Source organism: Tersicoccus mangrovi (assembly GCF_036881825.1).
Lineage (GTDB): Bacteria > Actinomycetota > Actinomycetes > Actinomycetales > Micrococcaceae > Tersicoccus > Tersicoccus mangrovi.
This window is the reverse complement of record NZ_JBAJMW010000002.1, coordinates 355,158-470,500: the sequence shown is the minus strand read 5'-3', so window position 1 is coordinate 470,500 and position 115,343 is coordinate 355,158. Positions and strand designations below refer to the sequence as shown.

Genomic DNA, 115,343 nt, shown 5'->3' with positions numbered 1-115,343 from the left:
AGTGATCGTCCTCGCCTGCTTCGGTCTGGTGGCGGCGGGACTTCTCCGCCGCCACCAGTTGCGTTCCGCCTACGGGACGTTCGACGCCTCGCTGCGCCGCCCCTCGGGGCGGTGGCAGCTGGGCGTCTGCCGTTACCAGGACAACTCGCTCCAGTGGCTGCGCATGTTCTCGGTCAGCCCGGCGGCCGTCGAGGAGTTCTGCCGGCCGCGGCTGGACCTGCTCGGCTGGCGGGAGCCGACCGAGACGGAACGGCGCAGCGTCCAGCCCGGTGCCGTGATCGGCACGGTCGAGCACGACGGCGACCAGACCCTCATCGCGCTGTCCCGGGATGCCTGGGCAGGCCTCTCGTCCTGGGTCGAGGCGGGGCCCTCCCGGCGCGTCGGCAACTGGAACTGACGCCACGCCGAGCGCGTCAAGATTCCCAGTGACTTCCCGGACGGCACTCGGCTCGCGCGCGGTGCACGTCCGGTTTCCTCCCGAGCCGCCGACCTACCCTACGACGGGGTCTGATCACGGTTCGGAGGGACGCAACACATGAACGCATGGCTGGCGCACGTGTCGATCATCGACGGGTGGTTCCCGGCGACGATCGCGGTGCTCGCCATCCTCGGCGCGCTGGCACTCGTGGTGCGCCGGCGGGCCCGGTGGTGGTGGTGGGTGGCCGTCCTGCTCGTGGTGCCGGTGGCGATCGGCGCGGCCTACGGGATCAGCGCCCTCCTGGTGAACGTGCTCGACGTGTGGCCCGAGGCCCTGCCCGACGAGGTGGTGCTGTGGGGCGCGGTCGGCGTCGGCGGCCTGCTGCTCGCGGCCCTCGCGCTCGTCGTGCGTCCCTTCCGCTGGTGGCGGGTGGCCGTCGCCCCCGTCGCGCTCGTGCTCGTGGCCTCCATCGCCGGGCTGCAGATCAACGGCTACTACGGCCTCATGACCACCGCGGCGGACCTGCTCGGGCAGTCCCCGAAGGTGGTGCAGGGCATTCCGTCGGCTCTCATGCGGCACGGCGCGGCCGCCTCCGTGAGCGGTGCGGTCGACGCGGGCTGGGACGCTCCCGCCGGGATGGCCAGGACGGGCATCCTGCGCCAGGTGACCATTCCCGGCACCGTCTCCCACTTCACCGGCCGGCCGGCGCTCGTCTACCTGCCCGGGGCGTACCTGCTCCACAAGCGCCCCAAGCTGCCCGTCCTCGTGCTCGTCTCGGGTCAGCCCGGGAGCCCGATGTCCTGGGCCAACACCGGGGAGATCCGCGCGACCATCGACACCTTCGCCGCCCGGCACCACGGCCTCGCCCCGGTCGTCGTCATCCCCGACCCGCTCGGCTCGCCGTACAACAACACGATGTGCATGAACACGCCGCTGGGCGCCGCGGACACCTACATGTCCGTCGACGTGCCGGACTGGATCACCCGCACCCTCGACGTCGACAACAACCCGCAGCACTGGGCCGCAGGGGGCTTCTCCTTCGGCGGCACCTGCGCCGTCCAGATGGTCACCCGCCACAACGATCGCTACCGGCACATCCTGGCGCTCGCCTCCGAGCGGGAGCCGGCGCTGGCCGTGGACCGCGCTCAGACCGTCGCGCAGGCGTTCGGCGGTGACACGGCGGCGTTCATGCGGCAGGTGCCCTTGACGCTGCTCCACGAGCACCCGTACCGCTCGTCGTGGGCGTTCTTCGGTGCCGGGTATGCCGACAGCGTGTACCTGGCCAACGCGCGTGTGCTCGACGCGGCGGCGAAGAAGGCAGGCATGCGCACCCACCGAGAGGTCATCCCCGTGGCCGGGCATTCCTACCAGATGGGGCGTGTCGGCGTCCTCGACGGCCTGACGTTCCTCGCGCCGGCGTTGGGCCTCGGCCGATGAGTTCTCGCGTGCCCACCGCTGCGCCGCCCCCGTCCGCGGCGGCGGACCGGCGCTCTCGGGCGGCACGCCGAGCCCGCACGGCGGCGTCCTGGCTCGTGACGCACGCGCGCCGGACGCCGTTCGCCGTCGGCTGGACCGTGGCGATCTGGATCGCGGCCGTCCTGACCGGCTCACTGGCCAACGGTCCGTCGCCGCAGGTCGTCGGGGCGATCGCGGTGACCCCGGGCGACCTCGTCGCGGGCCGCTGGTGGACGTTCGTCACGTCGCCCCTGTTCGCGGGCAACATCGTCTCCTACCTCGCGGTGACCGGGCTCATCCTCGGCCTCGTCGGCCTGGCCGAGACGACGATGGGCACCCTGCGCACCGCCGTCGTCGCGGCGATCGGCCACGTGTTGACCATCGTGGCCTCCTTCGCCATCACCGCGGCTGCGGACCAGCTCGGTGCCGAGTGGCTCGGTGCGCTGCGCCACCTGCCGCTGTTCGGCCCGTGGGCCGCCGCGCTGACCGCGGTGATGACGGCGAGTGCCTGGATCAGTGCCCTGTGGCGCCGGCGGCTGCGCCTCGTGTCCTCCACGGTCGCCATCACGATGTTGCTCTACGTCGCCCACCCGCAGTCGGTGCTCAGCCTGCTCGGCGTGCTCCTCGGCCTGCTGCTCGGCCGCGTCGCGCGGGGACCGGCCGAGCGCGCCGGCCTGTTCGTCGCCACGGCGCAGGAGCGCCGCACCCTGCTGGCGCTCGTCGTGGCGGTCTTCGCGACCGGCCCCCTGCTGGCCGGGTTGGCCCACGCGCCCGCCGGGCCGCTCGCGCAACTGCGGGAGTGGATCGTCACCCCGCTGCCGTCGGCGCAGGACCTGAGCCGCAACTGCTCGGTCGCCGTCGACCTGACCTGTCCGCAGGTGACCCACAGCGCGGTCCTGACCGGGCCCGGCAGCGTCGCCCTCGCCCTCGCCCCGCTCGCCCTGCTGCTGGTCAGCGCGTGGGGGATGCGCACGGGCAGCCGCCTCGCCCTGTGGATGGCCGTCGCGACGCAGGTGGCGATCGCCGTCCTCGCCGGCACCGCGCTGCACCTGCTCTCCCTGCTCGTGCTGCGGGACGGGCGGTTGCCCCCGGGCCGGCTCGAGGCCATCGAAGCCACCCTGCCGGGCGTGCTCGTCCCGGTCGTCCTCGCCGTCGTGCTCGTCCTCCAGCGACGGTTCTTCACCCGGGACGCCGTCCCGGGCGCCGGGCGCCGGGTGTTCGCCGTCGTCGGCGCGTCCCTGCTCGCCGTCGGCGGCCTCTACACGCTCGCGTGGTACGCGGAGGGCAACGCCGACCGGCACCAGCACCCCTGGTGGTCCCTGTGGAGCAGCCTGCTGCGGATGCTCGTGCCGTATCCGTTCCCGCCGCGCTTCGCCGTCGCCGTCGAGCCGCACGGCGCCGTCAGCGGGTTCCTGTTCGCGACCGGGGGAGCGGTGTTCTGGGCGGTGACGATCGTCGGCCTCGCGGTGCTGGTCCGCAGCGGACGCCGCGCGGAGCGGGCGACGGCGACCGTGACGGCCCGCGCGGCCGAGCTGGTGCGCGTCGGCGGGGGATCGCTCTCGCAGATGACGCTGTGGCCGGGCACGAGCTACTGGTTCACGCCCGACGGAACCGCGGCGGTCGCCTACCAGCGCCACCACGGCGTCGCGCTGACCGTGGGCGGGCCGATCGGGGAGCGGGCGCACTGGGCGGACGCCGTCACGGGCTTCACCCGCTGGTGCGCGGCCGAGGGCGTCGTGCCCTGCCTGTACTCGGTGCCCGAGGAACTCGTCGCCGCGGTCCGGCCGCTCGGGTTCCGGTCGATGCAGGTGGCGGACGAGACGGAGCTGCACATCGAGGGGCTCGCCTTCACCGGCAAGCGGTGGCAGAACGTGCGCACCGCGCTGAACCGGGCCGAGCGGATCGGGGTGCGCGCCCGCTGGTACCGCTGGCCCGAGCTGCCCATCGGCGCCCGCACCCAGGTGCGGGAGATCTCCGAGGCGTGGGTCGCCGAGCGGGCGCTGCCCGAGCTCGGGTTCACCCTCGGTGGCGTGGCCGAGCTCGCCGACCCGGACGTGGCGCTGTGCCTGGCCGTGGACGACGACGAGCGCGTGCACGGCGTCGTCTCGTGGCTGCCGGTCCACGCCGACGGCGAGGTGGTCAGCTGGACGCTCGACTTCATGCGCCGGGATCCCACCGGGTTCAACGGCGTCATGGAGTTCCTCATCGCCTCGGCGGTGCTGCACTTCCGCGACGAGGTTGCCACGATCTCCCTCTCCGGCTCGCCCCTGGCGGTGGACCCGCAGCGGGCGGCGGAGGGCGGTGACACGACGACGGTCGAGCGGCTGCAGGGCACCCTGCGGCGCCTGCTCGAACCGGCCTACGGGTTCGCGGCCCTCGCCGCCTTCAAGAGCCGGTTCGCCCCGGCGCACCGCGCCTGGTACCTGGCCTATCCGGATCCGCTGCAGCTGCCGCGCATCGCCCGGGCCCTGACCGAGGCCTACGCCCCGGGCTTCACCCTGCGCCAGGCGGGCCGCCTGCTGCGTGGGCTGGCGCCGACGCCGGAGGACCGCCCGGCGGAGCCGGCGGCGCCACGGGCGTGAGCCGTCCCCGCGAGAACCGCACCGCCGACATGAGAAGGCCCCCGGCAGCCGTGCTGCCGGGGGCCTTCTCGCGGTGATGCTGAGATCAGATGACGGTGACGCCGGTGGCCTGCGGGCCCTTCTGGCCCTGACCGATCTCGAAGGACACGCGCTGGTTCTCGTCCAGGGTGCGGAAGCCGTTGGTCTGGATCTCCGAGTAGTGGACGAAGACGTCGCCATCGGAATCGTCCGGGGTGATGAACCCGAAACCCTTTTCAGCGTTGAACCACTTGACGGTTCCCTGTGCCATCGAATTTCTCCTCATGATGGTGCGGTGAAAACCGGCACACCTCGTGCCGATCATCGTTACTGACGAGGAGACGCACACGAAGCCGAGGGCTCAGTTGCGGATCATCGCTCGCAACGGCCTTGCGAGCGGAAATTCCAACCACAAAGACGTCCCCAAGCAAAACACATCGGAAGGGCCGGGTCAACGCGCTTCGCGGCGTGGTTTCGAGGCCTGTCAGGGGCACCTGCGGGCCATGAACGGCCGTCGGACAGCCCCGTCAGAACAGGCGCGTGTCCGCGTCGTCGACCCCGCGCAGGGCGTCGTAGTCGAGGGTCACGCAGTCGATCCCGCGGTCGGTGGCCAGCACGCGCGCCTGCGGCTTGATCTGCTGTGCCGCGAAGATCCCGCGCACCGGGGCCAGCAGCGGGTCGCGGTTGAGCAGCTCGAGGTACCGGGTGAGCTGCTCGACGCCGTCGATGTCGCCGCGCCGCTTGATCTCGATGGCGACGGTGGACCCGTCCTGGTCCCGGACGAGGATGTCGACCGGGCCGATCGCCGTCGGGTACTCCCGGCGCACGACGGACCAGCCGACGCCGATCGTGTGGATCTGCGCCGCGAGCAGGCGCTGCAGGTCCGCCTCGACGCCGTCCTTGATCAGGCCGGGGTCGACGCCGAGGTCGTGGGTGCTCTCGTGCAGGATCTCCTCGATCGTGATCACGAGGCGGTCGTCGCTCTTGGCGTGCTGCACGGTCCAGATGCTCACGGCACCGGCGGCCGCGGCCTCCTCGTCGGGCTCGCTGATCCGCAGCGTCGCGGGCGGGCTCATCCAGTTCAGCGGCTTGTAGGAGCCGCCATCGGAGTGCACCAGCACCGAGCCGTCCGCCTTGACCACCAGCAGGCGCGTGGCCAGCGGCAGGTGGGCGCGCAGCCGCCCGATGTAGTCGACGGAGCAACGGGCAATGGTCAGACGCACCGTTCGACTCTACCGGTCGGCCCGGGCGCCCGCGGTCGGCTGCTGACCCCGGGCCGGCGTGTGACCCGGGGCGTCTCCGCCGGGATCCGCTCCCGGGGGCCGGCCCGGCACAATGGGGGAGTGCCCCGCTCCAACCGACCGTCCCGTGCCCCGCGGCCCTCGGTGCGCCGCGGGCGTCGTCCGGCGCCCGAACCGCGGGACGTCGAGAACGCGCTCGGCGCGATCCGCCGCACCGAGAGCACCCGGCACGGGGAATTCGTCGTCGCGCCCGTGAGCGCCCAGCGCGCCGTCAAGACGTACGTGTGCCCCGGGTGCGGCAATGCCGTGCTCCCGGGCACCGCGCACGTCGTGGCGTGGCGGGCGGACTGGATCATGGGCGACGAGGCCGCCGCGGCCGACCGGCGGCACTGGCACGAACGGTGCTGGCGCGCCTACCGCTGACCATCGGCGGTTACCGTCACCGGCACCCTCCAACGTCCGTGTCCGGCGTGCGTGCGGACGCGCCTCAGGGCCGCTCGCGCGTCGCCGTCGGGTGCCGGACTCGTGTCCCGGGCGGCGTCCGGCCCGTCGCTACACTGGCCCGGTGACGTCCGCCGCCCCGACCTTCGACTTCCACGCCGGCACCGAGCCGGCCCCGATCCGGGCGGCGACGGTGCTGCCGGCCCGGCGCGAGAACATCGAGCTGCACACCTCCGACGGGCTGACCCTCGTCGGGGAGCTCGCGCTCCCGGCCGACCGGGATCCGGTCGCCACGCTCGTCACCCTGCACCCGCTGCCCACGGCGGGCGGATTCATGGACTCGCACGTGTTCCGCAAGGCGTCCTACCGGTTGCCCGCGCTCGCGGACCTCGCCGTCCTGCGCTTCAACACCCGCGGCACCTGCTCTCCGCGCGGTTGCAGCGAGGGCGAGTTCGGCGACGGGGAGACGGAGGCCGCCGACGTCGACGCCGCGACCGCCTTCGCCGTCGCCCGCGGGCTGCCCGCCCGGTGGCTCGTCGGGTGGTCCTTCGGCACCGAGCTCGCACTCAAGCACGGGGCGGTCGCGCCGGTCGTCGACCGGATCGAGGGCGCGATCCTGCTCTCCCCGCCGCTGCGCCGTGCGGGCGACGCGGACCTGGCGCGGTGGCGCGAGGCGGGCAAGCCGCTGCGCGTCCTGGTCCCCGAGCACGACGACTTCCTCCGGCCCGCCGAGGCCACCGAGCGCTTCGCGGCCGTGCCGCAGTGCGACCTGACCGGCGTCGACGGCGCCAAGCACCTGTGGGTCGGGGAGAAGTACGTCGGACGCGTGCTGCAGGAGATCGTCGACGTCGTGCGCGGTCCCGGCGTCGTCACCCTGCCGTCGACGTTCGACGGGCCGGTCGCCACCGTGGCGGACTGACGACCGCGCTCAGCGCCTCAGGGACTCAGCGCCTCACAGCCGGTCCTGCCGGGCGATGAAGACCTCGCGGACGAGCAACAGCACCGCGGCCGCCGTCGGGATCGCCATCAGCGCGCCCAGCACGCCGAGCAGGGAGCCACCCGCGATGACCGCGATCACCGCGACCGCGCCGGGCACCGCGACCGCGCGCTGCATGATGCGCGGCGAGACGAAGTACGCCTCGAACTGCAGGTAGGCGAAGTAGCAGATGGCGTAGGCGACGGCCGTCTGCCAGCCCGCGGTCAAGGCGATCAGCGACACGAGCACCCCGGCGATCATGCCGCCGACGAGCGGGATGAAGGCGAGCAGGGCGACGAGGAACGCGAGCAGCGCCGAGAACGGGACGCCGACGATCGTCATGACGATGAACGCGAACACCGCGTTCACCAGGGCGACGACGGCCTGGCCGATCACGTAGTTGCCGACGCCGTCGGTGATGGCCTCGCCGAGGGTCTCGACCCGGGCGCGGCGGGAGCGGGGCGCGAGCCGGTACGCCCACCGCTTCATCGCCGGCATCGAGGCGAGGAAGTAGAGGGTGAGCACGAGGACGATCAGCGTGCCGAAGAGGGAGTTGACGATCGCGGTGCCGAAACCCAGCACCCCGCCGGCCACCGAGCTCACGGCCGAGGAGTTGGAGAAGAACTTCTGCGCCTCGCCCTCCGCCCAGGAGCGCACGTTCAACTGGTTGTCGATCTGGTGGAACAGGTCCGAGTTGAGGAAGTTCTGCACGAAGCCGGGCGCGGCCTGCACGAGCTGCGTCGTCTGGTTGACGATGGTGGGGATCAGGGTCGCGATGAAGATCGCGATGCCGCCCGCGAGCACGAGCAGGACGCCGATGATGCCGAGCGGGCGCGGCACGCGGTGCGCCTCGAGCCAGCGGACGATCGGCTCCAGGCCGAGCGAGATGAACAGTGCCGCCGCGATCCACAGCAGCAGCTGGGTGTTGGAGGTGACGACGTAGTAGACCCCGAGCGCGATCCCGACGCCGACCGTGCCGAGGAAGCCCCAGTACAGGGGGCTGCGGCCCGTGCCGAGGGGCCCGGGCGTGCCGTAGGTGAGGTCCTCGGGGTCGACCTCGTTGCCGTCGGCGTCGAAGTAGTGGTGCTGGACCGCCTCCACGTCCGGGGGCAGATCGAAGCGGCGTCGCGGCTGCGCGCCCGGGATCGGCCGGATCACGCGCTGGGCCGCCCGGCGCCACCAGGTCGCCCGGGGGCCGACCGCCGTCGCCGGCCCCGCGGGCGGCGGGGACAGCCTCGGCTCCTCGTCCGGTCGATCGCGTTCCGTGTCCACCGGCGCTCCTCGTGTCGTCGTCGTTCCCTCCGGCCCCGGCCGCCGCTTGGGCAGGCACCGAAGATCAGTGTGCTTGCCGAAGCGGCACCCGGTCCAGTCGAGTCGGCCGAGCACGCCCCCGGACGTCGTGATCGGCCCGGTGATTCGTCGGCCTGACCACGCATGGTTACCATTGACGGGCCGTTCCGCGCGCGGGACACGCGCGGACGCGCGCGTCCGGGGTCCAGCACCCGGCAGTGACCACACCTGCCGAGATGGTTGAGACCAGGCAGACGACGCCGGAACGGATGAGACCAGTGATGACGGGGGAGAAGACCGTGCCCAGGACGAGCGCACCCATGACGAGCGCGCGACGCATCGGAGCGATCCTGCTGATCGTGCTCGGAGCGCTCGCCCTGGTGGCCGGCATCGGAATGCGCACGTGGTGGCTCCCGCCCGCGACGCTCTCCGCCTCGGCCCCCGCGCCGTCCGCGGCGGCGCCCGTGACCGTCATCGAGGGTGGCGTCGCGGATCTGGGCCGCCGCACGGACGTCACCGTCTCGGTCAAGGGGGCCGGCGCCTTCACCGTCGCCCAGGGGCGTGCCTCCGACGTCGACGCCTGGGTCGGCCGCGCCGCGCACACGACCGTCACGGGCCGGGACGGTCGCCTGACCGCGAAGCCGACCGCGGGGGAGGCCCGGGTGCCCGACCCGTCCGGAGCCGACCTGTTCGTCAGCGCCCAGCGTGCGACGGGTGAATTGAGCCGCCCCTGGACCACCCCCGCGGCGGGGGACTGGGCCCTGCTGCTGACGGCCGACGGGTCCGCCGCCGCGCCCACCGACGTCACCGTCTCCTGGCACAACGACCAGTCCACGCCGTGGGCAGCTCCCCTGATCATCCTCGGCGCCATCGCGCTCGTCGCCGGTCTCGCCCTGCTCATCCTCCGGCGACGCGGGCCGGCGGCGCCCGCTTCCCGCCGCGGTCGGCACGCGGCCGTCCCGGCTCCGGCTCCGCGCCGGGGTGCGACGGGGCGGACGACGGCGGCGTCATCAGGCGCTGCCTCGTCCGGTGCCGCCTCGTCCGATGCTCGGTCCGGCGGCACCACCTCGCGGCGCGGCGTCCTGCCGGTGCGGCCCGTGGTCGTGAGCTCCGTGGCCGGCGTCCTCGCGGCCGGGCTGCTGCCCACCGGGTGCGTGACGGCGGCGCAGGCGGCCGACAGCCCCTCGACATCCCTCACGGGTGCCGCCACCACCGTCCCGTCCACCACTGTCCCGTCCACCGCCACCTCCACCTCCGCCGCCACCGACCTGGATTCCGCGGACGTCGCCCTCCAGCCGCACCAGGTCGACCGGATCATGGCATCGGTCGCCTCGGTGGTCGGCAGGGCCTACGGCGCCCGCTCGGCCGCGGGTCTGCAGGCACGGATGGCCGGTGGAGCGCTGACCGAGCGGACCGCGAACTACCGGATCCGTGCGAAGGCGCCCACCTACCGGGCCCCGGCGCGGATCGACGCCGGTCCCGTCCTCGTCCCGATGATCACGACGAGCCCCACGTGGCCGCGGACCGTCGTCCTGGTGACCAGGGCAGCCGCGAGCACCGTGCCGCAGATCCTCACCCTGACCCAGACCTCGCCGCGGGAGAACTACCGCGTGGTCTCGGCCGTCGGGCTGCTGCCGGGCACCACGTTCCCCCAGGCCGGGTCGGACGCCGTCGCCGTCCGCCCCCTCGACCCCTCCCGTGCCGACGGCCTGACCAGCACGCCCCGGGCGGCCCTGACCTCCGTGGCCGCGGTGTTGACAGCCGGGCGCACCGCCTACACCGGCGCGGTCGCGAAGAACCCGTTCGTGGACCAGCTGATCGCCGGCCAGGCCGCTGCCGTCAAGGCCAACCCGAGCGCCCGGATCAGCGGCCGGCACACGCCGGATGCCACGCAGACACGGGTGCTGCAGACCTCCGACAGGGGTGCCCTGGTGATCGGCACCCTGCGCAACGCGGTCTCGGTGACCCCGAAGGACAGGAACGGACGGCTCACGCTGCGTTCGGAGCTGGCTGCGCTCGCGGGCACCGGGCAGTCGCGCACACCGGTCGACATCGCCTACGGCGAGTCCGTGGTGCTCTACGTGCCGCCGGCCGGCTCGCACGAAGCGGTGCAGGTGATCGGCGCGGCGCAGGAGCTGCTGTCCGTGACCCGTCGCTGAGCCGCACCTGACCCGTCGCTCCTGGCCGGTACCGCCCGATGTGCCCGCGCGCGGGCCGCTGGCTAGGCTGTGGGGCATGACCACTCCTCGCCCCGGTCAGCCGGTGCCCTCGTCCATGAATCTGCGCGGCGCGGTGGACCTCTCCGCGCTCAAGGCCCGGGCGCAGCGCCCCGAGCCTGCCGCCGGGTCACCGGCACCGGGGTCGGCGGGCGGCGCTGGGACGCCGTCCCCGTGGGTCGTCGAGGGCAGCGACGCGCGGATCAACCAGCTCGCGCAACTCTCCGGCCAGGTGCCCGTCATCCTGCAGCTGTGGGCGAACTACAGCGAGACCTCGCTGCAGATGCTCGACCTGATGGGCGAGCGGGTGCACGCCCGCGGGGGCCGGCTGGCGCTGGCCACGATCGACGTCGACGCCAACCCGCAGATCACCCAGGCGTTCGCCGTCCAGGGCGTCCCGGCCACCTTCGCGCTGGTCAAGGGCCAGCCCGTGCCGCTGTTCACCGGCGCGCAGCCGGCCAGCCAGATCGACGCGTTCTTCGACGAACTGCTCCAGGTGGCCGAGGCCAACGGGGTCACGGGCAGCCTCGGTGGGGGCGACGAGACGGGCGAGCCCGGCGACGGCGAGCAGGCCGACGCCGAGCCGCCGCTGCCGCCGCTGCACCAGGAGGCGGTCGACGCCATCGACGCCGGGGACTATGACCGGGCCGCCGCGGCCTACCGCCGGGCGCTCGCCGAGAGCCCGGCCGACAACGATGCCGCGGTCGGCCTCGCCCAGGTGGAACTGCTGCAGCGCCTCGACGGCAAGGACGCCGACGCGGTGCGCGCGGCGGCGGCGCAGCGGCCCGACGACCTGGACGCCCAGCTCACCGTCGCCGACCTCGACCTGAGCGGTGGCCACGTCGAGGACGCCTTCTCCCGGTTGATCGGCTTCATCGGCCGCAGCGCCGGTGAGGAGAAGGAGACCGCCCGCGCCCGGCTCGTCCAGCTCTTCGAGGTGGTCGGCTCGGCCGATCCCCGCGTGACCCGCGCTCGGTCGGCGCTCGCCCGCGTCCTGTTCTGAGTGCCGGCCGCCGGGCGTCGCTTCTCGCTGAGCACCACCCGCTGAATCAGCCGGTTTCGCCCGAGGAGGGTGCTCTTTGAGCATGGCCTTCGGGCGGGAACCGCTGACTCACGGTGAGTGTTGGACCCCGCCGCCGGCTGCGCCACACCCTTGCGTGCCGAGTCCGCCGGTTCCGCCCTCGTCCCACATGAGTCAGCCGGTTTCACCCGTGGAGACCGGTGAGTCAGCCGGTTTCGCCCGAGGAGGGTGCTCTTTGAGCATGGCCGTCGGGCGGGAACCGCTGACTCACGGCGCCTCGTCCCACGCAGGTCTCCGTGCCGGGTGGCACCGCCAGCTCTAGGCTGAGGCCATGGACGACCGTGCCGCCCACCCCTCGACCGAGCCGACCACCCCGCCGACGACGCAATCGGCCACCCCGCCGGCCGCCGACGTCACGCCCGACGGCGCCACCCGAGAGCCGGCCCCCGACGCAACGTCCGGCGCCACCCGCGAGCCCGGCCAGGGGGAACCCGCCACGCCTGACCAGGCCCGGCCGCTCGGACCGTGGGCGCCACTGGCCCCGGACGGTCCCGAGCGGAACCGGCTGGCCCTGTCCGTCCGGTCCCTCGTCAAGGTGTTCGGCAGCAAGGTCGCCGTCAACGGCATCGGCCTGGACGTGCCCGCCGGCTCCTTCTACGGTCTCGTCGGTCCCAACGGCGCGGGGAAGACGACGACGCTGTCCATGGCCACCGGCCTCCTGCGCCCCACCGAGGGCAGCGTGCTCGTGCGTGGCCTCGGCGTGTGGGCCGATCCGCTCGCCGCCAAGCGGACTCTCGGCGTCCTGCCCGACGGCGTGCGCCTCTTCGACCGGCTGACCGGCGAGCAGCTCGTCACCTACGCCGGGCTGTTGCGCGGCATGGACCGGGCCACCGTCGCCGAGCGGGTGGCGGACCTGATGACGGCCCTGGATCTCACGGCCGACGCCGGCACCCCCGTCGTCGACTACTCCGCCGGCATGACGAAGAAGATCTCCCTGGCCGCCGCGATGATCCACGCCCCGGCCGTGCTCGTGCTCGACGAGCCGTTCGAGTCCGTGGACCCGGTCTCCGCCGCCAACATCCGGCAGATCCTGCACTCCTACGTCGACTCGGGCGGCACCGTGATCGTCTCCAGCCACGTGATGGACCTCGTCCAGCGGATGTGCGACCACGTCGCCGTCATCGCCGCCGGCAACGTCCTGGCCGCCGGGACCGTCGAGGAGGTCCGGGCCGGGCAGAGCCTCGAGGACCGGTTCGTCGCCATGGTCGGCGGCCGCACCTCGGGGGAGGGCCTGTCGTGGTTGCACATCTGATCCGCCTCAAGGCCCGGCTGTTCGTCAACGGGCTCAAGCGCAGCCCCTGGCAGATCGTCGCCCTCGTGCTCGCGGGGCTGTACGCGCTGTTCCTGATCACGCTCGTCGGCGCGGGTCTCGTGGCCCTGCGCTTCACGGGACCTGACGTGGCCGCCGCCGTCGTCGTCATCGGCGGCTCGCTGCTCGTGGCCGGTTGGGCGATCGTCCCGCTCGTCGCCTCGGGTGTGGACATGACGCTCGACCCGCGGCGCTTCGCGACCTACGCGGTGCCGGTCGGCGCGCTCGTGACCGGACTCGCGATCGCCTCGTTGATCGGCATCCCCGGCCTCGCCACCGCGATCCTCGCGCTGCTCAGCCTCATCCCCGTCGCCCGCGACCCGCTCAGCGGACTCGCCGCCCTCGTCGGCGCGGTGCTCGGCCTGTTCACGTGCGTCGCGGCGTCCCGGGTGGTCGCGACGGCGCTGACCGGACTGACCGCGTCCCGGCGGTTCCGTGAGGTGGCCGGCATCGTCGCCTTCGTCCCGCTGGTGCTGCTCGGGCCCATCATCGGCTCGATCGGCTCGGCGGTCTCCGACAACCCGGACGTGCCGGCCCTGCTGGGACGCATCGCCGCGGTTCTCGGCTGGACGCCGCTGGGCGCCGCGTGGGCGATCGGCGGGTCCGTTCTCACCGGAGCGCCGGGCGTGGCGGCGCTGCAGGCCGTCATCGCGCTCGCGACCCTCGGCGTCCTCCTGGTGATCTGGCGCGCCACCCTCGCCCGGGCCCTGGTGAACCCGCCGGCCACCGGCTCGGGCGCGCGGGCCGGAGGCCGTCTCGGGGTCCTCGGGATGGCCGACGGCCGGATCGCCGCCGTCGCGGCCCGCTGCCTGACCTACTGGCTGAAGGACCCGCGTTACGGGGGCAGCCTCGTCGTCGTGCCGCTGCTGCCGATCGTGTTCTGGTTCGTCGGCACGCAGACCGGCAGCTTCGGGCTGATGCTGTGGACCGGGCCGATGGTCGCATTCCTGCTCGGCTGGGCGATCTCGGCGGACATCTCCTACGACAACACGGCGTTCTGGCTGCACGTGGCCTCCGGCGTGCCGGGTTCGTCGGACCGGTGGGGACGGGTGCTGGGGTGCCTGGCCATCGCGGTGCCGCTGCTCGCCGTCGTCGTCCTCGCCCCGGTGGCGGTCAGCGGGCGCTGGGACCTGCTGCCTCCCCTGACCGGCGCGACGATCGGCGTGCTGCTGACGGGGCTCGGCCTGGCGAGCATCGTCTCGGCCCGCTGGGTCTACCCGGTGCCGGCGCCGGGGGAGAGCCCCTTCCGGGCGCGGCAGGGCGCCGGCGTCTTCCCCATGCTCATCCAGTTCGGCGGCATCGGCGTGATGGCGGTGCTGTGCTCGCCGGCGCTGGTGCTGCTGGCGGTCGCGATGGCCGGTGGTCCGGCGCTCGTGGGGTGGCTCGGCCTCGTGGTCGGGCCGGTGCTCGGCGTCGTGTTCCTGACGCTCGGGGTGCGGATCGGCGGCCGCTGGTTCGATCGGCGCACCCCCGAGCTGTACGCCCAGGTCGCCGCGATCCGCTGAGGATCGGCCGGTGAACTCGGTGCGGGGTCAGGCCCGGCGCAGCGCCTCGCGGACCCGGCGGACGGTGGCCCGGTAGCCCTCCGGGATCGGCAGGCCGTCGACCTCGTCGAGCGCGAACCAGCGCAGCCGCCCGTGCTCCTCGCTCGCGACGGCGGCCGACGTGCCGACCACCCGGGCGAGGTAGGAGACGACGGCGACTCGCGCGTCGCTGCGGGACGGCTCGGGCCGGTAGTACCAGACGTCGACGAGCGCCCCGACGGTGACCGCCAGTCCCGCCTCCTCCCGGAGCTCCCGGTGCAGGGTGGCGGCCGGGTCGGCGTCGCCGGGGTCGGCGCGCCCGCCGAGCAGCTCCCACTCCGCGCGAGGGTTCAGGCCGAGCAGGAGGCGGTTCCGCTCGTCCAGCAGCACCGCCTTGACGGAGATGTCCATCCCGCCCACTGTGCCGCACCGCGACGGCGAGACGGCGGCAACCCGCCCGCGGGACGGTCGGTGCCCCCGCGTAGGATGCCCTCACCCACGACGATGGAGGGTCATGAACGAGAAGACCGAGTACCTGTTCCGCGGTCCCCGCAGCACGCCCGAGTCGCGGGCGGGCCGGCCGCCGCAGCCCCGGGTGGAGCGGCGCCCCGGCATGATCATCGAGCGGGATCTCGCCGTGCCGTTCGGCGACGCAGGCCACGTCCTCTACGTGGACGTCTATCGGCCCGACACCGACGTGCCGGCCGCGCCGCTGATCAGCTGGTCGCCCTACGGGAAGCACAATCCGGCGCCGATCGGGCAGATCTACCCGAACGCCGGGGTGAAGCCGGAGTGGACGTCCGACCTGACGACATTCGAGGCGCCCGATCCGGAGTACTGGCTGCCGCACGGCTACGCCCTCGTCCTGGCCGACACTCCCGGGACCTGGTACTCCGAGGGCCGCGCCACCTACCACTCGCCGGAGGAGGCGCAGGCCTTCGCCGACCTCGTCGAGTGGGCCGGCACCCAGCCGTGGAGCGCGGGCAAGGTCGGGCTGTCCGGGGTCTCCTACCTCGCCAGCCTGCAGTGGCGGGTCGCCGCCCTGAACCCGCCGCACCTGGCGGCGATCAACCCGTGGGAGGGATGGAACGACACGTACCGCGAGGTCGCCCGGCACGGCGGTATCCCGGAGACCTCGTTCTGGCCCTACATCTGGGAACGCTGGGGCGCCGGCACGACGCAGATCGAGGACCTCGAGGCCGAGACCGCCGCGCACCCCTTCTTCGACGACTTCTGGGCGTCCAAGGTGCCCCCGCTCGAGGACATCCGGGTGCCGGCCTACGTCGTGGCCAGCTGGGCCGATCAGGGGCTGCACTCCCGTGGCACCCTCGAGGGCTTCCGCCGGATCTCCTCGGAGCAGAAGTGGCTCGACGTGCACGGCCGGAAGAAGTGGGCCTATTACTACGAGCCGGAACTGATCGAGCGCCAGCGGGCGTTCTTCGACCACTTCCTGCTGGACCGGCCGGACACCGGACTCGACTCCTGGCCGCGGGTGCGCGCCGAGGTGCGCGACGCCTACTACCGGGGCACCTGGCGGGACGCCGAGCAGTGGCCGCTCGAGGACGTCGAGAATCGGCCCCTGTACCTGCGCGCCGGCGACGGCTCGCTCGGCTGGGAGCCGTCCGGCGCCGAGGAGGAGGTCGGCTACGACGGGCTCGGCAGCGGCCTGGCACCTCGTCGCGCGACGTTCGCGTTCACCTTCCCCGAGGCGGTCGAGCTGGTCGGCCACATCAAGGCGGCGCTGTGGGTCTCGGCCGAGGCGGCCGCGGACATGGACGTCTTCGTCGCCCTGTTCAAGCTCGACGCGCAGGGCCGCCAGGTCGGCTTCCCGTACTACGGCCAGTTCGAGGACGGCCCCGTCGCCGTCGGCTGGCTGCGGGCCTCGCACCGGGAACTCGACGCCGAGCGGTCCACGGACGCCATGCCGGTCCTGGCGCACCGCCGGGAGGTGCCGCTCACACCGGGCGAGCCGACCCGGATCGACGTCGAGGTGTGGCCGTCGGGCACCCGGTTCGAGGCGGGGGAGAGCCTCCTGCTCGTCGTCCAGGGCAGCGACGTGATGCGCTATCCCGAGCACCTCACTTTCGCGCGGCATGCGCAGACGGTGAACGTCGGACGCCACGTGGTCCACACCGGCGGGCGCTTCGACTCGCACCTGCTGGTGCCGGTGCTGCCGGCGCGGGCCTGACCGGGCCGGTGGGTGCGGGCCGGTGTGGTCCGGGAGGCCCGGGATCCTGTCGGTGCCCCCGCGTAGGATGGCAGCATGTCCCTCCCCAACGATCCCTTCCCGCCCGCCGGCGACCCGTTCGCCGAGCCGTCCCGTCCCGCCGGTGGCACCGCGACCATCGAGCGCGAGGAGCAGCGCGAGGAACTCGAACCGGGCGACCGCGAACGCTTCTCCCACTACGTGCGCAAGGAGAAGATCATGGAGTCCGCCCTCTCGGGCGAGCCCGTGATCGCCCTGTGCGGCAAGGTGTGGACCCCCGGTCGGGACCCCCAGCGGTTTCCCGTGTGCCCGCAGTGCAAGGAGATCTACGAGGGCATGCGGCCCGGCGACGACGAGGGCCCGGACAACTGAGACCCCGCCGCTGATGTCCCAGGCCATCTGATGCGGGGGCGACCGTGATGCTCCCGCGCCCCGCGTGACGACGGACCGGCACGCGGGCGCCGGCGCGCCCGACGGCCGTGCGCCGGTCGCCGTCTCCCCGCTCGCGCGCCCGCACCGGGCGCTGACGATCGGCCTGCTCGCCATCGTCGCCTGCTTCGCCTTCGAGGCGATGGCGGTCACGACGGCGATGCCGGTCGTCTCGGCCGACCTCGGCGGTGGCGGTGCGTACGGTCTCGCCTTCTCCGTCTATCTCACCGCCTCCCTCGCGGCGACCTCGTTGGCCGGGTCCTGGTGCGACCGGTCCGGTCCGCGCCCGGCGATGCTGGTCGGCCTCGGGCTGATGACGGTCGGGCTGCTGACGTGCACCCTGGCCGGGAACTTCGTCGTCCTCGTCCTCGGACGCGCCGTCTCGGGCGCCGGTGGCGGGCTCATGATCGTCGCGGTGTATGTGCTGATCGGCGTGAGTCTGCCCCAGGACGTCCAGCCGCAGCTGTTCGGCTGGATGTCGGCGGCCTGGGTGCTGCCGTCACTGATCGGGCCCCTCGCCGCGGGCCTGCTCGCCCAGGTGGGGGCGTGGCGGGTCGTGTTCGTCGGCGTCGTGCCCGTGGTCGTCGTCGCGGTCCTCGCGATCCGCCGCCAGCTGCGCGGGGCCGGTGCGCCGGCTGCCCCCGAGCTGACCGGCGCGGCCTCCCGGCGCCGGCTGATCGCCGGGCTCGTGCTCGCCGCCGCCGTCCTTCTCGCCCAGACCGCCCTGACCTCCGCCGTGGGTTCGGCGAACGACTCGGTCGGAACCGCCGGCCCGCTGCTGCCGGCCGCACTCACGGTGGCCGCCGTGGTCGTCAGCGCCCTGTGCCTGCGGCGTCTGATGCCCGCCGGGTTCTTCCGGTTCGGCGCCGGGCTGCCCGCGGTGATGTGGGCGCGGCTCGGCCTGTCCGTCGCCTTCTTCGGCGCCGAGGCGTTCCTGCCCCTGATGCTCACGAGCGTCCAGGCGGCACCCCCGGCCGTCGCCGGCCTGACGCTGACCACGGGCGCCGTGGGGTGGACCACGGGAGCGTTCTGGCAGGCCCGCACGCGGGTGCCGCCGCACCGCCTCATCGCGCTCGCCGCGGCCCTGCTGGCGGCCGCCATGTCGGCGATGGCCGCCGTGGTGACCGGTCCGGAGGGACTGTGGGCGGCTATGATCGTGTGGGCGGTCGCCGGGTTCGGCATGGGCGTCGGCACCTCCGTCGCGGGGGTTCTGACGCTGCGGTACTCGACCGATGCGGACCGCGGCGTGAACGCCTCCTCGATGCAGCTGGCCGACCAGCTCGGCGGCGTCGTGGGCACCGCGGGAGCGGGAGCCCTCTTCGGGGTGGCGACCGCGCACCTGGCCGATGTCCGGACCGATGTCGCGGGCGTCTACGTGCTGATGTGGGTCGCCTTCGCCGTGCTCGCCCTCGTTGCCCTGGCGGCCGGTCTGCGGACCGGGCTCCGCGCCGACTGAGGACAGGCGCCGGCGCACGCGCCGACCGACGCCGCTGCACGGCCACGGACCGGAAGGTCGGCATCCGGTCGACGCGCCGATGGCACGCCGGCCACCAGCAGGAGAGAAAGGAAGCAGCCGCGCGCGGAACGCACCGCGCGGCACCGTGATGAACGAATCGCTCTTCGAAGCCCAGGCCGACGCGGGTGCCTCGCTGCCGCCCGCGTACCCCGATCGCGCCGCGTGGGGAACCGCGCAGAAGCTGCGCGCATGGCAGGCCGAGGCACTCGAGAAGTATTTCGCCACGAACCCCAGGGACTTCCTCGCCGTCGCGACCCCGGGCGCCGGCAAGACGACGTTCGCCCTCCGGCTGGCGGCCGAGCTGCTGGCGCGGCGCACCGTGCGGCGCATCGCCGTCGTCGCGCCCACCGAGCACCTCAAGAGGCAGTGGGCGGACGCCGCCGCCCGCATCGGCATCGCGCTGGACCCTAACTTCAAGAACGCCGACGGCAGGCACGGCGACCACTTCGTCGGCGTCGCGCTGACGTACGCGCAGGTGGCGAGCAAACCGATGCTGCACCGGGCCCGCACCGAGGCGGCCAACACGCTCGTCATCCTCGACGAGGTGCACCACGGCGGCGACGCCCTGTCCTGGGGCGACGGCCTGCGCGAGGCGTTCGACCCCGCCACCCGGCGCCTGTCCCTGACCGGCACCCCGTTCCGTTCGGACACCGCCCAGATCCCCTTCGTCGAGTACGCCGAGGACCGCGACGGCATCCGCCGCTCCCGTGCCGACTATTCCTACGGCTACGGCCCGGCGCTGAAGGACCACGTCGTCCGGCCCGTCATCTTCATGGCCTACGCGGGACAGATGCGCTGGCGCACCTCCGAGGGCGAGGAGATGGCCGCCAACCTCGGCGAGGGCGCCACGAAGGACATTACCGCCCACGCCTGGCGGACGGCGCTGAACCCCGAGGGGGAGTGGATCCCGTCCGTGCTGGCGGCCGCCGACAAGCGGCTGACCGAGGTGCGGCGCACCGTGCCCGACGCCGGCGCCCTCGTCATCGCCACCGACCACACCGACGCCAAGGCCTACGCCGCGATCCTCAAGCGGGTCACGGGCGAGGCGGCCACCGTCGTGCTCTCCGACGACAAGGCCGCGTCGCGGAAGATCGAGGAGTTCACCGAGTCCGAGCGCCGCTGGATGGTCGCCGTGCGCATGGTGTCCGAGGGCGTCGACGTGCCGCGCCTGGCCGTGGGCGTGTACGCGACGTCGACGTCGACCCCGCTGTTCTTCGCCCAGGCCGTCGGCCGTTTCGTCCGTGCCCGCAAGCGCGGCGAGACTGCGTCGGTGTTCCTGCCGTCCGTGCCGGCCCTGACGAACCTGGCGAACCAGATGGAGCTCGAGCGGGATCACGCCCTGGACCGGCCGGTCTCCACGATCGAGGTCGAGTCGGACGAGATGCTCGACGACGACGAGCTGGCCGCCGCGAACCGGGAGGACCGGGCGTCGGACTCGCTGACGAAGGCGAAGTTCGAGGCGCTGGAGTCGCAGGCGTCGTTCGACCGGGTGCTGTTCGACGGCAGCGAGTTCGGCACCGGCGGCGAGCTGGGCGGTGAGCACGAGCAGGACTTCCTCGGCATCCCGGGCCTGCTGGACGCCGACCAAATCGGCGACCTGCTGCGGCAGCGCCAGGCCGAGGAACTGCGCCGCAAGAAGTCCAGCGGGTCCGCCGCTGCGCCGACCGTGCCCGACCACCGGATGCTCAAGGACCTGCGCAACCAGCTGGCGAAGAACGTCTCGGCCTGGTCCGCGCGCTCGGGCACCCCGCACGGCGTCATCCACGCCGAGCTGCGGCGCCTGTGCGGGGGTCCGCCCGTCGCGCAGGCCAACGAGGCACAGCTGAAGAGCCGGCTCGCGAAACTGCAGAACTGGTTCATCGGGCGCACGTAGTGCTGCACCCTCTGCGCCAGCTCGTCAAGAGATGCTCGATCCGGCCTCGAGACGACGAGCTGGCGGAACGAGGTGCGGGGAACTAGCTGCGGGGGACCGGCGGCCCGGCGACGAGCAGCGCGCCGAACACGGCGAGGACGACGACGGCGCCGATGACAGCGGTCACCACCGGCCGGCGCAGCGTGGCCGCCTGCAGCCGTTCCAGCGCGCTGCGCGGCACCTCACCCGTCCGTCCGCCCGGGCCCAGCCGCCAGCGATCGCCGAGCAGGCCGCGCCGCTCGGCGGAACGCTCGAACGGCAGGGTGGCGTACGGGATGACCGCAGAGGCGAGGCCCGCGAGGGTCCGTCCCGCGGACCAGCGCCCGTCGACGGCCACGTAGACGGTGGCCGCGAGGTAGGCGAGGAAGGCCAGCCCGTGCAGCCCGCCGCCGATCCGCACACCGAGCTCCGTGGTGCCGGTGACGTACTTGAGCACCATGCCGAGGATCAGCAGCGTCCAGGTGACGGCCTCGATCAGGGCGAGACGGCGGAACAGGGTGCGGGGACTCACGGTCGGAACTCCTGGGGTCGGGGCGTGCCTCGATTCTCTCAGGAGCCCTCAGCCGTTCAGGAACCCTCAGCCGTTCAGGAGTGCGGTGCCGCCAGCCACTCGTCGAAGGTGCGGGAGTCGAAGCGGGCGGTCGGCGGCGGCAGCAGGGCGCCGGCGCGCAGCGCGCGGTTGGGCATCGGCACGGTCGCGACCGCGGGCGTGCCGCGCCGCTCGGCCAGCCGGCGCGCCATCGTCCCGGTGTCGAGCACGTCCGGGCCGGCGACGTCGACGGTGCGGGCGCGCTCGGCCGGCCCCTCGTCGACGACGTCGGCGAGGGCCTCGGCCACGGCGTCGGCGGAGACCGGCCGCACGCGCATGACCGGGACGACCGCCAGGTTCGCGACGCGGAGCTGGTGCAGCAGCTGGTCGGCGAACTCGAACCACTGCGTCGAGCGCAGGCTCGTGAAGCCGACCCGTCCCGGCTCCTCCAGCAGCCGGCCGCGGTAGACGTCGTCCTGGGCCGCCTTGCCCGCGTAGTAGCCGAGCGCCTTCCGCAGCGCCGGCTCGGTGACGTTGACGATGGACAGGCAGGCGACGTGCTCGACGCCGGACGCACGGGCCGCGTCGGCGACGTTGCGCGCGGTGACGGTGAAGAAGTCGACCGCTCTGCGGCGGCGCAGCGTCGTCACGTTGAGGCAATCCACGACGGTGTGCGCCCCGGCGAGCGCCTGGCTCAGTCCCGCACCGGTGACCGCGTTGACGCCGGTGGACCGGCTGACCCGCACCACCTCGTGGCCGCGGGCGGCGATCGCGGTGGCGGCCCGGGCGCCGAGCGCGCCGGACCCGCCGAGGACGACGACGCGCCTACCGGTCACGATGCGGCCGGTCCCGGCGCGGTGTCGCCGTCGGCCGTGCCGTCCGCGGCATCGACGGCGCCGCTGCCGGTGTTGCTGTCGATGATCCTGACGCCCGCGGCGGCCAGCTCGGTCAGGGCCCGCTCCGTGGCGTCCGGCGCCACGCCGGCGGTGAGGTCGGTCAGCACCGAGACGGTGAACCCGGACCGGGCGCCGTCGAGGGCGGTGGCCCGCACGCAGTGGTCGGTCGCGATGCCGACGACGTCGAGCGTGTCGATGCCGCGGTCGCGCAGCCACCCGGCCAGGTCCTGCGGCGGTGCCCCCGCGGCGGCCGATGTGCTCGCGTGCGCCTCGAAGCCGGAGTAGCCGTCGGAGTACTCGCCCTTGTGGAAGAGGACGTCGATGGCCGACCCGTCCAGGTCAGGGTGCAGCTGGGCGCCCGGGCTGCCCGCGACGCAGTGCACGGGCCAGCTGGTGACGAAGTCCGGGTGCTCGGAGAAGTGGGAGCCGGGGTCGATGTGCCAGTCCTGGGTGCCGGCGACGGCGTCGTAGGCGTCGCGGTGCTCGCGCAGGTACCCGGTCACGGCCGCCGCGACCGCGGCACCGCCCTTCACCGCGAGCGCCCCGCCCTCGCAGAAATCGTTCTGCACGTCCACGACGATCAGTGCCCTGCCCATGCTCGCTCCGTTCTGGCGGCCGGACGGTGCCGGCGGTACTCGGTGACGCTCGGTGCTCGGCGCTCGGTGCTGGTGCTGGTGCTGGTGCTGGTGACGCTAGTCCGTCTCGACGATGGTGGGGATGACCGGCTCCCCGCGGGACATCGACTGCACCGCCCGCGGCAGCTCCGCGCGGGCGGCGGCGTGGTGCTCCGCGGCGCGGGTCACGCCCGCCGGCCCGGTCCAGCCGTCCTGCAGCTCGCCGTCGATGATGAAGTCGCAGGTCAGGGCCCGGTCGTCGCCGTCGTTCTCCGGCCGGCCGCCGATCCGGACGACCTCGGCGGTCGCGACGCCGTCCTCGTCGCGGCGGCGCATGCCCCACTTGTCGCCGCCGACGGAGATCTTGTCCTTGGACGCCTTGGCCACGTTCACCCAGCGGCCGTCCTCGCCCTGCCGGGAGACCAGCTTGTAGACCATGGACGCCGTCGGCACGCCGGAGCCGATCACCAGCTGGGTGCCCACGCCGTAGGAGTCGACGGGCGCCGCGGCCAGACCGGCGATGGCGAACTCGTCCAGGTCGGAGGTGACGGTGATCCTCGTGTCGCGGTTGCCCAGGGAATCGAGCAGGTCCCGCACCTCGCGGGCCTGGACGGCCAGGTCACCGGAATCCAGGCGCACTGCGCCGAGCTCGGACCCGACGAGCCGGACGGCGGTACGCACCGCGGCCTCGACGTCGTACGTGTCGACCAGCAGCGTCGTGTCGTGGCCCATCGACTCCAGCTGGGCGGCGAACGCCTCCTCCTCGCTGTCGTGCAGCAGGGTGAAGGAGTGGGCGGCGGTGCCGATGGTGGTCAGGCCCCAGCGGCGGCCCGCCTCCAGGTTCGAGGTGCCGGAGAAGCCGGCGATGACGGCGGCGCGGGAGGCGGCGACGGCGGCGTCCTCCTGGATCCGCCGCGCGCCCATCTCCAGGCACGGCCGGCCGTCGGCGGCCAAGGTCATGCGGGACGCGGCGGAGGCGATCGCGCTGTCGTAGTTCAGCACCGAGAGCAGGTAGGTCTCCAGCAGGCACGCCTCGGCGAAGGTGCCCTCGACGGAGAGGATCGGCGAGTTCGGGAAGTACATCTCGCCCTCGGCGTAGCCGCGCACCGAGCCGGTGAACCGGTAGTCGGCGAGGTAGTCGAGGGTCTGCCGGTTGACGACGCGCGTGGACTCGAGGAACGCGAGCTGCTCGGGGCCGAACCGGAAGTCCGCGATGCCGTCGAGCAGCCGACCGGTGCCGGCGACGACGCCATAGCGGCGCCCCGTGGGCAGCCGCCGGGCGAACACCTCGAAGACCGAGCGGCGATGGGCGGCCCCCGAGTGCAGGGCGGCCTGGAGCATCGTCAGCTCGTAGTGATCGGTGAACAGCGCCGTGCTGGGCCGGCGCGCGGGTGTCGCGTCACTCACGGGGTCCACCCTAGGTCACGCCACCGACGCCCGGCGTCGCAGGTCGTCGCGGCGAACTACCATGGGGGAATGTCCATCGCCGCCCCGATCGAGCAGACCTCCCCGCTCTCGTCGCCGGCATCGCAGACCGATCCGGACGCCCGCAGCCAGCCCGACGTGCCGTGGGTGCTGATCGTCTGGAACGACCCGGTCAACCTGATGAGCTACGTCAGCTACGTGTTCCGCAGCTACTTCGGCTACTCCGCGGAGAAGGCGAACACCCTCATGCTCGAGGTGCACCAGCTGGGCCGCTCCGTCGTCGCGACCGGCAGCCGCGAGAAGATCGAACAGGACACGACCGCCATGCACGGGTACGGCCTGTGGGCCACCTATCGCCGGGCGGACGAGAGCTGATGGCCCACGGATTCCGTACCACGCGCCGCGGCATCACCGGTTCCCTCGAGGACGCCGAGCGCGAGCTGCTGGGCAAGCTATTCCACGACGTCGCGTCCATGGTCGAGCCGGAGACGGCGCCCGACGCGGACCCCCTGGCGGCCCTCGTCGGCATCGACCCGGACGCCGCCGTCCCGGAGGACACCGCGGTGCGCCGCCTGCTCCCGGACGCGGTCGACGGGGACGACGAGGCCTCCCTCGAGTTCCGCCGGCTGACCGAGCGGGGCCTGCGGGAGCAGAAGACGGCAGGTCTGAAGGCGGCGCAGCTGATGATCGAGTCGGACCCCATCCAGCTCGACCCCGAGCAGGCGACCATCCTCTCCAGAGCCATCAACGACGTCCGGCTCGTCCTCGCCGACCGGCTGAACATCGTCACCGACGAGGATGCGACGCGGCTGCACGGCATCACCGACTGGGCCGAGGCCACGGACCTCGAGAGCTACCTGGCGCTCGTCTACAACTTCCTCACGTGGCTGCAGGACACCCTGATGCAGGCACTCCTGCGGGCCCTCGACCGCTGACGCCGTCCTCGGCCTGCGTTCCCGTTCCCGGTGTGAGCAAGCAGACGGGATGTGAAGTTCTGGCGGCGCTCAGGGAACGGCTAGTCTTCCTTCAATGAAACGTGCCGTCCCCAGCTCGACGTCGAGCGACGACGTCGACTCGACGCGCACCCGAAGCTTCGCCCCGATCGGGATCTTCGACTCCGGCGTCGGCGGACTGACGGTGGCCCGTTCCGTCATCGACCAGCTGCCGCACGAGTCCATCCTGTACGTGGGGGACACCGCTCGCGCCCCGTACGGCCCGCTGCCCATCGCCGAGGTCCGCGCCAACGCGCTCGGCGTCATGGACGAACTGGTCGACGCCGGCGTCAAGCTGCTCGTCATCGCCTGCAACTCCGCCTCGGCCGCCGTGCTGCGCGACGCCCGGGAGCGGTACACCGCCGCCTACGGCATCCCCGTCATCGAGGTCATCCAGCCGGCCGTGCGCCGCGCGGTGGCCTCGACGCGGAACGGGCGGATCGGCGTCATCGGCACCGCGGCGACCGTCGGTTCCCGCGCCTACGAGGACACCTTCGCCGCGGCTCCGCACCTGCAGATCACGTCCGCCTCGTGTCCCGCCTTCGTCGACTACGTCGAGGCCGGCATCACCAGCGGGCCCGAACTGCTCGAGACGGCCGGCCGGTACCTGGCGCCGCTCAAGGAGGCCGGCGTGGACACCCTCGTGCTCGGCTGCACCCACTACCCGCTCCTGACGGGGGTCATCTCCTACCAGATGGGCGACGACGTCACCCTCGTCTCCAGTGCCGAGGAGACCGCGAAGGACGTGTACCGGGCCCTCATCGACCACGATCTCGCGCGGCCGGCCGGGGGGCCGCCGCCGCAGCACCAGTTCCTCGCGACCGGGGACCCGGCCCAGTTCGAGACCCTCGCCCGACGCTTCCTGGGGCCCGAGGTGCGCGACGTCGAGCACGCCGACCACGTGGCGGCCCGCTATCCCACCGGCACGCTGGCCCGGATCACCCCGGAGATGCTGGCCGCGGCACGCCAATCGGTGGCGAGCCGTGCCGCGATGACGCTGCCCACTCGCGTCTCGTCCCGTTCGACCGACCAGATCATCCACCGCACCCGCCTCGGGTCCGGCGGGGGAGTCGGGTGAGCGTGCGCGTCACGATCGTCGGCTGCGCCGGCTCCTTCCCCCGACCCGATTCCCCGGCGTCGTGCTACCTGCTCTCCGCGGAGGACGCGGACGGGCGCACCTGGAACGTCGCGATGGACCTGGGCAGCGGCTCGCTCGGGGCGCTGCAGTCCTACATCGGGCTGGACCGGCTCGACGCCGTCATCATCTCCCACGCTCACGCCGACCACTATCTGGACATGGTCGGCCTGCACGTGGCGCTCCGGTGGAACCCGGCGGGCTGGAGCGGGCACCCCGTTCCCGTGTACGCGGCGGGCATGCTGGCCGACCGGCTCGCGCTGGTGGCCGAACTGCCGCCGGACCCGGGCATGCACGCGGAGTTCGAGTTCCACACCTGGGCCGCCATGAAGACGGAGCACATCGGCCCGTTCACGGTCACGCCCTACCCGGTGGACCACCCGGTCGAGGAGGCGTACGCGCTGCGGATCACCGGCCCCGGGGACGACGGCGCCCAGGCGGTGCTGGCCTACTCGGGCGACACCGATGCGTGCCCGGCGCTGGACGAGGCCGCGAGGTCCGCCTGCTTCTACCTGTGCGAGGCCGCCTACCACGAGGGTCGGGACGACGCCGTGCGCGGGGTGCACCTGACCGGCCTGCGGGCGGGGGAGTCGGCGCGCTCGGCCGGGGCCCACGTGCTCGCCCTGACCCACCTGCCGGTGTGGAACGACCCGGTCCGCAGCCGCGAGGAGGCCCGCGAGGTGTTCACCGGTCAGGTCGAGACGGTGGCCGCGGGGGACGTCTTCGTGCTGCACGGCGCCGGCCGGGTCGACCGGGGCTAGGTTCCCCCTTCTCGCCGGCTGGTGCCGGTCCACGGCGCCGCGTCCTCACGCACGGTTGCGGCGGGACCGTCACCGTCGAGCGAGATCGTCGTCGACGGTGGCATGACGGCCCGCTGCGACTGAGGTCCGCCCGCCGAACCCCACCGCCGGAAACCCCTAGGCTGGAACCATGACTGACGCCTCGACCACCGCCTCGTCCGCCGCGACTCCGTCCTCCGCGATCGCGCCCGTGGTGAGGGCCGACGGACGCGCTCCTGACGAGCTGCGCCCCATCAGCATCACCCGGGGCTGGTCCGCCCAGGCGGAGGGGTCGGCCCTGATCGAGTTCGGCAACACCCGCGTCCTGTGCACCGCGTCCCTGACCGAGGGCGTGCCCCGCTGGCTCAAGGGCGAGGGGCGTGGCTGGGCCACCGCCGAGTACGCGATGCTGCCGCGGGCCACCAACACCCGCTCGGACCGCGAGTCGGTCAAGGGCCGCATCGGCGGCCGCACCCACGAGATCTCGCGCCTGATCGGCCGCTCGCTGCGCTCGATCATCGACCTGAAGGAACTCGGCGAGAACACCATCGTGCTCGACTGCGACGTCCTCCAGGCCGACGGCGGCACCCGCACCGCGGCGATCACCGGTGCCTACGTCGCGCTCGCCGACGCCGTCACCTGGGCTCGCACGAAGAAACTCATCAAGCCCACCGCGAAGCCGCTGAAGGACACGGTCTCCGCCGTGAGCGTCGGCATCATCGACGGCGTCCCCATGCTGGACCTGCCCTACGTCGAGGACGCCCGCGCCGAGACCGACATGAACGTCGTCGTCACCGGCTCCGGCCAGTTCGTCGAGGTGCAGGGGACCGCCGAGGGGGTCCCGTTCAACCGGTCCGAGCTCGACGCCCTGCTCGACCTCGCCCTCGCCGGCACCACCGAACTCGCCGCCATCCAGCGCTCCACCCTGGGCGAGGCGTGAGCGGCGGCGCGATGACCGGGGCCGGAAGCGCCCGCCTCGTCCTCGCGACGCACAACCGGGGCAAGCTGGTGGAGCTGCGGGAGATGCTGCGCGGGACTGTTCTGCCGGGCGGCCGCGCGCTCGACGTCGACACCGACGTGATCGACGCCGGGACCGCCGGTGCCCCCGACGTGCGCGAGACCGGCGTGACCTTCGCCGAGAACGCCCTGCTCAAGGCCCACGCGGTCGCTGCGGCGACGGGTCTGCCCGCCATCGCCGACGACTCCGGCCTGGCCGTGGACGTGCTCGGCGGGGCTCCGGGCATCTTCTCCGCCCGCTGGGCGGGCCGGCACGGCGACGACGAGGCCAACCTGCGCCTGCTGCTCGCCCAGCTCGGCGACATCGACGACGACGAGCACCGCGGTGCGGCCTTCGTCTGTGCGGCCGCGCTCGTCGTGCCGGGCGGACACCCGGGAGCGGACGTCGAGCCCGTCGTCGTGCACGGGCAGCTGCGCGGCACCCTGTTGCACGAACCGCGCGGGGAGCACGGGTTCGGGTACGACCCGATCCTGCGCCCGGACGGGCACGATCGCAGCTGCGCCGAACTCGACCCCGCCGAGAAGAACGCCATCAGCCACCGCGGCCAGGCGATGCGCGCCCTCGTGCCGCACGTGGTGAGCGCGCTGGCGGCCCGGTAGCCGCTGGGCAGAAGGGCCCGCTCCGGGCTCAGTCGACCGGATCGGTCTCGCTGCGGGTGCCGCTCTGGCGGCCGGTGCGGCGCGCCTTGAGCAGCTCGACGGCGATCGGGATCACCGAGACCGCCACGATGACGATGAAGATGACGTCGATGTTCCTGCCCACCCAGTCGAACTGGCCCAGCCAGAACCCGAGCAGCGTGACACCGACGCCCCACAGCAGAGCACCGATCACGTTGAAGGTGATGAACGTCCGGTAGGGCATCTTCGCGACGCCGGCGATCACCGGGACGAAGGTACGCACGATGGGCACGAACCGGGCGAGGATGACGGCGCGGCCGCCGAACCGCTCGAAGAACTCGTGGGCGCGGTCGACGTACTCCTTCCGGAAGAGGCGCGAGTCGGGGCGCCGGAACACGGCCGGTCCCACGCGGTGCCCGATGTAGTAACCCACCTGGTCGCCGGCGAAGGCCGCGACGAAGACGCACAGCCCGAGCACCACGATGGGGACGCCGATGGTGCCCGTCGCCACGAGCAGGCCCGCCGTGAACAGCAGCGAGTCGCCCGGCAGGAAGAACCCGACCAGCAAGCCTGTCTCGGCGAAGACGAAGGCACAGACCAGCAGCACGATCCACGGGGCGAGGGCAGGATTGCGCAGGAAGACGTTGGGATCGAGCCAGTCGGGCAGGATGCCGGCCACCGGGAGGGTGGCGAGGGCAGGCAGCAGCGAGGTCACCCGTCAAGCGTACGGGCTGGACGCTGTGGCCCGGCTCTGCGGGACCGTGGTCTCAGCCACGCCGTCGGGAAGCGCGGGGGACGGCGTGGCGTCCGGTGTGCTGTCCGGCGTTGTGTCCGAGGACGGACCGGCGCGGGCGGTAGCGTGACGGGGTGGGAATCGCGTTCACGGCCATCGACTTCGAGACCGCCAACGGCCACCGCGGCTCCCCGTGCGCCGTCGGACTGGTCAAGGTCCGCGACGGGCGCGTGGTCGAGGAGACCTCCTGGCTGATGCGGCCGCCGCCGGGCACCGATCACTTCGAACCGGCCAACGTCGCGATCCACGGCATCACCGCCGCCGACGTAGCCCGCGCGGAGACCACGGCGGAGGCCCTGGGCCGGATCGAGCGCTTCGTCGACGGCGACCTCATGGTCGCCCACAACGCTGCCTTCGACCTCGGCGTCTTCATCGAGGCCGCCCGGGCCTGCGGGGTCACGGTCGCCCCCGCGCGGTCCGCCTGCACCGTCCGCCTCGCCCGCCGCACCTACCGACTGCCGTCCTACTCGCTGCCCTTCGTCGCCGCCGAGGCGGGCGTTCCACTGCTCCAGCACCACGACCCGCTCGAGGACGCGCGCGCGTGCGCCGGCATCATGATCGACGTCGCCCGCCGCCACGCGGTGACCGACCTCGCCACGCTGTTCGCGCGCCTGGACCTGCCGGCCACGGCCTGGGGTCCGGGTGCGGCGACGGACCCGGCGCGTCCCCGCCAGCTCGCCCTGTTCGACGTCGTCGACGGTCGGTTCCGCCGGCACGACGCCGACGACTGGCCCTCCACCCGGGACGACGCGTGGCCCGCGCGCGGCCGGGACGCCGTCGCCGTCGGGGAGGGCCTGCGCCTGACCGGCTGACCGGACCCTGACGCGACGCGGTCGTGCCGACGTCAGCGGGCGCCGGCCACCGCGGCGAGGAACTCGTCGACCTCGCGCTCGACGACGTCACGCTCCACGAGGGCGGCGACCCACGCCGGGTCGAGGGCGGCCGTGCCGTGCAGGGCGCCGACGATGTTGCCCGCGATCGCCGCGGTCGAGTCGCTGTCCCCGTCATGATTGGCCGCCCGCACCAGGGTCCGGCGCAGGTGTGTGGCGGGGTCCTCGTCGGCGTCGACCAGCGCGCAGTACACCGCGATCGCGAGCGCCTCCTCGGCGACCCAGCCCTCACCGAAGCGCGCGGTCAGCCGGGGCGGGTCGACGGGGACGACGGCACCGGGGGACCGGTCCGCGCGGTCCGCCGCCGCGGCCTCGACCGCCGTCCGCAGCGCCGTGTGCGTCTCGGCGGCACCCTCCCCGGCCCGGGACAGGGCGTCGACGGTCTGGGCGACGGCGTCGTCCAGCGTCGAGCCGCGGACGATCCGGGCGACGATGCCCGCGAGGGCCCCGGCGGAGGCGGCCGCGGTCGGGTGCCCGTGCGTCAGGGCCGATCCGCGCGCGGCCAGGTGCACCATGTCCTCGACCGCGACGTGCGGCACGAGGCCGAAGGGCGCGGAGCGCATGACCGTCCCGCAGCCCTTCGAGTCCGGGTTGACGGGCCGCTCGACCGTGCCCATCCGCCCGGTGCCCAGGCCCGAGAGGCAGGCGTTGCCCGGGGCGCGACGGTGCCGCATGTGCGGATTCGACTCGAGCCACGTCGGCGGCGGCTCGGGAGCGGCCTCGGGCAGCAGCTGGCCCTGCGTGCGGTACCAGCGCAGGTAGGCCAGCCACAGGCACGCCAGCTCGTCGGCGGCCGAGCCCTCGTTGGCCCAGCGCAGCGCCTCGGCGAGCGCCTCGAGGGTGAAGAGCGTCATCTGCGTGTCGTCGGAGATGACCGGCTTGTCGACGTCGGCGAGGTCGGTCAGCCCCTGCTCGCCGAAGCGATCGGCGATCGCCGCCCAGCGGTCGAACTCGACGGCGTAGCCGAGGGCATCGCCGAGGGCGCCGGCGAGGACGCTGCCCCGCACGCGGTCGGCGTGGTCGGGCCGGGTCCGGTCGGTGAGGCCGGCAGGGTCATGAGCGGAGCGGGAATCGACGGGGCCGGTCGTCGAGGACGTGGTGTGAACATCCCCACCCGGGGACGGCATCGAAGCGGACACACGGAAACGATAGTCTCGACGGGCAATCGCGTGATCACCGGCGCGAACGACGCCGGTTCCGCGACCGATGACGAAATCGAGGACTGCATGGCTGCCGATCCTGGCCGCACCCCCCAGCCGAGCGACCGCACCACCCCGGGCGCCGCCCCCGCGAACGTCGTGAACACGGGCGCCGCGCCGACGGGCACCGTGGCCACGGACGACGCCGCGACGGCCGGTCGGGCGCGCTCCCTCTCGTTCGCCGACGGCGTGGGCGACCTCGCCGCCCCGGTGCCCGTCGCCGGAACCAAGGAGGGGCTGGCGGTCGAGGACGTCGCGCGCAGCGCGGGGCCGTGGGCCCGCGCCGGTGCGGAGGCGATCGGCACCTTCCTGCTGATCTTCGGCGGCCTCGGTGGCGTGCTCTCGGGCCTGCTCGTCCAGACCGGCGGCATCCCGGGGCCCGTCGTGCTGGGCCTGGCCATGGTCGTCGGCGTCCTGGCGTTCGGCCACATCAGCGGCGGCCACTTCAACCCGGCCCTGACGCTCGGCGCCGCGATCGCCGGCCGCACCCGCTGGGTGCACACGCCGTTCTACCTGCTCGGCCAGCTGGTCGGCGGCTTCGCCGCGGCCGGCCTGCTCTACCTGGTGCTGCACGGCCACCCGCAGCTGGGTGGCACGCTGCCCAACGTGTTCAGCGCCCTCTCCAACGGCTACGACAGCCACTCGCCGACGCAGTTCCCGCTGACCAGTGTGCTGCTCGTCGAGGCCATCGGCACCGCCCTGTTCGTCGCCGTCGTCCTCGGTGCCACCGCGCGCCGGGCGAACAACCTGCTGGCCGCGCTCGCTGCGGGCTTCGGGCTGACCGTCGTCCTGGCCGTCACCGGCCCCATCTCCAACGGCGCGATCAACCCGATCCGCTCCACCGTCGCCGCCGTCTTCGCCGAGGGCTGGGCCGTGCAGCAGCTGTGGGTGTTCTGGGCGGCTCCGCTGCTCGGCGGCCTGCTCGCCGGGCTCGTCTTCCGCAGCTTCCTGCCGGTCGCTCCGCGCGCCACCACCGGAACGGATGACGACGTCGCGGACGACGAGGACGAGGCCCCCGGCCCGGTCGAGCGGACCGGCGACCGCCCCGCCCGCTCCACCGTCACGGTGCGTCGCGACGACGCGAACGGCCCCGTCTCCGGTCACGGCGATGCGGGCGCTCCGGCGGCCGAGCCGGAGGGCCGGCACGCCGCGCCGACCGCCGCTCCCGAGCACGAGGTGCGCGACTTCTTCGACCGCCGGGACGGGGAACGCTGACGCCGCTCGACACCGTCCCGATGCCCCGCCGTGGCCCGCAGTCGAAGGGATCGCGGCGGGGCATCGCGGTTCTGTCGGTGGCCGGATCTAGCGTGGAAGCATGAAGATCCTCCACACCTCGGACTGGCACCTGGGCCGCTCCTTCCACGGTGTCGGGATGCTGGCCGACCAGCGTCGTTTCGTCGACCAGCTGGTCGGGACCGTGCAGCGCGAGCACGTGCGCGCTGTCCTGATCAGCGGGGACGTGTACGACCGGGCGCTGCCCTCCGTCGAGGTCGTCCAGCTCTTCTCCGACGCGCTGGACCGGCTCACGGCCGCCGGCGCGGACGTCATCTTCTCCTCCGGCAACCACGACTCGCCGATCCGTCTGGGCTTCGCCGACCGGGTCCTCGCCCGCGGCGGGGTCCACGTGCGCACAGGACTGGACGCGCTGACCGATCCCGTCCGGCTGACCGACGCGGACGGCACCGACGTCGCCGTCTACGCCGTGCCCTACCTCGAGCCCCGGCTGGTCGCCGACCGGCTCGGCGTCGAGCGGCCCGGCCATCCCGCCGTGATGACGGCGGCCCTGCGGCTGGTGCGCCGGCACCTCGCCGGCCTCGCCCCGCTCGCCGACACCCCGCCGGCCGCCGGGAAGGCGACGGCGACCGAGGACGACGGCGCGCTGTTCCCCGTCCGCGACGCGACGCCCGTGCGGTCGATCCTCATGGCGCACGCCTTCGTCGCCGGTGCCGAGGAGTCGGACAGCGAGCGGGAACTCGCCAGCGGCGGTCTCGGCCAGATCCCCGTGCCCGTGTTCGACGGGTTCGACTACGTGGCCCTGGGCCACCTGCACGGCCGTCAGACGCTGCGGGAGAACGTGCGCTACAGCGGCTCCCCGTTGCCGTACTCGTTCTCCGAGGCGCGGCAGGCCAAGGGCGGATGGCTGCTCGACGTCGGTCCGGAGGGGCTGCGCGCGGTGGACCCGGTGACCGTGGCCGTCACCCGCCCGCTGGCGATCCTCCGTGGGACCCTCGAGGACCTGCTGGCCGACCCAGCGCAGGCGGACGCCGAGGGCGCCTGGTGCCAGATCACGCTCACGGACGCCGAGCGTCCCCTCATGGCGATGGACCGCCTCCGCGAACGCTTCCCCCACACCCTGGTGCTGCAGTTCGACCCCCAGGGCGCAGCGCCGCGCGAGCGTTCCACGTACAGCTCCCGGGTGGCCGGCGCCGCCGACGACCTCGAGGTCAGCGCCGGGTTTCTCCACCACGTGCGCTCCCGGCCGCCGTCGGAGGCCGAGCGGGAGGCGCTCACCGCGGCGCTCGACGCCATCTCGCTCGCGGAGGCCGCCCGATGAGGATCCACGCTCTCGACGTCGAAGCCTTCGGCCCGTTCGCCTCCGCCCAGCACATCGACATGGACGCCCTCTCCGAACAGGGCCTGTTCCTGCTCAACGGGCCCACCGGGGCCGGCAAGACCAGCGTGCTCGACGCCATCTGCTTCGCTCTCTACGGGTCGGTCCCCGGGGAGCGTCAGAACGCGCGCAACCTGCGCAGTGACCACGCCGCGCCCGACGCCGCCCCGACGGTCGGCCTCGACTTCACCGCGGGCGGCCGGCGGCTGCGGGTCACCCGCTCGCCCGCGTGGGAGCGGCCCGCGCGGCGCGGTGCGTCGCGCCTCGTGCCCGAGAACGCGAAGGTCAGCCTCGAGGTGTTCGAGGACGGCGTCTGGTCCGCTCGCAGCACGCGCGCGGACGAGGTCGGAGCCGAGATCCTCGACACGATCGGCATGTCCAAGGACCAGTTCACGCGCGTCGTCATGCTGCCGCAGGGGGAGTTCGCCCGGTTCCTGCAGGCCAAGCCCTCCGAACGCGAGGACCTGCTGGAGAAGCTCTTCGGCACGGACCGCTACGGTCACCTCGAACAGCGCCTCGCGCAGGACGCCGCCGGGGCCGAGTCACGCGTCGGGGAGGACGAGACCCGGCTCGACCTGCTCGTGCGGCAGGGCTGGGACCTGTGGACCGACCTGCCGCTCCCGCTGCCGGCCGAGCGCGCCGTGGACGGTGACCCCCAGGCCGATCTCGGAGACGACGCAGCGATCCCGACACGTCAGCCGGGCCGGCCGGACCAGCCCGATCATGCGAACCGCTCGACGACGTCGGACGAGGCGACCGACTCGGGCGGGGAGCAGGAGCATGACCGGTCCCTGACCGACCTGCGGGAGGCGGTCGCCACCTCGCGCTCGACCGCGTCGGACGCGCTGGAGGAGCGTCGCGGCGAACTCGCCGCGGCCGAACGGGCCGGCGCCGAGGCCACCGAGCGGTTCGAGCGGCATTGCCGGCTCGCCGAGGCGCGCCGGGAACGGGCGGCGGTCGAGGCGGAGCAGGACTACGCCGTCGCGCGCCGCGAACGCCTCGACGCGCACCAGCGCGCCACCGCCGTCAGCGGCCAGCTCGCCGCGCTCGACCGCGCCCAGCGGAGCCTGACGGCGGCCGGCCGGACCGAGGCGGAGGCCGCCCGCGCTGCTCGGGACGCCGGTGACGTGCCACCGGACGACGCCGTGACCACGGCAACGGTCGAGACCGTGACCACCACACCGGTCGACGCCGCGGACGAGTCGCCGACCTTCGCCTCCGGCGCAACCGCGGACGAGTCGCCGACCTTCGCCTCCGGCGCAACCGCGGGTGAGACGCGAGTCGATGCCTCGGCGCGGCTCGAGCGGGTCGAGGCAGCCCTGGCTGTCGGGCGCTCCGACGCCGCCGTCCTGGAGGCACGGCTGCCCCTGGAGGAGGACCTGGTCGCGATCCGGGCCACCGGACACGGCCTGGAGGCGGACGCCGACCGGCTGCGGGCCGACGCCGCGGAGCACGAACGGGCCGCCCTCGACGCCGAGGCCCGGCTCGCCGATCTCGCCTCCCGCGTGGAGGCGACGCGCACGCTCGCCGCCCAGCACGAGTCGCGCACCGCCGCCGTCGAGCGGGCCGCCGCCGTCCTGGACGCCGCCACCCGCCTGGTCTCCGAGCGGCGTGCGGCGGACCTCGCGGAACGCGACGCGCTCACGGCGCGGTCCTCCGCGCAGGATGCCCGGCAGTCCTGGCTGGACATCGTCGAGCGACGCCTCGACCACGCGGCAGCCGAATTGGCCGGGCGGCTCGCCGCCGGTGAGCAGTGTCCCGTGTGCGGGTCGCTCGACCATCCGCACCCCGCCGACCCGGGGGACGCTGACGTGCCCACCGAGGCGGACCAGCAGGTCGCACGAGACCGGCTCGATGGCGCCGAGGCGGCCGCCGGTCGCGCGCAGACCGCCGCCGCGGACGTCGCCCGCCGCATCGCCGCCCTCGAAGCCGTCGCCGGCGGCACCGACGTCGCGGCGGCGACCGATGCCCACGACGCCGCGCGCCGTGCCGCCGAGGAGGCCACCGCCGCCCGCGACGAGGCCGCCCGGCAGGACGCCGAACTGGCGCGGGTCCGGTCCCGGGGACAGGCGGCACGGGAGGCCGCGCAGCGCGCGCGGACCGAGGTGGGTGCCGTCACGGCCCGCCTGGAGGAGGCCTGGGCCCGGACGGAACACCTCGACGCCCAGCTGGCCACCGCGCGGGCCGGCTACCCGACCCTGGCCGATCGCCTCGTCGACGTCACGGCTCGCTGCGAACGCCTCGCCCGGTGGCGCGACGCGCTGGCCGCGCAGCGCACCGCGGAGCAGGCACGCACCGACGCGGTCGCCGCCCTCGAGGACGCCCTGCAGCGCCACGGCCTGGCCGGAGAGGCCGCGGCGCGATCCGCCCTGCTGACCGACGCCGAGGCCCAGAGCCTGGTGACCGCGATCGCCGCGCACCAGCGGCGTTCGGATCGCGCCGAGGAGGCCTTCGCCAGCGCCGCCGTCATCGCGGCCCTGGCGGAGGAGGCCGACGAGATCGTTCCGCCGACGCCGGAGGACCTGGACCGTGCGCGGACCGCGGTCGAGACCGCACGCGAGGCCGTCGCGGACGCCGAGGTGCGCCAGCGTCTGCTCGACCGGGGACACGAGCGCCTGACCACGCTCGTCGAGCAGGAGACCGCGTTGCTCGCGGCCGTCGGACCCGCCCGGGACCACGCGCGCATGCTGCGCTCCCTCGCGGACACCGCCCGCGGGCTCGGGGACAACGCGTACCGGATGACGCTGACGTCCTACGTGCTCGCGGCCCGGCTCGAACAGGTCGCCGCGGCGGCGAGCGAGCGGCTGCTGACGATGAGCAGTGGGCGCTACACGCTCGACCACAGCGACGCGCGGGTCAAGGGCAACGCCAAATCGGGGTTGTCGCTGGTCGTGCAGGACGGATGGACCGGCATCAGCCGGGAGACGAGCACCCTCTCGGGTGGGGAGGCGTTCATGGCGTCCCTTGCCCTCGCCCTCGGTCTGGCCGACGTCGTCCAGCAGGAGGCCGGCGGCCTGGACATCGACACCCTCTTCGTCGACGAGGGCTTCGGCTCCCTCGACGAGGCGTCCCTCGACGACGTCATGGAGGCCCTCGAGGGGCTGCGCGACCGGGGCCGGGTGGTCGGCGTGGTCAGCCACGTCGCCGACCTGAAGCACCGCATCCCGGTCCAGCTCGACGTGGTCAAGCAGCGCAACGGGTCGCGTGTGGCGGTCCGAGTCGTCGCGCGGGACGAGGACGCCGTCGCCTGACGACGGTGCGCGCCGACGGGGCAGTGCCGGCAGGGGAGCGGCGTCCAGGGGAGTGGAGCGCAGGGGGTAGCGTGCAGGGCGCAGGGCGCAGATGAGGCGTCGCGGATGAGCGGCCGCCCCCGGTCCCGTCAGGCCAGCTGGTCCTCGATGCGATTCGCCGTCTCGACCAGGCGGCGGCCGATCTGCGCGGTGTCGTCCCGCTCCCCGAGGTAGAGCACCGCGAGGGCGGCCGGGGTCTGGCCGATCCGCCGGATCGGGGCGGCGATGGCCCCGACGTCGGGGATCACCTCGTCGTGGCTGACCGCGTACCCCAGCTCCCGCGCGCGCAGCGCCTCCGACCGGTACGGCGAGGTCGGGTCGACCGCGCTCCACTGCTCCTCGCTGATGGCCGACTGGATCGCGATCCCGGGCGCGCCCACGGAGAACGAGTGACGGGTGCCGGGGCGGATCGTGGCGCCGCGCGCCGGCGGCTCGACGGTCACCAGGGTCACGCAGTCCGCGTGGTCCCACACGGCGACGAACGCAGTCAGGCCGAGGTCCGTGGACAGTTCGGTGAGCATGGGCAGGCTCGCCGACTGCAGGGACCGGGCCACCGACCGGGCCAGCGTCGCGAGCCCCGGGCCCGACATCAGCTTCCCGGCGTCGTCTCGCACGACGAGCGAGTGCTCCTCCAGCGTGCGCAGGATCCTGTACGCGATGGAGCGGTGGACCCCGAGCGCGGCCGCCACCTCGGCGATGGACATCGGGGCGTCGGCGTCGGCGAGGATCTCGAGCATCGTGATGCCGCGCGAGAGCGTCTGCGCATGCGAGCCGCCGGTCGTCGACGAGGTGCCCGTGGCCGCCCGGCCCCCGGGTACGGCCTGGCCTCCGGGGGCTTCCGCCTCGTCCTCGTGCAGCGGTGACGTCATCCGCTCGCTCTCCTTCACCGTCGTGATCGCGCTCGATCTGTTCGACTATAGAATGCGCCGTCGGTCGCCGCGGTCGCGACCGTGAGCCAGCGCGGCGAGGACCTCCTCGTCCGAGCACTGCGTGAAGGTGCGGTAGTAGGCGCCGACCGCGTGGAAGTCGGGCGGTGCGTGCAGGCAGACCACGCCGTCGGCGGCCCCGCGCATCCGCGCCACGGCCGACGGGGAACCGACGGGTACGGCCACGACGACGCGCGTCGCTCCGGCCTCACGGGCGGCGTCGAGCGCCGCGAGCATCGTGGCACCGGTCGCCATGCCGTCGTCGCACAGGATGACGGGCCGTCCGGCGACCGGGGGAGAGCCGGCGAGGAAGAGCTCCTCCTGCCGCGCGAGGGCGACGGTCTCCCGGTTCACGATCTCGTCGAGTCGGGTCCCCGGGGTGCCCGAGGTGAGGAGTCGCTCGACGAGGTCCGGGTCGGTCGATCGCGTCCGGTGCCCGGCGCAGGAGGCGATCGCCCCGAAGGCGACCTCGGCGTGACCGGGAACGCCGAGCTTGCGGCTCGCGACCGCATCGGCGCGGAGCCCGAGGTCCTCGCCGGCGGCCGCCGCCACCGGAACTCCGCCCCGGCACAGTCCGAGCAGCACGGTGCCGGGCGTGACCGCTGCCGGCCCCGTCGCCTCCCTCAGGGCCGTGGCCAGGCGGTGCCCGGCGTCGGCCCGGTCGACCAGCTCGAATCGGTCCGGTCGGCGGAATGCCTCCACGGAACCATTGTCCGCCCGTGTCGGGCGCTCGTCCCGACCGATCTCGAGACCGCGGCCGGCCAACCGCGACGGGGGAACGCGACGGCCGGGCGCGAGGGAGGAACGCCGGGACACGCCGTCGCGCACGACGGGAGTGTGGCCCGCGTCACGTCGCGTACGGTAGGCTGTGGACACTGACTGACCGTTCAGTCACTATCTCGCACCTCAGGGACGCCGCCGGCATCACTGTCGATGCCGCGGCCGGGCAACAACGGAGTAGCCATGACCACTGTCAACAGCAGCGCCCCGGCGCATCGCACCGGGAGCACCGCGGAGGAGCGGCGCGTCCTCGGAGCGACCCTCGTCGGCACCACGATCGAGTGGTACGACTTCTTCATCTACGCCCAGGCGACCGCGGTGGTCCTCACCCCGCTGTTCCTGGCGCCGCTCAACGCCTCCAATCCGGCGCTGGCGCAGATCGTCGCCTTCGCGACGATCGGCATCTCCTTCCTGTTCCGCCCGCTCGGCGCGATCGTCGCGGGTCACCTGGGCGACAAGCTCGGGCGCAAGCAGATGCTGGTCTTCACCCTCGTCATGATGGGCGCCGCGACGGCGCTGATCGGTGTGCTGCCGACCTACGGCCAGATCGGCGTCGCCGCGCCCATCCTGCTGATCCTGCTGCGCGTCCTGCAGGGCTTCTCCGCCGGTGGCGAATGGGGCGGCGCGGCGCTGATGAGCGTCGAGCACGCGCCCGTGGGCAAGCGTGGCCTGTTCGGGGCCTACCCGCAGATCGGCGTGCCGATCGGCATGATCCTCGCCACGGCGGTGCTGTGGATCCTCACCTCCGTGATGGGGCCCGCGTTCAACGAGTGGGGCTGGCGCCTGCCGTTCCTGTTCTCGATCGTGCTCATCGCCGTCGGCTACCTCGTCCGTCGCACGGTCGAGGAGAGCCCGGTGTTCAAGGAGATGGCGCTGCGGCGCAAGGAGTCCTCGGCGCCGCTCGGCCAGCTGTTCCGGCACCACACCAAGGAGGTCGTCCTCACCGCGCTCATCTTCCTGGCCAACAACGCCGCCGGCTACCTGCTGATCGCCTTCTTCATCTCCTACGGCGCGAAGGTGCTCAAGCTGCCCCAGCCGAGCCTCCTGCTGGTGACGACGCTCGGCGCCTTCGGCTGGCTCATCTTCACCTTCATCGGTGGCGCGCTCTCGGACCGGATCGGCCGGGTGCGCACCTTCCAGATCGGCTACGCCGGCCTCGTCGTCTGGGCCGTGCCGATGTGGTTCCTGATCGACAGCAAGAACCTCTTCCTGTTCTTCGTCGCGGTCTTCGTCCTGACCATCACGCTGGGCCTGTCCTACGGGCCTCAGGCCGCGCTGTACGCGGAGATGTTCCCCGCCAAGGTGCGCTACTCCGGCGTCTCCATCGGCTACGCCCTCGGCTCGATCCTCGGCGGCGCCTTCGCGCCGACCATCGCGCAGGCCCTGCTGGAGAGCTACAGGTCCTCGATCCCGATCGGCGTCTACATCGCGGTCGCGGCCGTCATCTCCCTGATCGCGGTCTCCCTCGTCAGGGACCCGAAGGGCGTCGACCTGCACGTCAAGGAGGTGCATGAGGAGTACCTCGCCGAGCACCCCGAGATCCGCGAGGACCGCGGCGTCGCCGGGGAGGTCGACACCACCCGCTGACGTCCCGGTCACAGCAACAGCTCATCGCCGGCCCGTCACGTGGCGGCGCATCCGCACCCGACCCGGGCCCGGACCGCGCCGCCGGTGACGGGCCGCGTCGTTCCCGTCCGTCCGAAGACCGGGGAGGGGATAGCCTGTCCGTGGTGGGCAGAAACGAAGCCTGCTGTCGATCGCGAAGAGGGCACCACCGCATGGCCAACGACACGGACACCGGAACACCACGTCAGGACCAGGGTCAGGACCCCGGGCGCTGGCGGATCCTGATCGTGCTGCTGGTGGCCATCTTCATGTCCCTCGTCAGCGTCAGCAGCGTCAACGTCGCCCTCCCGTCCATCCAGGAGGGCCTCGGCGCCAGCCAGTCCCAGTTGCAGTGGGTGCTCTCGGGCTACGCCCTCACCTTCGGCGTCGTGCTCGTCGCGGCCGGCCGCGCGGGGGACATCCTCGGCCGCGGACCCCTGTTCATCGGCGGCGTGGCCCTCTTCACCCTCTCCTCGGTCGCCGCCGGCCTCGCGACGGACTCGACCATGCTCGTCGTCGCCCGGTTCGTCCAGGGCATCGGCTCCGGACTGCTCAACCCGCAGGGCGTGGGCATGATTCAGCAGTACTTCCGCGGCGCGGAGCGGGGCCGCGCGTTCGGTGCCTTCGGCAGTGCGGTGGGCGTCTCCGTGGGTGTGGGCCCGCTGCTGGGCGGCCTGCTGATCCAGCTCGGCGGCGTCCACGAGGGCTGGCGCTGGATCTTCTTCATCAACCTGCCGGTCGGCATCCTCGCCATCGTGCTGGCCCTGTTGTGGTTCCCCCGGCCGCTGATCGAGCGCCGCACCGACCGCCGTGTCGGCGGGATCATCCGCGAACTGGATCCCGTGGGGGCGCTCCTGCTCGGCGTCGCCATCTTCGCGATCCTGCTGCCGTTCATGGAAGCCCGCGCTCAGGTCTCCGCGTGGCTGTGGGCGCTGCTGCCGCTCGGTGTCCTGCTCGGCGTCGCGTGGCTGATGTGGGAGCGCTTCTACCAGCGGCGCGGCAACAGCCCGATGGTGGACCTGGACATCTTCCGCACGTGCAGCTTCTCCCGGGGCACCGCACTCGTGGGGCTCTACTTCCTCGGCGTCACGAGCGTGTGGGTGCTGATCGCCCTGTACTTCCAGGAGGGCCTCGGCCACACGCCCCTGGAGAGCGGCTCCATCGGGCTGCCGAACGCCGTCGCCTCCGCGCTCTCGGCGACGTGGGCCGGCCGGCACGTCCTGCGCCTGGGCCGCCGGCTGGTGATCGGCGGGATGGCCAGCGTGCTGCTCGGCCTCGGGCTGAGCGTCGCCGTCATCGAGCTGCACGGACACGGCCTGATCAGCGAGTGGTGGCTGCTGTTGACCCTGACCTTCGTCGGGCTGGGCCAGGGCGCCGTCGTCAGCCCCAACCAGACGCTCACGCTGGCGGAGGTGCCCCTCGAGTACGCCGGCAGCGCGGGCGGCATCATGCAGACCGGTCAGCGGGTCGGCACGTCCGTGGGCATCGCCGTCATCACCGCCGCCGCGTTCACGGTGCTCGGCTCCGGCGGCTGGTCGACTGCGATCTCGACGGGCTTCGGTCTCGTCGCCGTCGTCCTGATCGGCGCCCTCGCCGTCGGTTTCGCCGACGAGCGGTCCCGCCGCCGGGAGCCCGCGACCGCCTGAAGGACGACGGTCAGCGGGCGTGCTCGCGCCCGAGCGCCGTCAGGAGGCCGCCGGGGTGGCCGCAGCGTCGTGGACGGCGCGGTCCCGCACCCGCAGGATGTGCTCCCGCATCGCGTCCCGCGCGGCGTCCGGGTCGCCGGAGGTGAAGGCCTCGAGCACCCGGGTGTGCTCGGCGATGGCGTACTGCGCGTCCGTCACCCCGAGGTTGCCGAAGAACCGGAACCGCTGCACCTGCCCTCCGAGCGACCGGTAGCCGCTGAGGAGGAACCGGTTGTCGGCCTGCTCCGCGATCAGCCGGTGGAACCGCTCGTCGGCCTCCCAGTACGCGCCGTACTCGGCGAACGTCGGCCCCGTGGGGGCCGTGCGCAGGTCGTCGACGGCGCGGCGCAGCTGAGCAATGAGATCCGGTGTCGCGTGGGCGCAGGCCCGCTGCGCGATGGCCGGTTCGATGACGAGCCGCGCGTCCATCAGTTCGGCGAGTTCCTCGGGCGTGAAGAGCGGCGCGACCCGGTACCCCTTCAGGGCCACCCGGTGCACGAGACCCGTCGACTCCAGCCGGGCCAGGGCCTCCCGGATGGGCGTGGGGGAGACGTCGAACTCCGCGGCCATCCGGTCGATCCCGAGGCCCGATCCGGGCTCGAGCCGCCCGTCCATCAGGGAGGACAGCAGCTCCTGATAGACGTAGTCGGCGAGGAGCTGGCGGCTCGCAGGACGGCGTCCGTGGGGCTGGGCGGGCATAGGCGGAATCCTATCGGACGGGCCTGCGCGGACCGCCGCGCGCGGCGGTGGAGACGGCCGCGCGCGGCGGGAGGATCAGTGTCCGGGCGCCACCGGCTCATCATGGAGCAGGTCGTCCGACTTCGCCCGGCGGAAGTACTTCGTCAGCCAGATCATCACGGCGGCGGCGAAGGCGAAGACGCCGAGAGAGACGACGCCCCACGCCCCGGTCGGGGTGGGCACCGCGGCGTTGATGCTGGTGCGCATCAGCGGGGCGACGAAACCGCCCAGGTTGCCGAGCGAATTGATCAGGCCGATGCCGGCCGCCGCCGCCGCGCCGGTGAGGAACGACGTCGGGTAGGCCCAGGTGATCGGCCCGACGGAGAGGAAGCTCGCGACCGCCAGCGTGATGAACAGGATGCCGAGCAGCGGCAGGTTGTTGGCCCCGGCCCATGCGGACCCGAGGATGAAGACGCCGGTGCTCAGGTAGAACAGGGTGCCCCACGACCGGCGACGGCCGAGCGTGTTCGCGGCCCTGCCGAAGTAGTAGCAGGCGAACAGGCCCACGAGCCACGGGATGGCGGAGATCAGCCCGACCTGCCAACCGACCTTGAGGCCGATCAGGCTCGAGACCTGCTGCGGCAGGTAGAACGTCGTCCCGTAGACGGCGATCTGCAGTGCGAAGTAGATGACGGTGAAGTACCAGACCTTCCAGTTCGACAGGGCGCGCCAGACACCGCTCGGGCCGTCCTCGGTGCGCAGCCGGTCCTCCGTCGCCATCACGGACGACAGGGCCGCCTTCTCGTCGTCGTCGAGGAACTTCGCGTGCGCCGGGCTGTTGGTCAGCAGGAACAGGGCCGCGATGCCGGCCACCACCGCGAGGACGCCCTCGACGAAGAACATGACCTGCCAGCCCTGCCACGGGGTGACGGTGTCACCGAAGCTGATCAGGCCACCGCTCAGCGGCGCCCCGATCATCTGCGAGAACGGCTGGGCCAGGTAGAAGATGGCGAACATCTGCACGCGCACCTTGTTCGGGAACCAGTCCGAGAGGTACATGATGACGCCGGGGAAGAGCCCGGCCTCGGTCACGCCGAGCAGGAATCGCAGGATGATGAACATCGTGTCGTTCGTCGTGAACGAGAAGGCCGCGGCGACGATGCCCCAGGTGATCGCGATGCGGGCGAGCCAGAAGCGCGCGCCGAACCGCTTGAGCAGCAGGTTGCTCGGGATCTCGAAGAGGGCGTAGCCGATGAAGAAGATGCCGGCGCCGAGCGCGAACGCCCCGTCGCTCACGCCGCGGTCGGTGCGCAGCGCCGCCTCGGCGAAACCGACGTTGGTCCGGTCGAGGAACGCGACGAAGTACAGGATGACGAGCATGGGCATCAGGTGCCGGGCGGCCTTGGCCACCGCGGTCCTGAGGGTGGTGTCGTTCAGGGACGGGGTGACCGTTCCCTCAGCAGGATGGGACACGTCGACTCTCCTTCGAGTTCGAGTTCACCGGTGCGGGTTCGACTTCTCTTGAACATCAACTGCTTCTGGTACTGCTTTTGGTACTGCGGGTGGTGCTGCGGTGCTGCGGTGCGGTGCTGCGTGCGCGTCAGTGACCGTGGGCGATCGAGATGACGCCGAACACCACCAGGACGATGCCGATGGCGAGGAAGACGATGCGTGAGGTCGTCCAGGTGCCCGAACGGGGTTTCATGGTGCTCCTGACGGTGTGCAGGGACGGGGGTGGCCGGGATCGGGTGCGGCGGCGGGTCAGTGCATGTAGAGCCCGCCGTCGACGTTCAGGGTCTGGCCCGTCACGAAGCCGGCGTCGGCGCTGATGAAGTAGGCGATGGCGGCCGCGATGTCCTGCGGGGTGCCGATGCGGGGCAGCACGCCGTCCGCGGCCATGGCGGTCTTGCGCTCCTCCGTGAGGGTGCCGCCCATGATGTCCGTGTCGATCGGGCCGGGGGAGATCACGTTGACGGTGATGCCCGCGTGGCCGAGCTCGCGGGCCACGCTGCGGGAGAACCCGATGATGCCGGCCTTGGCGGCCGAGTAGGCCGTCTTGCTGTAGGTGCCACCGCCACGCTGCGCGGAGACGGACGAGAGGCTCACGACGCGTCCGACGCCGTTGCGGACCATGCTCTCGACCGCCCGCCGCGTCGCGTGGTGGGTCCCGCCCAGGTTGATGTCCAGCACCCGGTGCCACTCCTCGGAGCTGACCTCGAGGTACGGCACGGGGGAGGAGACGCCGGCCAGATTGACGAGGGCGACGAGCTGGGGGAGGGCGGCCTCGAGCTCGTCGAACGCGGCCCGCACCTGCGCCTCGTCGGCGACGTCGGCCCCGGCACCCGCGGCCTGGACCCCGTGCTCGGCGGCGATCTCCTCGGCCACCTGGGCGGCGGCCGCCGCGTCGAGGTCGATGATGCCGACGTTCCAGCCGCGCTCGGCCAGGTAGTGGGCGGAGGCCCGGCCGATGCCGCGCGGGGACGCGGCACCGGTCAGGACGACGGTGCGGGACTCGGGGAACGCGGTCACGGCAGCTCCTTGGGTGAAGACGGGAAACGGGTCCAGTGGTGCGGCTCAGCCGGCCGGCTCGGCGGGCTGGGAGGAGGGAGACGACGACGTCGGGGGCTCGACCGGCCCGGCGATCGGCGCGGGTCCGAGCTCGTCCATCACCGTCTTGATCGCGACGTAGGCCTTGTTCCGGTAGGCGACCAGCTCCGCGGTCCGGTCCGCCGGGACGTCGAGGTAGCCGGCGCCGGTCTTGGTGCCGTACTTGCCGGCGTCGACGAGCGCGCGCAGGGATTCCGGGGTGGCGAACCGCTCGGGCCAGCGGGTCTGCAGCGACGCGTAGCAGAAGGCGTACACGTCGAGGCCGGCCATGTCGGCGATGGCGAACGGGCCGAATGCGGGCAGCCGGAAGCCGAACGTCGTGCGCACGATCGTGTCGATGTCGTCGGGCGTGGCGATGCCCTCCTCGACGATCTGCGTCGCCTCGTGGAAGAGGGCGTACTGCAGGCGGTTGAGCACGAATCCGGTCGAGTCCTTGACCCGGGCCGTCTCCTTGCCGGTCGAGGCGACGATCTCCTCGACGACGGGCAGCACCGCCTCGTCCGTGCCGGCGTGGGGGATCAGCTCGACGCCGGGGATGAACGGGGCCGGGTTGGAGAAGTGCACGCCGAGGAACCGCTCCGGATGCGTGACGGCCTCGGCGAGGGAGCCGATGAGGATGGTCGAGGTGTTCGAGCCGATGATCGCGTCCGGGCGGGCCGCGGCACTGATCCGGCGGAGCGTCTCGTGCTTGATCTCGAGCTTCTCGGGCACGGCCTCCTCGATGAAGTCCGCGTCGGCGACGGCCTCCTCGATGGAGGCGGCGGCCGTGAGGTGCGCGTCGATGCGTTCGACGGCGTCGGCCGGGAACAGCCCGTCGGCGACGAAGGCCTGTGCCTCGGTGAGCAGCCGGGCACGATTGTCGACCGCGATCTGCTCGCTGATGTCGGCGATGCGGACGGTGGCACCGGCCAGAGCCAGGCACTGGGCGATCCCGCCGCCCATGTACCCGGATCCGACGACGGCGATGGTGCGGGGGCTCATGCGGTCTCTCCTTCGGCTCCTGCTCGCGGCGTGCGCTCGGCGCTTGGCAGCAGGGAACGGATGTAGCGCTGGTTGGTGGCGCAGACGCCGAGGCTGTCCCCGCCGTACTGCTCGGTCAGGAAGATGCCGGAGAAGCCGTCGCGCACGGCGTCGTGGATCACCTGGCGGTAGTTGATCAGCCCGGCCTCCATCGTCGACGGCGTCGACGTCGCCCAGCTGCCGTCGGCCGCCTCGTCACGCGCGTAGTTCTTCACGTGCCAGTAGGTGGCGTACGGCAGGGTCTTCGCGTACAGCTCGCGCCAGTCCTCGACGGGCCGGTGCAGCCGGATGAGGTTGGCGACGTCGGGGTTCAGGCCAACGTTGTCGAGGCCCACCTCCTCGACGAAACGGACGGCGCTGTCGGCGGTGCCGAGATAGGTGTCCTCGTAGAGCTCGAGGGCGACGGGCAGGCCCACCTCGGCGGCGTGGCGGCCGAGTTCGCGGATGGAGCGGACGGCCAGGTCCCAGCGCTCGGGGTCGTCCGGGTCCTTCGGCCCCTCCGCGGTCCAGAACCACAGCGCTCGCCGCTGGGCCTCGGAGAAGGGCTGGTGCAGCCCGGTGGAGAAGACCTGCATGCCCCACTCCGCGGCCGCGTCGATGGTCCGGTGCGCGTAGGCGAGGTTGCGCTCCTCGTGGCCGGGCATGACGACGCTCTGTCGCTGCAGGTGCACCGAGGGGATGCCGACCCCGTGAGAGGCGGCGATCGCCAGGAACTCGTCCCGGCGGGACGGTTCGAGGTCCGCGGGGCGGACGTGGCTGTCGGCGAGCTCGGCGAGCGTGAAGCCGACGTCGGCGACCTGGGCGAACATGTCGTCCCAGACGGCAGGGTCGGCGTCGTGCAGGCTCACTCCGGCGGCGTCCTTGACGGGGAACCCGTGCAGGCACGTGGCGATGGGCCAGGTGTCCGCGGTGTAGGGCGGCGTCTGCGGCATGGGCGGCGGTGCTCCTTCCGGAGGGTGATCTCGACAGGAGCCGAGTCAAGGATCGTAAATCCTATAGGATATAGAGTGGCGCGGATCACGTTTCGCGTCAAGAGGGCGTCAGGCGCCCGGTTCTTTCCCAGGCCGGAGGACGTCGATGACGGCCGAGTCGTCCGCGGCGGACAGACCCGCGGCGGCGCCCAGTCGGAACAGGTGCTCGGCGGCGGCCGCCACCGGCGTGGGCACGGCGGCCGCCCGTGCCGCGTCGCCGACGATGCCGAGGTCCTTGACGAAGATGTCGAGGCGGCTGAACACGTCGGACGCCTCGCCGGGCTCGTGCAGCATGCGCGGCCCGCGGTCGCCGAGCATGAACGATTCGGCCGCTCCCGCGGTGAGGGCGTCCAGGGTGGCGGCGCGATCGAGCCCGAGGGCCTCGGCGAGGGCGAGGGCCTCGGCCGCGGCGGCGATGTGCACGCCGCACAGCAGCTGGTTGACGGTCTTGAGCGCCTGACCGTCCCCGGGCCGGTCGCCGACGACCGTCAAGGTCGAGGCGAGCAGGTCCAGCACGGGACGGGCGCGCTCCCGGGCGGCCGGGGTCGCGCCGACGACGACGAGCAGGTCTCCCTTCCCGGCCCGGACGGGTCCGCCCGAGAGCGGGGCGTCGACGATCTCGACGCCGGCCTCGCCGAGCCGGGCCGCCGCGCCGGTCACGGCCCCAGTGCCGACGGTGCTGGTGAGCAGGACGACGGCGCCCGGCGCGAGGCCGTCGGCGATCCCGCCGTCGCCGAACAGGACCTCGTCCAGCTGCGCTCCGCTGCGCACCGCGAGCAGCACCGCGTCGGCGCCGGTGACGGCCTCCCGCGCGGAGTCCGCCGTCCCGATCCCCGCGTCCCGGGCCAGGGCGAGGCGCTCCGGCACGACGTCGTACCCGGTGACGCGCAGCGCGGTGGCGAGTCGGGTGGCCATCGGCAGGCCCATGGCGCCCAGGCCGAGGACGGCGACGGTGTAGTCGGTGGCTCGCTCAGTCACGGGGCTGCTCCTGATCGGTCGGGGTGCTCGTGTCGGCGGTCGCGCTCAGGGTGCCGACGACGTCGGCCAGCGCCTCGTCGTCGCCCACGTTGCCGGCGAAGACGACATAGGGGATGCCGCGGGCGGGCCCGTCGACGGGCTCCCACAGCGAGACGATGCCGGGCAGCATGGGCCCACGCACGATCGCCCGGACGATGCCGAGGCCGTGCGCGGCGACGTCGGAGGATGTGATCCCGCCCTTGGCGACGACGAAGCGGGGACGGCGGGTCGCCACCACCTGCCGGACGACGGCGACGAGAGCGGCCGAGACACGGCGTGCGATCGCCAGGCTCGCGGCCGGGTCGTCGGCGGTGACGAGGGTCCGGCTCGTGTGGACGACGACGTCGCCCCCGGCCAGGGCGGCGGTGACCCGGTCCGCCGTCTCGGCCACCGGGTCGCCCGTGTCGGCGAGCAGCCGCTCGACGTCGAGCTCGACGACCCGCACCCGCGGGCGGCGGCGCCGCAGCGCCTCGAGCTGGCGGGTGGTCTGGCCGACGTGCGAGCCGACGACGACGAGGCCGCCGGGGCTCGCGTCGGCCGGGATCGGGATCGCCTCGGCGGTCAGCGGTGTGGCGACCTCCTGCCCGATGCGGGCCCGGACGAACGGCGGCCCGACGCGGTGGACGAAGGTGTGCCCCCGCCGCTCGGCCTCCGTCAGGCCCAGTGCGAGGCGGCGCAGGTCGTTCTCGGTGACCGCGTCGACGACGACGGGCGTCCGCTCCGTCGCGGCGTCCAGGCCGTCCGCGATGGCGACGGTGCTCTCGTCGGGCGATCCCGTGCGCAGCAGCTGCAGGTCGAGGCCGAGGACCGCGTCGGCGCGATAGCGGCCGGCGGACTTCTCCTCGACCCAGTCGGCGAGCACCGAGGTGCCGTAGCCGAACGTGGCGTCGCGGGCGAACTCGGTCTGCGCGACGGGCACGAGCGTACCCTCGGGCCCGCGCGCCCAGTGGGTCCCGCCCACGGTGATCCGCCCGGCGTCCGGGAAGGCGGGCACGATGACGACACCGTCCGTGGACTGCCCGGACGCCTCCTGGACGGTCGCGGCGATGATGTCCGGTTCGAGGGGGAAGTGCCCGCGCAGCGTCGAGTCGCTGCGGCTGGTGAAGGTCACGGACCTGTGCGCTGCGCGCGCCGCGGTGAGGGCGTTGGTCACGACCTCGCGGTTGCGCTGCGCGGCCTCCTCCGGGTCGAGGCTGCGCGTGTTGGTCAGCACGTAGACCGCGGCCGCGGGCCGTCCGCCGGTCGTGCCGGCGGTGACGGGCGTGCCGAAGGCCCAGGCGAAGTCGTCGACCTCCCACCGGGTCAGGACGGGCAGGTCGGCGACGGACTGGGTGCCCGTCGGGCCGTCGTCGAGCACCACGAGCACCTGGCCGGAGGCGTCGAAGGCCTCGGCCACCGCGGCCGCCGGCACCTCGGTGTCGGGGGGATAGGCGGTGAGCAGGTCGTCCTCGCGGGTCACGGGCACCTCATCGGCTCGAAGCGGTCGGGTGAGCAGCGGTCGGGTCGGCGGATCCGTCCTGAGCGTCCAGCGCGTGCGCCTCGTCCAGGATCGCGGCGAGGGCGGCCGGGTCGTGGGCGAAGCGGCCGAGGAACAGGCCGTCGACGTCGTCCGCCACCGCGGTCAGCAGCCCCGGTCGCGCGCTGCCGCCATAGACGACCCGTGAGCCGGGATGCGCCGTCAGACCGCGGACGTGCGCGCGCAGCACCGAGCACACCGCGCGGATGTACGCCGGTTCGGCCGGCTCCGGGGCGCCGATCGCCCAGCGGGGCTCGTACGCGACGACGATCGGGGCACCGCCGTCGCTGTCGTCGGCCGCGTCCCCGAGGGCGTCGTCGACCTGCCGCACGCACGCATCGGCCGCGTTCGCCGGGTCGTCGGGCCGGTCCGTCTCGCCCACGCACAGGAACGGGGTGAGGCCGTGGCGCAGGGCGGCGGCGGTCTTGGCGCGGACCACGGCATCGGTCTCACCGAACAGGGCGCGCCGCTCGGCATGGCCCACCTCGACCACGCGGCAGCCGATCTCGGCGAGCTCGGCGCCGCTGACCTCCCCGGTGAAGGCTCCCTTGTCGGCCGCGGCGAGGTCCTGGCCACCGACGACGGCGACCCCGTCGAGGATGGCCAGCGCCTCGGGCACGGCCAGGTACGAGGGCATGACCGCGAGCTCGACCGCTCCGGACCGCACGGCGGGGTGCTCCCGGGCGAGGGCGGCGATGTCACGGCACCAGCCGAGCGCGCGCTCGTGCCCGAAGTACATCTTCAGGCTCACCCCGAGCAGCCGGGGCGCCATCACGCGCCCTCGTACGCCGTGATCTCCTGCACCTTCTCCTGGGACTTGCTGGTGGGGTCGAACTCGTAGGTGAGCCACTCGGCGACGTTGCGGCGGGCGAGTTCGAGGCCGACCACGCGCTGGCCCATGCACAGCACCTGGGCGTCGTTGGAGAGCACGGCCCGTTCCACGGAGTAGGCGTCGTGGGCGGTGGCCGCGCGGATGCCGGGCACCTTGTTCGCGGCGATCGCGACCCCGAGGCCCGTGCCGCAGATCAACAGCGCCCGATCGGCGTCGCCGCGGGCGACCATCTCGGCCGCGGTCGTGGCGATGGTCGGGTAGTTGGTGTGCCCGTCGGCGTCGACGCCGACATCGGTCACCGAGGTGACCAGGTCGCTGGCCTCCAGGTCCTTCTTGAGGGCTTCCTTGTAGTCGAAGCCCGCGTCGTCGGAGCCGACGACGATGCGCCACTGCGGTGCCATGGTGACCTCCAGGTCGGGGGAGAAGGGGTGGATCAGGACCGGCGGTGCCGGTCCGCGACGGTCGTGGCGATCAGGGCGAGGGAGACGGCGCCGGGGTCGGCGGTGCCGCGGGACTTCTCGCCATGGGAGCGGGCGCGGCCCTTGTGGGGCAGCAGGTCCGCGGTCTCGTCGGCCGCGCGACTCGCGGCCTCGGCGGCGGTCGTGAACGCCGCGGCCGGGTCCTTGCCGGCCGAGACGGCCTCGGCGAAGGTGGCGGCGAGGGGGACGAGGGCGTCGACCATGGTCTTGTCCCCGACGTCGGACCGCCCGTGCTCCTTGACGGCGTCCGAGGCCGCGGTCAGGGCGTCGGCCAGGGTGGCGCCCGAGGGCGTCTCGTCGTCGCCGACGCGCTCGCCGAGCGCGCGCAGCAGCACGCCCCACAGGGCGCCGGAGGTACCGCCGGCGTGGTCGGCCCACGCGTCGGCGACGTTCGTCAGCAAGGTGCCGGCACCGGCGCCGAGCTCGACGACGGTCGCGGCCTCGTCCGCGGCGGCGCGGGCCCCGCGCTGCATGCCGATGCCGTGGTCGCCGTCGCCGGCGATCGCGTCGAGCCGGCCGAGTTCGTCGGCGTGCTCGTCGACGACGTCGCGCACGGCCACGAGCAGGTCCGCGATCACGTGGGCGGCCTCACGGGAGGCGTCGGAGGCCGGGCCGATCGTGCGCTCGGGCTCCACGTCCGCGTCGGGGTCCAGCGCGGTCAGGGCCGCGGTGTCGACGGCGCCCGAACGCCATGCCGGGGTGTCGGCCGGGGCGGACCACAGCTGCTCCAGCTCGTCGTCGAGCCAGAGCAGCGTCAGGGAGACGCCGGCCATGTCGAAGCTCGTGCAGAACTCGCCGACCTGCGGGTCGACGAGCGTCAGCCCCCGCTCCTCGGCCAGGTCGGCGAGGCGGGCGTAGACGACGAACAGCTCCTCGGCCTTGACGGAGCCGAGCCCGTTGAGCACGGGCACGACGCGGGCGCCCTGCGCGGTCACCCCGTCCGGGATCTCGGCGTCGTCGAGCAGGCATTCGACGAACAGCTCGGCCAGGCCGGCCGCGGTGGGGATGTCGGTCTCGTCGAGCCCCGGCTCGCCGTGAATACCCAGGCCCACGGCCATCCGGCCCTCGGGGACGGAGAACAGGGGCTCTTCCGCGCCGGGCAGGGTGCAGCCCGAGAAGGCCACGCCCATCGACCGGGTGCGCTCGTTCGCCAGCCGGGCGACGCGCTCGACGCCGTCGATGTCGTCCCCCCGGGCGGCCGCGGCGCCGGCCAGCTTGAACACGGTCAGGTCGCCGGCGATGCCACGGCGACCGGCCTGGTCGTCGGCCGGTGCGGAGAAGATGTCGTCGGTCACGGTGACCGTGCGGCAGTCGATGCCGTCAGCGCGCAGGGCCTCCTGCGCCTCGTCGAAGTGCAGGACGTCGCCCGCGTAGTTGCCGTAGCTGAGCAGGACGCCGCGGCCGCGCTCGCTGGCGCGCACGACGGACTCGACCTGGTGGGCCGACGGGGAGGCGAAGAGGTTGCCCATCGCGGCACCGTGGGCGAGGCCCGGCCCGACGAGCCCCGCGAAGGCGGGGTAGTGGCCGCTGCCGCCGCCGATCACGACGGCGACCTCCGGCTCGGGCCCGGCGGTGGAGCGGGCGACGCCGCCGTAGACCTGCCGGACATAGCGGCCGTTCGCGCGCACGAAACCCACGACCATCTCGTCCGCGAAGTCGCTGGGGTCGTTCCAGAGCCGGGTCATGGGTCCTCGCCTTCGAGTCCGTCCAACAGAGCCAATATCCTATAGGATATTGGGTCGATCGCCGGAGGTAAAGGGGTGGACACCTCCGGGTCAGCGGGTGGCGAGGAGCGACTCGAGCCGGTCCAGCTGAGCCCTGCGGGCCTCGACGTCCGCCTTCGTCGCCGATCGTTCAGCGGGCTTGAGGGTGAGCAGGAGGCGACCGGACGGATCGAGCTGCCCGTCGGCGATGTCGGCGATGTCGTCGGCGTGCTGCAGGCGGACGGCGTGATCCAGTTCGCTGCGCCGGATACCGAGCCGACGCGTGGAGGACGCATCGACGGACCCGTCCTCGATGACCGTGGTCGACGATCCGTCGAGCAGCCGCGCCACCCGCGGGTGACGCTCGACGGCCAGGTTGATGACCCGGTTGACGCCGCTGTTCAGGGCCACCAGCACGACCGCGCCGAGCACGCCGCCCACGAGGCTGTAGTCGGGACCGATGATCGCGTTCTGCACGACGTTGGAGAGCAGGAACAACACCACGAAGTCGAGCGTGTTCATGGCGGCCATGCCGCGTTTGCCCGTGATCCGGAACAGCACGATGATCACGAGGTAGACGAGCACGGTCCGGAGGATCTTCTCGACGATCGGAACCTGTTCGATCAGCAGGGACTGACACATGGATGCTCCCGAGGGGTCGGTGCGGATGATGTCGTGACCCAGTGTCGCCGAGGCGGCGCGCGGCCCGTTAGCGTGACGGGGTGAGCACGACCGTGAATCCCGCCGACGGCACCGTCATCGCCTACGACGTCTCCGGGGAGGGGCCCGCCGTCGTGCTCCTGCACGGTTCGGCCCTGTCGAAGGCGATCTGGCGCGGGTTCGGCTACGTCAAGGCCCTCGCCGGCTACACCGTGGTGCGGATCGACCTGCGCGGGCACGGCCGCAGTGCCAAGCCCGCGGACGTGGAGGCGTACCGGATGCCGCGCCACGTGGGCGACGTGCTCGCGGTCCTCGACGCCGAGGGCATCGACGCGGCGCACTGGGTGGGCTACTCGCTGGGGGCGCGGACGGCGTTCGCCGTGGCGGCCGAGCGGCCGGAGCGGGCGCTCACCCTGACGACGCTCGGCGGCTCTCACCGCCCGCAGGCCGGGCAGGTCGAGACGCTGTTCTACCCCGGGTACCTCGACGCGCTGCGCACGGGCCGGATCGAGACCTTCGTCGAGGGGTTCGAGGGGGCGGCCGGCACGCTGCACCCGGCCACCCGGCAGGCGTTCCTCGCCAACGACGCCTCGGCCCTCGCGGCCTGCTTCACCGGCACCGAGGAGGACCCGGGCCTGCCCGAGTCCGTCCTGCGCACCCTCAGCCTTCCGGCGCTGCTGATGGCGGGCACGCGGGACGTACAGCGCCTCGCGGACGCCCACCGGGCGGCCGAGCTGATGCCGAACGCCCGGGTGGCCGAGCTGGCCGGCCGCACGCACGGCACCACGCTGGTCCCGGCCGGGCCCGTGCTGGACGAGCTGCTGCCGTTCCTGGCCGCCGCGTCCTGAGACCGGCCGTCTGACGGCGTCCGTCATGACGCCGTCAGACGATCAGCGTGTCAGCCCAGCACGCCGGCGAGCCCCTCGCTGCCGCGGGCGAGCAGCGTGACGTCCGAGCCGACGGAGACGAACGCGACGCCGCCCTCGGTGTAGGCGCGGGCGCGTTCGGGGTTGAAGGCGTTGATGCCCACGGGCTTGCCGGCGGCGCGTCCGGCGGCCACGCACCGCTCGACGGCGGCGAGCACGTCGGGGTGCTCCTGCTGGCCGAGCAGCCCGAGCGAGGCGGCCAGGTCCGAGGGGCCGAGGAAGATCGCGTCCACCCCGTCCACGGCGAGGATCTGCTCGACGTTCTCCACGGCCGTGCCGGTCTCGATCTGCACGGTCAGGCTCACGGTGTTCGACGCACGGGCGAGGTAGTCCGGGATCCGCCCCCAGCGTGAGGACCGGCCCAGCGCCGCACCCACGCCGCGCATGCCCGCGCCGGAGTTGCCGCCGGTGCCGGCAGCACCGGCGGTCCCGGGATACCGGATCGCCGCCACCGCGGCAGCCGCGGCCTCGGCGGTGTCGACCATCGGCACCAGCAGGTTCTGCGCCCCGGCGTCGAGGTACTGCTTGATCTGCACGGGGTCGTTCCACGGCACCCGGACCATGGAGACGACGTCGTACGCGGCCACGGCCTGCAGCTGCGCGAGCGTCGAGGTCAGCGTGTTGGGCCCGTGCTCGACGTCGACCAGCAGCCAGTCCACGCCCGAGCCGGCGCAGATCTCCGCCACGAGCGCCGAGCCCGAGCACACCCACATGCCCACGAGGGGCCGGTCGGCGGCGGCCAGCGCGGCGGCCAGGGTCGGCCGCGGTTCCTCTACACGAATCGGCATGTCACGGTCCCCAGTTCTCGGTAGTCGGCGAACACGGCGTCGCCCTGGTACACCCACATCGGCCGGGTGAAGGAGCCGGCCAGGATGAGGTCCCCGGCCCGCAGTCGCTGCCCGTGGGCGGCGAGCTTGGTGGCCAGCCAGACGACGCCGGACGCCGGGTGGCCCAGCACGCCGGCCGCGACGCCGGTCTCCTCGATCCCGGCGTTGCGGTACAGCAGCGCGGACACCCAGCGCAGGTCCACGGTATCGACCTTGACCGGGCGTCCGCCGATCACCATGGCCCCCATCGCGGCGTTGTCCGCGATGGTGTCCACGATCGTGCGCCCGCTCATCTCGATCCGGGAGTCGAGGATCTCCAGCGCCGGGACGACGTACTCGGTCGCGGCGAGCACGTCGAAGATCGTGACCGGCGGCGCGGCGGGGTCGTCGCTGCCGAGGTCCCGTCCCAGCCGGAACGCCAGCTCGACCTCGACCCGGGGGTGGGTGTACCGGTCCCACGGGATCTCGACACCGCTGTCCAGCACCATGTCGTCGTGGATGACGCCGTAGTCCGGCTCGGTGATGCCGGTGGCGTCCTGCATCGCCTTCGACGTGAGCCCGATCTTGCGGCCCACGACCGTCCGGCCGCCCTCCTGCAGGCGGGAGGACCACAGCTGCTGGACGGCGTACGAGTCCTCCACCTCCATCTCGGGGTAGCGGGTGTGCAGCAGCGGCACCGGGGTGCGGGTGCGGCCGGCCTCGACCAGTTCGTCGGCGATCGCGGCGATCGTCGTCGGTTCCAGCATCAGAGCTGGCTCCCGAGCTTGAAGCCCTTGGCGGCCTCGCCGCGGTAGCTGCCGTCGTCGTCGCCGGCGCGGGTGTAGGAGAACCCGTCGGCGCCGATGGTCACGTCCATCTCGGAGGGGTCCTCCCGGTCCACGACCGGCTTCGGGTTGCCGTCCAGGTCGAGGACGAGGGACGCCTCGGTGTACCAGGACGGCACGACGGGGTTGCCCCACCAGTCGCGGCGCTGGTTGTCGTGCACGTCCCAGCGCACCACCGGGTTGTCGGGGTCGCCGGTGTAGTAGTCCTGGGTGTAGATCTCCACGCGGTGTCCGTCCGGGTCGAGGACGTAGAGGTAGAAGGCGTTCGAGACGCCGTGCCGGCCCGGGCCGCGCTCGATCCGGTCCGACATCCGCAGCGCGCCCATCTTGTCGCAGATGTAGATGATGTTGTGCTTCTCGTGGGTGGCGAAGGCGACGTGGTGCATGCGGGGGCCGTTGCCACCGGTCATGGCCGTGTCGTGGACGGTGGGCTTGCGCCGCATCCACGCCGCGTACTCGATGCCTTCGGCGTCGGAGATATCCTCGGTGATCCGGAAGCCGAGATCCTCCATGTACCGGCAGGCGCGCGGCACGTCGGGGGTCACCTGGTTGAAGTGGTCCAGCCGCACGAGCGCCCCGGCGCCGTACAGGTCGTAGCGCCATGCGAGCCGCTCGACGTGCTCCACCTCGTGGAAGAACTCGTAGGGGAAGCCCAGCGGGTCCTCGACCCGCACGCTGTCGCCGATGCCCTTGACGAAGCCGTCCTTCCGGCGTTCCGTGCGGCAGCCGAGCTCCTGGTACCAGGCCTCGGCCCGGTCCACGTCCTCGGGCGTGCGGACCCGGTAGGAGAAGGCGGCGACGGCGGCGACCGGACCCTGCCGCAGCACGAGGTTGTGGTGGATGAACTCCTCCATCGTGCGCAGGTAGATCGCGGTCTCGTCCTCCTCGGTCACGATCAGGCCGAGCAGGTCGACGTAGAACGCGCGGGAGGCGGCCAGGTCGGTGACCACCAGCTCCATGGAGGCGCAGCGCAGGATGTCCGGCGCGGGAGCCGTCGGGGTCGGGATGGGGTTGGTGACGGTCGGCCGGACGACGTCGTCCTGCTCGACGACGGCCGGGCTGGTGCTCGGGCTCGTGTTCGAAGGGCCGGTCGCGGTGTTCGGGGTGGTGCTCATGGTCTTCTCCTCATCGAGAGAGCGGTCGAGAACAGGGTGGGGAGTGGTGGCTCAGGCGTCGTCGACGGCGGCAGCGTCCTCGGCCTTGCCGAACACCGGGTTGTGCACCTCGCCGAGGTTGATGTGGACGGCCTGCTGGTCGGTGTAGAAGTCGATGGAGCGGTAGCCGCCCTCGTGGCCCAGGCCCGACGCCTTGACCCCGCCGAACGGGGTGCGCAGGTCGCGGACGTTGTTCGAGTTCAGCCAGACCATGCCGGCCTCGACGTCCTGCGAGAAGTTGTGCGCCCGCTTCAGGTCGTTGGTCCAGATGTAGGCGGCCAGGCCGTACTTCGTGTTGTTCGCCAGCGCGAGGGCCTCCTCGTCCGTGTCGAACGGGGTGATGGCGACGACGGGGCCGAAGATCTCCTCCTGGAAGATCCGGGCGTCCGGGGCGACGTCGGCGAAGACGGTCGGGGCGATGAAGTTACCTGAAGGGAAGCCGTCGGGGCGGCCGCCGCCGGCGGTCAGCCGCGCCTCCGTCTTGCCGATCTCGACGTAGGACATGACCTTCTCGAAGTGCTCCGGGTGCACCAGGGCACCGACCTCGGTCGACGTGTCGTGCGGGTAGCCGACCTTGACGCGGCGGGCCTGGGCGGAGTAGCGCTCCACGAACTCGTCGTAGATGCTCCGCTCGACCAGGATCCGGGAGCCGGCGGTGCAGCGCTCGCCGTTGAGGGAGAAGACGCCGAAGATGGTGGCGTCGATCGCGGCGTCGAGGTCCGCGTCGGCGAAGACGACGGCGGGGGACTTGCCGCCCAGTTCCATCGACAGGCCCTTCAGGTTCGGGGCGGCGTTGGCGAAGATGATCTGCCCGGTGCGGGACTCGCCGGTGAAGGAGATCAGCGGGACGTCGGGGTGCTTGACGAGCGAGTCGCCGGCGAAGCCCTCCTCGCCGAAGCCGTGCACGATGTTGAACACGCCCGCCGGCAGGCCGGCCTCCTCGAAGATGCCCGGCCACAGGGACGCGGACAGCGGGGTGAACTCGGCCGGCTTGAGCACCACGGTGTTGCCGGTGGCCAGCGCCGGGCCCAGCTTCCAGGACTCGAGCATGAACGGCGTGTTCCACGGCGTGATCAGGCCGGCGACGCCGATCGGCTTGCGGTTGACGTAGTTGGCCTGGCGGCCGGGCACCTTGAAGGCGTCGTCGTGCTGGGCGACGATCAGGTCCGCGAAGAAGCGGAAGTTCTCGGCCGCGCGGCGGGCCTGGCCGAGGGCCTGGGTGATCGGCAGGCCGGTGTCGAAGCACTCCATCTCGGCCAGCTCCTGGCCGCGGGTCTCGACGATGTCGGCGATCCGGTGCAGGACGCGGGAGCGCTCCCGGGGCAGCATGCCCGGCCACGGCCCGTTCTCGAAGGCTTCCTTGGCGGCGGCGACCGCGGCGTCGACGTCGGCGACCTTGCCGGACGCGGCCTTCAGGTACGGCTCGTTGGTGACGGGATCGAGCACGTCGAAGGTGTCCCCGTCGATCGAGTCGACGTGCGCACCGCCGATGTAGTGCTGCAGGAGGGTGGGGAGGTTGTCGGGCTTGGCGTGGGTGGTCACGGGTCTCTCCTTCGGAAGGACGGGTCGGGGAGTCGAGGTGTGGTGGCGGGGCTGGCGGGGATGGTTCTCAGGTGGCCGCGTGGGCGAGGTAGGCCTCGAGGGTGGCGAGGCGGTGCCGGCGGGCGATCCGCTCGATCTCGACGACGTCGTCGCCGGCCTCGAGGGCGTCGAGCAGGGTGTCGTGTTCGTCCACGGATCGCGCCGCCCGGCCGGGCACGTAGGCGAACGTCGAGGAGCGCAGGGCGCCGAGCCGATTCCAGCCGCGGTGCACCAGGTCCAGGACGTGCGGGTTGGGGCAGTTCTCGAACAGGATGGCGTGGAACTTCAGGTTCAGCTCGGTGAAGGTGCGGGGGTCGAAGTCGGCCAGCCGGGCGCGCATCTGCCGGTTGACCTCGCGGGCCCGGGCGATGTCCGCCGGCGTCACCAGCGGCGCGCACAGCGCGGTGGCGTACCCCTCGACCAGGGCGAGCGTCTGCATCGTGTACAGGTACTCGGTCGGGTCGATGCCGGTGACGGTCGCGCCGACGTTGCGTTCGAAGGTGATCAGCCGCTCGGACTCGAGCCGCCGGATCGCCTCCCGGACGGGCACGACGCTCATGTCCAGTTCGTCGGCGAGCCGGGAGAGCACGAGCCGGTAGCCGGGCCCGTAGCTGCCCGAGCGGATCTTCTCGAGCACGTACTGGTAGGCGGTCTCGGACTTGCTCGCGCGTTCGGTCGTGTCGTTCTCGGTGTTCTTCTCCGTGGTGGTCACGACGCTCAGAGCTCCCGCGGGTGCTCGGCGGCCCACGCGTCGTACTTCCCTCGCCAGGCGGCGTTCAGCGGGAAGAGCCCGTCGACGGGGTGGCCGGCTTCGACCTGCGCGTAGATGAACTCCTCCTCGTGCTCCTGCGCCAGGCTCTCCTCGACGAGTTCCTCGGCCAGAGCCGGCGGGATGACGAGGATGCCGTCGGCGTCGGCGACGATGATGTCCCCGGGCACCACGGTGGTCCCGCCGCAGGCGACGGCGACGTCGGTGTCCCACGGCACGTGCTTGCGGCCGAGCACCGCGGGGTGGGCGGTGGCGTAGAAGGTCGGCATGGCCAGCTCGGCGACGACGGCCGCATCCCGGACCCCGCCGTCGGTGATGATGGCGGCGGCGCCGGCCACCTGGGCGCGCAGGGCGAGGATGTCCCCGAGGGTCCCGGCGCCCTTCTCGCCGCGGGCCTCCATGACGAGGACGTCGCCCGCGTGCAGGTCGTCCACGATGCGCTTCTGCGCGTTGTAGCCGCCGCCGTGCTCGGCGAACAGGTCCTCGCGGTTGGGCACGTAGCGCAGCGTGCGGGCCAGGCCGACCACCTTCGCGCCGTCGCGGGTACAGTGCAGCCCGTCGATGGAGACGTTGTTCAGGCCACGCTTGCGCAGCTGGGAGCTCAGCGTCGCGGTGGCGACGGCCTCGAGCTTGCGGCGCAGGTCGGGGGGAAGGACGGACGCCGTGGTCTCCGGCGTTTCCGGCTTCGCCGGGGTGGGCGTCTCCGGTGCGGTGTGCACCGGCGCGGCAGGCGCGGCCGCAGCGCCGGCCGACCCGGACCGCCAGGCTTCCTCGTCGCCCCAGGCCTCGATCCGCTGGTCGTCGGTGACGGTCGGCGTGATGCCGTACGCGGGGTTGGCCGGCACGGTGCCCTCGGTGACGCGGCTGGCCAGCCGGCCGGAGCGCAGGCCTCCGTCGATCGTGCTGACCTCGACCTCGACGACGTCGCCGGGCTGGGCGACGGAGGAGCCGGCGGGCGTGCCGGTGAGGATGACGTCGCCGGGCTGCAGGGTGATCCACTGGCTCAGGTCCGCGATCAGCCGGCCGAAGTCGAAGAGGAGAGTGTCGGTCGTGTCGTCCTGGACGACGGTGCCGTTGACCCAGGTGCGCACGCGCAGCCCCGCGGGATCGACCTCACGCGCCGGAATGAGTGCCGGGCCGAGCGGCGTGAAGCCCGCGCCGCCCTTGTTCCTCAGGTTGGAGCCCTTGTCCGCGGTCCGCATGTCGTACAGGCCCCAGTCGTTGGCCGCGGTGACCCAGGAGACGGCCGCCCAGCCCTGCTCGGGCGTCGCCCGGTAGGTGCGCGTGCCGATCATGAGCGCGACCTCGCCCTCGTAGGCCAGCAGTTCCGTGCCTGCCGGGCGCTGCACCTCGGCGCCCGAGCGTGCCAAGGACGACGTCGGCTTGAGGAAGTAGGAGGGGTGCTCCGGGGTGCGGCCGCGCTGGGCGGCCCGCGACGGGTAGTTCAGGTGCACCGCGATCACACTGCCGATGTCCTGCAGCACCTGATCGGTGACGTCGTGCATCCGTTCCTCCTCGCACACGGCCGACCCGGATCAAATCGAATTGGATCAGCGATGAAATCGTATACGATCCAGTGTGGGCATGACGGGCGCCACTGTCAACCCCTGCTGGAGCCGGAGGCGGTGAGGGAATCGAGGTGGACCGGGCGGAGCAGCTGGGAAGGCGTCAGGCCAGGAACGCGAGGGCCGCGTCCTTGAGACCGCGGCTCGTGACGGCCGAGAGGTGATCCCGCCCGGGGACGAGGACCGTCTCGGGTGAGCCGCCGGCAGCCTCGAGCAAGGCCACGAGGTCGCCCATCCCCGCCGCGAGCTCGTCGTTCTCCCCGGCGGCGAGCAGCACCGGCTGTCGCGGCACCATCGTCTCCGGGTGGAAGGGCTCGCGCTGGGCGGCGCGGATGAAGGTGAGGATCGGGTCCATGGCGTTGCCGGCCGCCCGGGCCATCGAGAGGAACATGCGGGTCTCGTCGTGCTCGACGTCGGCGCCGGACTCCAGATGGGCGCGGGCGCTCTCCAGGTCGAAGGCGACGAAGCGGTCGTTCGCCGCGGCACCGCCGAGCACGACCCGCCGGACGAGTTCCGGCTGCGCGGCCGCCAGCTCCCAGGACAATCGTGCGCCGAAGGAGTAGCCGATGAGGTCGACACCGCCGCCGTCGGGCCCGATCGGGACGACGCCCTCCTGCGCGAGGATCTGCAGCAGGTCCGCGCGGATGCGCGAGGGCAGGCAGTCCTCGACGGTGGCGGGCCCCGAGCGGCCGTGCCCGGGCAGGTCGACGGTCAGGACGGTACGCCCGGCGCGGGTCAGCTCCCGCACCCAGCCCGGCCGCACCCAGTTCAGGTCCGTCGAGGAGGCGAAGCCGTGGATCAGCAGCACCGGGGCAGCGTCGGTCACCTCACCCGGCGCGGGGGAGAACCGCTCGACGTGCAGCTCCGCGTCGACTCCCTCGACCAGTTCGTGGTCGAGGGAGTCGGTGCGCGGAGCGCCCGGCGTGGCGGATCGGTCGTCGACCGGGTCGCTCACACGTCCTCGCGGCGGGTGCCGTACTGGTGGCTGCCGGGCTGGTTCTTCAGCACGGCCTCGGGCACGACCGTCGCGCCCGTCCGGTCGCCGTCCTTGTCCTTGGTCCCGTGCTTGTCCTGCGTGTCGCTCGCGTTCCTCGAGTCGCGGCCGTCGCGCCCGTGCTCGTCCCGGCCGCCGTTGCGGCCCGCTGAGGACGCCGCGCCCGCGGTGCCGTTCTGTTCGCTCTCCACACGCAACTCCCTGCCCTGCTCGACGAGGCTCTCGACCTTCTCGTGCTGCTTGTCGGACTGCTTGGTGTCCCGCGGCGGCAGCTGGATGGACTCCTCGGCCGCGATACCGGCCTGCAGCTGCCGGGCGCGGGTGAGCTCGGCGTCGAACTCCGCCCCGAACAGCAGGGAGATGTTCGCGATCCAGATCCACAGCAGGAAGATGATGACGCCCGCGATCGAGCCGTACGTCTTGTTGTAGTTGCCGAAGTTGCCGACGTAGAACGCGAAGAGGATGGTCGCGACGATCAGCACGACGATGGCGATGACGGCACCGGCGGAGATCCACCGGAACTTCGGCTGCCGCACGTTCGGGGTCGCCCAGTACAGCACCGCGACGGCCACGATGACGAAGACGAGCATCACCGGGATCTTGACGATGTTCCACACCGTGACCGCGGTGTCACCGAGGCCGATGAACTCGCCGATGCGCTGCGCGATGGGGCCGGAGACGACGAGCATCAGGCCGGTGGCGGCGATCAGCAGGACCATCACCAGGGTCACGAGCAGCATCACCGGGCGCAGCTTCCAGATCGGCCGCCCCTCGTCCACCTCGTAGATGCGGTTCATCGCCCGGCCGAAGCCGCCGACGTAGCCCGACGCCGACCAGAGGGCGCCGAGGATACCGATGACCAGCGTGATGCCCGCACCGGTCGAGCTCGCCAGTTCCTTGATCACCGGCCCGATGGTGTCCAGCGCCTTGCCGCCGATGGGCTTGAGCAGGTCCAGGACGGCATTGGTCGTCGCGTCGGCCTGGCCGACGACGCCGAGGATGGACACGAGGGCCAGGATGGCCGGGAACAGCGACAGGACGGCGAAGTACGTCAGACCCGCTGCCAGGTCGGTGCACTTGTCCTTGCCGAACTCGCTGACCGTGCGCTTGAACACGTAGCCCCACGAGGGCTTGGAGATGTCCGTGGGGGAGTCCGGCATACGCTCGTCCTCGGGGGACGGCGCGTCGGCCTTTCCCCGCGCGGTGTGCGCGTCGTCGGCGGTCGGAGTGGTGGTCGTCATGGTCGCTCCTGGTCCGTCGGGGGAGACCGCGCGACCGCGATCGCCCGGCAGTGAGATCGTGGTCTCAGGCTAGTACACACTGATCACCCTGCTGACGACCTAGACGGAGGATCCATGCAACGCGAGGTGTCCGCTCACATCACCGGCCGTGTCGGGGAGGGCACGCGACTGGTGTTCGCCGTCGCCGCCGTCGACAACCCCGGCTACGACCACTTCGACGAGGAGCTGGCGATCACGGTCGACGGCCACCCCGCCGAGGTCACCGAGATCCGCGAGAGCCACGGTGGGCGCCTGCACGCCGTGACGGCGTTGACGACGGGCGAGGTGGTGCTGGACTACCGGGCGACGATCGGCGGCCGCTCGACCGTCGACACGGTGCGTGACCTCGAGCTGATCGAGTACCTGCGACCGAGCCGGTACTGCGAGTCGGACACGCTGATGCCCACCGCGTGGGCGGAGTTCGCGCAGCTTCGTGGCACCGAGCTGCTCGACGCCGTCACGCGCTTCGTGCACCGGGAGCTGGCCTACGTCTCCGGCTCCAGCCGCGCGACCGACGGCGCCGTCTCGACCCTGTTGATGCGCCGCGGGGTGTGCCGGGACTTCGCGCACCTGGCGGTGGCGCTGCTGCGGGCCAAGAACGTGCCCGCCCGGCTCGTGGCGGTGTACGCGCCGGGCCTGACGCCGATGGACTTCCACGCCGTGGCCGAGGCGTATCTCGACGGGTCCTGGTACCTGCTCGACCCGACGCGGATGTCGCAGCGACACCAGGTGGTGCGGATCTCGACCGGCCGGGACGCCGCGGACACGGCGTTCCTCACCGCGATCGACGGGCCCTTCACCTTCGGGGACCTGGCCGTGACGGCGACCGCGGAGGGGGACTGGCCCGCGGACAGCGGCGCGCCCGACGTCGTCCTCGGCTGACCGGTATCTGCCCCAGCCAGTGACCGCTGTCAGTCCCGGCGGTCGGGTCCGTCCGGTCCGGGCAGACCCGCCCGCAGCCGGTCGGTGAGGACGGTGAGGGCGTCCATCTCCTCGCGCGTCAGGGCGCCGGAGAAGAGCCGCCCGATGGTGCGCAGGTGCACGCGGCCGACCTGTCGCTGGGTCGCCTCCCCGTCGTCCGTGAGCCGGATCTGGACGCCGCGCGCGTCGTCGGAGGCGCGGCGCCGCTCGACCAGCCCTCGGTCCGCCAGGCGGTCCAGCATCCGGCTCAGGCTCGGCTGGCTGATCAGCAGGTGCGCGTTCAACTCGTGCTGCCGGACCCAGCCGCCGTCGCGGGAGAGGTTGTAGAGCACGTCGTACTCGCGCATGCTCAGCGTCGCGAAGGCATCGTCCGCGAGCAGGTGCCGCATCACCTCGACCTGGGCGCGGAACAGGGACTCCCACGCCCGGTCTGCTGCCCGCAGTCCGGAGCGGGCCGCCTGCCGGTCCGCGACGGCGTCGGCCGGCGCGGGGTCACTCGGTGCCGGATCAACCGGCGCCGGCTCGTTCGGTGCCGGGTCACTCGGCGGCATGGCGACCCCGATGCCCGGCGGCGATCCCGGAACCGGTCCCGGATCCACTGCCGGAACCCGTTCCCCCGGCGAATGCCGGCTCGGCACCGCCGCCCCCGCGATGGACGTCCGTGGCGTCCGCGACCTCCGGCGAGGCAGGGACGGCACCCCGGCCCCGCCGCTCGGCCCGTCGCTCGCGCCAGCCCTCGAGCAGCCGATACAGCACCGGCACGAGGATCAGCGTCAGGGCCGTCGAGGAGATCAGGCCGCCGATGACGACCACGGCGAGCGGCTGCGAGATGAACCCGCCGCCCCCGGTGAGGCCGAGCGCCATGGGGATGAGCGCGAAGATGGTCCCGAGCGCCGTCATGAGGATCGGCCGGAGGCGCCGGCGGGCGCCCGTGGTGATGGCGTCCGCCAGGCTCATCGCCGGGCGTCCGGGCGCGGGCCTGCGGTACTGGTTGATCAGGTCGATGAGCACGATCGCGTTGGTCACGACGATGCCGACGAGCATGAGCAGCCCCACGAGCGAGGCGAGGCCGAGCGGGATCTGCGTGGCGACGAGCAGGCCGATCGCGCCGGTGGCCGCGAACGGCACCGAGACGAGCAGGATGAGCGGCTGCGCGAGCGACTTGAAGGTCGCCACCATGATCACGTAGACGATCGCGATCGCGGCCAGCAGGGCGAGGCCGAGCTGCCGGAACGAGTTGGCCTGCTGCACCGCGGCGCCGCCGATGGTCGCCTCGGTGCCGGTCGGCAGGTTCAGCGTCGCGAGCCGGTCCGTCACGCTGCGGCTGACGGCGCCGAGATCGGTACCCGCCGGGGTGACGGAGACGACGGCGGTGCGCTGCCCCGAGGAGACGGTGATGCTCGTGGCGACCTGCTTCTCGCTGACGTCGGCGAGGCGGCTGAGCGGGATCGTGGTGGGGCCGGCCGGGATCGGCAGGTTGCGCAGCGTGTCGACGCTGGTCAGCGCCGGCGGGTCGCCGATCTTGACCTGGTAGTCGGTGTCGTTCAGCCGCACGGTGCCCCCGGGGATGGGGGAGAGCCGGCTGGCGAGGATGCCGGCCAGGGCGGACTCGTTGACACCGAGCCGCGCCGCGGCGGCGCGGTCGACCTGCACCTGGACGACGGGCTGGTTCGCGGCCAGGTTGCTCGAGACGTCACGGGCGTCGGAGACGCCGGTCAGCCCCTTGACGACGACGTCGTTGGCCTTCGCGAGCAGGTCCGACGTGGGCGCGGTGACGGTGACGTTGACCGTGCTGCTCGTGCCGAAGCCGCCGCTCTGCGTCGAGAGGGTCACGGTGCCGACGTCGCGCAGGCCCGTCACGGCCTGCCGGACGGTCTCCCGCAGGGCGGTCTGGTCCCGGTTCTCGTCGGTGATGACGGTGTACTGGGCGGTGGACGCGCCCGCGGTCAGGAACGCGGACAGGCCGCCGCTGGCGTTGCCGATGTTCACCTGCACCGTGCGGACGCCGTCGATGCCCCGCAGGGTCGATTCGACCCGCTTCGCCGCGTCGCTCGTGGCCTGCAGGCTCGTCCCGGCGGGCAGCGCCTGCTTGATCGAGAAGCTGTTCTGGCCGCTGTCGCCCAGCAGGTTGGTCTTCATCATCGGCAGCAACAGCGCGGTGATGGCGAGGATGAGCGCGGCGGCGGCGACCGTGATGACGGGGTGGCGCTGGGTGCCGCCGAGGATCGGCAGGTAGGCCCGCTGCAGCCAGGGCAGCCGGCCGTTGCGGTCGCGGTCCTCGGATTCGACCGCGACCCCGCCGGAGGCGGTACCGGAAGTGGCGGTACCGGAAATGGCGGCACCGGAGACGGCGGCCCCGGCGACCGTCGTCGTCCCCGCACCACTCGCGGCACCGGCGGCCGCTGCCTCCCGACGGCGGGAGCGGCGCGTGCCGCGTCCGGGCCGGCGGACCGGCTTGTCGCCGAGGAACCAGTAGGCGAGGACGGGCACGATGGTCAGCGCCACGAGCAGGGACGCGAGCAGCGCCATGGTGACCGTCAGGGCGAACGGGCGGAACAGCTCACCGGCGAGGTCGCCGACGAACGCGATGGGCGCGAACACCGCGACCGTCGTCAGGGTCGAGGCGGTCACCGCGCCGGCGACCTCGCGGATCGCCTCGAGGATGGCCTGCCGCTTGGGCTGCCCGTACTCGAGGTGCCGCTTGATGTTCTCGATCACGACGATGGAGTCGTCGACGACGCGGCCGATCGCGATCGTCAGAGCCCCGAGCGTGAGGATGTTCAGCGAGTACTTCAGCCCCGACATGCCGATGAACGTGATCAGCAGGGACAGCGGGATGGAGATCGCCGTGACCAGGGTCGAGCGCACGGAGAGCAGGAAGACGAGGATCACCAGGACCGCGAAGCCGAGGCCGAGCAGGCCCTCCGTCGTGAGGTCCTTGATGGACTTCTCGATGAACGGCGCCTGGTCGAACACCGTGGTGAACCGGGCGTTGCCGCCCACCTCGGCCTGCAGCTGCGGCACGAGTTCCCGCACGGCGTGGGAGATGGCGACGGCGTCGCCCTCGGGCTTCTTCGTCACCGCGACGGACAAGGTGGCCTCGCCGTTGGTGCGGGTGATCGACGTCGCGGCGTCGTCCGTCAGCGCGACGGAGGCGACGTCGCCGATCGTGACGACCTTCGGGTCGTTCCGCCCGGAGACGGGCAGCGCCCGGATGGCGTCCAGCGACGTGATGGGGGAGCCGAACTGCACGTCGAGGGCGTTCTTGCCCTGCTGCACGGTGCCGGCGGGCACCAGGTCGCCGTTGTTCTTCAGGGCGTCGCTGATGGCCGTGACCGGCAGCCCGGCCCGGGCCAGCTTGCCCTGGTCGGGCAGGATCCGCACGGACTGGGTGGCGCCGCCGGCGACGTCGGCGGAGCGGACCCCGGCGATCTTCTGCAGCTTGGGCACCGCGGTGGTGGTCAGCCGCTGGCGCAGGGCGCTCAGGGACCGGTCGTCGGAGGAGACGGCGAGGTAGACGATCGGCAGGTCCGAGATGCTGCCGGTGATGGACTGCGGGTCCGCGTTGTCGGGCAGCTGCCGCCGGGCGTTGGAGATGGCCCGGTCCACCTGGCTGCGGGCCCGGTCCAGGTTGGTGCCGTAGACGAACTGCAGGTTGATCGTCGAGACGCCGGAGCGCGACGTCGCCGTCGAGGAGTCCAGGCCCTCGACGGCGTTCAGCGCCGCCTCGAGCGGCTCGCTGATCTGCTTGTCGATCACCTCGGGGCTCGAGCCCGGCATCGACGTGATGACGGAGACCTGCGGGAACTCGATCGAGGGGATGAGCTCCTGCTTGAGCGAGCTCATCGTGATCACCCCGAAGACCGACGCGAGCACGGTGACCAGCGCGATCAGCGCCCGGTTGGCGAGCGAGAGATGGGCCAGGCGGAACACGGTGGTGCCCTTCGGTACGGGGCCGGACCCCGGGCACTGGTGGTGTCCGGGGCGGGTGGATCAGGCGAGCGCGAGGGTGCGGTCGGTGGCCTCGAGCACCTCGTCCGCGAGCTGCGGGTTGTCGTTGAGCTTCTGGCCGTACGAGGGGATCATTTCGGTCAGCTTGGAGGCCCAGCGGTCCGCGTAGCCGGGGAACGAGCGCTTGAGCAGGTCGATCATGATCGACGTCGCCGTCGAGGCGCCCGGGGAGGCCCCCAGCAGCGCGGCGATCGACCCGTCGGAACTGGTGACCAGCTCGGTGCCGAACTGGAGCACGCCGCCCCGCTTGGCGTCCTTCTTGATCACCTGGACGCGCTGGCCCGCGGTGATCAGCTCCCACGAGCCCGGGTCGGCCTCGGGGTAGAACTGGCGCAGGCTGTCGTCCCTGGCGGACCGGGACTTGAGCACCTCGGTGACGAGGTACTTCGTCAGGTCCATGTTGTCCTTGGCCACCGCGAGCATCGGGATGATGTTGTTCGTCCGGATGGACAGCGGCAGGTCCAGGTAGGTGCCGGTCTTGAGGAACTTCGTCGAGAACCCGGCGTAGGGGCCGAACAGGAGGGAGCGCTTGCCGTCGGCGAAGCGCGTGTCGAGGTGGGGGACCGACATCGGCGGGGCGCCGACGGAGGCCTGGCCGTAGACCTTCGCGTTCTGCTGGCCCGCGATGGCCGGGTCGGTGCAGCGCAGGAACTCGCCCGAGACCGGGAAGCCGGCCAGGCCCTTGCCCTCGGGAATGCCGGAGCGCTGCAGCAGGTGCAGGGCGCCACCACCGGCGCCGATGAACACGAACCGCGCGTCGATCGTCGTCCGCTGCCCGGTGAGCCGGTTCTTGACGGAGACCTGCCAGCGGCCGTTCGTGCCGCGGGTGACGTCGGTGACCTCGTGGCCGTAGGCGACCTCGGCCCCGTTCTCGGCGAGCTTGTCGGTCAGCTGACGCGTCAGCTCACCGAAGTTGACGTCGGTGCCACCGACCACGCGGGAGGCGGCCACGCGCTCACCGCGGTTGCGGCCGGCCATCGTCAGGGGCGCCCACTGGGCGATGACGTCGGGGTCCTCGCTGTGCTCGATCGTCTCGAACAGCTTGTTGGGCTTGAGCGCCTCGTACCGGGTCTTCAGGTATCGGGCGTGGTCCTCGCCGAACACGAGGCTGATGTGAGCGACGGGGTTGATGAAGCTCTTCGGGTCCTTCAGGACGCCCTTGTCGATCAGGTGCGACCAGAACTGACGGGAGAGCTGGAACTGCTCGTTGATGACGAGCGCCTTGTCCGCGCTGACGGACCCGTCCTTGGCCTGCGGCGTGTAGTTCAGCTCGCACAGCGCGGAGTGGCCGGTGCCGGCGTTGTTCCACGGGTCGGAGCTCTCGCTGCCCGCCCGGTCGAGTCGCTCGAACATCCGGACGGTCCAGGTCGGCTCGAGCTGCTGCACCATGGTGCCCATCGTCGCGCTCATGACGCCCGCCCCGATGAGGACGACGTCGGCCTTCTCGGTGCCTGGTTCTCCGGACATTGACAACCTCCATCAGCTGCTTCGCTCGCCTCACGAGCCTACCGTCTGGGGCAGGTCGCTCCGAACCGCGGGCCGGTCCACCTCAGTTCAGGCGGACCGCGTTGAACACCTCGTTCAGGGTCGAGGACACCGGGTAGGACGCCACACGGGGAGAGAGGGCCAGCGCCGAGACCGGGAATCCGAGGGGCACGGCGGGCACGTCGCCGGAGACCTGGTCCGCGATGCTCCGGTAGGCGGCGGTCCGGTCGGCGCCGTCGGGCAGGGTGCGCGCGCGGGCGATCTTGGTCACCACCTGGGCGTTCCGGTAGCCGAACTCGGGGGTGGTCGCTCCGAACAGGGGGCCCACGAAGCTGTCCGGGTCGCGGTAGGTGCCGGTGATGCCCATCAGGTGCAGGCCGTGCCCGGCGCCGGCGACGACGTCGTCGGCGTACCCGTCCGACCAGGCGACCGGCACCGGTTTGATGTTCAGTCCCACGACGGTCAATTGCCGGGCCAGCTCGGCGTACACCTTCTCGGGGGACGCCATCCACGGCAGCGTCACGTCGCGCGGGTAGTAGAAGGGGATCGCCTGGCCGCGGTACTTCGCGGCGGCGAGCAGCTGCTTGGCCTTCGTGATGTCGGTGTTGTACTGCTGGACGTCGTCGCTGGAGACGGCGAGTCGCGGTGGCACGAACTGGTCCGCGATGTCCGTGCCGTCGATGAAGTAGTTCCGCACGAGCGTCTGCTTGTCGATCGCGTAGGCGATGGCCTGGCGCACCCGCAGGTCGGAAAGGACGCCGAACTCCTGGTTGATGCCGAGGTAGGCCATCGAGTAGGGGTCGCGCTGGACGATCTGCTGACCGGTCTGGGCCAGCGGGGCGAACGCGTCCCGGGTCACGCCGTCGAACCCGTCGATCGTGCCGGTGCTGAGGGCGTCGAGCCGCTGCAGCGGGTCGCGCATGGTGCGGAAGGTCAGCGACCGGATCTGGCCACGGTCGCCCCAGTACTGCTCGAAGGAGGCGAGCACGACGTCGCGCCCCTTCCAGGACACCAGCCGGAACGGCCCGGTTCCCACGGGGTGCTGACCGAAGGCCGAGACCGGCCGGCCGTCGCGCCGTTCGGTCAGCTCGTTCGCCTTCATCGACGTCAGCGACGCGGGGGAGGCGATGCCGAACGCCGGGGAGGTGAGCGCCTTGAGCAGGGTGGGGAACCGGTCGTTCAGGCTCAGCACCACCGTCGTCGGGCCCTGCGCCCGGCAGTCCCTGTACGTGGAGAGGTCGGCCTGGTCGGAGAAGGCGCCGAACACGCTCTTGAACGTCAGGGTCGCCCGGTCCGAGCGCAGCGAGACCGGCATCGTGTACCAGCGGTGGAAGTTGGTGCAGACGGCCGCGGCCGTGAGCGGGGTGCCGTCCTGGAACAGGACCTTCGGCCGCAGCGTGAACGTCCAGGTGCGCCCGTCGGGGGACGTGCTCCAGGACTGCGCGAGCAACGGCTTCGGCTCACCCGTGTTCGGATCGGTGGTGACGAGGCCTTCCATCACCTGCCGCGTGACGCGGGTGGCCTCGACATCGCGGGTCAGGGCGGGATCCAGGCTCGGCGGGGCGGCCGGGGTCGCGAACACGAACGAGGCGGTGGGGCCGTCGGCGGTGGGCGTCGCGGACGTCGGACTTGGCGCGGGCTGGCCGCCGGTGCACCCGGACAGCAGCAGGGCGACGACGGCGGCGGACGTGGCGGCCAGACGTGCTCGCGCGCGGCGTCGACCTGGCGGGCGCGTCACCGGCCGTCTCCTCTCGCGTGGGGGCTCGCCCGACCGGCGGACGGCCGGGTTCGGCACGCGCGGAGGGGCAGGGGGAACAAGCCGCCAGTCTAGCCCAGCGCACTCGTCGCTCCGGGGCCTCGGACACCGTCCGGACCGGCGTTGTCCGCGGTGACCAGGCCCGGCACGGGACCGCCCGGACCGGCCAGATGCGGCGGGCGGGGGCCGATGTGAGGCAGCATGGTGACATGGACAACACGGTGCCGCCGCGCGCGGATGCGGACTCGGCCGACTCGCCCCTGCTCAGTGTGACGGACCTCTCGGTCAGTTTCGGTACCGCGCACGGGTCGGTGGCGGCCGTGCAGGGCGCCTCGCTCACGCTGCACCGCGGGCGCACCCTGGCCATCGTCGGGGAGTCCGGCTCGGGCAAGTCGACGACGGCCATGAGCGTGATCGGGCTGCTGCCGGGCAACGGCCGGGTGACCGGCGGGTCGATCGTCTTCGACGGCCAGGAGCTGGTCGGGATGCCCGAGTCGCGGATGCGCTCCATCCGCGGGCGACAGATCGGCCTCGTGCCGCAGGACCCGATGTCCAACCTCAACCCCGTGACGAAGATCGGCACGCAGGTGGCCGAGACGTTGCTCGTGCACGGCCTCGCCACGCGCAAGGACGTCGATCAGAAGGTCATCGCCGTGCTCGAGGCCGCCGGGCTGCCCAACGCCGCCGAGCGGGCCAAGCAGTACCCGCACGAGTTCTCCGGCGGCATGCGGCAGCGGGCCCTGATCGCCATCGGGCTGGCCTGCCGGCCGCGGCTGCTGATCGCCGACGAGCCGACCAGCGCCCTCGACGTCACCGTCCAGCGCACGATCCTCGACCAGATCGGCGCCATGACGGACGAGCTCGGCACCTCGGTGCTGCTCATCACCCACGACCTGGGCCTGGCCGCCGAGCGCGCCTCCGACGTCGTCGTCATGCACCGCGGCAAGGTCGTGGAGCAGGGCCCGGCGCAGCAGATCCTGCAGGACCCCCAGCACCCCTACACGCAGCAGCTGGTCAAGGCGGCGCCGTCGGTGGCCGTCGCCCGGCTGCAGCCGGCCGCGTTCACGCACGGGTCGACGGCGTCGGAGGGCGGGGGCGATCCCGTCGGGGGCGCTGCTGGTGGTTCCGCCCACGCGGACGCGGCCGGGGAGTCGACGGCCTCCGCTGCCGGCGCGACCGCGGCTGCGGCGTCCTCGTCGTCCGGGGCGGCTTCGGCTGCGTCCTCGTCGTCCGGGGCTTCCGCATCGTCCGGGGCGTCGTCGTCCTCCGGGGCAGCCGGGTCGCCTGCGCCGTCGTCCTCGGACCTGTCGTCCGCCACGGCGAACATCGTCGAGATCGAGGGCCTGTCGAAGATCTTCAAGGGCCGCGCCGGGGCCGAGGACTTCCGGGCGGTGCACGACGTCAGCCTGCAGATCCCGCGCGGGTCGACCGTCGCCATCGTCGGCGAGTCCGGGTCCGGCAAGACCACGACCGCGCGGATGCTGCTGAAGCTCATCGAGCCGACGAACGGGACCATCACGTTCGACGGCGCGGACATCACGACGCTCGACCGGGCCGCCGAGAAGGACTTCCGGCAGCGCGTGCAGCCGATCTTCCAGGACCCGTACTCGTCGCTGAACCCGATGTTCACGATCGGCCGGATCATCGAGGAGCCGCTCGCGACGTATCACCGGGGGTCGAAGTCCCAGCGCACGGCCCGGGTGCGGGAGCTGCTCGAGGCGGTGGCGCTGCCGGCGTCCATGGCGACCCGGTACCCGGCGGAGCTCTCAGGCGGTCAGCGGCAGCGTGTCGCGATCGCGCGGGCGCTGGCCCTGCAGCCGGAGCTGATCGTGTGCGACGAGCCGGTGTCCGCGCTCGACGTGCTCGTCCAGGACCAGATCCTGCGGCTGCTCGGTGACCTGCAGCGCGAGTTCGGCTTGAGCTACCTGTTCATCTCGCACGACCTGGCCGTCGTGCGGCTCATCTCGGACTACGTGTGCGTGATGAAGGACGGCGAGCTGGTCGAGGCGGCCACGTCGGAGGAGATCTTCGTCAACCCGCGTCACCCGTACACCCGCACGCTGCTGGCGTCGATCCCGGGCAATGAGCTCGGCATCGAGGCCGAGGCGTCGTAGGCGTCGCACCGCCCGGCGGGATCGTCCGGAAACAGCGAGCCTGTGCGCCGTCAGCGGTGAGTTAGCGGTTCCCGCCCGAAGACCATGCTCTTTGAGTACAGCCTTCGGGCGTGACCCGCTAAGTCGACAGTGGGTGAGCCGTCCGAACGGTCAGACTGCCGGAAACGGACCGATGATCTGCGGTTTTCCACAGCCACGACTCCGATGTTCCCCTGGCGCGTCCGTCGGGCGACAGTGAGCCATGCGCACGCTGCCAGCGATCCCGACCGCCGGCGAGCTGGGGATCCGGACGGCCACCCAGCTCGCCCACAGCGGCTACACCTCCAACCGACTCGAGCGGCTCGTCGGCGACGGCGTCCTCATCCGGGTCTGGAGAGGTCACTACGTCAAGGCGTCGACGTGGCAGGAGATGTCGGGGACCGACCGACAGCTGGTGCGATTGTTCTGCGCTCAGGGCGCCGCCGTGGCGGACCGGCGAGTGCTCTGTCGCGCAAGCGCTGCCCTCGCTCATGGTGTCTCGCTTCTGCGGGTCGACCCCGCCGTGCACCTGCTCTGCCCGTCGCCACGTTCCACCCAGGCGCGGCATGCGGGGCTCCGGTTCCACGCCTGCGACGAGGACCGGGACACCGTGGCGCTCGCAAGTGGCCTCCTGGCGACGAGCGCGCTCCGGACGTTCACCGACTGCGGCCGCCATCTGCCGCACCGCGAAGCACTGGTGATCGCGGACCAGTTGGCGGCAACCGGTGCGGATCTGGGCGCCGTCCGTGCGTGGGCCGCTTCGCATCCGGGCTGGCGGGGCGTCGCCAGACTCCGTCTGGTTCTCGAGCGCGTCGACCCGCTGGCAGAATCGGCGGGCGAGACGCTGACGCGGATCCGGCTGCACGAGTGGGCCGTCCCGCTGCCCGTCAGCCAGCACGAGATCATGACGTCGGTCGGCCTCTTCCGTGCCGACTTCGCGTGGCCGGAGCTGATGGTGATCCTCGAGTTCGACGGGCGGACCAAGTACTTCGGTGAGACGCCGACCGCGGAGGTGCTGTTCAAGGAGCGGCAACGCGAGAAGGCCCTCGTGTCTCTTGGCTGGCGCGTTCTCCGCACCGACTGGGACGAGGTGAACCGCCGTCCGGAGAACCTCCGAGGCCGGTTGGCCTCCGCGATGGGAGTGGCGCCTCTCTCTGCCTAGCCGACTGAGGGATGGAGAGAGCCAGGACTCGGACGGATCCGGCTGACTCAGCGGAGGAGGCGCCGTATTCAGGCGGATCCGGCTGGGACGAGCTGAACCCCGGCCGGAGGCCCTCCGAGGCCGGTTGGGCTCCGCGATGCGAGTGGCGCCTCTCTGCCTGGCCGACCATCTCGCGAGTCAGCGGGTTCCGCCCGAAAGACCTACTCAAAGAGCATGCCTTTCGGTCGGAAACCGCTGACTCAGCCGAGAATCCACACGGCCGCCAGCCGCGCCGCCCGGAGACTTCAGACGCTGCGCGTCTTCGGGTCCAGCGACTCCCGCAGCGCCTCACCGAGCAGCGTGAAGCCCAGCGCCGTGATCGCGATGCAGATGCCGGGCAGGAACGCCAGCTGCGGCGCGACCGCCAGTTCGTTCTGCGCGTACGTGAGCATGCGGCCCCACTCGGCGGTCTCCGGCCGGCCACCGCCGAGCCCGAGGAAGGACAGCGCCGCCGCGTCGATGACCGCCGTCGCCAGCGTCAGCGTCGCCTGCACGATGACCGGGCCGATGCTGTTCGGCAGCAGGTGGTTGACCGTGATCCGGCCGGGGGACAGGCCCAGGGTCCGCGCCGCGAGCACGTAGTCGGCGCCGCGCTGGGAGAGCATCGACGAGCGCAGCAGCCTCGCGAAGATCGGCACCTGCGACGCGCCGATGGCGATCATGACGGCGGCCGAGCCCTGACCGAGGACCGCGGCGATGCTGACGGCGAGCAGCAGGTTCGGCACCGAGAGCAGGACGTCGACGACGCGCATGATGACGCTGTCGACCCACCCGCCGAAGCCGCCCGCGAGCAGCCCGAGCAGCATGCCGCCGGCCAGGCCGAGCGCCGTCGAGACGATGCCGATGAGCAGCGAGGCCTGCGCACCCCAGATCAGCTTGGAGAGCACGTCCCCGCCGAACCGGTCCAGGCCCAGCGGGAAGCCGTCGATCTCTCCGAAACCGGGGATGTGCGTCGGCGTGATGTACTCGCGGCCCGGCAGGTCCTCGCCGCCGTGCGGGGCCAGGATGGGTGCGAGCAGTGCCACGAGGATGAACAGGGCGACGATGACGGCGCCGGCGATCGCGGCCGGGTTGCGCCGCAGCCGCAGATAGGCCTCCCGCCACAGGCTGCCGCCGCCGCGCGCGTCGACCGCGGAGCCGGCCGTCGCCTCGGGGGCCAGCCCTGATGACGGAGTGGAGGAGGGGGGAAGAGTCGCACTCATTGCACACGCACCCTGGGGTCGATGAGGCCGTAGCTGACGTCCACGATCAGGTTGATCAGCGAGTACATGATCGCGATCAGGATGATGAACCCCTGCAGCACGGGATAGTCGAGGTTGAAGATGGCGTCCCGCAGGAAACGGCCGATGCCGCTGAACGCGAAGACGGTCTCGGTGAGCACGGCGCCGGAGATCAGCAGGCCGAGCTGCAGGCCGATCGTCGTCACGACCGGCAGCAGCGCGTTGCGCAGCACGAACCGGTTGCGGATGGTGGCCTGCCGCAGGCCCTTGGCGCGGGCGGTGCGGACGTAGTCGGCGTTCTGCACCTCGAGCACGGAGGCGCGGGTGATGCGCACGATGATGGCCAGCGGGATGGTGCCGAGCGCGATGCCGGGCAGGATCAGGTGGGTGAACGCGTTCCACGCCGAGTCCAGCTCCCCGGTGAGGAAGCCGTCGAGGACGAAGAACCCGGTCGCGTGCGTCGCGTCGATCCGCGGATCCTGCCGCCCGTCGGTGGGCAGCCAGTGCAGCTGGATCGCGAAGATCCACTTGAGGATGAACGCGAGGAAGAAGACGGGCACGGTGATGCCGAGCAGGCTGAGCACCACGGAGCCGTGGTCGACGAAGCGGCCGCGGTGGCGGGCGGCGATGTAGCCGAGCGGCACGCCGAGGCCGATCGCGAAGATGAGGGCGACGACGGTCAGCTCGACCGTCGCGGGGAACCGGGTCGCGAACTCCTCCAGCACCGGGCGGCTCGTCGTGATCGACGTGCCGAAGTCACCGGAGAGCAGCTTGCCGACGTACGTCAGGTACTGCTCGAGGATCGGCCGGTCGAAGCCGTACGAGGCGTTGATCTGGGCGACGGCCTCGGGGGTGGCGCGGTCGCCGAGCAGGGCGGTGGCGGGGCCGCCGGGCAGGGAACGCACCCAGGCGAACAGCAGGATGGACAACCCGATGAGGGTGGGGATCAGCAGCGCGATGCGCTTGCCGATGACTCGAAGCACGGTGCTCCTCGAGGCTCGACCGCGTCGACGTCGGACGACGACGACGGTGGCGGGCCGGGGTCGGACGCCCGGGCCGGAGCCGGGCGGTGGGGACGGGGACGGCCGTGGGCCGCCGGGATGAACCGGCGGCCCACGGGAGGATCAGCTGGAGAGCTTGATCTCGTTGAAGACCTCGTCCTGGACGGGGCTGGCGGGGTAGGACTCCACACGGGACGCGAAGCCGAGCGACGGCGCCGGGTGCGCGAGCGGGATGCCCGGCACGTACTTCATGATGTCGTCGTTGATCTTTTCGTACAGCGGGGTCTGCTCGTCGAGCTTGCTGACGCTGCGCGCCTTGGTCAGCTCGTCGAACAGGCTCTGGTTGGTGAACCCGAACTCCGGCTTCTCATGGCCGAAGAAGACGCCGACGAAGTTGTCCGTGTCGTTGTAGTCACCGGTCCACCCGAGCAGGTGGATGCCGTGGTCCGCGGTGCCCTGCACCTTGTCCAGGTAGTCCGGGGACCACTTGAGCGGCTTGGCGTTGACCTTGATCCCGACGTCGGCGAGCTGGGCGCTGATGTTCGAGAACGTCTGCTCCGGGGTCGGCATGTACGGCCGCGACACGTTGGTCGGGTAGTTGAAGTCGATCGTGAACCCGTTCGGGTACCCGGCCTCCTTCAGCAGCTGCTTGGCCTTGTTCTTGTCGTACGGGTAGGAGGTGACGTTCTTGTTGTAGCCGTTGACCGACTCGGGCACGAACTGCGTGGCGACCTTGGTGCCCTCGGGAAGCGTCTGCTTGACCAGGGCCTCCTTGTCGATGGCGTAGGCGATGGCCTGGCGCACCCGGATGTCCTTCAGCTCCTTCTTCGCCTGGTTGAAGCCCAGGTAGAGGATGTTGAAGGGGTCGCGCTGGATGACCTTCATGCCCTTGTCCTTCAGCGACTGCGTGTCGGCGGGCGCGACCAGGTCGTAGCCGTCGATGCTGCCGGACTCGAGGGCCTGACGGCGGGCGTTGGCGTCGTCGATCACCCGGAAGATGATCTTCTTGACCTGGCCCTTGTCGCCCCAGTAGTTGTCGTTGGAGGACAGCTCGATCTGCTGGCCGACGTCCCACTTGTCGAACTTGAAGGGACCCGTGCCGACCGGGTGGCCCTGCGCGTAGGGGCTCAGCTGCGGCGAGTCGGCGGTGCCGGCGATCGCGTTGGCGTTGTACTTCTGCATCGCCGTCGGGCTCTGCATGCCGAACGCGGGCAGCGAGAGGGACGCGATGAAGCCCGCGAACGGCTTGGCCAGGGTGACGGTGGCCTGCGAGTCGCCCGAGGCGGAGCAGGACTTGTAGACCGCGTCCTGCGGCTTGTCCTTGTAGCCCTTGAACAGCGACGTGTAGTAGTACGCCAGGTTCTCGGACTGCTGGATGCCCTTGAAGTTGTACCAGCGGTCGAAGTTGGCGCAGACCGCGGCCGCGTTGAACGGTGTGCCGTCCTGGAACTTCACGCCCTTCTTCAGTTCGAAGGTGTGGGTCAGGCCGTCGGCCGACGTCTTCCAGGACTCGGCGAGCAGGGGAGCAGGGTCCGCCGTGCCCGGCTTGGTGCCCACGAGTCCCTCGAAGACCTGCCGGCTGACGCGGAAGGACTCGCCGTCGCTGGCGAAGGCGGGGTCGAGGGTCTTCGGATCGGACGACGCCGCGAAGACGAACGTCGAGTTGACGGATCCGCCGCCGTTGCCGGATTCCGTCCGCTGGCTCTGCACGCAGCCCGAGAGCGCGAGAGCGCTGGCGACCAGGACCGCCGTGGCCCCCACCGCGCGTGCGCGCGTGCGCCGCCGGCGGCTGGCCGGGGGTGTTGCTGACATGGCATCTCCTCCGATGCGAGTGAGTGGCGGCCGCCCTTGCGGCCTGCCCCGCGAGCACCTGTGAAGCGCCTCACGTTGGTCAGGAGCCTAACCCGGGCGCCGACGCCCGGAGGACGACCGCCACGGCCGCGCCGGAGGAATTCACGTGCCGGCAACACGGCGGCACGTGCCACCGGGTGGTCCGACAGGGGGTGTGCGCGAGGCGGGACTCGAACCCGCACGCCAGGGGCACAGGAACCTAAATCCTGCGTGTCTACCAGTTCCACCACTCGCGCATGGAGCGCGGTCAGTCTACCGACGGGTCGCCGTCCACCCGCGCGGCGCGGAATCAGGCGGAGTCGCCGGCGCCGCAGAGGTCAGTCGATGCCGAGTTCGCGGCGCAGGCGCGCGACGTGGCCCGTGGCCCGCACGTTGTACTGGGCGTTGGTGACGACGCCGTCCTCGTCGAGCACGACGGTCGAGCGCAGCAGGCCCTCGTAGGCGCGGCCGTAGTTCTTCTTCTCGCCCCACGCGCCCCAGGCCTTCGTCACGGCGTGGTCGGGGTCGGAGAGCAGCGGGAAGGTCAGGCTCTCCTTCTCCGTGAAGGTGGCGAGTTTCGCGGGCGTGTCCGGGCTGATCCCGACGACGGTGTAGCCCGCGGAGGTGAGGGAGGCGAGACTGTCACGGAAGTCGCACGCCTCCTTCGTGCACCCGGGTGTGCCCGCCGCGGGGTAGAAGTAGGCGACCACCTTGCGCCCGCGCAGATCGCTCAGCCGGACGTCCTCGCCGGCGGCATCGGTCAAGGTGAACTCGGGGGCGGTGTCGCCGTTGCTCAATCGCTGCATGGTTGCGCACTTCCGGTCGGTCGGGCGGGAGGTGGCGACGTCGCCGCGACCAGCGTATCCCGGCGTGATCACCGGGGAAGAGGCCCTCGCGCGCGTCGTGAACCATCAGTGGGCTGATGGACGTTATAATTCTTGGCATGCCCGAGCCGTCACTCTGGCCGACAAGCCGTCTTCTCTCGACGGCCGCGCGTCTGGTCGAGCACTCCTGGAATGAAAATCTCGCGTCCATCGGCGTCACGCACGCCGGTGTGATCGCGCTCGACGTCCTGGCGACCTACGGTCCCATGACGCAGGCGCGTCTCGCCTCGCTCGTGAAGGTGCAGGCCCAGACGATGGGCAAGACCCTGCACCGTCTGCAGATCCACGGTCACGTGAGTCGGCAGCGCGACGAGCAGGACCGCCGCAGTCACGTCGTGACGATCACCGACGCCGGTCGCACCGCACTCGAGCGCTCCCGGCGCATCGAGCGCGACCTGCTGCCCGGCGGTGACCGCACGAGCGACGAGCTGCGCGGCCAGCTGGTGGACATCATCGCGAGCCTGGGCGATGCCCGGTGGCAGAACTCGGGCATGCTGCCGGACGACGAGGACCTCACGTCGGTCTCCGGCTCCTGAGCACCGCGGGAGCCGGGCGGTCCGCCGATTTCGTGAACGGACGAACCTGCTGCTAGGCTCTCATGCTGTTGCCGACGACGTCGGACGGCGGCCCTGACCGGGCCGGGAACCGCTCGCGACGCCGCACGGAACATGCGCCTCTAGCTCAATTGGCAGAGCAATTGACTCTTAATCAATGGGTTCTGGGTTCGAGTCCCAGGGGGCGCACCCTTCAGAGAACACCCTCCGGTCCATCGGGCAGGGGGGTGTTCTGCTGTCCGGATCCTGACGGCCGCGGAGCTGCCGACGACGCCGCGACTCCACGGGTGAGAGGATCGGCGACATGGCCGACTCCACCGATCTGCTCGAGACCGACCTGCCCGTCGTCGCCGCCCCGATGGCCGGAGGACCGGGCACGACGGAGCTGGCGCGGGCCGTCGCGGCGGCCGGGGGCTTCCCCTTCCTGGCCGGCGGCTACCTGAGCGGGTCGGCCTTCGCCGAGCAGCTGCGGACCGTCCGGGCGCTCGGCGTCCCCTTCGGCGTCAACCTGTTCGTGCCCGCGGACGATGCCGACGACCAGCTCGACACGGCGGCCTTCGCCGCGTACGCCGCGCGACTGCAACCCGAGGCGGAGCGCCACGGGCTGACGCTGGACCCGCAGCCGGTCACGAGGGACCGCGACGCGTGGTCGGAGAAACTCGACCTGCTGCTCGCCGACCCCGTGCCCGTCGTCTCGTTGACCTTCGGGCTGCCGGCCGCCGCGGACATCGCCGCCCTGCGACGAGCCGGCTCCCGGGTGCTCGCCACCGTGACGACGCCGGCGGAGGCCCGGGCCGCCCGCGACGCGGGCGTGGACGGTCTCGTCGTGCAGGGCACCGCCGCCGGCGGCCACAGCGGCACGTGGGACCCGGCGCACACCCTCGCCGAGATCCGCACCGCCGACCTCGTCCGGGACGTGGTGGCGGCCGTGGACCTTCCGGTGATCGCGGCCGGCGGCATCGACGGGCCCGACGCCGTCCGTGGCCTGCTGGCCGCCGGCGCGCGGGCCGTCGCGGTCGGCACCGCGCTGCTGCGCACCGACGAGGCCGGCACCTCAGCCACCCACCGTGACGCCCTGACCGACCCGGCCCTCGGCCCCACGGTGCTCACCCGGGCCTTCACCGGCCGCCCGGCGCGCGGCCTGCGTAACGCCTTCATCGACGCCCACGAGACGGCGGCGCCGCTCGGCTATCCCGCGATCCACCACCTGACCCGGCCGTTGCGGCGTGCGGCGGCCGCGGCCGGCGACCCGGACCGGGTGCACCTGTGGGCGGGCACCGGCTATCGGAGCGCGGCCACGGGGCCGGCCGGGGACGTCGTCCGCGAGCTCACGCGCTCGCTCTAGGGACCGTCGAAGCGGACAGCTCGAGCCGCGGCCGACCAGGTCGACCGTGGAGCCCGGACCGGGTGGCCGGGCGGCCCTCAGGACGCCGTGACGCGCAGGATGGTCGAGTCCGTGCCGTGGTCGGTCAGCACCCAGAGCGAGCCGTCGGGGGCGAGCTGGACGTCTCGCAGCCGCCCGTACCGGCCCTGCAGGGAGGCGACCGGCGCGCCCGCGCGGTCGCCGTCGAGCGGGATCCGCCACAGCCGTTCCCCGCGCAGGGCGGCGACCCACAGGGCGCCGCCGACGACGGCGCCACCGGACGGGGAGCAGTCGGCCGTCGACGGCCACACGACCGCGGCGTCGACGAACTCCGGCCGGTGCGGCGCGCCGGTGACCTCCGGCCAGCCGTAGTTCGCGCCGGCGCGGATGAGGTTCACCTCGTCGTCGACCGTCGGCCCGAACTCCGTCGCCCACAGCCGCCCGGCCGGATCCCACGCCAGGCCCTGCACGTTGCGGTGCCCGTAGCTGTACACGGGGGAGTCGCCGATCGGGTTGCCCGGGGCCGGCCGACCGTCGGCCGTGACCCGCAGGATCTTCCCGTTCAGCTTGCTGCGATCCTGCGGAGCGCTGCGGTCCTGCGCGTCGCCGGTGCCGATGTAGAGGTAACCGTCGGGGCCGAAGGCGATCCGGCCCCCGTTGTGGGTCCGGTTCTTTTCCAGCCCGGAGAGGACGACCCGTCCGTCGCTCAGGCGCCCGTCCGCGTACCGGAAGGACTCGACCCGGTTGTCGTCCGCGGCGGTGTAGTAGAGGAAGACCCGCCGGTCCGTGCTGAAGCCGGGGGAGAGCGCGATCCCGAGCAGGCCGCCCTCACCGGCCGGCCGGGCCGCGTCGATCCGGCCCACCTCGGTGGCCGCCCCGTTGCGGACGAGGACGAGCCGCGCCGAATCCCGCTCGGTGACCAGGGCCCCGCCGTCCTCGGGCAGGAACGCGACCGCCCAGGGCGTGTCCAGGCGGTCGACGACGGTGCTCACCGGCGGGTCGCTGCGGGCGGCCGCGGTGCCGGCGCCGGTCGCGGCACTCGAGGGCCCGGCGCCCGACGCGGTGCCCGAGGCCGCGGTGCCGGCGCCGGTCGCGGTACTCGAGGGCCCGGCGCCCGACTTCGGGGACGGGGAGGTGCACCCGCTCGCGGCGATCAGCACGAGGCCGGCGACCATCCCGACGCCGGCGCGCACGCACCGCTGCCGGATCGGTGGGCGGGAAGGGGTCGATGCGTGGCGTCCCATGGGGGTCCTGTCGCTCGGGTAGGGAGATGGTACGCGGCGCGCCCGGGGGTTGCCTGAGCGGAATGGCGGCTCCGGCCCGGCCGAGGAGCGCATGGCTAGGGTGGACGTCATGAGTCCGACGCGCACGCTGACCGCCTCCGTCCCCGACCGCTGGATCGCCGACGGCATCGGCGAGGTGCCCGGCGTGGACGTCGTGGTGTGGGACGTCTCCGGTCCGGCTCCCGAGGACGTCGCGGATCGCATCGAGGCCGTCGTCCTGCCCTACGCCCGCGGCTACGACGGAGAGTTGATCCGGGCACTGCCGCACCTGTCGACCGTCCTGACGACCACGACGGGATTCGACGGCGTGGCCGAGAAGGTGGGCGACGGGCCGGCCATCGTCACCGCCGCCGGCGTGCACGCGGCCGCGACCGCCGAGCTCGCCGTCGCCCTCGTCCTCGCCTCGCTGCGCGGCATCGACGCCGCCGCACGGGACCAGGAACGGGAGCAGTGGCGGCCGCAGCGCCGCCGGTCGCTGGCCGATCGCCGGGTGCTGCTGGTCGGCGTGGGTGGCATCGGTGAGCAGATCGCCCGCCGGCTCGACCCGTTCGAGGTGACGCTGACCCGCGTCGCCTCCCGGGCGCGCACGGACGAGCGCGGTGCGGTGCACGGCACGGACGAACTCGTCGAGCTCGCCGCCGACCACGACGTGCTCATCGCCATCACCCCGCTCAGCCCCGACACGCACCACCTCGTGGATGCTCGGGTCCTGGCGGCCCTGCCGGACGACGCGCTCGTCGTCAACGTGGGCCGCGGAGCCGTCGTCGACACCGAGGCCCTCACGGCCGAGGTGACCGCGGGCCGACTGCACGCCGCACTCGACGTCGTCGACCCCGAGCCGCTGCCGGCCGGCCATCCCCTGTGGTCCGCACCGAACGCGCTGATCACTCCCCACGTGGGCGGCAACGCCTCGGCGTTCGAACCGCGCATCGTGGAGCACCTTCGCCGCACCCTCGGCCAGCTCGCCCGCGGCGAGGAGCCGCCGACCCAGGTGCGGGCCGCCGCCCGCTGAGCCGAGTCGAACGGAGCACCACGCAGGCGGCCTGACGGCCACGGCAAGGCGCTAGAGCTGGGAGAGCTCCTCGTTCATGAAGCGGGCGAAGTCCGCGGCGTCGTCCCGCTGCTCCAGCCACGTCGTCGTGCCCCCGACGGTCATCCGCACGCGGTCCCGGACCGTGACGGCGAACCGGGCACCGATGTTCGTCTCGACGGCGTAGAACGAGTCCGTCCCGACCTCGGCGAAGGCCAGGTTGGTGGCGTTGACGGCGGTGGCGCGCTCGATCGGCGCGAGTTCCGGGAGCAGGAAGGGGGCGAACACTACTTCCACCGGCTTCATGCAGTACCCGACGATGAAGTCGCGTCGCGAGCCGCGGGCACCCGACCCGGGCTCCGGGTACTCCGCCGAGCCGTACCCGTAGATCAGGTTGTAGGACCCGAAGGTGGAGACCTGGCGGTCGAAGATCTGGTGCAGGTCGGCCAACAGCTGGGCACCGTCGTCGGCAGTCATCGCGCCTTTCCGGGCCGGTCTGGCAGGGGCTGAACCGGGACCGCGCTCACGTGGGGGAGTGTGGGGGACGCGCACAGTCTACGAAAAGGGGCTCGCCGGCCGCGCACCCACGACGACGTGTGACGGCCGCGACGCGGGCGGGGATCGGCCGGAGTGGAGGGCGCGGACACGACGACGGCCGGCCCCGGAGGGACCGGCCGTCGACGTCCGCCCTCGTCAGGGGCGGGTGCAGTCTCAGAACGTGAGGACGAGGCGCCCGCGCACGCCACCGGCCGCGAGGCGCCGGTGCGACTCGGCGGCCTGCTCCGCGGGCAGCGTGTCGGCCACGCGCAGGGTCAGCGTGCCGTCCTCGACGGCCTGCCGCAGCGCGTCGAGCTTCTCGCCCGAGTGGTACTCGCGGAACACCCAGATCTTGTGGACGGTGACGTCGCTGCCCTCCACACCACCCCAGTTGCGCACGGTCGCGAAGCCGCCGCCGGAGCGGACCGCGGGCAGTGCCTTCTCGTTCATGACGGCGGCGTCGAGCAGCCCGTCGACGCCCTCGGGAGCGATGGCGCGGATGCGGTCGGCGACGTCGTCACCGCGCTCGACGATGTGGTCCGCGCCGAGGGAGGCGACCAGGCCGCGGTCCTTCTCGGCCGCGTCGGCGATCACGGTCAGGCCGCGCAGCTTGGCCAGCTGCACGGCGTAGTTGCCGAGGGTGCCGGCGGCGCCGGTGACGGCGAAGGTGCCGCCCTCGGGGATCGCCAGCTCGTCGAGGGCCTGCACGGCGGTCAGGCCGTTCATCGGCAGGGTCGAGGCCTCCTCGAGGGAGGAGCCGGCGGGGATGCGCGCGATGGAGTCGGCGTCCGCGATCAGGTACTCGACGTAGGCGCCGCCGTGGCCCTCACGCGGCAGCGCGATCGCCATCACCTCGTCGCCCACCGACCACCGGGAGGTGTCCAGCCCGCGGTCGGCGTCCGGCTCGCCCACCTCGTCGACGACGCCCGCGGCGTCCATGCCGGGCACCACCGGGAACGGCAGCTTGCTCTCGCCGTAGGCGCCCTCGCGCACGTTGGTGTCCGTGGGGCTCACGGCCGCGGCCCGGACGCGGATGCGCACCTCGCCGGGCCCGGCATGGGGCGCGGTCACCTCGTGGGTGGTCAGGTTCTCGGGGCCGCCGTACGTGTCGACGCCGACGGCCTTCATGGTGCTGTTCGTGGTGGTGTCCATACCGTGGCGAACAGATCTGGCCGCGGATAATTCCCGCGCCGGGTCCCGGCCGGGGGCGCCGCGGGGTGAACGGCCGTGCCGTCGGGCCGGGCGTCACGGAGCGGCACGAGCGCGGAACCGCACGTCCGTGCGTCATAGACTCCGAGCATGAGCGTTGACAACACGGTGGACATCAAACCTCGCAGCCGGGACGTGACGGACGGGCTCGAGAAGACGGCGGCCCGCGGCATGCTCCGTGCGGTCGGCATGGGCGACGACGACTTCGCCAAGCCCCAGATCGGCATCGCCAGCTCCTGGAACGAGATCACCCCGTGCAACCTCTCGCTCGACCGCCTGGCGCAGGCGTCCAAGGAGGGTGTGCACGCGGCCGGCGGCTACCCGCTCGAGTTCGGCACCATCTCCGTCTCGGACGGCATCTCGATGGGCCACGAGGGCATGCACTTCTCCCTGGTCTCCCGTGACGTCATCGCCGACTCCGTGGAGACCGTGATGATGGCCGAGCGCCTGGACGGCTCCGTGCTGCTGGCCGGCTGCGACAAGTCGCTGCCCGGCATGCTCATCGCCGCCGCCCGGCTCGACCTGGCCTCGGTGTTCCTCTACGCCGGTTCGACGATGCCCGGCTTCGTCAAGCTCTCCGACGGCCAGGAGAAGGAAGTCACGATCATCGACGCCTTCGAGGCGGTCGGTGCGTGCGCCGCGGGCCTGATGAGCCGCGACGACGTGGACCGCATCGAGCGGGCCATCTGCCCGGGCGAGGGCGCCTGCGGCGGCATGTACACCGCCAACACGATGGCCTCGGTGGCCGAGGCGATGGGCATGTCGGTGCCCGGCTCCGCCGCCCCGCCGTCGGCCGACCGCCGCCGTGACGCCTTCGCGCACAAGAGTGGCGAGGCCGTCGTCGAGATGCTGCGCAAGGGCATCACCGCCCGGCAGATCATGACGAAGGAGGCGTTCGAGAACGCGATCTCCGTGGTCATGGCCTTCGGCGGCTCCACCAACGCCGTCCTGCATCTGCTCGCCATCGCCCGCGAGGCCGAGGTCGACCTGACGCTCGACGACTTCTCCCGCATCGCCGAGCGCGTCCCGCACCTGGGCGACCTGAAGCCCTTCGGCCGGTTCGTCATGCACGACATCGACAAGATCGGCGGTGTGCCCGTCGTCATGAAGGCGCTGCTCGACGCCGGTCTGCTGCACGGGGACTGCCTGACGGTGACCGGCAGGACCATCGCCGAGAACCTCGCCGACATCAACCCGCCGGACCCCGACGGCAAGATCCTGCGCGCGCTCGCGGACCCGATCCACCCGACCGGCGGCATCACCATCCTCAAGGGCTCGCTCGCCCCCGAGGGCGCCGTCGTCAAGTCCGCCGGGTTCGACTCCGACGTCTTCGAGGGCACCGCGCGCGTGTTCGACGGCGAGCGTGCCGCGATGGACGCGCTGGAGGACGGCACCATCGGCGCCGGCGACGTCGTCGTCATCCGCTACGAGGGCCCCAAGGGCGGCCCCGGCATGCGCGAGATGCTTGCCATCACGGGCGCGATCAAGGGCGCGGGCCTGGGCAAGGACGTCCTGCTGCTGACCGACGGCCGGTTCTCCGGCGGCACCACGGGCCTGTGCGTCGGCCACGTGGCGCCCGAGGCGGTGGACGGCGGCCCGATCGCGCACGTGCGCGACGGCGACCGGATCCGGCTCGACGTGGCCGGCAAGACCCTGGACGTGCTCGTCGACCAGGCCGAGCTGGACGCGCGCGCCGAGGGCTTCGTCCCGCGCACGCCGACGTTCACGACCGGTGTCCTGGGCAAGTACGCCAAGCTCGTCCACTCCGCCTCCGAGGGCGCCTGGGTGGGCTGATCCCACCGACAGGCGGACGGCCCGTCTCATATCGTGAGACGGGCCGTCCGCGTGTTGACACGGCGACGGGCCGGGGACGACACTGAGGGCATGCAGAAGCCGATTCTTGTCGTACTTGGCCGGCGTGGCGCGTAGCAGCCGCACGGAAGCTTCTGCAACCCCACGCCCAACCCCGTCGCCGCAAGGCTGAAGGGGTTTTTTTATTGCGGTGATGCTCCCGCCGGGACGGGGGAGGGGCACCGCGGGCGACCATCACGAGTGAGACCGAAGGACCAACCGATGAGCAAGGGACAGACCGTCAGCCCGGCGCTGATGGCACACACGTCCCGGGCAGGCGCCCGGGAGACCGCACCGGTGCCCTCGACGGTCACCGGGGGCAACGCCGCCGCGGAGACCGCCGCGGCCCCCTCCGTCTCCTCCGTCCAGGGTCCGAACCGCGTCGTGGAGCCGGTGCGGATGACGGGGTCCCAGGCGATCGTGCGCTCCCTCGAGGAGCTCGGGGTCACCGACGTGTTCGGGCTGCCGGGCGGGGCCATCCTCCCGACGTACGACCCGCTGATGGACTCGACGACGATCAACCACATCCTCGTCCGGCACGAGCAGGGCGCCGGTCACGCCGCGCAGGGCTACGCGATGGTCACGGGCAGGGTCGGCGTGTGCATCGCGACCTCCGGCCCCGGGGCGACCAATCTCGTCACCCCGATCGCCGACGCGCACCTGGACTCGGTACCGATCGTCGCTATCACCGGCCAGGTCTCCAGCGCCGTGATCGGCACGGACGCCTTCCAGGAGGCGGACATCGTTGGCATCACCATGCCGATCACCAAGCACTCCTGGCTCGTCACCGACGCCGAGGACATCCCGCGGGTGCTCGCCGAGGCCTTCTACATCGCCGGCACCGGCCGCCCCGGTCCCGTGCTCGTGGACATCTCCAAGGACGCCCAGCAGGGCATGATGACGTTCAGCTGGCCCCCGAAGGTCGAGGCTCCCGGCTACCGCCCGGTGGTGCGCGGCCACGCCAAGCAGCTGCGCGAGGCCGCCCGGCTGATCGCCTCCTCCTCGCGGCCCGTCTTCTACGTGGGTGGCGGCGTCGTCAAGGCGCACGCCTCCGAGGAACTGCGTCAGCTGGCCGAGTACCTGGGCGCGCCCGTCGTGACGACGCTGCAGGCCCGCGGCGTGTTCCCCGACTCCCACGACCTGCACTTCGGCATGCCGGGCATGCACGGCGCCGTCTCCGCGGTGGCCGCGCTGCAGCAGGCGGACCTGCTGATCACCCTCGGCGCCCGCTTCGACGACCGCGTGACCGGGCTGCTGTCGAGCTTCGCGCCCGGCGCCCGGGTGATCCACGCGGACATCGACCCCGCCGAGATCTCGAAGAACCGCACGGCGGACGTGCCGATCGTCGGCTCGGTCAAGGAGATCATCCCCGACCTGACGGACGCGCTGACCGCCGAGTTCGAGCACACCGACCGGCCCGACCTGACGCCGTGGCTGACCACCCTGCGCCGGCTGCGTGAGACGTACCCGCTCGGGTACACCGAACCGTCCGACGGGCTGGTCGCCCCGCAGAAGGTGATCTCCCGGATCGGCGAGCTCACCGGGCCGGAGGGCGTCTACGTCGCCGGCGTGGGCCAGCACCAGATGTGGTCCGCCCAGTTCATCAAGTACGAGCGCCCGCACGCCTGGCTGAACTCGGGCGGCGCGGGCACGATGGGCTACTCCGTGCCCGCCGCGATGGGCGCCAAGGTCGGCAACCCCGACCGCGTGGTGTGGGCCATCGACGGCGACGGCTGCTTCCAGATGACCAATCAGGAACTGGCCACGTGCCGGATCAACGACATCCCGATCAAGGTCGCGGTGATCAACAATTCCTCGCTCGGCATGGTCCGCCAGTGGCAGACCCTGTTCTACGAGGGTCGCTACTCGAACACGGACCTGAACACGGGCCACGACACCCTCCGTGTGCCGGACTTCGTCAAGCTGGCGGAGGCCTACGGCTGCGTCGCGCTCCGCTGCGAGCGTGAGGAGGACATCGACTCGACGATCGAGCAGGCCCTGGCCATCAACGACCGTCCGGTGGTGATCGACTTCGTCGTCAGCCCCGACTCGATGGTGTGGCCGATGGTGCCCTCGGGCGTGAGCAACGACCTGATCCAGGTGGCGCAGAACCTGACGCCGCAGTGGGAGGAGACCGACTGATGGCACGCCACACCCTGTCCGTGCTGGTGGAGGACAAGCCCGGCGTGCTCACGCGCGTCGCCGGGCTGTTCGCCCGCCGTGCGTTCAACATCAACTCGCTCGCCGTCGGGCCGACCGAGGTCCCCGGGGTGTCCCGGGTGACCGTCGTGGTCGACGCCGACGCCGAGCTCCTCGAACAGGTGACGAAGCAGCTCAACAAGCTGATCAACGTCCTGAAGATCGTCGAGCTGCTGCCGGAGACCTCGGTGCAGCGCGACCACGTCCTGATCAAGGTGCGGGCCGACGCCGCCACGCGCCTGCAGGTCACCCAGGCGACCGATCTGTTCCGCGCCTCGATCGTCGACGTCGCCCCCGACTCGGTGGTGATCGAGGCGACCGGGACGGCCGAGAAGCTCAACGCGCTGCTGGCGGTGCTCCAGCCCTTCGGGGTGCGGGAGATCGTCCAGTCCGGCACGCTGGCGATCGGCCGGGGCCCCCGGTCGATGAGCGACCGCGCGCTGAGGAGCGCGTAGCGCCAGCGGAGCGCGACCGAAGCGCGCAGACCAGCACCGCGCGCTGAGGAGCGCGTAGCGCCAGCGGAGCGCGACCGAAGCGCGCAGACCATGACAGAGCATTGCGTTCCGCTTGATCCGACATTTCGCAACACATCCAAGGAGAGACTGAACCCCCATGGCAGAGATCTACTACGACGACGACGCCGACCTGTCGATCATCCAGGGCCGGCACGTCGCCATCATCGGCTACGGCAGCCAGGGCCACGCCCACGCCCTCAATCTGCGCGACTCGGGGGTGGACGTGCGGATCGGCCTCGCCGAGGGGTCGAAGTCGAAGGCCAAGGCCGAGGCCGAGGGCCTGCGGGTCCTCTCGGTCGCCGACGCGGTCGAGGAAGCCGACCTCATCATGATCCTCACGCCGGACCAGGTGCAGCGCACGGTGTACGCCGAGTCCATCCAGCCGCACCTGACGACCGGTGACGCGCTGTTCTTCGCGCACGGCTTCAACATCCGGTTCGGCTACATCAGCGCGCCCGAGGGCGTCGACGTCGCCATGGTCGCCCCGAAGGGCCCGGGCCACACCGTGCGCCGCGAGTTCGAGGCCGGTCGCGGCGTGCCCGCGCTCATCGCCGTCGAGAAGGACGCGTCCGGCAACGCCGAGGCGCTCGCCCTCTCCTACGCGAAGGCCATCGGCGGCAGCCGCGCCGGCGTCATCAAGACGACCTTCACCGAGGAGACCGAGACGGACCTCTTCGGCGAGCAGGCCGTGCTCTGCGGCGGTGTCTCCCAGATGGTGCAGTACGGCTTCGAGACCCTCACGGAGGCCGGCTACAAGCCCGAGATCGCCTACTTCGAGGTCCTCCACGAGCTCAAGCTCATCGTCGACCTGATGATCGAGGGCGGCATCGCCAAGCAGCGCTGGTCCGTCTCGGACACGGCCGAGTACGGCGACTACGTCTCCGGCCCCCGGGTGATCGATCCGCACGTGAAGGAGAACATGAAGGCGGTGCTCTCCGACATCCAGGACGGCACCTTCGCCAAGCGGTTCATCGACGACCAGGACGCCGGCGGTCCCGAGTTCACGGAGCTGCGGGCCAAGGGCGAGGCGCACCCGATCGAGGCCACCGGCCGCGAGCTGCGCCAGCTCTTCTCGTGGATCAAGTCGAACGACGACTACACGGAGGGCCAGGTCTCCCGCTGACGCGGAGCTGAGTCCTTCCCCGGTCGCCGATGAGGTCAGTCTCACAGTGTTCGCTCCGGTAACACTGCGGGACTGGCCTCTCCGCGTTCAGGGCCCGTCCTACGCTGGAACGGGCCTTCGTCCGTTCCCCCGTCCCCACCCGCCGTCCGAAGGAATCGCGTGACCACCGCAGCAACCCCCGTGTCTTCTGCCGCCAGTCGGCCCGTCGTCCTGATCGCCGAGGAGCTCTCCCCGGCCACGATCGAGGCCCTCGGCCCCGACTTCGAGATCCGCCGCGCCAACGGCGCCGACCGCGCGGAACTGCTGCCCGCGATCGCCGACGTCGACGCCATCCTGATCCGCTCCGCCACCCAGGTGGACGCGGAAGCCATCGCCGCCGCGTCGAGGCTGAAGGTCGTCGCCCGTGCCGGCGTCGGGCTGGACAACGTCGACGTCGCCGCCGCCACCCGGGCCGGCGTCATGGTGGTCAACGCCCCGACGTCGAACATCATCTCCGCAGCCGAGCTGACCGTCGGGCACATCCTCTCCCTGGCGCGGAACATCCCGCAGGCCAACGCGTCGCTCAAGGGCGGCGAGTGGAAGCGCTCGAAGTACTCCGGCGTCGAACTGTTCGAGAAGACGATCGGCATCATCGGCCTCGGCCGCATCGGCGGCCTCGTCGCGGAGCGCGTCAAGGCCTTCGGCACCGAGGTCGTCGCGTACGACCCGTACGTCACCTCCGCCCGCGCCGCCCAGATGGGCGTTCGCCTGGTGGACCTGGACACGCTGCTCGCGGAGTCCGACTTCGTCACGATCCACATGCCCAAGACCCCCGAGACGCTCGGCATGCTCGGCGCCGACGCGTTCGGCAAGATGAAGGACACCGCCTTCGTCGTCAACGTGGCCCGCGGCGGGCTCGTGGACGAGACGGCACTGGACGAGGCGATCACCGCCGGCACGATCGCGGGGGCGGCGATCGACGTCTTCACGTCCGAGCCGGCGACGGACCTGCCGTTCATCGCCCACGAGAGCGTCGTCGTGACCCCGCACCTGGGCGCCTCGACCGACGAGGCGCAGGAGAAGGCCGGCGTCTCGGTGGCCCGCTCCGTGCGGCTCGCCCTGGCCGGCGAGCTCGTGCCGGACGCCGTCAACGTCGCGGGCGGGGTCATCCACCCGGACGTGCGGCCCGGCATCCCGCTGGTCGAGAAGCTCGGCCGGATCCTCACGGCGCTGGCCGCCGGGTCCGTCACCCAGGTCGAGCTCGAGGTCGCCGGCGAGATCGCCGAGCACGACGTCAAGTCGCTCGAGCTGGCCGCCCTCAAGGGCGTGTTCCAGGACGTCGTCTCCGAGCACGTCTCCTACGTCAACGCCCCGGTGCTCGCCGAGCAGCGCGGGGTCGCGATGAAGCTGACGACGACGGCCGAGTCCCCCGAGTACCGCAACCAGCTGACCATCCGCGGCGCCCTCTCGGACGGGCGGCAGGTCGAGGTCTCCGGCACGCTGACCGGCCCGAAGCAGAACCAGAAGCTCACCGGCATCAACGGCTACGAGCTCGAGATGCCGATGGACGACCACCTGATCGTCGTCATCTACCGAGACCGGCCCGGCGTCATCGCCGTCATGGGCTCGGTGCTGGGTGACCGGGACGTCAACATCGCGGGCATGCAGGTGGCCCGCAAGTCCGAGGGCGGACAGGCACTGTCGGTGCTCTCCGTCGACTCGACCGTCACCGCCGAGCAGCTCGGTCAGATCAAGGAGCGCATCGGCGCCGAGACCATCCGCCAGGTGGATCTGACGGAGTAGCGAGCGGGCACGGAACCCTCGCGCCGGACCCCGTCGTCGCCGGCCGTCACCGATCGTGACGGCTGGCGACGGTCGCCTAGACTGACCCGGTGACCCCCCGCCCTGCCTACTACCTGACCACCGCCATCGCCTATCCCAACGGGGAACCGCACATCGGGCACGCCTACGAGTACATCGCCACGGACGCGATGGCGCGCTTCCAGCGGCTCGACGGGTACGACGTCTACTTCCTCACCGGAACGGATGAGCACGGCCTGAAGATGGAGCAGACCGCGCAGAAGCAGGGGCTGACCGCGCGGGAGCTGGCGACGCGCAACGCCGCGGTGTTCAAGGCGATGGACGACGCGCTGGGCGTCAGCTACGACCGGTTCATCCGCACCACCGACGCGGACCACTACGCGTCCGCCCAGGAGATCTGGCGGCGCATGGAGGCGAACGGCGACATCTACCTCGACTCCTACGCCGGCTGGTACTCCGTGCGCGACGAACGGTTCTTCGGCGAGGACGAGACCGCGGTGGGGGAGGACGGCGTCCGCCGCGCCACGGAGACCGGCACGGAGGTCACCTGGACCGAGGAGGCCAGCTACTTCTTCCGGCTCTCCCGCTACCAGGAGAAGCTGCTGGCCCTCTACCGGGACCAGCCCGAATTCGCGGCGCCGCGGTCGCGCTTCAACGAGGTGATCCGCTTCGTCGAGGGCGGCCTCGAGGACCTCTCCATCTCCCGCACCAGCTTCGACTGGGGCGTGCCCGTGCCGGGCGACCCCGACCACGTCATGTACGTGTGGGTCGATGCCCTGACCAACTACCTGACCGGGGCGGGCTTCCCCCACACGGACTCCGAGCAGTACCGCACGTACTGGCCCGCGGACCTGCACGTGATCGGCAAGGACATCTCCCGGTTCCACTGCATCTTCTGGCCGGCGTTCCTGATGAGCGCGGACCTGCCGCTGCCGAAGCGCGTGATGATCCACGGCTTCCTGCACAACAACGGCGAGAAGATGTCCAAGTCGCTCGGCAACGTCGTCGCCCCGCGGGACTGGGTGGCCCAGTACGGGCTCGACGCCGTCCGGTTCTTCCTGCTCCGGGAGATCCCGTTCGGGGCGGACGGCTCCTACAACCACGACGCCGTCGTCGGCCGCAAGAACGCGGACCTGGCCAACAACCTGGGCAACCTCGCCCAGCGGTCCCTGTCCATGGTCGCCAAGAACTGCGACGGCGCGGTGCCGCAACCCGGCGCGTTCACGGCCGAGGACGAGGCGCTGCTCGCGCGGGCCGCGGACCTGCTGCGGGTGAACCGCGAGGCCTACGCCGTGCAGGACTTCCACGGGGCGCTCGAGGAGACCTGGCGGGTGCTCGGGGACACCAACGCCTACTTCGCCGAACAGGCGCCGTGGGTGCTGCGGAAGACGGACCCCGCCCGCATGGCCACCGTGCTGTACGTGACCCTGCAGGTCGTGCGGACGGTGGCGACCCTGGCGCAGCCGGTGATGCCCGGGTCCTGCGCGACGTTGCTGGACCTGCTCGGCGTGCCCGAGGACGCCCGGGACTTCGCCGCACTGGGCACGCCGCTGGCGCCCGGGACGCCGCTGCCGGCCCCGGTGCCGGTGTTCCCGCGCTACGAGGAGCCCGCGGCCTGAGGCCGGTCGCTGCGGTGGGGGCGACGGGCGCCGTTGTGCTGCGGTCGCACCGCTGACGCGGTCGTCGCGCTGACCTGCGCCGACGTGCTGGTGTTCGGCAGCGTGGTGTGATCTAATTCTCGCCGTCAGTGGATACAGCTGCATGCAGATGGGGGATGCAGGGGGCCGTCCGGTTGTCGAAATCCGGGCGGAAGGCTGTGGGGGACGCGGTCCTGCTGCGGGGGCAGCCGGACGGGTGATCTGGGTCGAAACGGTGCTCCGTGTGTGTTGCCACCTGAGTCGGGTGTGCTGCTGACCATTTCTGTCATCCGTGCCTTGGGGGGCCTGTCATGTCTGCTTCGATCACTTCTCCGTCCGCGCCGTCCTCGTCCACCGAGGGTGCCGCCCCGGAGCCGTCCGGCCGACGGCGTCACGCCGTCAAGGCCGTCGCCGCCGGCGCTCTCGCGGTCGTCCTGCTCACGGCCGGAGGCGGCACCTTCTCCCACTGGTACGAGGAGCAGCACCCCGTCACCGGGGCACTGACGGCCGGGCATCTCTCGATGGACACCCTCGCCTCCACCTGGACGGACCAGAACGGCAACACCATCGACCTCGCCACCTACCGCATGGTCCCGGGCGACACCGTCACCATGACCGCGACCACCCACATCAACGCCGTCGGCGACAACCTCCGTGCTGAACTGGCGGTCGACTACTCGCAGACCGACTTCGCCACGTACGCGAACATGCCAGACAGCGGGGTCACGGTGACCACGTCGGTCGCCGGTCTGACCGACACCGACGGGTCCGACGGCTACTCCGTCGTCGGAAAGAAGGGCACCACCGCCAACGACGACGGCCGCTCCGCGACCGTGACGTTCACCATCGCGTGGTCGAAGAACCGCGCCGACGGCAGTGCCTGGGGCAGCGGGCCGACGTCGGGCGAGGACGCCAGCGGGAGTCTCAACGCCGTCCGGGTCGTCCTGTCTCAGAAGTGAGCGCGCCGGAGCGGGCCGGGGCGGCGCCGGGTCCGTCCCGGCCCCGTCCCGGGAACGAGTGGATGCGCGGCGCGGTGCTCTCCACTGCCGCCGTCGCCGTCGCCGCGGCGCTGATCACCCTCGTCGTCGTGCCTCGGGTTCTCGGCTGGGTGCCGCTCACCGTGCTCTCCGGGTCGATGTCCCCGACCATTCCCACGGGCAGCCAGGTGGTGGTCCGACCGGTCCAGTCGGTCCCGGACATGGCTCGCCTGTCCGTCGGCGACGTGATCACGTTCGCGCCCCGGAACGACGACGACGGAACGCTCGTGACCCACCGGATCGTCGCGGTCGGGATGGACGCCGTCGGTGCGCCGTCATTCACGACACTCGGTGACGCGAATCCGAGTGCCGACGCCGACCCCGTGGGACCGGCCCAGCTGCGCGGGGTCGTCGAGTACCACGTGCCCGGCGCCGGCTGGCTGGCCACGGCCGTGAGCCCGGGTCAGAAGAAGGTCGGTGTGCACGTCGGCGCTGTCCTCCTGCTCGCCTACGCCGCCGGTCAGCTCTACGGTGTGCTGCGCCGTTCGTCGTGGCCCCGCCTGCGGCTCCGGATCCCTTTGCGCCGCCGGTCGCCGCGGTCGGCCATTGACGTCGCCTGACCACATCGTGATACGGCTTTCTCACGATGCAAGACGGCGCACTACCCTGAACGCATGAGTGAGAGCATCCGGCTGGCAGTCATCGGTGGCGACGGGATCGGCCCGGAGGTGGTCGCGGAGGGGCTCAAGGTGCTCGACGCCGCTCTGGCCGGCACCGACGTCGCCGTCGAGACGACCGACTTCGCGCTCGGCGCGGACCACTGGCTCGAGACCGGCGAGGTGCTCGACGACGCCACCCTCGAGCGGCTGCGCGGCTTCGACGCCATCCTCTTCGGCGCCGTCGGCGCGGCGCCGGGCGACACCCGCGTCCCCTTGGGGCTGATCGAGCGGGACCTGCTGCTCAAGCTGCGCTTCAGCCTCGACCACTACGTCAACCTGCGCCCCTCGCTGCTGCCGGCCGGGGTCGCGAGCCCGCTGGCCGCACCCGGTGGGGTCGACTTCGTCGTCGTCCGCGAGGGCACCGAGGGCCCGTACGTCGGCAACGGCGGCGCCCTGCGCACGGGTACCGACGCGGAGATCGCCACCGAGGTCTCCGTCAACACGGCGTTCGGCGTGCGCCGCGTGGTGCGCTACGCGTTCGAGCAGGCCACCGCCCGCCCGCGGACGAAGCTGACCTGGATCCACAAGACCAACGTGCTCGTGCACGCCGGCCGGCTGTGGAAGCGGATCGTCGAGGAGGTCGCGGCGGACTACCCGCAGGTGGCCGTCGACTACCTGCACATCGACGCGGCCACGATCTTCATGGTCACCGACCCCGCCCGGTTCGACGTCATCGTCACGGACAACCTGTTCGGCGACATCATCACCGACCTCGCGGGCGCGGTCACGGGCGGCATCGGCCTGGCCGCGTCGGGCAACATCAACCCCGACCGCACGGCGCCGAGCATGTTCGAACCGGTCCACGGTTCCGCGCCGGACATCGCCGGACAGGGGATCGCCGACCCGACCGCGGCCATCCTCTCGGTCGCCATCATGCTGGAGTCCTTCGGGCAGGACGAGGCGGGGCAGCGGGTGCGTGACGCGGTGGCCGCGGACCTGTCGTCCCGAGGTGCGGAACGGCGCAGCACGGCGGCGGTCGGCGACGCGATTGCTGGTGCGGTCGCCGCGCGAGCACAATAGGAAGGCAGCGGCGCACGTGGCCGCACGATCGACGAACGGTGAGGACGAGATGACGACGGTGGCCGAGGGCTTGACCTTCTCACGGACCCTGAGCGAGAACCCCCGCAGCGACGAGGAGCGGGCGAAGATCCTGGCGAACCCCGGTTTCGGGGACTGGTTCACGGATCACACCGCCGTCATCGACTACCACGACGGCGCGTGGCACGACGCGAGGATCGAACCGTACGGTCCGATCCTCATGGACCCCGCCTGCTCCGTGCTGCACTACGCGCAGGAGATCTTCGAGGGCCTGAAGGCCTACCGGCACGCCGACGGGTCCATCTGGACGTTCCGGCCCGAGAAGAACGCCGCCCGGCTCAAGCGCTCCGCCCACCGGCTGGCCCTCCCGCAGCTGCCCGAGGACCTGTTCCTCGAGTCGCTCATGCAGCTGGTCGACGTCGACCGCGCTTGGGTGCCGGACGGCGACGGCGAGAGCCTCTACCTGCGGCCCTTCATGTTCGCCACCGAGAACTTCCTCGGTGTGCGGCCCTCCCAGGAGGTGTCCTACCGGGTCATCGCCTCGCCCGCGGGCAACTACTTCGGCGGCGCGGTCGCCCCCGTGTCCATCTGGTTGTCCGAGCAGTACGCGCGGGCCGGCCGCGGCGGGACCGGCGCCGCCAAGTGCGGCGGCAACTACGCCGCCTCCCTGCTGCCGCAGCTCGAGGCCGAGGCGCACGGCTGCAAGCAGGTGCTCTTCCTCGACGACGGCGCCGTCGAGGAGCTCGGCGGCATGAACGTCTTCTTCGTCTACGCCGACGGCCGGCTCGTCACCCCGGCGCTGTCGGGCTCCATCCTCGAGGGCGTCACCCGCGACTCGGTGCTGCAGCTGGGCCGGGACCGCGGCCTGGACGTGCAGGAGCGGAGGATCATGATCGACGAGTGGCGCGACGGCGTCGAGTCCGGCCAGATCACCGAGGTGTTCGCGTGCGGCACCGCCGCCGTCATCACCCCGATCGGCGAGCTGAAGACCGAGAAGGGATCCGTCTCCTCGCCGACGTCGGAGGCCGGCGGCGTGACGATGAGCATCCGCGAGGAACTGCTCGGCATCCAGACCGGCACCGTCGAGGACACCCACGGCTGGCTGACCCGCCTGGTCTGATCGAGCGCGCTCCTCTGCGCTGACGGTTGGCACGCGTCGACGCCCCGTTCGGTCGAGAGCGACGTGTTCGGTCGAAGGTTCGGTCGATCATGTCGTTCTCGACCGAACGTGCACGAGTCGATGCTGCCGCCGGGTTCGCCCGGTTCTGCGGCCTCATGCGGTCGGGCACGCGCTGACGCCGAGCGCCGCGATGAGGCGCCGGCGGAGCGGCTCGGCCTCGCCCTGGATCTCCGCCCAGTCGACGCGGATCACCGTCCAGCCGAGGCGCTCGAGCCTATTCTGTCGCCGACGCTCCTGGTAGAGCACCTCGGCCGTCGGCCCATGGTCGACGTACTTCGTGCGGCCGTCGAACTCGAGGATCAGCCGGGCGTCCGGCCAGGCGAAGTCGACCCGGTAGCGACCGACGTCGGTGTGGATCTCGTGCTGCAGGACGGGCATCGGAAGCCCCCAGCGCACCAGGTGGAGGCGAGTGAGGGTCTCTCCGACCGACTCGCTGCGCCCGTCGGCGCACGCCACCACCTGCTCGATGCGACGCCGTGCCTTGACCGCGCGTGAGGTCAGCTCGAGGAGTTCGGATGTGGCGAGCCCTGCGGCGAGGGCCTGGTCGGCGATCACCAGTCCGTGCATCACCGAGCCGGCGCAGGTGCTGTCGAGGACGGTGCGCGCCAGGCTGGTGACGTGCAGTCCGTCGACGACGACCACGTCGCGCCTCTCCAGCACGGCCAGGTGGGTCCTGACGCCGGCACCCGGTGCGTGCCCGCGATAGGGAACCGTCACCTGGATCGCTCGCGGTGCCTCGAGCGGATTCAACCCGTGCAGGAGCGCGGCGCTCTCGTGGCTGAAAACCGGGGCGGCGCCCCCGCGACCGCAGACCCGGAGCGCATGGGCGTGCAGTTCCACCCGGTGCCGGTCGGACGGTGTCAGTGCCGCCCAGACGTCACCGGCGAGATAGACACCGTGGCTGACCCGGTGCAGTCGTCGGTCCCGCACGGCCCGCGACACGGCGGCAGCGTTCCAGCCCCGGTCACGGAGCGTCGAGGTCCGGACGAGGCGGCGCTGGGCGCCGGATTGCGTTGTTGCCATCTCTCCACCATCGTCGGCCCACGCCGGATCCCGGGCGGCCGAGCACGCCGATGTGGACGGGCGTGCGTTGTGGGCCTGCTGGGGAGGAAGAAGCACGCGTCGACGCCCCGTTCGGTCGAGAGCGACACGATCGGTCGAGTGTTCGGCCGATCATCTCGTTCTCGACCGAACGTAGCGGCGGCTCGCGATCGACCACGCTTTCGTCGCTGCCGGCCGAATGCGCCCGGGATCGCCCCGGCATGACGGTCGGGTGACGTCCGCGTGAACCCTGCCAGGCCGTTGTCCCGGCCTCTGGACGACGCCTCTGGACGACGTCGTGGGGCGGTCCTAGCCTGAATCCGGACGGCCTGATGTTCATCACTGCGCGCCGTCCGCGGGCGAAGGGGCATGTCATGCGAACGATGATCCTGCGGGTGCTGGGAACCCTCGTGGTGCTGGCCGTGATGCTGGGCATGACGGCGACGTCGGCGCAGGCCGCACCGGTGACGACGTCGCCGACGGCCATGTCCTCGACGACCACCGCCACCACCGACTACTGCGGTACCCCGAGCACCGCCTGGGTGCCCGACAGCTGGGGCAGGGCCGACTTCCGGTCCGCGTGCGCCCAGCACGACGCCTGCTACAGCGCCACGTCGACCACGAGCCGTCTGGACTGCGACACGGCCTTCCTCACCCGGCTGCGCACGGCCTGCTCCACCGCCTACCCCGCCTGGAGCCCGCTGCGCTACACCTGCTACGGCGTGGCCTGGACGTACTACGAGGCGGTGCGCGAGCTGGGGCGTTACGCGTACTCGGGTCAGGGGTCCCCGGCCTGAGACGCCGGGACTCGCCCGGGCGGTACCCCTCGGCGGCCCGGCCACGGCCCGGGCCGGGACGGCGGCGCCGCTGACCTAGGCTGGAGGCATGCGCATAGCCCGGTTTGCCACCAGTGATTCGGAACCCTCCTTCGGCGTCGTGCACGGCGACCCGGGAGCGGAGGAGGTCTTCGCCATCAAGGGCGATCCGTTCTACCAGCAGCTGGTGCCCACGGGCGTGCGCCACCCGCTCGAGGAGGTCCGGCTGCTCGCGCCGATCATCCCGCGCAGCAAGGTCGTCGGCGTCGGGCGCAACTACGCGGACCACGCCGCGGAGCTGGGCAACGAGGTGCCGCCGTCACCGCTGTTGTTCTTCAAGCCGAACACCGCGGTGATCGGGCCGACCGACCCCGTGTTGATGCCCGAGTTCTCCGAGGAGATCTCCTACGAGGCCGAGCTCGCCGTCGTCATCGGCAAGATCTGCAAGGACGTGGCGCCGGACCGGGTCAAGGACGTGATCTTCGGCTACACCTGCGGCAACGACGTCACCGCCCGCGACATCCAGCGCACCGACAACCAGTGGGCCCGGGCCAAGGGCTTCGACACGTCCTGCCCGCTCGGCCCCTGGATCGAGACCGACCTCGACCCGGACAACCTGCGGATCACCGGCTCGCTCGACGGCGACGTCGTCCAGGACGGCAGCACGTCCGACATGATCTTCGGCGTCACCGACCTGGTGGTCCACGCCTCCCAGGCCTTCACCCTGCTCCCCGGCGACGTCATCCTCACCGGCACGCCCGCCGGCGTCGGCACCATCCGGGAGAACCAGCGGTTCGAGGTCGAGATCGAGGGGATCGGCGCGCTGAGCAACCTGTTCCTGCGCCGCTGACGGCAGGCACCGTCGTCGGCGGCGCGGCCGACAGCGCGGCCGACGACGCGCCGGACGTGGTGGCGCCCAGTCGAGGTGGATCCCGGGACACGCCGCGCAAGCATGGGATAGGTCGTCACATCCCCGATGGCGTCGGCGTGTCACGGGACGGGGCTCGGCCGCTGTTCGCGACGGGGCGCCGGCACGTCACGGAACGGGGGACAGGGTGCCGGTCCGGCGCCGGTCCCGCCGGGCGTCAGGCGCCGAGCAGGAGTTTCACGCCGAGGGCGGCCATGACGACGGCGATCGCGCCGTCCAGGATGCGCCACGTCGCCGGGCGGCGGAACCAGCCGGCCAGCAGGCCCGCGCCCCAGCCCAGCGCCACGAACCACAGGGCACTCGCCACCATGGCGCCGGCCCCGAACCACCACCGGCCGGGATCGCCGTGCACCGCCGCCAGCGACCCGACGAGCAGCACCGTGTCCAGGTAGACGTGCGGGTTGAGCCAGGTCAGCGCCGCGCCGGTGAGCAGGACCCGCCGCCGCGAGAGCGACGAGCCGCCGGGATCGGCGGTCAACCGACCCGGGTGCAGCGCGCGGCGTGCGGCCAGCACCGCATAGACGAGCAGGAACGCCGCCCCCACGATCCGGACCACCGTGAGCACCGCCGGGACCGCGGTGACGAGCGCGCCGAGGCCGGCGACCCCCGCGAGGATGAGGACGACGTCGGAGGCCAGGCACAGGGCCACGAGCCCGGCCACGTGCTCCCGGCGGATGCCCTGGCGCAGCACGAAGGTGTTCTGGGCGCCGATCGCGACGATGAGTCCGAGGCCGGTGCCGAGACCGGCGAGAGCGGTGGCGAGAGCGAGGGGCACGTCGTCACGCTAACCAGCGTCATTGATGAAAACCAGTTAAGGATTTATGGGCAACATTAGAGTTGCTTCATGAATGTGTCCACGGACCAGCTGGCTGCCCTCGTCGCCGTCGTGGACGAGGGGAGTTTCGACGGCGCGGCCGCGGTGCTCCACCTGACGCCCTCAGCGGTGAGCCAGCGGATCCGGGCGCTCGAGGAATCCCTCGGCCAGGTGCTGGTGCGCCGCAGCCGACCGGTGCAGCCGACCGAGCCCGGCCGCGCGGTGCTGCGAACCGCCCGGCAGGTCCTGCACCTGCAGCACGACATCACCGCGAGCCTCGGCGGCGACCAGGAGGCCACGGCCGACGGCGGCGGGGGAGTGCACCGACCGACCGCGGCCGTGTCCGTCGCCGTCAACAGCGACTCCCTGGCGACCTGGTTCATGCCGGCGCTGGAGGCGCTGCGGGCATGGGGCGACGTCGCCGTCGACCTGCACCGCGACGATGAACTGCGCTCGGCGGACCTGCTCCGCGACGGCCGGGTGATGGCCGCGGTGGCCGCGACGCCCGTGCGCGTGCAGGGCTGCTCGGTGACCCCGCTCGGGGCGCTGCGCTACCACCCGGTGGCCAACCCGCACGTCGCGGCCCGGTGGTTCGACGGCGGCGTCACCCCCGCGAGCCTGCGCCGCGCGCCCGTCGTCGACTTCGACCGGGAGGACAGCCTGCAGCGACGGTTCGTCGGACTGCTCGACGGCGGAGCCGACCCGGACGAGCACGGGATCGCCGACGCCGCACCACGCAGCTACGTCCCGAGCTCGCGCGAATACGCCGACGCCATCCGGCTCGGCCTCGGCTGGGGCCTGGTCCCGACGGACCAGCTCGACGACCGGCTCGTCGCCCTCGACGTCGGACCGGGCCACCTCGACGTGCCCCTGTACTGGTTGCGGTGGACGCTCGACTCGCCCGTCCTCGCCGCGCTCACCGACGCGGTGCAGGCGGCTGCCCGGGCCCGGCTGCGGCCGCTGGCCCCGCCGAGGGGCCGAGACCGCCGCCGATAGAATGGGCCCACCATGTCCAACGATGCCTCCGTGCCCCCTGCCGCCACCTCCGCTGCCCCCGACGCCACCGACGCCACCGAGGCGAGCGCGGTCCACGCGCCCGCCGACGTCGCGGCCGGCGCCTCGACCGCCCCGAACGCTTCCTCGGCCGGCCTGCCCGCCGTCACCGACGACACCCCGGTCCGCGTCCGGTTCTGCCCCTCACCGACCGGAACCCCGCACGTCGGGCTCATCCGCACCGCCCTCTTCAACTGGGCCTACGCCCGGCACACCGGGGGCAAGCTGGTCTTCCGGATCGAGGACACCGACGCCGCCCGGGACAGCGAGGAGAGCTACCACCAGCTGCTCGAGGCGCTGCGCTGGCTCGGCCTGGACTGGGACGAGGGCGTCGAGGTCGGCGGCCCGCACGGCCCGTACCGCCAGTCGCAGCGCGGCGACATCTACACCGCGGTCCTGGCGCAGCTGACCGAGGCCGGTCACCTGTACGAGTCGTTCTCGACGCCCGAGGAGATCGAGGCGCGCCACCGCGAGGCCGGCCGCGACATCAAGCTGGGCTACGACAACCACGACCGGGACCTGACCGACGAGCAGCGCGCCGCGTTCCGCGCCGAGGGCCGCGAGCCCGTGCTGCGCCTGCGGATGCCGGCCGACGACATCACCTTCACCGACCTGGTCCGCGGCGAGATCACCTTCCGCGCCGGCTCGGTGCCGGACTTCGTCGTCGCGCGCGCCAACGGCAAGCCGCTCTACACGCTGGTCAACCCCGTCGACGACGCGCTCATGGGCATCACCCACGTGCTGCGCGGCGAGGACCTGCTCTCCTCCACGCCCCGCCAGATCGCCCTCTACCGGGCGCTGATCGACATCGGGGTCGCCTCGTACATGCCGCTGTTCGGCCACCTGCCGTACGTCATGGGGGAGAAGAACAAGAAGCTCTCCAAGCGCGACCCCGAGTCCAACCTGTTCCTGCACCGGGACCGCGGCTTCATCCCCGAGGGGCTGCTGAACTACCTGGCGCTGCTGGGTTGGTCGCTCTCGGCGGACGAGGACGTGTTCGGCGTCGACCAGTTCGTCACCGCGTTCGACATCCACGACGTGCTGCCCAACCCGGCCCGGTTCGACGTGAAGAAGGCCGAGGCGATCAACGGGTCGCACGTGCGCCTGCTCGAGGTCGACGACTTCCGCGACCGGCTCGTCCCGTACCTGCAGGCCGCCGGCGTCGTCGGGGAGACCCTCACCGACCGCGAGCAGCAGATCCTCGCCGCCGCCGCGCCCCTGATCCAGGAGCGGATCACGCTGCTCGGGGAGGCGCCCGCGATGATCGGCTTCCTCTTCGCCGCCGACGCGGACATCACGGTCGACGACGACGCGCGCAAGGGCATGCCTGCGAACCTGATCGAGGCGCTGGACGCGGCGATCGCCGCGCTCGAGCCGCTGGAGACGTTCGACGCCGAGGCGATCCAGGCGGCGCTGCGCACCGCGCTCGTCGACGAGCTCGGCCTGAAGCCGCGCCAGGCCTTCGGGCCCGTGCGCACGGCCGTGTCCGGGCACCGGATCTCCCCGCCGCTGTTCGAGTCGCTCGAGATCCTCGGGAAGGACTCCGCCCTGACCCGGCTGCGGGCCTTCCGCGCGGGCGCCGCCGGCGACGCATCGTGACGGGCGCGCGCACGGATCACGCCTCCGAGGGACGTGTGGCCGGCTCCTTCGACGGCGCGTTCGCCGTCGATGGTGTGCTGCTGGACATCGACGACACCCTCGTGGACCTGCACCGGGCGATGGACGCGACCCTGCGCGCCGTCGCCCGCCAGACGGGCCTCGCCGTGCCCACCGAGCTGGAGGACGAGTACAGCCTCGACTTCTCCCGCGACCCGGACGGGTTCTACGACCGGTACCTGGCCGGCGAACTCGACTTCGCCACGCAGCGCCAGTACCGGGTGCGTGCCGCCCACGAGCGGCTCGGCCTCGAGCCCATCGCGGACCTGGACGGGTGGGACGCGATGTACACGGCCATCCTGCCGACCCACTTCACCGCGTTCGACGACGTCGTGCCGCTGCTCGACGCCCTCGAGGCCGCCGGCATCCCCTACGGCGCGTTGAGCAACAACGTCGCCGACTACCAGCGGGCGAAGCTGGACCGGGCGGGACTGGAGCGGATCGGCATCCTCATCGGCACCGACACGCTCGGGGTCGCCAAGCCGGATCCGGCGATCTTCCGCGAAGGAGCGCGCCAGGTGGGCAGCGAGCCCGGGCGCACGCTCTACGTCGGGGACAACCCGGCCGTGGACGCCGTCGGGGCCACCGACGCGGGTCTCGTGGGGGTCTGGCTCGACCGGGCACTCGCGGGCGGACGGGGTTCCGTGGGGCAGGGGACCGGCCTCGACGAGGGCGGCGCCGGGGCATTCACGGGTCCCGTCGTGAGTTCCCTGACCGACGTGATGCACCTCATCGCGGCCTGAGCCGATCTCGTTTTGCTGGATCGGGCAGGGCTACGGTAGTATTTCATGTCGTTGCCCGAACGAAACGGGAGGGCCCGAAAGGGACCGAACGCGACGATTCGGCGGCAATGGGATGTGGTGTAATTGGCAACACTACGGTTTCTGGTACCGTCATTCTAGGTTCGAGTCCTGGCATCCCAGCGCAGGGATGATGAGTGTTCTCCACCATCTCTCGGCACGATACGGCCCCATCGTATAGCGGCCTAGTACGCCGCCCTCTCACGGCGGTAACGCGGGTTCGAATCCCGCTGGGGTCACGGCCTGAGGCCGGTTCCGAGTCACTCGGAACCGGCCTCTGTCGTTTCCGGAGTCCGACTCCGTGCGTGTTTTCCGGCAGGATGAGCCTGTGAGCTCTCCGACTCCGCCGCGGCCCGACCGGCCTCCCGCCAGCGCGAACGACGACGCCGTCCCGCCAGCGGCCGACGACGCGGCCGTCCCGCTGCCGGTCGACGGCGCCGACCCGGTCGACCTGCTCCGGTCCACACGCGACGCCATCGCGGCCCTCACCCTGCCGCTCGAGCTGCCGGACGTGCCCCGCACGCGCGCGGCCGCGAGCGACGCCGTCGCCCAGCTCGACGACTACATCATCCCGAGGTTCGCCTCCCTGCACGCGCCGCTGCTCGCCGTCGTGGGCGGCTCGACCGGGGCGGGCAAGTCCACCCTCGTCAACGCGATCGCGGGGCACCGGGTGACGCGGGCAGGAGCGATCCGCCCCACCACCCGGCAGCCGATCCTGCTGCACCACCCCGCCGATGAGCACTGGTTCACCGGCCAGCGAGTGCTCGGCTCCCTCGCGCGGGTGCGCGGCGGGCAGGGGGACGCGAGCGGATCCCTCGTGCTCGTCGGCGATCCCGCGATCCCTGCCGGCGTCGCCCTGCTCGACGCCCCGGACATCGACTCCATCTCCGACGAGAACCGGCGGCTGGCCGGTCAGCTGCTCTCCGCCGCCGACCTCTGGCTGTTCGTGACGACGGCCAACCGGTACGCCGACGCGGTGCCGTGGGACCTGCTGCTCGACGCCGCCGGGCGGGACATCACCGTCGCCGTCGTCCTCGACCGGGTGCCCGCCGGCGTCGAGGACGAGGTGGCGGCGGACCTGCGCCGGCTGCTCGCCGCGCAGGGTCTCGGCGACTCGGCGCTGTTCGTGGTGCCCGAGACCCGGCTGGACGAGGCCGCGATGCTCCCGGCCGCCGTGGTCGCACCGATCCGCCGGTGGCTCACGGAGATCTCGCACGACGCGCGCAGCCGCGCGGCCATCTCGCGGCGCACCCTGAACGGCGCGGTCCGCGCCCTCGCCGGCCGGATGGACGTCCTCGCCGAGGCGCAGCAGGAGCAACGGACGGCCGCTGCCCGGCTCGCCGGCGACGTGCGCGACGCGTATGCCCGCGCCGCGGACCTCGCGATGGACAGCACCCGGGACGGCAGCCTGCTGCGCGGGGAGGTGCTGGCCCGGTGGCAGGACTTCGTCGGCACCGGGGAGCTGTTCCGCAGCATCGAGACGAACCTCAACCGGGTGCGGGACCGGGTGGGAGCCTTCCTGCGTAGTGAACCCGCCCCGGTCGTGCAGGTCGAGAACGCGATCGAGACCGGCCTGCACGCCGTCATCGTCGCGCAGGCCTCCCGCGCCGCCGAGGCCGCGTTCGACTCGTGGCGCTCCGACGCCGCCGGCCGGGCCCTGGCCGCGGAAGGTGACCTCTCGCGGCTGCCGGCCGGCTTCTCCGACGAGGTCGCGGCGCAGATCCGGCAGTGGCAGGGCGACCTGCTCGACCTGGTGCGCGAGGAGGGCGCCGGCAAGCGCCGCAAGGCCCGGGCGCTGTCCTGGGGCATCAACGGTGCCGCGGTCGCGCTCATGGTCGTCGTCTTCGCCTCGACCGCCGGACTGACGGGGCTGGAGGTCGGGATCGCCGGGGGGTCCGCCGTCGTCGGGCAGAAGGCGCTCGAGACCCTCTTCGGGCAGGACGCCGTGCTCGAGCTGACGGCGCTGGCCCGGACGAACCTGCAGCAGCGCGTGGCCGCCCTGTTCGACCGGGACGCCCGCCGCTTCCTCGACCGGCTGCCCGCGGACGGCGCGGGGGACCGGCCTTCCCCGGACACTGCGTCGCCGGACACTGCGTCGCCGGACACTGCTTTACCGGATGACGGCGGCGCCGGTGCGGCCGGTGCTGCCGGGGCGCCCGCCGGGCCGTCCATGGCCGAGCTCGCCGCGCGGCTGCGCCGGCTGGCGGACGCCGCGTGAGCCGCACCCGGCCGCCGGCCTTCGCCGAGCGCATCGCGGCGCTCGAGGAGGCCCGCAGGCTCGCCGACGGCGTCCTGCCCGACCGCGATCTCGCCGTCGTCGACGACGTCCTCGCCCGCGCCCACACGCGACGCTCCCTGTCCGCGGCCCACACCGTCGTCGGCTTCTTCGGTGCGACCGGCAGCGGGAAGTCCTCCCTGTTCAACGCCGTGGCCGGGACGACGATCGCGAGGGCGGCCGTGACCCGCCCGACGACGTCGCAGCCCCTCGCCGCGGTCTGGGGCCGGCCCGACAGCGACGCGCTGCTGGACTGGCTCGGCGTGCAGGACCGCCACGTGCTGCGGGCGGACCTCGGCGAGGGCGGCCTCATCCTGCTCGACCTGCCGGACTTCGACTCGACGCACCGCGAGCACCGCGAGGTCGTCGAGCGCATGGCCTCGATGGTCGACGTCCTCGTCTGGGTGCTCGACCCGCAGAAGTACGCCGACCTCGCCGTGCACCAGGGATTCCTGCGCCCGCTCGCCTCCCACGGGCCGGTGATGCTCGCCGTGCTCAATCAGGCCGACCGGGTCGCCGAGCGTGAACTGCCCGCCGTGCTCGGATCGCTGCGGGACCTCCTCGACCGGGACGGCCTGCCCGGCATGGACGTGCTCGCGACGTCGGCGGCGACCGGCGCCGGGGTGGAGCACCTGCGAGCGAGGATCCACGACGTCGCCGCGGCGCGCACGGCCGCCGTGACGCGGCTGGAGTCCGACGTCGTCCGTGCCGCGCGGACCCTGGCCGAGGGCAGGGAGAGCGACGCCGCCGCTCCCTCCCGGAGCGCGGAGAAGGCCCAGCGGGCACGGCTGTCGCGGGACCTGAGCGTCGCCGCGAACGTCGAGACGGTCGCCCGCGCCTCGGGGCGGTCCTGGCGCAAGCAGGCCGGCCGGCGCACCGGCTGGCCGGTCACCCGTTGGATCGGCTCGCTCGGGCCGGACCCGCTGCGCCGGCTGAACCTGCACCGGCGCGCCGTCGACCCGTCCGTCAACCGCACCTCGCTGCCCCGCGCGAACGCCGCGCAGGACGCCGTCATCGACGCCGCCGTGCGTGATTGGCTGCACGTGGCCGGCGCCGGGATGCCGACGCCCTGGCAGCGCGAACTGCGGGCCGACGTGCGGCGACGGCAGGAGAACCTGCCCGACGCTCTGGACCGGGCCATCGCCGGCACGGACCTGGGTGCGGGCCGCGCGGCATGGTGGTGGCCGCTCGTCTCGGTGGTCCAGTGGCTCGCCCTGGCGGCTGCCCTCGTGGGCGCCCTCTGGCTGCTGGGCCTCGCCGCGCTGGCGTGGTTCCAGCTCCCCATTCCGCCCACGCCGCGGGTCCAGGGATGGCCGGTGCCCACCCTGCTGATCCTCACGGGCATCCTCGTGGGCGTCCTGCTCGGTGGGCTGCTCAGCGCCGTCAACGGCGCCGCGGCCGCCGCGCGCACCCGGCGGAGCCGACGCCGGCTCCGGGCCGCCGTCGACGACGTCGCGCAGCGGCTGATCGTGGCGCCCGCCGAGCAGTTCCGCGACCGTTACGCCGCCTTCACCGCCGCGGTGGACCGCGCTGGGGCCTGAGGCCGCGACGCCGAGCCGGCCCACGTCGGACGCGGCTCAGCGCGAACCCTGCGGCTCGTACGTGCGCGGAGCGGTGGACCGGGCGACGACGGCACGCAGGGCCTCCAGGTCGCCGGTGATCAGGCCATGGGTCCGGGCCTGGACCAGCAGATTGCCGATCGCGGTCGCCTCCACCGGGCCGGCGACGACGGTCCGCCCGGTCGCGTCGGCCGTGAGCCGGCACAGCAGCGCGTTCTGCGCGCCGCCTCCCACCAGGTGCACCGTGCGCACCGTGCGACCCGTGAGCCGTTCGATGTCCTCGATGGCGCCGGCGTAGGCGCGGGCGAGGCTCTGCAGGATGCTCCGCACGAGCACGGGGGCCGAATCCGGCACGGGGTCGCCCTGCTCGGTCAGCAGCGCCTCGATTCGCGCGGGCATGTCCCCGGGGGGCAGCAGCCGCGGGTCGTCGACGTCGAACACCGGCACGGGGCCGGTCACGGCTGCCACCTGGTCCAGCAGGCTCGGCAGGTCCTGCTCCTGCCCGCTGCGCGCCCACGCCCGCATCGACTCGGAGAGCAGCCACAGCCCCATGACATTGGTGAGGAACCGCGTGCGCCCGTCGACGCCGCCCTCGTTGGTGAAGCCGGCGCGTCGGGCCTCGTCGGTGACGACCGGCGCGGCCAGCTCGGCGCCGACGAGCGACCATGTGCCGCACGAGATGTAGGCCGCGTCCTCGCCGGTCATGGGCACCCCGACGACGGCCGAGGCGGTGTCATGGGAGCCGACCGTGGTGAGCGCGATCGTGTCGGCGATCCCGAACTCCTCCCGCACGGCCGCGGTGACCGGGCCGAGCGGCGTACCGGGCTCCACGACGTCGGGCAGCAGGCCCGGCGGCAGCTCGAGCCGTGCCATCAGGTCCTCGTCCCATCCCGTCCCGTCGAGGCGCAGCAGCCCCGTCGTGGACGCGTTCGTGCGCTCGGCGACCGGGACACCGGTGGCCCACCAGCCGATCAGGTCCGGGATGAGCAGCACCCGGTCGGCCAGCGCGAGGTCGCCCGACGCCGCCGACGCCGCCAGCTGGAACACCGACGTGAACGGCAGGTGCTGCAGGCCGTTGCGCCGATACAGCTCCTCGGGCCCGACCACGGCGTGCACGGCCGCGACCGCCGCTTCGTTGCGCTCGTCGCGGTAGTGGTACGGGTTGCCGAGCAGCCGGGAGCCGCGCAGCAGCCCGTGATCGACGGCCCAGGAGTCGACCGCGGCGCCCACCAGGTCCGGCTCCTCGCGGGAGGCGACGCCGAGACCGGTCATCGCCGCGGAGTAGAGCGAGAGGACGTCCCAGTGCAGCCCGTCGGGCAGCCGCACGGGCGTGTTGGGGAACCGGGCCACCTCCCGCAGTTGCAGTTCGCCTCCGCGCACGGTGCCCGTGACGACGCGGCCGCTGGTCGCGCCGAGGTCGATGGCCGCGACGACGCTCATGGCGTCACCCGTCCGGTCACCGCAGGAAGGCGGCCGCGACACCGGCGTCGACGGGCACGTGCAGGCCGGTGGTGTGGGACAGGTCCGGGCCGGTGAGCACCGCGACGGCGTTGGCCACGTTCTCCGGCAGCACCTCCCGCTTGAGGATGGTCCGCTGGGCGTAGAACTTCCCGAGGTCCTCCTCGGGGATGCCGTACGTCTTCGCGCGGTTGGCGCCCCACCCCGAGGCGAAGATGCCCGAACCGCGGACGACGCCGTCGGGGTTGACGCCGTTCACCTTCACGCCGTGCTCGCCGAGCTCGACGGCGAGGAGGCGCACCTGGTGCGCCTGGTCGGCCTTGGTGGCGGAGTAGGCGATGTTGTTGGGCCCCGCGAAGACCGCGTTCTTGCTCGAGATGTAGACGACGTCCCCGCCCATGCCCTGGTCGATGAGCACCCGGGCCGCGGCGCGGGAGACGAGGAAGGAGCCCTTGGCCATGACGTCGTGCTGCAGGTCCCAGTCCGCCGCCGTCGTCTCCAGCAGCGGCTTCGACAGCGACAGGCCGGCGTTGTTCACCACCAGGTCGAGCCCGCCGAACGCAAGGACGGTCGCGTCGATCGCGGCCTGCACCGCGTCCTCCTCGGTCACGTTCGCGGCGACGCCGATCGCGACGTCCGTGCCGCCGAGCTCGGCCGCCGCGGCCTGCGCCTTCTGAAGGTCTAGGTCCGCGATCACGACGCATGCGCCGTCGGCGGCCAGCCGGGTCGCGACGGCCTTGCCGATGCCCGAGGCGGCGCCGGTGACCAGGGCGATCCGGGTGGCATGGCTGCGTGGCTTCGGCCGGCGCGCGAGCTTGGCCTCCTCGAGCGCCCAGTACTCGATGCGGAACTTCTCCGCCTCGTCGATGGGCGCGTAGGTGGACAGGGCCTCGGCGCCGCGCATCACCCGGATGGCGTTGAGGTAGAACTCGCCGGCCACGCGGGCGGTCTGCTTGTCCGCGCCGTAGCTGAACATGCCGACGCCGGGCACCAGGACGACCGCCGGGTCCGCGCCGCGGATGGCCGGGGCGTCGGCGGTCGCGTGCCGGTCGTAGTAGGCCCGGTAGTCCTCGCGGTACGCCTCGTGCAGGTCCCGCAGCCGCGCCACCTGCTCCTCGACCGTCGCCGTCGCGGGCAGGTCGAGGACGAGCGGCTTGACCTTGGTGCGGAGGAAGTGGTCCGGGCAGGAGGTGCCCAGGGCCGCCAGGCGCGGGTGCTCGGCGTGGGCGAGGAAGTCCAGCACGTCGTCGGTGTCGGTCAGGTGGCCGACCATGGGCCGGTCGTGGGAGGCGAGGCCGCGGATGACGGGGGCGAGGGCGACGGCGCGGGTGCGGCGCTCGGCCTCGGGCAGCGGCTCGTAGCCGGGCAGGGGAGCGCCGAACGGGTCGGGGCGGCCGTGCTCGTCGATGTACGCCTGGGCGGTGTCGATGATCCACCGCGAGTTCGTCTCGGCCTCCTCGCTCGTCGCGCCCCACGCGGTGATGCCGTGGCCGCCGAGGATCGTGCCGACCGCGTCGGGATGCCGTTCCTTGATCGCCGCGATGTCGAGTCCGAGCTGGAACCCGGGGCGGCGCCACGGCACCCACAGGACCCGGTCGCCGAAGATCCGCTGCGTGAGCGCCTCGCCGTCGGCGGCGGTCGCGACGGCGATGCCGGCGTCGGGGTGGAGGTGGTCCACGTGCGGGGCGTCCACGAGGCCGTGCATGGCGGTGTCGATCGACGGGGCGGCGCCGCCGGTGCCGAACAGCGTGTGGTCGAACGCGGCGACCATCTCGTCCTCCCGCTCGACGCCGGGGTAGACGTTGCGCAGTGCCCGGACCCGGTCCAGCCGGAGCACCGCGAGGCCGGCCTCGGTCAGGGTGCCGAGGTCGCCGCCGGAGCCCTTGACCCACAGCAGCTCGACCGGCTCTCCCGTCACCGGGTCCGTCTCGGTGCCCTTGGCGGAGGTGTTGCCGCCGGCGTAGTTGGTGGTCGTCGGGTCCGCGCCCAGCCGGTTCGAGCGGGCGATCAGGGCGGCGGCGGTCGGGTTGGTCATCGGTTCGTCAGTCCTCGTCGTCGTGGGTGGGGGGCTGGAGGTCCGCAGGCGTCAGGCGCCCCAGCCGGCCTGGGAGCCGCCGACGCGCTCGGCGTCGATGCGGTCCTGGTAGTCGCTCTCCGCATAGGCGCGCATCGGGTCGGCGGGCAGGCCGCGGGACTCGCGCCACTGCGCCAGATCCGGCCGGACGTCGGTGGAGAACGCGTCCATGTACACGGCGTTCGCGGCGAGCACGTCGCCCTCCCGCTGTGCGGCGTCCAGCGCCTCGTGATCGATCAGCAGGGCGCGGGCGGTCATCTCCTGGACATTGAGCACGCTGCGGATCTGGCCGGGGATCTTCCGTTCGATGTTGTGGCACTGGTCGAGCATGAACGCGACCCCGCTGTCCGCCCCGTAGCCGCCGCCCCGGATGACCTCGGCGATGATGCGGAAGAGCTGGAACGGGTCGGCCGCGCCGACGATCAGGTCGTCGTCGGCGTAGAACCGGGAGTTGAAGTCGAAGGAGCCGAGCTTGCCGAGCCTGAGCAGCTGCATGACGATGAACTCGATGTTGGTGCCGGGGGCGTGGTGGCCCGTGTCGAGGCACACGACGGCCCGGTCGCCGAGGGCGCTGACCTGGGCGTAGGCCGTGCCCCAGTCCGGCACGTCGGTGTGGTAGAACGCCGGCTCGAAGAACTTGTACTCGAGTACGAGCCGCTGGTCCTCGCCGACGGCGGCGTAGATCTCCGCGAGCGAGGAGGCGAGGTGGTCCTGGCGTGCCCGCAGGTCGTCCTGACCGGGGTAGTTGGTGCCGTCCGCGAGCCAGATCTTCAGGTCCCGGGAGCCGGTCTCGCGCATGATGTCGAGGCAGCGCAGGTGGTGGTCGATCGCCTGCCGGCGCACGGCCGCGTCGCGGTGGGCGAGGCTGCCGAGCTTGTACGCCTCGTCCTGGAAGGTGTTGGAGTTGATCGTGCCGAGGGCGACGCCGAGGTCCTCAGCGTGCCGGCGCAGCGCCGCGAAGTCGTCGACCTCGTCCCACGGGATGTGCAGGGCGACGGTCGGCGCGAGACCGGTGACCCGGTGCACCTGCGCGGCGTCGGCGACCTTCTCGAACGGGTCGCGCGGCACCCCGGGTTGCGGGAAGACCCGGAACCGGGTGCCGGAGTTGCCGAAGGCCCAGGAGGGCAGCTCGATCGCCTGCTCGGCGAGGGCCTCGGTGATCTGCGAGAAGGACGTCATCGGAGCTGATCTTTCGTTCGGGCTTTCGCGGGCGGCTCGCCGGTGGCGAGACGCGTGAGCTGGTCCTCGAGGTGGAACACCTCGGTGAGGTGGGGGGCGGCCTGGTCCGGCCGCGAGCCGTCGAGGGCGACGAAGAAGCCGGCGGCCTCCGCCTCCCAGGCGGCGGTGTCGGGGTTCGCCGCGAGGGCGCGGGCGGACGCGTCGTCGTCGTCCGTCTCGTAGTAGCCGATCAGCAGGCCGTCGGGCCGCAGGAAGAGGGAGTAGTTCCGGCGTCCCGCGGCCTCGATGGCGCGGAGCATGGACGGCCACACGGCGCGGTGCCGCTCGACGTACTCGTCGATACGGTCCGGGCGGACCTGCAGCTGGAAGCAGACGCGTGCCACGCGACCTCCTGGGACGGGCGGGCGGGGTGGCGCGGGCGGGCCGGAGCCCGCC

At 72.4% G+C, this 115,343-nt stretch carries 97 protein-coding genes and 4 tRNA genes (1 of these 101 only partly in view); 52 read left to right on the top strand and 49 right to left on the bottom strand.

Annotation, left to right across the window (positions count from 1 at the left end; genetic code table 11):
- The 3 genes from V6N00_RS05980 to V6N00_RS05970 all read left to right on the top strand — a co-directional run.
- Positions 1-397: the 3' portion of a DUF2550 domain-containing protein gene (locus V6N00_RS05980; RefSeq protein ID WP_334231155.1), read on the top strand. It extends 35 nt beyond the left edge of the window; only the last 397 of its 432 coding nucleotides appear in the window; its start codon lies off the left edge, out of view; it ends in the stop codon at positions 395-397.
- Between the two features lie 138 nt (positions 398-535).
- The gene (locus V6N00_RS05975; RefSeq protein ID WP_334231154.1) at positions 536-1,855 is read left to right on the top strand and encodes an alpha/beta hydrolase; all 1,320 of its coding nucleotides are present in this window, start codon (positions 536-538) and stop codon (positions 1,853-1,855) included.
- An 8-nt stretch (positions 1,856-1,863) separates the two neighbouring features.
- Positions 1,864-4,455 (top strand): bifunctional lysylphosphatidylglycerol flippase/synthetase MprF, encoded by a 2,592-nt coding sequence (locus V6N00_RS05970; protein ID WP_334231153.1) that lies wholly within the window; start codon positions 1,864-1,866, stop codon positions 4,453-4,455.
- 85 nt (positions 4,456-4,540) lie between these two features.
- Here the strand turns inward: V6N00_RS05970 and V6N00_RS05965 are convergent, their stop codons facing one another.
- Together V6N00_RS05965 and nucS are read right to left on the bottom strand one after the other, a co-directional pair.
- A complete protein-coding gene (locus V6N00_RS05965; protein WP_076692750.1) occupies positions 4,541-4,744 on the bottom strand; it encodes a cold-shock protein in 204 nt (67 codons plus the stop codon).
- 256 nt (positions 4,745-5,000) lie between these two features.
- Positions 5,001-5,696 carry an endonuclease NucS gene (nucS, locus tag V6N00_RS05960; RefSeq protein ID WP_334231152.1) on the bottom strand — a complete coding sequence of 232 codons (696 nt, stop codon included), beginning with the start codon at positions 5,694-5,696 and terminating at the stop codon, positions 5,001-5,003.
- A 120-nt stretch (positions 5,697-5,816) separates the two neighbouring features.
- Here nucS and V6N00_RS05955 point away from each other — a divergent pair, with 120 nt between their 5' ends.
- Positions 5,817-6,137: a hypothetical protein gene (locus tag V6N00_RS05955; protein WP_334231151.1), complete on the top strand. Its 321-nt coding sequence runs from the start codon at positions 5,817-5,819 to the stop codon at positions 6,135-6,137.
- 142 nt (positions 6,138-6,279) lie between these two features.
- The gene (locus V6N00_RS05950; protein ID WP_334231150.1) at positions 6,280-7,074 is read left to right on the top strand and encodes an alpha/beta hydrolase; all 795 of its coding nucleotides are present in this window, start codon (positions 6,280-6,282) and stop codon (positions 7,072-7,074) included.
- 33 nt (positions 7,075-7,107) lie between these two features.
- On the opposite strand, the gene V6N00_RS05945 is transcribed toward V6N00_RS05950, so the two are convergent.
- Positions 7,108-8,403, bottom strand: a complete 1,296-nt coding sequence (locus V6N00_RS05945) for an AI-2E family transporter (protein ID WP_416385036.1) — start codon at positions 8,401-8,403, stop codon at positions 7,108-7,110.
- A 254-nt stretch (positions 8,404-8,657) separates the two neighbouring features.
- On the opposite strand from V6N00_RS05945, the gene V6N00_RS05940 reads away from it, so the two are divergent.
- The 4 genes from V6N00_RS05940 to V6N00_RS05925 all read left to right on the top strand — a co-directional run bounded on the left by V6N00_RS05940 (position 8,658) and on the right by V6N00_RS05925 (position 14,532).
- Positions 8,658-10,580 carry a hypothetical protein gene (locus tag V6N00_RS05940; protein WP_334231149.1) on the top strand — a complete coding sequence of 641 codons (1,923 nt, stop codon included), beginning with the start codon at positions 8,658-8,660 and terminating at the stop codon, positions 10,578-10,580.
- 76 nt (positions 10,581-10,656) lie between these two features.
- Positions 10,657-11,640 carry a tetratricopeptide repeat protein gene (locus tag V6N00_RS05935; RefSeq protein WP_334231148.1) on the top strand — a complete coding sequence of 328 codons (984 nt, stop codon included), beginning with the start codon at positions 10,657-10,659 and terminating at the stop codon, positions 11,638-11,640.
- Positions 11,641-11,989: 349 nt separating this feature from the next.
- Positions 11,990-12,970: an ABC transporter ATP-binding protein gene (locus V6N00_RS05930; protein WP_334231147.1), complete on the top strand. Its 981-nt coding sequence runs from the start codon at positions 11,990-11,992 to the stop codon at positions 12,968-12,970.
- Entirely contained in the window at positions 12,955-14,532 is a 1,578-nt protein-coding gene (locus tag V6N00_RS05925) for a transporter (protein ID WP_334231146.1), read from the top strand. Before V6N00_RS05930 ends, V6N00_RS05925 begins: the two co-directional genes overlap by 16 nt.
- 27 nt (positions 14,533-14,559) lie before the next feature.
- Here the strand turns inward: V6N00_RS05925 and V6N00_RS05920 are convergent, their stop codons facing one another.
- On the bottom strand, positions 14,560-14,961 hold the full coding sequence (locus tag V6N00_RS05920) for an NUDIX hydrolase (RefSeq protein ID WP_334231145.1): 402 nt from the start codon (positions 14,959-14,961) through the stop codon (positions 14,560-14,562).
- 103 nt (positions 14,962-15,064) lie between these two features.
- On the opposite strand from V6N00_RS05920, the gene V6N00_RS05915 reads away from it, so the two are divergent.
- The 4 genes from V6N00_RS05915 to V6N00_RS05900 all read left to right on the top strand — a co-directional run bounded on the left by V6N00_RS05915 (position 15,065) and on the right by V6N00_RS05900 (position 20,574).
- Positions 15,065-16,738, top strand: coding sequence for a CocE/NonD family hydrolase (locus tag V6N00_RS05915; protein WP_334231144.1), 1,674 nt, complete (start codon positions 15,065-15,067; stop codon positions 16,736-16,738).
- 75 nt (positions 16,739-16,813) lie between these two features.
- Complete coding sequence (locus tag V6N00_RS05910) at positions 16,814-17,128, top strand: DUF3039 domain-containing protein (RefSeq protein WP_334231143.1); 315 nt, start codon at positions 16,814-16,816, stop codon at positions 17,126-17,128.
- A 64-nt stretch (positions 17,129-17,192) separates the two neighbouring features.
- Positions 17,193-18,641: an MFS transporter gene (locus V6N00_RS05905; RefSeq protein WP_334231142.1), complete on the top strand. Its 1,449-nt coding sequence runs from the start codon at positions 17,193-17,195 to the stop codon at positions 18,639-18,641.
- A gap of 148 nt (positions 18,642-18,789) precedes the next feature.
- The gene (locus V6N00_RS05900) at positions 18,790-20,574 is read left to right on the top strand and encodes a DEAD/DEAH box helicase (RefSeq protein WP_334231141.1); all 1,785 of its coding nucleotides are present in this window, start codon (positions 18,790-18,792) and stop codon (positions 20,572-20,574) included.
- 82 nt (positions 20,575-20,656) lie between these two features.
- On the opposite strand, the gene V6N00_RS05895 is transcribed toward V6N00_RS05900, so the two are convergent.
- From V6N00_RS05895 to V6N00_RS05880, 4 genes are all read right to left on the bottom strand, one after another.
- Positions 20,657-21,124, bottom strand: coding sequence for a DUF3817 domain-containing protein (locus V6N00_RS05895; protein WP_334231140.1), 468 nt, complete (start codon positions 21,122-21,124; stop codon positions 20,657-20,659).
- A gap of 74 nt (positions 21,125-21,198) precedes the next feature.
- On the bottom strand, positions 21,199-21,978 hold the full coding sequence (locus V6N00_RS05890) for an SDR family oxidoreductase (protein ID WP_334231139.1): 780 nt from the start codon (positions 21,976-21,978) through the stop codon (positions 21,199-21,201).
- The gene (locus V6N00_RS05885; RefSeq protein ID WP_334231138.1) at positions 21,975-22,634 is read right to left on the bottom strand and encodes an isochorismatase family protein; all 660 of its coding nucleotides are present in this window, start codon (positions 22,632-22,634) and stop codon (positions 21,975-21,977) included. The genes V6N00_RS05890 and V6N00_RS05885 overlap by 4 nt, the downstream gene beginning before the upstream one ends.
- Before the next feature lie 96 nt (positions 22,635-22,730).
- Positions 22,731-24,059: a nicotinate phosphoribosyltransferase gene (locus tag V6N00_RS05880; RefSeq protein WP_334231137.1), complete on the bottom strand. Its 1,329-nt coding sequence runs from the start codon at positions 24,057-24,059 to the stop codon at positions 22,731-22,733.
- 69 nt (positions 24,060-24,128) lie between these two features.
- Here V6N00_RS05880 and clpS point away from each other — a divergent pair, with 69 nt between their 5' ends.
- The 6 genes from clpS (at position 24,129) to rdgB (ending at position 28,600) form a co-directional block, all read left to right on the top strand.
- On the top strand, positions 24,129-24,452 hold the full coding sequence (clpS, locus tag V6N00_RS05875; RefSeq protein ID WP_334231136.1) for an ATP-dependent Clp protease adapter ClpS: 324 nt from the start codon (positions 24,129-24,131) through the stop codon (positions 24,450-24,452).
- Positions 24,452-25,012 (top strand): DUF2017 domain-containing protein, encoded by a 561-nt coding sequence (locus tag V6N00_RS05870; RefSeq protein WP_334231135.1) that lies wholly within the window; start codon positions 24,452-24,454, stop codon positions 25,010-25,012. Before clpS ends, V6N00_RS05870 begins: the two co-directional genes overlap by 1 nt.
- A 94-nt stretch (positions 25,013-25,106) precedes the next feature.
- Positions 25,107-26,147, top strand: coding sequence for a glutamate racemase (gene murI, locus V6N00_RS05865; RefSeq protein WP_334231134.1), 1,041 nt, complete (start codon positions 25,107-25,109; stop codon positions 26,145-26,147).
- On the top strand, positions 26,144-26,965 hold the full coding sequence (locus V6N00_RS05860; protein WP_334231133.1) for an MBL fold metallo-hydrolase: 822 nt from the start codon (positions 26,144-26,146) through the stop codon (positions 26,963-26,965). Before murI ends, V6N00_RS05860 begins: the two co-directional genes overlap by 4 nt.
- Before the next feature lie 169 nt (positions 26,966-27,134).
- Entirely contained in the window at positions 27,135-27,923 is a 789-nt protein-coding gene (rph, locus tag V6N00_RS05855; protein ID WP_334231132.1) for a ribonuclease PH, read from the top strand.
- 11 nt (positions 27,924-27,934) lie between these two features.
- Complete coding sequence (rdgB, locus tag V6N00_RS05850) at positions 27,935-28,600, top strand: RdgB/HAM1 family non-canonical purine NTP pyrophosphatase (protein WP_334231202.1); 666 nt, start codon at positions 27,935-27,937, stop codon at positions 28,598-28,600.
- Positions 28,601-28,628: 28 nt separating this feature from the next.
- On the opposite strand, the gene V6N00_RS05845 is transcribed toward rdgB, so the two are convergent.
- A complete protein-coding gene (locus V6N00_RS05845; RefSeq protein WP_334231131.1) occupies positions 28,629-29,333 on the bottom strand; it encodes a DedA family protein in 705 nt (234 codons plus the stop codon).
- Between the two features lie 152 nt (positions 29,334-29,485).
- On the opposite strand from V6N00_RS05845, the gene V6N00_RS05840 reads away from it, so the two are divergent.
- Entirely contained in the window at positions 29,486-30,223 is a 738-nt protein-coding gene (locus V6N00_RS05840) for a 3'-5' exonuclease (RefSeq protein ID WP_334231130.1), read from the top strand.
- 32 nt (positions 30,224-30,255) lie between these two features.
- Here the strand turns inward: V6N00_RS05840 and V6N00_RS05835 are convergent, their stop codons facing one another.
- Positions 30,256-31,308, bottom strand: coding sequence for an ADP-ribosylglycohydrolase family protein (locus V6N00_RS05835; protein WP_334231129.1), 1,053 nt, complete (start codon positions 31,306-31,308; stop codon positions 30,256-30,258).
- 219 nt (positions 31,309-31,527) lie between these two features.
- Between V6N00_RS05835 and V6N00_RS05830 the strand changes: the two genes are divergently transcribed.
- The 3 genes from V6N00_RS05830 (at position 31,528) to V6N00_RS05820 (ending at position 37,362) form a co-directional block, all read left to right on the top strand.
- Positions 31,528-32,715 carry an MIP/aquaporin family protein gene (locus tag V6N00_RS05830; RefSeq protein WP_334231128.1) on the top strand — a complete coding sequence of 396 codons (1,188 nt, stop codon included), beginning with the start codon at positions 31,528-31,530 and terminating at the stop codon, positions 32,713-32,715.
- Between the two features lie 100 nt (positions 32,716-32,815).
- Positions 32,816-34,054 (top strand): exonuclease SbcCD subunit D, encoded by a 1,239-nt coding sequence (locus V6N00_RS05825; protein WP_334231127.1) that lies wholly within the window; start codon positions 32,816-32,818, stop codon positions 34,052-34,054.
- The gene (locus V6N00_RS05820; protein ID WP_334231126.1) at positions 34,051-37,362 is read left to right on the top strand and encodes an SMC family ATPase; all 3,312 of its coding nucleotides are present in this window, start codon (positions 34,051-34,053) and stop codon (positions 37,360-37,362) included. The genes V6N00_RS05825 and V6N00_RS05820 overlap by 4 nt, the downstream gene beginning before the upstream one ends.
- A gap of 128 nt (positions 37,363-37,490) precedes the next feature.
- On the opposite strand, the gene V6N00_RS05815 is transcribed toward V6N00_RS05820, so the two are convergent.
- Together V6N00_RS05815 and V6N00_RS05810 are read right to left on the bottom strand one after the other, a co-directional pair.
- A complete protein-coding gene (locus tag V6N00_RS05815) occupies positions 37,491-38,270 on the bottom strand; it encodes an IclR family transcriptional regulator (RefSeq protein ID WP_334231125.1) in 780 nt (259 codons plus the stop codon).
- Between the two features lie 45 nt (positions 38,271-38,315).
- Positions 38,316-39,029 carry a phosphoribosyltransferase gene (locus V6N00_RS05810; RefSeq protein WP_334231124.1) on the bottom strand — a complete coding sequence of 238 codons (714 nt, stop codon included), beginning with the start codon at positions 39,027-39,029 and terminating at the stop codon, positions 38,316-38,318.
- A gap of 261 nt (positions 39,030-39,290) precedes the next feature.
- Between V6N00_RS05810 and V6N00_RS05805 the strand changes: the two genes are divergently transcribed.
- Both V6N00_RS05805 and V6N00_RS05800 read left to right on the top strand, forming a co-directional pair.
- The gene (locus V6N00_RS05805) at positions 39,291-40,694 is read left to right on the top strand and encodes an MFS transporter (RefSeq protein ID WP_334231123.1); all 1,404 of its coding nucleotides are present in this window, start codon (positions 39,291-39,293) and stop codon (positions 40,692-40,694) included.
- A 191-nt stretch (positions 40,695-40,885) separates the two neighbouring features.
- Positions 40,886-42,358 carry an MFS transporter gene (locus V6N00_RS05800; RefSeq protein WP_334231122.1) on the top strand — a complete coding sequence of 491 codons (1,473 nt, stop codon included), beginning with the start codon at positions 40,886-40,888 and terminating at the stop codon, positions 42,356-42,358.
- 39 nt (positions 42,359-42,397) lie between these two features.
- On the opposite strand, the gene V6N00_RS05795 is transcribed toward V6N00_RS05800, so the two are convergent.
- From V6N00_RS05795 to V6N00_RS05745, 11 genes are all read right to left on the bottom strand, one after another.
- Positions 42,398-43,096, bottom strand: a complete 699-nt coding sequence (locus V6N00_RS05795; RefSeq protein WP_334231121.1) for a GntR family transcriptional regulator — start codon at positions 43,094-43,096, stop codon at positions 42,398-42,400.
- Between the two features lie 75 nt (positions 43,097-43,171).
- Entirely contained in the window at positions 43,172-44,548 is a 1,377-nt protein-coding gene (locus V6N00_RS05790) for an MFS transporter (protein ID WP_334231120.1), read from the bottom strand.
- 288 nt (positions 44,549-44,836) lie between these two features.
- A complete protein-coding gene (locus tag V6N00_RS05785; RefSeq protein ID WP_334231119.1) occupies positions 44,837-45,604 on the bottom strand; it encodes an SDR family NAD(P)-dependent oxidoreductase in 768 nt (255 codons plus the stop codon).
- Between the two features lie 45 nt (positions 45,605-45,649).
- Positions 45,650-46,663 (bottom strand): 3-hydroxyacyl-CoA dehydrogenase family protein, encoded by a 1,014-nt coding sequence (locus V6N00_RS05780; protein WP_334231118.1) that lies wholly within the window; start codon positions 46,661-46,663, stop codon positions 45,650-45,652.
- A complete protein-coding gene (locus V6N00_RS05775) occupies positions 46,660-47,634 on the bottom strand; it encodes a sugar phosphate isomerase/epimerase family protein (protein WP_334231117.1) in 975 nt (324 codons plus the stop codon). The genes V6N00_RS05780 and V6N00_RS05775 overlap by 4 nt, the downstream gene beginning before the upstream one ends.
- Positions 47,635-47,742: 108 nt before the next feature.
- Positions 47,743-48,651: an NAD(P)-dependent oxidoreductase gene (locus V6N00_RS05770; protein ID WP_334231116.1), complete on the bottom strand. Its 909-nt coding sequence runs from the start codon at positions 48,649-48,651 to the stop codon at positions 47,743-47,745.
- Positions 48,644-50,149, bottom strand: coding sequence for a four-carbon acid sugar kinase family protein (locus tag V6N00_RS05765; protein WP_334231115.1), 1,506 nt, complete (start codon positions 50,147-50,149; stop codon positions 48,644-48,646). The genes V6N00_RS05770 and V6N00_RS05765 overlap by 8 nt, the downstream gene beginning before the upstream one ends.
- A gap of 7 nt (positions 50,150-50,156) precedes the next feature.
- Positions 50,157-50,978 carry a triose-phosphate isomerase family protein gene (locus V6N00_RS05760; RefSeq protein WP_334231114.1) on the bottom strand — a complete coding sequence of 274 codons (822 nt, stop codon included), beginning with the start codon at positions 50,976-50,978 and terminating at the stop codon, positions 50,157-50,159.
- Positions 50,978-51,439, bottom strand: a complete 462-nt coding sequence (locus V6N00_RS05755) for a ribose-5-phosphate isomerase (protein WP_334231113.1) — start codon at positions 51,437-51,439, stop codon at positions 50,978-50,980. Before V6N00_RS05755 ends, V6N00_RS05760 begins: the two co-directional genes overlap by 1 nt.
- 32 nt (positions 51,440-51,471) lie before the next feature.
- Positions 51,472-53,202, bottom strand: a complete 1,731-nt coding sequence (locus V6N00_RS05750; RefSeq protein WP_334231112.1) for a dihydroxyacetone kinase family protein — start codon at positions 53,200-53,202, stop codon at positions 51,472-51,474.
- A 90-nt stretch (positions 53,203-53,292) separates the two neighbouring features.
- The gene (locus V6N00_RS05745) at positions 53,293-53,862 is read right to left on the bottom strand and encodes a DUF421 domain-containing protein (protein WP_334231111.1); all 570 of its coding nucleotides are present in this window, start codon (positions 53,860-53,862) and stop codon (positions 53,293-53,295) included.
- Positions 53,863-53,942: 80 nt separating this feature from the next.
- Between V6N00_RS05745 and V6N00_RS05740 the strand changes: the two genes are divergently transcribed.
- Complete coding sequence (locus V6N00_RS05740) at positions 53,943-54,728, top strand: alpha/beta fold hydrolase (RefSeq protein WP_334231110.1); 786 nt, start codon at positions 53,943-53,945, stop codon at positions 54,726-54,728.
- Positions 54,729-54,778: 50 nt separating this feature from the next.
- Here V6N00_RS05740 and V6N00_RS05735 read toward each other — a convergent pair whose 3' ends face one another.
- The 8 genes from V6N00_RS05735 to V6N00_RS05700 all read right to left on the bottom strand — a co-directional run bounded on the left by V6N00_RS05735 (position 54,779) and on the right by V6N00_RS05700 (position 63,761).
- Positions 54,779-55,594: an HpcH/HpaI aldolase family protein gene (locus V6N00_RS05735; RefSeq protein ID WP_334231109.1), complete on the bottom strand. Its 816-nt coding sequence runs from the start codon at positions 55,592-55,594 to the stop codon at positions 54,779-54,781.
- Positions 55,579-56,379 carry a 2-keto-4-pentenoate hydratase gene (locus V6N00_RS05730; protein ID WP_334231108.1) on the bottom strand — a complete coding sequence of 267 codons (801 nt, stop codon included), beginning with the start codon at positions 56,377-56,379 and terminating at the stop codon, positions 55,579-55,581. The genes V6N00_RS05735 and V6N00_RS05730 overlap by 16 nt, the downstream gene beginning before the upstream one ends.
- Positions 56,379-57,572, bottom strand: coding sequence for a 3,4-dihydroxyphenylacetate 2,3-dioxygenase (gene hpaD, locus V6N00_RS05725; RefSeq protein WP_334231107.1), 1,194 nt, complete (start codon positions 57,570-57,572; stop codon positions 56,379-56,381). Before hpaD ends, V6N00_RS05730 begins: the two co-directional genes overlap by 1 nt.
- Positions 57,573-57,623: 51 nt before the next feature.
- Entirely contained in the window at positions 57,624-59,153 is a 1,530-nt protein-coding gene (gene hpaE, locus V6N00_RS05720) for a 5-carboxymethyl-2-hydroxymuconate semialdehyde dehydrogenase (RefSeq protein WP_334231106.1), read from the bottom strand.
- A 67-nt stretch (positions 59,154-59,220) separates the two neighbouring features.
- On the bottom strand, positions 59,221-59,904 hold the full coding sequence (locus V6N00_RS05715; protein WP_334231105.1) for a GntR family transcriptional regulator: 684 nt from the start codon (positions 59,902-59,904) through the stop codon (positions 59,221-59,223).
- Positions 59,905-59,909: 5 nt separating this feature from the next.
- Positions 59,910-61,466, bottom strand: a complete 1,557-nt coding sequence (locus V6N00_RS05710) for a fumarylacetoacetate hydrolase family protein (protein ID WP_334231104.1) — start codon at positions 61,464-61,466, stop codon at positions 59,910-59,912.
- Between the two features lie 163 nt (positions 61,467-61,629).
- Positions 61,630-62,481 carry an alpha/beta fold hydrolase gene (locus tag V6N00_RS05705; RefSeq protein ID WP_334231103.1) on the bottom strand — a complete coding sequence of 284 codons (852 nt, stop codon included), beginning with the start codon at positions 62,479-62,481 and terminating at the stop codon, positions 61,630-61,632.
- Complete coding sequence (locus tag V6N00_RS05700; RefSeq protein WP_334231102.1) at positions 62,478-63,761, bottom strand: YihY/virulence factor BrkB family protein; 1,284 nt, start codon at positions 63,759-63,761, stop codon at positions 62,478-62,480. The genes V6N00_RS05705 and V6N00_RS05700 overlap by 4 nt, the downstream gene beginning before the upstream one ends.
- A gap of 114 nt (positions 63,762-63,875) precedes the next feature.
- On the opposite strand from V6N00_RS05700, the gene V6N00_RS05695 reads away from it, so the two are divergent.
- Complete coding sequence (locus V6N00_RS05695) at positions 63,876-64,682, top strand: transglutaminase-like domain-containing protein (RefSeq protein WP_334231101.1); 807 nt, start codon at positions 63,876-63,878, stop codon at positions 64,680-64,682.
- 29 nt (positions 64,683-64,711) lie between these two features.
- On the opposite strand, the gene V6N00_RS05690 is transcribed toward V6N00_RS05695, so the two are convergent.
- From V6N00_RS05690 to V6N00_RS05675, 4 genes are all read right to left on the bottom strand, one after another.
- On the bottom strand, positions 64,712-65,272 hold the full coding sequence (locus tag V6N00_RS05690) for a MarR family winged helix-turn-helix transcriptional regulator (RefSeq protein ID WP_334231100.1): 561 nt from the start codon (positions 65,270-65,272) through the stop codon (positions 64,712-64,714).
- Positions 65,259-68,654 (bottom strand): efflux RND transporter permease subunit, encoded by a 3,396-nt coding sequence (locus V6N00_RS05685; protein WP_334231099.1) that lies wholly within the window; start codon positions 68,652-68,654, stop codon positions 65,259-65,261. Before V6N00_RS05685 ends, V6N00_RS05690 begins: the two co-directional genes overlap by 14 nt.
- A 60-nt stretch (positions 68,655-68,714) precedes the next feature.
- The gene (locus V6N00_RS05680) at positions 68,715-70,199 is read right to left on the bottom strand and encodes a malate:quinone oxidoreductase (protein ID WP_334231098.1); all 1,485 of its coding nucleotides are present in this window, start codon (positions 70,197-70,199) and stop codon (positions 68,715-68,717) included.
- Positions 70,200-70,281: 82 nt separating this feature from the next.
- The gene (locus V6N00_RS05675) at positions 70,282-71,955 is read right to left on the bottom strand and encodes an ABC transporter substrate-binding protein (RefSeq protein WP_334231097.1); all 1,674 of its coding nucleotides are present in this window, start codon (positions 71,953-71,955) and stop codon (positions 70,282-70,284) included.
- 227 nt (positions 71,956-72,182) lie between these two features.
- Here V6N00_RS05675 and V6N00_RS05670 point away from each other — a divergent pair, with 227 nt between their 5' ends.
- Together V6N00_RS05670 and V6N00_RS05665 are read left to right on the top strand one after the other, a co-directional pair.
- Positions 72,183-74,087: an ABC transporter ATP-binding protein gene (locus tag V6N00_RS05670; protein ID WP_334231096.1), complete on the top strand. Its 1,905-nt coding sequence runs from the start codon at positions 72,183-72,185 to the stop codon at positions 74,085-74,087.
- Positions 74,088-74,328: 241 nt separating this feature from the next.
- Entirely contained in the window at positions 74,329-75,267 is a 939-nt protein-coding gene (locus V6N00_RS05665) for a hypothetical protein (RefSeq protein WP_334231095.1), read from the top strand.
- Between the two features lie 284 nt (positions 75,268-75,551).
- On the opposite strand, the gene V6N00_RS05660 is transcribed toward V6N00_RS05665, so the two are convergent.
- The 5 genes from V6N00_RS05660 to bcp all read right to left on the bottom strand — a co-directional run bounded on the left by V6N00_RS05660 (position 75,552) and on the right by bcp (position 80,163).
- Positions 75,552-76,508, bottom strand: a complete 957-nt coding sequence (locus V6N00_RS05660) for an ABC transporter permease (protein WP_334231094.1) — start codon at positions 76,506-76,508, stop codon at positions 75,552-75,554.
- Positions 76,505-77,509, bottom strand: coding sequence for an ABC transporter permease (locus V6N00_RS05655; protein WP_334231093.1), 1,005 nt, complete (start codon positions 77,507-77,509; stop codon positions 76,505-76,507). The genes V6N00_RS05660 and V6N00_RS05655 overlap by 4 nt, the downstream gene beginning before the upstream one ends.
- A 141-nt stretch (positions 77,510-77,650) precedes the next feature.
- The gene (locus V6N00_RS05650; RefSeq protein ID WP_334231092.1) at positions 77,651-79,339 is read right to left on the bottom strand and encodes an ABC transporter substrate-binding protein; all 1,689 of its coding nucleotides are present in this window, start codon (positions 79,337-79,339) and stop codon (positions 77,651-77,653) included.
- 194 nt (positions 79,340-79,533) lie between these two features.
- Positions 79,534-79,614, bottom strand: a tRNA-Leu gene (locus V6N00_RS05645).
- A gap of 81 nt (positions 79,615-79,695) precedes the next feature.
- Positions 79,696-80,163, bottom strand: a complete 468-nt coding sequence (gene bcp, locus V6N00_RS05640; RefSeq protein ID WP_334231091.1) for a thioredoxin-dependent thiol peroxidase — start codon at positions 80,161-80,163, stop codon at positions 79,696-79,698.
- A gap of 137 nt (positions 80,164-80,300) precedes the next feature.
- Between bcp and V6N00_RS05635 the strand changes: the two genes are divergently transcribed.
- From V6N00_RS05635 to V6N00_RS05625, 3 genes are all read left to right on the top strand, one after another.
- Positions 80,301-80,777, top strand: a complete 477-nt coding sequence (locus V6N00_RS05635) for a MarR family winged helix-turn-helix transcriptional regulator (protein ID WP_334231090.1) — start codon at positions 80,301-80,303, stop codon at positions 80,775-80,777.
- Positions 80,778-80,911: 134 nt separating this feature from the next.
- Positions 80,912-80,984 (top strand) — tRNA-Lys (locus V6N00_RS05630).
- Positions 80,985-81,099: 115 nt separating this feature from the next.
- Positions 81,100-82,140, top strand: coding sequence for an NAD(P)H-dependent flavin oxidoreductase (locus V6N00_RS05625; protein WP_334231089.1), 1,041 nt, complete (start codon positions 81,100-81,102; stop codon positions 82,138-82,140).
- Between the two features lie 77 nt (positions 82,141-82,217).
- Here V6N00_RS05625 and V6N00_RS05620 read toward each other — a convergent pair whose 3' ends face one another.
- Positions 82,218-83,402: a PQQ-dependent sugar dehydrogenase gene (locus V6N00_RS05620; RefSeq protein ID WP_334231088.1), complete on the bottom strand. Its 1,185-nt coding sequence runs from the start codon at positions 83,400-83,402 to the stop codon at positions 82,218-82,220.
- 109 nt (positions 83,403-83,511) lie between these two features.
- Here V6N00_RS05620 and V6N00_RS05615 point away from each other — a divergent pair, with 109 nt between their 5' ends.
- Positions 83,512-84,453, top strand: a complete 942-nt coding sequence (locus V6N00_RS05615; RefSeq protein WP_334231087.1) for an NAD(P)-dependent oxidoreductase — start codon at positions 83,512-83,514, stop codon at positions 84,451-84,453.
- Positions 84,454-84,504: 51 nt separating this feature from the next.
- Here V6N00_RS05615 and V6N00_RS05610 read toward each other — a convergent pair whose 3' ends face one another.
- The gene (locus tag V6N00_RS05610; RefSeq protein WP_334231086.1) at positions 84,505-84,948 is read right to left on the bottom strand and encodes a hypothetical protein; all 444 of its coding nucleotides are present in this window, start codon (positions 84,946-84,948) and stop codon (positions 84,505-84,507) included.
- A 234-nt stretch (positions 84,949-85,182) separates the two neighbouring features.
- Positions 85,183-86,160 carry an NADP-dependent oxidoreductase gene (locus V6N00_RS05605; RefSeq protein ID WP_334231085.1) on the bottom strand — a complete coding sequence of 326 codons (978 nt, stop codon included), beginning with the start codon at positions 86,158-86,160 and terminating at the stop codon, positions 85,183-85,185.
- A 147-nt stretch (positions 86,161-86,307) separates the two neighbouring features.
- Here V6N00_RS05605 and ilvD point away from each other — a divergent pair, with 147 nt between their 5' ends.
- From ilvD to V6N00_RS05555, 10 genes are all read left to right on the top strand, one after another.
- Positions 86,308-88,011 (top strand): dihydroxy-acid dehydratase, encoded by a 1,704-nt coding sequence (ilvD, locus tag V6N00_RS05600; RefSeq protein ID WP_334231084.1) that lies wholly within the window; start codon positions 86,308-86,310, stop codon positions 88,009-88,011.
- Positions 88,012-88,290: 279 nt separating this feature from the next.
- The gene (locus V6N00_RS05595; protein WP_334231083.1) at positions 88,291-90,210 is read left to right on the top strand and encodes an acetolactate synthase large subunit; all 1,920 of its coding nucleotides are present in this window, start codon (positions 88,291-88,293) and stop codon (positions 90,208-90,210) included.
- The gene (ilvN, locus tag V6N00_RS05590; RefSeq protein ID WP_334231082.1) at positions 90,210-90,722 is read left to right on the top strand and encodes an acetolactate synthase small subunit; all 513 of its coding nucleotides are present in this window, start codon (positions 90,210-90,212) and stop codon (positions 90,720-90,722) included. Before V6N00_RS05595 ends, ilvN begins: the two co-directional genes overlap by 1 nt.
- Before the next feature lie 157 nt (positions 90,723-90,879).
- Positions 90,880-91,905 carry a ketol-acid reductoisomerase gene (ilvC, locus tag V6N00_RS05585; protein WP_334231081.1) on the top strand — a complete coding sequence of 342 codons (1,026 nt, stop codon included), beginning with the start codon at positions 90,880-90,882 and terminating at the stop codon, positions 91,903-91,905.
- Between the two features lie 159 nt (positions 91,906-92,064).
- A complete protein-coding gene (gene serA / locus V6N00_RS05580; protein ID WP_334231080.1) occupies positions 92,065-93,687 on the top strand; it encodes a phosphoglycerate dehydrogenase in 1,623 nt (540 codons plus the stop codon).
- An 89-nt stretch (positions 93,688-93,776) separates the two neighbouring features.
- Positions 93,777-95,324, top strand: a complete 1,548-nt coding sequence (gene metG, locus V6N00_RS05575; protein WP_334231079.1) for a methionine--tRNA ligase — start codon at positions 93,777-93,779, stop codon at positions 95,322-95,324.
- A gap of 329 nt (positions 95,325-95,653) precedes the next feature.
- Positions 95,654-96,301, top strand: a complete 648-nt coding sequence (locus V6N00_RS05570) for an alternate-type signal peptide domain-containing protein (protein ID WP_334231078.1) — start codon at positions 95,654-95,656, stop codon at positions 96,299-96,301.
- Entirely contained in the window at positions 96,298-96,939 is a 642-nt protein-coding gene (locus V6N00_RS05565) for a signal peptidase I (RefSeq protein ID WP_334231077.1), read from the top strand. Before V6N00_RS05570 ends, V6N00_RS05565 begins: the two co-directional genes overlap by 4 nt.
- 54 nt (positions 96,940-96,993) lie before the next feature.
- Positions 96,994-98,058: a 3-isopropylmalate dehydrogenase gene (locus tag V6N00_RS05560; RefSeq protein ID WP_334231076.1), complete on the top strand. Its 1,065-nt coding sequence runs from the start codon at positions 96,994-96,996 to the stop codon at positions 98,056-98,058.
- 49 nt (positions 98,059-98,107) lie between these two features.
- Positions 98,108-99,196 (top strand): branched-chain amino acid aminotransferase, encoded by a 1,089-nt coding sequence (locus V6N00_RS05555; protein WP_334231201.1) that lies wholly within the window; start codon positions 98,108-98,110, stop codon positions 99,194-99,196.
- 153 nt (positions 99,197-99,349) lie between these two features.
- Here the strand turns inward: V6N00_RS05555 and V6N00_RS05550 are convergent, their stop codons facing one another.
- Positions 99,350-100,279 carry a DUF559 domain-containing protein gene (locus tag V6N00_RS05550; RefSeq protein ID WP_334231075.1) on the bottom strand — a complete coding sequence of 310 codons (930 nt, stop codon included), beginning with the start codon at positions 100,277-100,279 and terminating at the stop codon, positions 99,350-99,352.
- Between the two features lie 392 nt (positions 100,280-100,671).
- Here V6N00_RS05550 and V6N00_RS05545 point away from each other — a divergent pair, with 392 nt between their 5' ends.
- Positions 100,672-101,094 (top strand): phospholipase A2, encoded by a 423-nt coding sequence (locus V6N00_RS05545; RefSeq protein ID WP_334231074.1) that lies wholly within the window; start codon positions 100,672-100,674, stop codon positions 101,092-101,094.
- An 88-nt stretch (positions 101,095-101,182) separates the two neighbouring features.
- Positions 101,183-101,962, top strand: coding sequence for a fumarylacetoacetate hydrolase family protein (locus V6N00_RS05540; protein WP_334231073.1), 780 nt, complete (start codon positions 101,183-101,185; stop codon positions 101,960-101,962).
- A 235-nt stretch (positions 101,963-102,197) separates the two neighbouring features.
- Here the strand turns inward: V6N00_RS05540 and V6N00_RS05535 are convergent, their stop codons facing one another.
- Positions 102,198-102,815, bottom strand: a complete 618-nt coding sequence (locus tag V6N00_RS05535) for a LysE/ArgO family amino acid transporter (RefSeq protein ID WP_334231072.1) — start codon at positions 102,813-102,815, stop codon at positions 102,198-102,200.
- A 69-nt stretch (positions 102,816-102,884) separates the two neighbouring features.
- On the opposite strand from V6N00_RS05535, the gene V6N00_RS05530 reads away from it, so the two are divergent.
- The 7 genes from V6N00_RS05530 to V6N00_RS05500 all read left to right on the top strand — a co-directional run bounded on the left by V6N00_RS05530 (position 102,885) and on the right by V6N00_RS05500 (position 110,179).
- Positions 102,885-103,850, top strand: a complete 966-nt coding sequence (locus V6N00_RS05530; protein ID WP_334231071.1) for a LysR family transcriptional regulator ArgP — start codon at positions 102,885-102,887, stop codon at positions 103,848-103,850.
- 12 nt (positions 103,851-103,862) lie between these two features.
- Complete coding sequence (gene gltX, locus V6N00_RS05525; protein WP_334231070.1) at positions 103,863-105,506, top strand: glutamate--tRNA ligase; 1,644 nt, start codon at positions 103,863-103,865, stop codon at positions 105,504-105,506.
- Positions 105,503-106,306: an HAD family hydrolase gene (locus V6N00_RS05520; protein ID WP_334231069.1), complete on the top strand. Its 804-nt coding sequence runs from the start codon at positions 105,503-105,505 to the stop codon at positions 106,304-106,306. Before gltX ends, V6N00_RS05520 begins: the two co-directional genes overlap by 4 nt.
- Positions 106,307-106,414: 108 nt before the next feature.
- A tRNA-Gln gene (locus V6N00_RS05515) sits at positions 106,415-106,486 on the top strand.
- A gap of 43 nt (positions 106,487-106,529) precedes the next feature.
- Positions 106,530-106,602 (top strand) — tRNA-Glu (locus V6N00_RS05510).
- 182 nt (positions 106,603-106,784) lie between these two features.
- Positions 106,785-108,581, top strand: coding sequence for a GTPase (locus V6N00_RS05505; RefSeq protein ID WP_334231200.1), 1,797 nt, complete (start codon positions 106,785-106,787; stop codon positions 108,579-108,581).
- On the top strand, positions 108,578-110,179 hold the full coding sequence (locus V6N00_RS05500; protein ID WP_334231068.1) for a GTPase: 1,602 nt from the start codon (positions 108,578-108,580) through the stop codon (positions 110,177-110,179). The genes V6N00_RS05505 and V6N00_RS05500 overlap by 4 nt, the downstream gene beginning before the upstream one ends.
- A gap of 36 nt (positions 110,180-110,215) precedes the next feature.
- Here the strand turns inward: V6N00_RS05500 and V6N00_RS05495 are convergent, their stop codons facing one another.
- The 4 genes from V6N00_RS05495 to V6N00_RS05480 are packed head-to-tail and all read right to left on the bottom strand — an operon-like array spanning position 110,216 to position 115,291.
- A complete protein-coding gene (locus tag V6N00_RS05495) occupies positions 110,216-111,637 on the bottom strand; it encodes a rhamnulokinase (RefSeq protein WP_334231067.1) in 1,422 nt (473 codons plus the stop codon).
- Positions 111,638-111,653: 16 nt separating this feature from the next.
- On the bottom strand, positions 111,654-113,690 hold the full coding sequence (locus V6N00_RS05490) for a bifunctional aldolase/short-chain dehydrogenase (RefSeq protein ID WP_334231066.1): 2,037 nt from the start codon (positions 113,688-113,690) through the stop codon (positions 111,654-111,656).
- A gap of 51 nt (positions 113,691-113,741) precedes the next feature.
- Positions 113,742-114,908: an L-rhamnose isomerase gene (rhaI, locus tag V6N00_RS05485; protein ID WP_334231065.1), complete on the bottom strand. Its 1,167-nt coding sequence runs from the start codon at positions 114,906-114,908 to the stop codon at positions 113,742-113,744.
- Positions 114,905-115,291: an L-rhamnose mutarotase gene (locus tag V6N00_RS05480; RefSeq protein ID WP_334231064.1), complete on the bottom strand. Its 387-nt coding sequence runs from the start codon at positions 115,289-115,291 to the stop codon at positions 114,905-114,907. The genes rhaI and V6N00_RS05480 overlap by 4 nt, the downstream gene beginning before the upstream one ends.
- Positions 115,292-115,343: the final 52 nt, after the last annotated feature.

Bases quoted from the DNA above. Each gene is read 5' to 3' on its own strand.
- V6N00_RS05975 (WP_334231154.1), top strand. From the start codon at position 536: ATGAACGCATGGCTGGCGCACGTGTCGATCATCGACGGGTGGTTCCCG.
- V6N00_RS05965 (WP_076692750.1), bottom strand. From the start codon at position 4,744: ATGGCACAGGGAACCGTCAAGTGGTTCAACGCTGAAAAGGGTTTCGGG.
- V6N00_RS05940 (WP_334231149.1), top strand. From the start codon at position 8,658: ATGGTTGAGACCAGGCAGACGACGCCGGAACGGATGAGACCAGTGATG.
- V6N00_RS05935 (WP_334231148.1), top strand. From the start codon at position 10,657: ATGACCACTCCTCGCCCCGGTCAGCCGGTGCCCTCGTCCATGAATCTG.
- V6N00_RS05930 (WP_334231147.1), top strand. From the start codon at position 11,990: ATGGACGACCGTGCCGCCCACCCCTCGACCGAGCCGACCACCCCGCCG.
- V6N00_RS05920 (WP_334231145.1), bottom strand. From the start codon at position 14,961: ATGGACATCTCCGTCAAGGCGGTGCTGCTGGACGAGCGGAACCGCCTC.
- V6N00_RS05915 (WP_334231144.1), top strand. From the start codon at position 15,065: ATGAACGAGAAGACCGAGTACCTGTTCCGCGGTCCCCGCAGCACGCCC.
- V6N00_RS05910 (WP_334231143.1), top strand. From the start codon at position 16,814: ATGTCCCTCCCCAACGATCCCTTCCCGCCCGCCGGCGACCCGTTCGCC.
- V6N00_RS05900 (WP_334231141.1), top strand. From the start codon at position 18,790: ATGAACGAATCGCTCTTCGAAGCCCAGGCCGACGCGGGTGCCTCGCTG.
- V6N00_RS05885 (WP_334231138.1), bottom strand. From the start codon at position 22,634: ATGGGCAGGGCACTGATCGTCGTGGACGTGCAGAACGATTTCTGCGAG.
- clpS (WP_334231136.1), top strand. From the start codon at position 24,129: ATGTCCATCGCCGCCCCGATCGAGCAGACCTCCCCGCTCTCGTCGCCG.
- V6N00_RS05870 (WP_334231135.1), top strand. From the start codon at position 24,452: ATGGCCCACGGATTCCGTACCACGCGCCGCGGCATCACCGGTTCCCTC.
- murI (WP_334231134.1), top strand. From the start codon at position 25,107: ATGAAACGTGCCGTCCCCAGCTCGACGTCGAGCGACGACGTCGACTCG.
- rph (WP_334231132.1), top strand. From the start codon at position 27,135: ATGACTGACGCCTCGACCACCGCCTCGTCCGCCGCGACTCCGTCCTCC.
- rdgB (WP_334231202.1), top strand. From the start codon at position 27,935: ATGACCGGGGCCGGAAGCGCCCGCCTCGTCCTCGCGACGCACAACCGG.
- V6N00_RS05830 (WP_334231128.1), top strand. From the start codon at position 31,528: ATGGCTGCCGATCCTGGCCGCACCCCCCAGCCGAGCGACCGCACCACC.
- V6N00_RS05825 (WP_334231127.1), top strand. From the start codon at position 32,816: ATGAAGATCCTCCACACCTCGGACTGGCACCTGGGCCGCTCCTTCCAC.
- V6N00_RS05820 (WP_334231126.1), top strand. From the start codon at position 34,051: ATGAGGATCCACGCTCTCGACGTCGAAGCCTTCGGCCCGTTCGCCTCC.
- V6N00_RS05815 (WP_334231125.1), bottom strand. From the start codon at position 38,270: ATGACGTCACCGCTGCACGAGGACGAGGCGGAAGCCCCCGGAGGCCAG.
- V6N00_RS05805 (WP_334231123.1), top strand. From the start codon at position 39,291: ATGACCACTGTCAACAGCAGCGCCCCGGCGCATCGCACCGGGAGCACC.
- V6N00_RS05800 (WP_334231122.1), top strand. From the start codon at position 40,886: ATGGCCAACGACACGGACACCGGAACACCACGTCAGGACCAGGGTCAG.
- V6N00_RS05795 (WP_334231121.1), bottom strand. From the start codon at position 43,096: ATGCCCGCCCAGCCCCACGGACGCCGTCCTGCGAGCCGCCAGCTCCTC.
- V6N00_RS05780 (WP_334231118.1), bottom strand. From the start codon at position 46,663: ATGAGCCCCCGCACCATCGCCGTCGTCGGATCCGGGTACATGGGCGGC.
- V6N00_RS05775 (WP_334231117.1), bottom strand. From the start codon at position 47,634: ATGCCGCAGACGCCGCCCTACACCGCGGACACCTGGCCCATCGCCACG.
- V6N00_RS05760 (WP_334231114.1), bottom strand. From the start codon at position 50,978: ATGGCGCCCCGGCTGCTCGGGGTGAGCCTGAAGATGTACTTCGGGCAC.
- V6N00_RS05755 (WP_334231113.1), bottom strand. From the start codon at position 51,439: ATGGCACCGCAGTGGCGCATCGTCGTCGGCTCCGACGACGCGGGCTTC.
- V6N00_RS05750 (WP_334231112.1), bottom strand. From the start codon at position 53,202: ATGACCCGGCTCTGGAACGACCCCAGCGACTTCGCGGACGAGATGGTC.
- V6N00_RS05745 (WP_334231111.1), bottom strand. From the start codon at position 53,862: ATGTGTCAGTCCCTGCTGATCGAACAGGTTCCGATCGTCGAGAAGATC.
- V6N00_RS05735 (WP_334231109.1), bottom strand. From the start codon at position 55,594: ATGCCGATTCGTGTAGAGGAACCGCGGCCGACCCTGGCCGCCGCGCTG.
- V6N00_RS05730 (WP_334231108.1), bottom strand. From the start codon at position 56,379: ATGCTGGAACCGACGACGATCGCCGCGATCGCCGACGAACTGGTCGAG.
- hpaD (WP_334231107.1), bottom strand. From the start codon at position 57,572: ATGAGCACCACCCCGAACACCGCGACCGGCCCTTCGAACACGAGCCCG.
- V6N00_RS05710 (WP_334231104.1), bottom strand. From the start codon at position 61,466: ATGCACGACGTCACCGATCAGGTGCTGCAGGACATCGGCAGTGTGATC.
- V6N00_RS05700 (WP_334231102.1), bottom strand. From the start codon at position 63,761: ATGACGACCACCACTCCGACCGCCGACGACGCGCACACCGCGCGGGGA.
- V6N00_RS05695 (WP_334231101.1), top strand. From the start codon at position 63,876: ATGCAACGCGAGGTGTCCGCTCACATCACCGGCCGTGTCGGGGAGGGC.
- V6N00_RS05690 (WP_334231100.1), bottom strand. From the start codon at position 65,272: ATGCCGCCGAGTGACCCGGCACCGAACGAGCCGGCGCCGGTTGATCCG.
- V6N00_RS05680 (WP_334231098.1), bottom strand. From the start codon at position 70,199: ATGTCCGGAGAACCAGGCACCGAGAAGGCCGACGTCGTCCTCATCGGG.
- V6N00_RS05670 (WP_334231096.1), top strand. From the start codon at position 72,183: ATGGACAACACGGTGCCGCCGCGCGCGGATGCGGACTCGGCCGACTCG.
- V6N00_RS05665 (WP_334231095.1), top strand. From the start codon at position 74,329: ATGCGCACGCTGCCAGCGATCCCGACCGCCGGCGAGCTGGGGATCCGG.
- V6N00_RS05660 (WP_334231094.1), bottom strand. From the start codon at position 76,508: ATGAGTGCGACTCTTCCCCCCTCCTCCACTCCGTCATCAGGGCTGGCC.
- V6N00_RS05650 (WP_334231092.1), bottom strand. From the start codon at position 79,339: ATGTCAGCAACACCCCCGGCCAGCCGCCGGCGGCGCACGCGCGCACGC.
- bcp (WP_334231091.1), bottom strand. From the start codon at position 80,163: ATGCAGCGATTGAGCAACGGCGACACCGCCCCCGAGTTCACCTTGACC.
- V6N00_RS05635 (WP_334231090.1), top strand. From the start codon at position 80,301: ATGCCCGAGCCGTCACTCTGGCCGACAAGCCGTCTTCTCTCGACGGCC.
- V6N00_RS05625 (WP_334231089.1), top strand. From the start codon at position 81,100: ATGGCCGACTCCACCGATCTGCTCGAGACCGACCTGCCCGTCGTCGCC.
- V6N00_RS05620 (WP_334231088.1), bottom strand. From the start codon at position 83,402: ATGGGACGCCACGCATCGACCCCTTCCCGCCCACCGATCCGGCAGCGG.
- V6N00_RS05615 (WP_334231087.1), top strand. From the start codon at position 83,512: ATGAGTCCGACGCGCACGCTGACCGCCTCCGTCCCCGACCGCTGGATC.
- V6N00_RS05610 (WP_334231086.1), bottom strand. From the start codon at position 84,948: ATGACTGCCGACGACGGTGCCCAGCTGTTGGCCGACCTGCACCAGATC.
- V6N00_RS05605 (WP_334231085.1), bottom strand. From the start codon at position 86,160: ATGGACACCACCACGAACAGCACCATGAAGGCCGTCGGCGTCGACACG.
- ilvD (WP_334231084.1), top strand. From the start codon at position 86,308: ATGAGCGTTGACAACACGGTGGACATCAAACCTCGCAGCCGGGACGTG.
- V6N00_RS05595 (WP_334231083.1), top strand. From the start codon at position 88,291: ATGAGCAAGGGACAGACCGTCAGCCCGGCGCTGATGGCACACACGTCC.
- ilvN (WP_334231082.1), top strand. From the start codon at position 90,210: ATGGCACGCCACACCCTGTCCGTGCTGGTGGAGGACAAGCCCGGCGTG.
- ilvC (WP_334231081.1), top strand. From the start codon at position 90,880: ATGGCAGAGATCTACTACGACGACGACGCCGACCTGTCGATCATCCAG.
- V6N00_RS05570 (WP_334231078.1), top strand. From the start codon at position 95,654: ATGTCTGCTTCGATCACTTCTCCGTCCGCGCCGTCCTCGTCCACCGAG.
- V6N00_RS05560 (WP_334231076.1), top strand. From the start codon at position 96,994: ATGAGTGAGAGCATCCGGCTGGCAGTCATCGGTGGCGACGGGATCGGC.
- V6N00_RS05555 (WP_334231201.1), top strand. From the start codon at position 98,108: ATGACGACGGTGGCCGAGGGCTTGACCTTCTCACGGACCCTGAGCGAG.
- V6N00_RS05550 (WP_334231075.1), bottom strand. From the start codon at position 100,279: ATGGCAACAACGCAATCCGGCGCCCAGCGCCGCCTCGTCCGGACCTCG.
- V6N00_RS05545 (WP_334231074.1), top strand. From the start codon at position 100,672: ATGCGAACGATGATCCTGCGGGTGCTGGGAACCCTCGTGGTGCTGGCC.
- V6N00_RS05540 (WP_334231073.1), top strand. From the start codon at position 101,183: ATGCGCATAGCCCGGTTTGCCACCAGTGATTCGGAACCCTCCTTCGGC.
- V6N00_RS05530 (WP_334231071.1), top strand. From the start codon at position 102,885: ATGAATGTGTCCACGGACCAGCTGGCTGCCCTCGTCGCCGTCGTGGAC.
- gltX (WP_334231070.1), top strand. From the start codon at position 103,863: ATGTCCAACGATGCCTCCGTGCCCCCTGCCGCCACCTCCGCTGCCCCC.
- V6N00_RS05495 (WP_334231067.1), bottom strand. From the start codon at position 111,637: ATGAGCGTCGTCGCGGCCATCGACCTCGGCGCGACCAGCGGCCGCGTC.
- V6N00_RS05490 (WP_334231066.1), bottom strand. From the start codon at position 113,690: ATGACCAACCCGACCGCCGCCGCCCTGATCGCCCGCTCGAACCGGCTG.
- rhaI (WP_334231065.1), bottom strand. From the start codon at position 114,908: ATGACGTCCTTCTCGCAGATCACCGAGGCCCTCGCCGAGCAGGCGATC.